The organism is Sphingobacterium kyonggiense (genome assembly GCF_039536825.1).
GTDB lineage: Bacteria > Bacteroidota > Bacteroidia > Sphingobacteriales > Sphingobacteriaceae > Sphingobacterium > Sphingobacterium kyonggiense.
Genome location: NZ_BAAAZI010000006.1, coordinates 1 through 115,343 on the forward strand (window position 1 = coordinate 1; position 115,343 = coordinate 115,343).

A 115,343-nucleotide genomic window follows, 5' to 3' on the forward strand; every position below is an offset into this window, starting at 1 on the left:
GGATAGTTCTGTTGTCCTCTCTCTTTTTTATCTTTTCTTCCAATAACATGTCAATTAGTAGTTGGTAGTTAGTATTTGGTAGTTAGACCCTTTATAGGGCGACAGTGCTAGATCAAGATATCCGATACTTAAAAGATATTCAGGTGCCTATATCGGCGGTGTCCACCTCTTCCCATTCCGAACAGAGAAGTTAAGCCCGCCAGAGCCGATGGTATTGCCGTAACAGGTGGGAGAGTAGGTCGGTGCCTAATTTTATACGGAGGCCCGTCATCGATGAGATGACGGGCCTTTCTGTTTTTGGGGTAATCCAGAACAAATGGCTTACTATCTGAATGGATTGAATGGTATTGTTCAGGCGGTCGATGCATGCAATGACCATACCGTCATCGGAGGAATTGTACCGGAACTGTATTGGTTATTGGTTACTTCCTATAGGATTCGGCGTGTTGTTATCCCGCCAATAGGTCTAACTACTCCATACTAATTACTATATACTGCCCGAAGGGCATCTAACAGCGTATCGGTCTCAAAACTGCATATGCAGTTTTGCCCCAATTATAACAATTCCATATCCTTTCTTATCAATATTATATTTCCAATTAGTTTTTTGTTAAATTCCCATCCTATTATTAATCTATTTTAACCTGAAAAACTGAAATGAAAAAGATTTTATTTTCAATTGTTGCCATTTGCACATTGAGTTTCGCGCAAGCACAACGTATTCCGTTGGCAGATTCGGCAATAAGCACCAAACATCAGATTCGTGCTAATGGCCAAAGTTTCTCTTATACGGCAAAAGCTGGAACCCAACCTGTATGGGATAATTCGGGTAAAGCAATTGCTACAGTACATTATACCTACTACACGCGGGATGATATTCAGGATCGCAGCAAACGACCTCTGGTGATTTCCTTTAATGGTGGACCAGGTTCTGGGTCCGTATGGATGCACTTGGCCTATACAGGCCCTAGATTGCTTAATATCGATGATGAAGGATATCCATTGCAGCCTTATGGTGTTAAAGAAAACCCATATACCATATTGGATGTGGCGGATATTGTATTCGTAGATCCTGTTAATACCGGTTATTCGCGTACTGGATGAGAAAGCTGATCGTTCTCAATTCTTTGGTGTCAATGCTGATATCCGTTATTTGGGTGAATGGTTAAATACTTTCGTAACTCGTAATAACAGATGGGCATCCCCGAAATATTTAATTGGTGAGAGTTATGGTACGACCCGTGTATCTGGATTAGCTTATGAATTGCAAAATTCACAATGGATGTATTTAAATGGCGTTATTTTGGTTTCACCGACGGAATTGGGTATTAAGAGAGATGGCGCACTAAGCAAAGCCTTACGTTGGCCGTATTATGCAGCAGCAGCTTGGTTTCATAAAAAACTTCCTGCAGACTTACAGAGCAAGGATTTAGAGCAAATGTTACCAGAGGTAGAGAACTTCACCATGAATGAGCTTCTACCAGCCATTGCGAAAGGATCTAGTATAGATCCAGCAAATAAAGCGGCTATCATTAAGAAAATGGCTCGCTATTCCGGATTATCGGAAACTGTTATTTCTCAAAATAACCTGGATATTTCGACCAGCTTATTCTGGAAAGAATTGCTTCGTGATCAAGGTATGACCATCGGTAGATTAGATTCACGCTATTTGGGTATTGATCTACGTGATGGTGGAGAACGCCCTGATTTTAATGCGGAACTAACTTCTTGGCTTCATTCTTTCACCCCTGCAATCAATTACTATTATGCCAATGAGCTGAAATACAAAAGTGATGTCAAGTACAATATGTTTGGAAATGTGCATCCTTGGGATAATAGCAACGACAATACAGGATATCAATTGAGACAAGCTATGGCAGCAAATCCATTCCTACATGTGATGGTGCAATCGGGTTATTACGATGGTGCTTGTGATTATTTCAATGCAAAATATAACATGTGGCAAATGGATCCATCGGGTAAGTTAGCTCCTAGAATGAGCTTTAAAGGATACCGTAGTGGGCACATGATGTACCTCCGTAAGGAAGATTTGATCAAAGCCAATGAGGATATCCGTCAATTCATAAAATTATCTACTCCTAAGCCAGATCAATCAGCTAAATATTAATTTTTTATCACATCATCGCATCTACTCATGAGGATAAGTTTAATCGTATTCGCATTATTTTTTATTTTACAACAAGGTCGGGGGCAAGGATTAGAGCTAGTCAATGATCCTAAAGGTGCCAAGTTATATTTGTCAGTAGCCAGAGCAAAAGCATCTGAGGCTTTTCGAACTAAGAGCCAACCTGCTTACCAAAGTTTAAATCAATTGCTTGATTTAGGTGATTGGGAATATGTGGAGAAACCTCTTGTTTCTAATAAAGACTTAAAACCTGTAGAAAGAGCCTTGTTAAGCGCTAAATTGCATTGGTTAAGAAATGACTTTCAAGCTGCTGAATCAGACCTTAAAAAGTTGTCTTCTCAAGATCAGACAGATTATCGAGTTCAACGTTCTTTTGCCCAATTAAAGATCGAAGCTTGGGAACTTGAAACTGCCGAGCAGATGGCTAAGCAATTATTAGCTAAAAAACCAAATGATGTAGAAACAGAATTGGTTCTTGGTCGAGCTTTAATGTTGCAAAAGAAATATAAGGAAACATTGGATCTTGCCCATGCGATGATTAAGCATAATCCTCAGGAAGCTGCTGGATATTTTTTAAAGGCAGATGTCAATTTTTGGAATCAAAACCCTAAGGAAGCTGAAGTTGCCCTTGTCGAAGGATTAAAATTAAATCCTTTAAATGCAGATGCCCGTTTCTATTATGGCTATGCTATTTGGCGTAGAATTGATGCTACGCAATTAAACGATATGGTTGCTCAATGGGAATTGGCTTTACTTATTAACCCTATGCATTTTCAATCGCATTGGCACTTAGGAAATGGCCATACTAACCTTACTTATGCGGACTATGTAGATGCTAAAGAGAAGGAAATTCGTAAAGAATTGGAAATTGCGGACTCCCTATTTACAGCCAATAACATTCAAGGTTCCTTTAAAGTAATTCAACAGGTTTCCAATAAATTCCCAAATTCGGTATTACCAGCTATGCATGAAGCTTCCTTGCTTTATGGAGATTTTGATGCACAGGATCGTAAATCAAGGTTAGATAAATCGGAAAAGTTATTTCTTGATATCTTGAAAAAGAAAAACCATTACGGCCCGGCGCATAATGGATTGGCAGCAGTCATTAAGTCAAAGCGTATTCCCTACCTGAAGACCTATTCTAAGATCATGCAGGAACTCCGTAATCCGAAGATCAGCAACATGGAGGATTTCTTGGAAATCTTTCCTGATGTGGCCTATTATCCAGGAAATGTCGCAAAAGGAATGGCATGGAATCAACTATACACTTCCACGGTTTATTTCCCCTTCTTAGTGAAACAACATCGATTATTTGTTATTCCGCCATTACATGTCGATTTAGCCTTGGCGATGAAATCTCCATATTTCCGATTTAACTCCACTTTTGATAATAGACAATGGATGGATATCCGAGGAGTAGGGTCTGGAGCAGCCGCGATTGAATATGTAGAAAGAGGAGCTTTTGAGGAACGAAATGTATTGCTCCATGAGTATGTGCATCTTTTCCATGGTCAAGTACTAACAGATGGACAGAACAGGAAGATCAAGGTCTTGTATTATAACGCCATGAAGAATGGGCTAACCTTAGATTATTATTCCCAAAACAATGAGTCGGAATACTTTGCCCAAACCTATCCAGCATACTTTGAGAAAGTAAAAGTCCATCCATTGGATTTTAAATCTATGAATACGCTATCTGATCTGAAAGGAAGAGACCCTGAGATGTATGCCTTTCTAGATGATTTGATTAGCAAAGAGAAGGCTTATTTGGCAGGGGATAAAAAAGCAATGGCTTCCAATTGGTCTCAGGTTTATCTGAATCTAGCGAATTATGCGGCAAGAAATGATTATCAAGAAGCATTTAGATTATTAGATACAGCTTTACAACACGATAAGAAATATTTACCTGCGATTTTAGCTTATGCTGATATATTGGCTGAGCAAAAACAATTTGATTTAGCTAAAACAAGAATTGAAGAAGCCAAGCAAATCAACGATAAGTATGCTCCCATCTATTTAAGCGAAGGAAAACTCATGAGCATTCAATTCCCTCAGAAAAGAAATGAATTAGCTCAACTTTACCAAAAGGCCTATGATTTGGAAACGGACTACATGGAGAAGGCCAGAGTTTCTAGTCTATTACGAAACTTTTTCTTCCAGGGAGGGCAACTCAAGGAGGCCTTAGCTGTTGCGGATGAATACGTGAAGAACGGCTCTGAAATCTCAACCTATTTAAGAGATCGAAAAGATGATGCTCGGTCATTTGCTGCTTGGCAAAGAGCCTTATTAGGTGATGAATCGCATATTAAGCAATTGGCCTATTTGGCAGGACAGAAACCACAAAACTACAGCATAAGAACCCAATATGTAGAAGTATTATTAGCCAATCAACAAACCGATGAAGCGATCAAGAACTTGAAAGAAGTCTATAGAACCTTACAAGCAACGCAAGTAGGACGTGCAGATTTCGAATTATTACTCTTTGCAGCTTACATTCAAAAGGAGGATAAAGCCAATATTCAAGAGTATCTAAATAAGTTGACTGGAACCCATGTAGATCCTATCCGCTTATCTCCATTGAATAATTTGCGCTTAGTTCGACTTTTATTACAGATTGGCGAGCAGCAAAAAGCCAAAGATCTATACAAAACCATTAAAAAGGAATCGGGATTGTTTTATCGCGCTTCTGATAGCTTAACCCAAGCCATGCTATTAAAGGTTAATGGAAAACAAGATGAAGGATTGAAAAGCCTAAAAGCAGCATTGGATATCTATCCTTACCAAATTGAAGCTTATCAAATCTATAATTCTTGGTTCAATAATCAACCAGCAAGCAAGAATAATAACAAGAAGATAAAAATTGATATCAATAATCCTCAAAAAATATAGCATCTTTACGAATTAAAATAACCGTATGAACATTTATGAACTTATATCCATATCCATCTACATGTTACTCATGGTGGGTATTGGGTTTTATTCTTGGAAGAAATCAACCAGTAATTCTGAAGAATTTTTAATTGGAGGCCGTAAGATGGGTGCTGCAGTAACAGCACTTTCAGCTGGTGCTGCCGACATGAGTGGATGGTTGCTTATGGGATTACCGGGTGCTATGTACCTTTCGGGGCTTTCTGCGGCATGGATAGCAATAGGCTTGACTATTGGGGCGTTTTTTAATTATGTGCTTGTAGCGCCGCGCTTAAGGGTGTATACAGAGGTGGCTAAAAATGCGATCACATTACCTGTATTCTTCGAGAATCGCTTTCAAGATAAAACCCAATTGTTGAAGCTTGTCTCTTCCATCTTAATTTTAGTATTCTTTACCTTATATACCTCAGCAGGTATGGTCTCAGGAGGTCGCTTATTTGAGTCTGCATTTGGAATGGATTATTATACCGGATTGTTTTCAACAGCCTTTGTTGTTGTATTATACACGTTCCTAGGAGGATTCCTAGCTGTCAGTTTAACCGACTTTGTTCAGGGTACTATCATGGTTTTAGCTTTGGTCATTCTTCCTATTGTTTTAATTAGTCAATTGGGTGGACTGGGGACTACCTTAGATATTATTGAACAAAAGGACAGTAAATTCCTCGATCTCTTTAAAGGAACGACAACCGTGTCCATTGTATCCCTATTAGCTTGGGGATTAGGCTATTTTGGTCAACCGCATATTCTGGTTCGCTTTATGGCTATCGATAGCGTAAAGGACGTTCCTAAGGCGAGAAATATCGGAATTAGCTGGATGATCTTTACAGTAGGGGGTGCGATGTTAGTAGGTCTATTCGGAATTGCATACTTGCAACAATTTGATCCTGCGACTATGAGTAAGTTTGACGGCTCTAAAGAGCATGCCGAAACCATCTTTATTCACTTATCTCGCGTATTGTTTCACCCCTTAATAGGTGGATTTCTTTTGTCTGCAATTTTAGCGGCAGTAATGAGTACCATATCTTCCCAATTGTTAGTGACTTCCAGTTCTATGACTGAGGATATCTATAAGACTTTCTTTAACAAACAAGCATCTGCAAAAAACATGTTATTGATGAGCCGTTTGTCGGTGTTGATCGTAGCCATTATTGCTATTCTATTATCCTTAAACCCTAAGGATAGTATTTTGAATCTAGTGGGGAATGCTTGGGCAGGCTTTGGTGCTGCCTTTGGACCAATTATCATCTTATCCTTATTGTGGAAAAGAACTACAGCAATAGGTGGCTTAATTGGTATGTTAGTGGGAGCTGCGACCGTATTGATTTGGGTGTATGTGCCGCATGATTACAAAGCGGTATACGAAATTATACCTGGATTTTTCTTAGGCTTCCTAACGATTGTCATCGTGTCGCTTATGACCAAACCAGTAAGTAAGGAAGTGATTGAAGAATTTGATCATGTAGAAAAAATATTGAAGAGTTAATTGATAACTCGCATATAATAAAAAGGTTGATTGTCGAACAATCAACCTTTTTGTTTTTTTCTCCACAGAGGAAATCATTGTAAACAAAAGAGCTGATCTACGGCATAGATCAGCTCCTTTTAATTAAACAATTATATTAATCTAAAACTGGGGTAACTTTATATCCTTGTTTCTTTAATAGTTTTATTAGGCCTTTTTCACCTACAAGATGCGCTGCACCTACTGCTACTAATAGAGGTTTCTCTTTTAACAAGGTCGGTAATTTTTCCATCCAGGCATTGTTTCTTTCTTTCAAAAGTTTGTCGTGACCTTCAGGAGAAAGGTAGTCCATCTCTTCCGATAACTTCTCGATATCTTTGATGTTTTCAGAGAAATATGCGGCAACCAGTTTCTTTGTAGCTGCTACTTGACTATCACTATCCTTTAAATAGTTATATAAATCTTCCGCATGGAATAGATTGTTTAATAAGTTTATTTGAAACTCTGGAGTTTCCAGTTCTGCGACAGGCTTGTCTTTTAATTCCGCGAGTTTCTTCAATTCCATTTCCATCATTTTGATGTTAGTAGGATCTGAACATGCAAAAGATTGCATGGTTAATAAAGAAAGAACCACTACAGGAGGTGCTTGATCAAAGATTTCTACTGGTAAACTCTTACTCTTCATAACACTATCAATCAGGGCTTTTTTCTTTGGATCGAAATCTTTAAAGAAATCAGGATCTGGTTTCATCAAATTTTGAATAGTGGCAAGATTATTTGGGTTCTCTAAATCTACCTCCAGTACTAGTCCTTCTACTTTTCCTGCGGCTACTTTGACTTTATCTTCCATTCTGAAATCTTCTCCACATGCCATGTGAAGTGTTCCAAATAAATAAGATTCTTTTTTCAACCCCTTACCTGAAATCTTCCATAACAAAGTATTGTCTTGGGCAAAAACCGTTACAGCTAAAAATAATGCAAATACGCTAATTAATGTTCTTTTCATGTTTTGAATGTTAGTTGTAAGTATTAGTATCTAATACCTTAATTGTGTTACAAAATATTAAAACTTTATTAAAAAAAAGACAGCCATTTCGATAAAGGAATGGCTGTCTATGCTTAATTTATATAAATTCTATAATGTAGAAAAGCTTATTTTACTTGGATGTGCTTGGTCAAAATAAATTCTATGGGTATTCTTTAAGTAATCTGAAGCTTTGGCTTTATAGATATCCATAAACTGATTAGGATTTCTATCGGCTAAAGGGAACCAAGTATGTTGCACCTGAACCATTATTTTATGGCCTTTCTTAAAGGTATGCGCTACATCTGGTAAAGTTACTTTAACCGGGGTAATAGCATTTGGTTTAAAAGGCTCCGGATTGCTAAAGCTATTTCTAAACTTACCACGTAAGATTTCACCACGAACCAACATCTGGTAACCCGGCATCACAATGTCCTTGTCAACAGGCGAGGTAGCAGAAGAACTATCCGGATAAACATCAATAACTTTAACAATAAAATCAGCATCTGTACCCGTCATAGCAATTGATAGATCGGCTACTATTGGCCCTGCCATGGTCAGGTCTTCATTCAGAACATCCGTTTCAAACACCGTCACATCTGGTCGGTTTGCCACAAAACGTTGATCAGCAATCATATATTCACGGGTTCTATTCGTAATAATTCCTTCTTGGAAAGGAACTGGTTTATTAGGGTCAGATGTATATTCTACAAATTTATTATCACCGCTAGACGCTGCTTTACTCAATTTTCCTCCCTCATTCAAATACAATTCTTGAGGCTTAGCGCTCTTTACAGGCCAAGAATCAAAGGCATGCCATTCATTTGATCCTGTAATGAATACATTGGCTTCAGCAGCTTTAAAATCACCTTCTCCTTTTAGGTAGTAATTGAAAAACGGTAACTCAAAGTTCTCTTGATAATACGTGCTAGTTTCCTGGCCGAAGCGAATATCACCAAAGGAATCTCCTTTGCCACGAACCCAACCACCATGAAACCAAGGTCCCATTACTAAAAAGGAATTATTCTTCTTATTACGCTGTTCGATTTGCTTGTAAGTCTCAAAGGCACCATAAGTATCCTCCGCATCATATAATCCACCTACGACCATAACAGCGGGTTTAACATCATTTAAATGATGTGTAATGGTTCTTGCTTGCCAAAAGGTGTCTAAGGTACTGTGCTTTGCTAGGTTGTCCCAAAACTTAACCGTATGGTCTAGGTAGTCTTTTTTAATGCCTGATAAGGTTGGGTTATCCAAGAAAAATTTGGACCAGTCTTTAGACTTCAGTTCAAAACCTTTAGGTCCGTGCTCATTGGTGATAGGCTTAGGTCTTGGCGCATCAAATGTATACATGAAACGGAAAGCATCCATTAAAAATAATGCACCACCATGGTGGAAATCATCCCCAATGAACCAATCGGTCACTGGTGCTTGTGGCGAAACAGCCTTTAAGGCAGGGTGGGAGCCAACCAAACTTACCGTAGAATAGAATCCCGGATAGGAGATTCCATAAATACCTACTTTCCCATTGTTATTGGATAAATTTTTAACCAACCAATCAATGGTATCATAGGTGTCGGTGCTCTCGTCAATTTGATGCTTATTTTCTTTTGTTCTGGTAGGTCTTATATCTTCAAATGTACCCTCGCTCATCCATTTCCCCCGAACGTCTTGATAAACGAAGATATAGCCAGCTTTCATTACCTCTGGATAACTGCCCAAACTACTCTTGTACTTGTCCTCTCCATAGGGAGCTACTGTATAAGGAGTTCGATTTAGTAAGATGGGATATTTTTTAGACTTATCCTTAGGGATGTAAATGGAAGTAAACAGCTTGACACCATCACGCATGGTGATTTGTTTTTCGATTTTGTCATAATGCTGTTTTACATAATCGGCATTTGGGGCTTGTGCCATGGCTTGAGTCCCGAATATGGCTATTAGGAACCAAACAATTAATAAATTTTTCATTTGTTTTAGGTGTTAATTTGACAAGCAAGTTAGAAAATTTTTAACTTTTTTGGCTACATTAGTCGTAAACATAATATTACAAACTATGGGTATTAAACAAGGATTTTTGGTTGAATTAGATCATGAAACCAATAACACAAGAAGAGTCTTGGAACGTGTGACTGATGAGCACTTAAATTATAAACCACATGAAAAAAGCATGACTTTAGGCAACCTATTGGGGCATGTTGTGGAATTGCATAATTGGGTAGCTGATGGATTACCACAAGACGAGTTTAACTTGGCAACCGATTATAAGCCTTTTAAACCGACTTCTGTTGCTGAGATTAAAGATGCATTGGAATCAGGATATACAAAAAACAAAGAGACGGTAGAGAATATGAGTGAAGAGGAATGGATGAAAACCTGGACATTAAAAGCTGGTGATCATGTGATTTCTCAGGTTCCTAAAATCGGTGCTTTCCGTTTTATCGTCTATAACCACTTAATTCATCACCGTGGACAATTGAACGTTTATTTACGTTTGTTAGATATCCCAGTTCCAGGAATCTATGGTCCTTCTGCTGATGAAAAAATGTAATATACTGTATTAACAGATTAATAAGAGCCAGATAATCTCCTTTCTGGCTCTTTTTAATTGGCTGATTATTAGATTTATATTTAAATTTTTAATTTTTTTTCATTTTTCATGTAATAAATGGCAATACTTGTCTGTCTTGTTATTAAATAAGCGATATAAACGATGAACCAAGAAACCTTTAAACATACGGTATTTGTCCTCAAGGATAAGCTTTACCGCTTTGCGAATAGGTTTTTAGAACATCAAGAGGATGTTTATGACTTGGTACAAGAAGTGATGATGAAGCTTTGGGAAAAACGGGAGGAATTGAGTAAGCTAGGTTCTGTTGAAGGGTATGCGATGAATATGGTCAGGAATATGGCCTATAATAAGATTGATCGTGCCGGAAGACAGGCAAAGTACTTACAAGAACTTCCACCAGATATTCAACCAGAACGGTATCCATCACTTACCCAAGAACTGATACTGAAATTTATTGACGCTCTTCCGGAAAAGCAACGATTGGTGATGTATCTAAGGGATATCGAGGAATATGAAATTGCTGATATCGCGAAATTAACAGCAATAGAAGAAAACGCGGTACGCGTCAATCTTTCTAGAGCAAGAACGGTAGTCCGGGAAAACTTAACTAAGGTTTTTGATTATGAGAAACGAAGAATTGGATCGCTTAAAGGCTAAATACTTAGCTGGGAATACCAGCCTAGAGGAAGAACGCCAGCTTAAAGAGTTGGAGGAGGATGCCTTTTTTGCTGCCTTAAAACAAGGTGATAAATCTTCTGAGCAAATGGATTGGGATTTTGATGCTTTCATGCAGGATGTCGACTCGAACGGATCAAATGAACAACAACCTAACAAGGTAAGACCATTGTTTAGAATGATCATCGGATTCTCAGCTTTAGCAGCTAGCTTACTACTAGCTTTCTTCTTAATCAGAAACAATAAAGTTGAAAATGCTACCGAATTGACTAATCATTTAGCACATCAGGAAGTGGAACCTTCGAAACCTAGGAATGAAGTAGAAACGATCCTTGATGTGCCAGCAAAAGACTTTGGTAAACAGGAAGTATTGGAAACAGAAGTAAAAACAAATCCTACGAAGCCACCTATGCATCTGGCGAGGGACACTAAGAGTACAGCACAAAACAAAGCTATTCAAGCAATAGAAGAGCTAGATAGTGAAAGTTTGTATGTAGAAGTGAATGGTGTCCGCATCTATGATGAAGAAAAGGCTTTAGAGGTAACAGAATCAGCCTTGCAATTGGCAACTGCCAACTTGAAAGCAGGGATGAAGAGTGTAGAAAAAATTAAGTATTTAAGTATTGAAATCTAAATTGATTATGAAAACGATCATGTTAATAATCAGCTTGTTCTTTGCCACTTTAGCACAAGCTCAAATATCCAAACTGGATAAAATCTTTGAACAATATAAAGAACATAAGGGTGTTACTTCCATTAAAATCGGAAAACCTATGTTCAAAATGTTGAACAAAATGAAACTTAGCGATACGGATGTCGATATGATTAAACCATTGCTTGGTAAAATCAATTCCATCAAAATGCTCGTGCTTGAAGGAGAAAATAAGGGGATTCAGACCGAAGTTTCTAATGCTATCAAAAACTTAAATTATGAAGAACTTATGGTTATTAATTCTGATGGCGATCAAATACGATTCTTAGCAGAGAATGTTGACGGAGATTTCTTTTCCAATCTATTGTTGAGCATCAACTCGGAAGAAGATACCATCTTCATGATCTTAGATGGTTCCATTAAATACGAAGATTTAAATGCATTAGTTAATAACGATAAAAAATAGCCATATGAACCGAATTATGAGATACCTAGTTGCAGCTTATTTGTTGCTTAGTTTACAGAGCTGCTTTGTTAAGAGCCGTCCCAATATGGCCTTTGTTGACCGATCACAACTTTCTAGAGAAGCAGAAGTTGTATCTATAAAAGTTCCAGGATTATTAATGAAAGCTTTCTTACGTGGGGAAATAAAAGAATTGAAGGAAGAAGATCCAATGTTGGCTCTAGCAGTAAAGAAGATCAAAGGAATTAAAATTATGGCCATTGAAGGTGGGGGAGATGGTCATCGCATCTACCAGGATTTCTCTAAATACCTCAACAAAAAAAAGTTTGAGGAAATGATGAGCATCTACAGTGATGGTGCAAAAATCAGTATCAATACCCTTATGAAAGGTGATCGTATCAAAAATGTTCTACTAGGTGTAGTAGACGATGAAGACCATGTCTTTATCGACATGAAGACCGATCTTGATCTTAATGAATTAAATCAGCTGGTCGAACATTACGAAAAAATACATCCCGATAAAAAGAAAACCTCTGAAGCATCGGTAGATTAAAAATATTTGTTTGTTGTTTAGTATAAAGGCTAATGGATTTATTCGTTAGCCTTTTGTTTTGGGAGACAACAGATGATAGACAACAGATTTGAGACAACAGATTTTAGACCTTGTAAGGGGGTGATTATTGGCGGTCGATGCATGCATCGACCGCTTAAAAAATCCCACTTTCTATCTCAAATCTCATATCTAACAGCGCAGCGGTCTATGCACTATTTTAAATCGGGCAGACATTCCGCTGCGCTCAGTGCTGCCCCTACGTATGGCGGCAATTAAAGTATAGTAACAAGTTGATTCGGTAGCACGTTAGGTAGGGGCGGTACTGAGTGAGTTTGACGGAAGGAGATTTATCTCCGACGAAAACGAACGGAATGTCCGCCCGTTAATCAAAAAGTTTAAGAGATTAATGAGGTAATGATTGGGATGAAGTGAGGTGTATGGCGGTCGAAGCATGCTTCGACCGCTTTTAAATGGCAAATCTATTATCCCGCCAAAAGGTCTAACTACTAAATACTCCCTACAAATACTGTATAAAAAGAGAGAGGCTAGATCATCGATCTAGCCTCTCTCTTTTTATACAAATTCTTTATTTAGCTAATTCTTCAGCCATTGCTTTTCCGATTTCAGCAGGAGATTCTACTACGCGGATACCACACTCACGCATGATAGCCATTTTAGCAGCAGCAGTATCATCAGCACCACCAACGATTGCTCCAGCGTGACCCATACGGCGTCCCGGAGGCGCAGTTTGTCCAGCGATGAAACCAACTACTGGTTTAGTACCATTTTCTTTAATCCAATGAGCAGCCTCAGCTTCCATGCCACCACCGATCTCACCAATCATGATGATACCTTTAGTTTCCGGATCGTTCATTAATAACTCAACAGCTTCTTTAGTCGTTGTACCAATGATAGGGTCACCACCAATACCGATAGCCGTTGTAATTCCTAAACCTGCTTTCACAGTTTGGTCAACTGCCTCATAAGTTAAAGTACCTGATTTAGATACAACACCAACACCACCTTTTTTGAAGATGAAGCCTGGCATGATACCAATCTTCGCTTCTTCAGCTGTGATGATACCAGGACAGTTTGGACCGATCAAACGAGATTTCTTATCACTCAAGTAAGATTTTACTTGAATCATATCTTTAGTAGGGATACCCTCAGTAATACACACGATCAAAGCGATTCCTGCTGCAGCAGCTTCCATAATTGCATCAGCAGCAAATGCTGGTGGAACAAAAATAATAGAAACATTAGCGCCAGTAGCATCTACGGCATCTTGAACAGTGTTGAATACCGGACGGTCTAAGTGGCTCTGTCCGCCTTTTCCTGGGGTTACACCACCTACTACGTTTGTGCCGTACTCAATCATTTGAGATGCATGATAAGTACCCTCGTTTCCGGTAAAACCTTGAACGATTACTTTGGAATCTTTATTTACTAATACACTCATTTTATCTTATTTTTTGCAACGCAAATCTACTATTTTGATATGACTTCTAAAAATCCCTAAGCTAGGTATTTTGTTATTTTTTGACAAAGCGTAGTTTATTGATCAAATCCCATAAAACAATCCCGATGGTAACCGATACATTAAAGGAATGTTTTGTGCCAAATTGAGGGATTTCTAAGGTCCCATCCGCATGTTGAATGACGTCTTCCTCTACACCATGAACCTCATTTCCAAACACCAAAGCGTACTTTTTGTCGGAAAGTGGCTCAAAGGTTTCCAAAGAAATGCTGTGATCTGTTTGTTCAATAGCATAAACCTGATAGCCTTCTGCCTTCAACTGGTTGATGGCATCCAAGGTGTCCTTATAATATTCCCAAGTAACAGATTCTGTCGCGCCTAATGCTGTCTTTTCAATTTCTCGATGTGGAGGCTGACCCGTAATCCCACAAAGTAGGATACGTTCTACCGCCAAAGCATCAGCTGTACGAAATGCAGATCCAACATTATGCATGCTGCGAACATTGTCCATCACGATAACAATAGGAGATTTTTCCTGAGACTTGAAGGTATTTACATCAACTCGGTTGAGCTGATCCATTGATAATTTGTGCATGTGCAAAGATAATCATTTCGAAAAATTAAAAATCATTTTGAATATTAGATTATGAATGTTATTTTTGCAGTCCGAATTTAAGTATAAAAGAATTATAATATTATATAGCTAAGAGAAATGGCAAATCATAAATCAGCGATTAAAAGAATTAGAGCAAACGCTGCGAAGCGTCTAAGAAACCGTTACCAAGCAAAAACTACTCGTAACGCAATCAAAAAATTACGTTTAACAACTTCAGCTGAAGAAGCTAAAGCTTTATTACCACGCGTAGTATCTATGCTTGATCGTTTAGCAAAGAAAAATGTTATTCACAAGAAAAAAGCTTCTAACAACAAATCTAAGTTAACTAAGTTCGTTAACAAGTTAGCGTAAGCTCAAGCTTTTTCCTAAAACATATTAGGGGTGCAAAACAGCATCCCTTTTCTTGTTTGTTCTCCGCCCAAGTTTCCTACTCCTACAGACTCACCCCCCTCTTGGGGTAATAGATAGGTTCTCCAAAACTTTCTTTACTTGTGAGAATAACCAAGCTTGCACCTTCTTTTTATTTCCGAACCTTTTCCGAAGTATTTCTGTCCCGTTTTCTGATAATTTCCTTCCGGTTTCCTTTGATACTCTAATGGAATTTCTTTGGATCTGATAGGGATCTTGTTCGGATCTCGTTCGGTCGGAACCGAACGAGATCCGAAGGAGTTCCGAACAAGTTCCGAAGGAGATCTGAATAAGTGTCGAATCAAACCCCTTTTTTATAGTATTTAGTATGGAGTAGTTAGTAGTTAGACCTATGTGGGAATGAAGATTTGTCACTTACAACTCAGAGCAAAGCGAAGAGTCTTTCTCCCTCAACAAATGGTCTCGTCATCCTCCATCGAAGATGAAGGAACTTCAAACTATGTGATTCAATTTTTTTAAGACAAAGGGCGACAGATAAAAGGCATCAGATATAAACCTCAAATCAATGCACCAGTAAATAGTGCCTAAATACAAAACGGACAGCATGAACTTGTTGTTCAAATGCTGTCCGTTTATAATAAATCATTTGGTATCAGATCTTTCTTTTGGTTGACGTATTTTCCTATTATGTCTAGGACGCCAGTATGGAAAGGATTCTGTTATTTTCTACTCAATAATTTGTCAATGGTAGATTTCAATTTGTTTTGATCTGTTTTGTACGGGCTAAGGTCATATAGTTCCACCTTACGGAAGTCGATTGGATGACTTTCACTTTGTAGATAAATGTAGCCCTCGGTTAAAGCTTTTCCATCAGTTTTCTGAGCCGGATCGAAATTACTTACATTGCCACCACCAATCTGAGGCTTGTTGTATTCTAATACGACTTGTCCATCGAGTATATGCTGAATGATCGAATCGCCAAGTACTAAAAATTCTGCTGTTACCCATTCGTCACCATGGTAGGTCTTCGATTTTGAGCTTAGGCAATGTGGCGTGAATAATTTGTCGTTGACTACTACATTTGTTCCGGGAGTACAAAGGTTGGAGTTCGTGCGTTCGTTCTTCCCATCGCCTCCTAAGAGCTGTCCTTCAATGGAAATTGGGAAGTCCTGGTCCTTTAGCATGGTCTTCGGATCTTGTCCATGCAACATGGCACCTGAATTTCGCCATGCCCATCCTTCACCACCTTTGCTTTGTTGATCCACAAAACGATATTCTACACGAAGCAAATAATAGCTGTATGGTTTTTTAAATGCCAAGTGGCCATACTGCTGATTGAAGTTATCATAGCCATCGTAGCGTACTTTCAGTAAACCATCTTCTACGCGAAAAGTATTGGCATAATTCTCACCGACTTCGTGCAATCGGATTTTAGGCGTCCAATCCTTTATATCCTTGCCATTGAATAATTGAATGGGCTTCGGTAACTTATCCGCTTTGGACAAGGACTGTGAACTGACAGAACAAGAGAACAGCGTTCCAATACTGAGCGCTGCAATTAGAGTTTTAAGTTTCATTGGGTTTAGGGTTTTATTATATTATAGTAATAAATTTCTGTTTTTCACATACTCACTTGGTCTTACTCCGATCACCTTATTAAAGGTATTGCTAAAGGTGGGCAGACTATTGTAACCGACCCTTAAAGCAACTTCATTGACCGAAAGCTTATCGTCCAATAACAATTTCAAGGAAGTCAACATCCGTAATATCGTGAAATATTGAATATACGACATATTTAATTGCTTTTGGAATAAACGAGCTAAAGTACGCTCAGAAATATCAAAATGTTCAGCTAAACTCTTGAAGCTAATGTTCTCCGCAATATTCTCTTCCAAGTAAGCGATGATTTGCATGAGTTTTTCATGCTTTGGATAGGGTAGGGCTAGTGGTAATTCTGTTTGGGATATTTCTGGAAGAATTAATTTGAAAGCCTTCGCAATAGAATATTTCGGTTCTTCTTCTGGAAAGATATTTCCGTTCCAACGATTGGTAAACATGATTAACTCAATCAATAGATCATTCACTGGATAGATATTCACCTTATCGAAGAAAACTGTGTCTGTATCAAACTTCGGGAAGTAAAGATTCCGCATGACCACTTCCGGATTACTCGGATGAATGCTATGTTTTACATTTGCTGGGATCCATATATAATGTCTTGCCGGCAAAAAGTAAGATTTTTCAGGTGTTTTTAAGAACACCACACCACCTTCGGTGTATAAAAATTGCCCTTTATTGTGGGAGTGTTCAACCACTTGACCCTCACCCATAACGGCGTGGTGACAATAGATACTGTTATCATAAGTATCTATTTCTGTCATATAATATCGATCAAGGTATTCCTTCTGCATCGAGTCTCTTCTAAAAATGAACGATAAATTTCCATTTTTTATTTGATAAAACCAAAATAACAGACATAAGCACTTGAGAATGATGATAGAAGTGATTAATATCATCTAATTATATACTGCTTCATTCGTATATTTATCAAAATTCAAGAAGGAATTGATTCATAAAATCACATGAAACAGAAATTCTTTTGGTTAAAGAGGGTTTTGCAAATGAACAGTCTTGTAAGTAACTGGTTACTTTTTATTTTTCGACAGAAAGTTACTGTCTAATTTTGATAATTATTAAATTAAAATAATGTTTAATATTGCCTCGCTCTTTTAAGAAAGAGGATAAAATAGGTTCTTATGATGGATAGAATACGTCTGGAAAGACTAAAAGAAAAAGTGACTACTGCAGAGGAAGCAGTTAAATTAATAGAAGATGGTATGGTCGTTGGTTCTAGTGGTTTCACCAAGGCCGGCGATAGTAAAGTAATTTTGCCAGCTCTGGCTGAACGAGCAAAAAAAGAACCTTTAAAGATTACTTTGATGACTGGTGCGTCCCTAGGTCATGGTACCGATGGTAAACTTGCTGAAGCAGGCGCCCTCAAGAAAAGAATGCCTTTTCAGGTAGACCCCGTTTTACGTAAGAAAATCAACTCCGGTGAAGTATTATTTATCGATCAACACTTAAGTGAGAGTGCAGAGCTATTGCATAATAAAAACCTTCCTGACGTCGATGTTGCTGTTATAGAAGTAGCTTTTATTGATCGCGATGGAAGTATCGTTCCGACTACCTCTGTTGGTAACTCCGTTACATTTGCTGCATTGGCTAAAAAGGTCATCTTAGAAATTAATACCTCTGTCCATGAGGATGTATATGGTATACATGATATTTACCAAGCAGAGAACTATCCGCATCGAAATGTAATACCTATTGTTGCGCCTTGGAATAAAATCGGTAGAAAGACAATTCCATTAGATCCGAATAAGGTGGCTGCCATTGTATTTACCAATGAGCATGACAGCCCAGCTGATATCGCACCTCCGGATGAAAAAACGACAAATATCGCACAACATATCCTACGCTTCTTTGAAGAAGAGGTAAGATTAGGTCATTTGACAGATCGGCTATTGCCTATTCAAGCAGGAATTGGTAAAGTTGCTAATGCGGTGTTGATGGGATTCAAACACAGTAATTTCTATGATTTAACCATGTTCTCCGAAGTATTGCAAGACTCCACATTCGATTTAATGGATGCTGGAATTTTATCTTTTGCTTCCGCTTCATCGGTTACAGTTTCCAAAGAATGTTACGATCGTGTATTCAATAACCTGCAACGCTATCGGGATAAATTTGTTCTTCGTCCTCAGAATATTTCAAACACCCCGGGCCTTATCCGTCGTTTAGGAATCATAGCAATCAATACTGCTATAGAGTTTGATATTTATGGCAATGTGAACTCTACCCATATTGGTGGAACAAAGATTATGAACGGTATTGGTGGTTCAGGAGATTTTGCGAGAAATGCTTACTTAAGTATTTTCGTGACGCAGGCCGCATCCAAAGAGAACAATATCTCACACATCTTGCCGATGGTGTCTCATACAGACCATACAGAGCACGATGTGGATATTTTGGTTACTGATATAGGTCTGGCAGATTTACGTGGTTTAGCGCCAAGAGAACGAGCGCAGAAGATTATTGACAATTGTGTTCATCCAGATTATAAAGAAGAATTGCAATCGTATTTTGATCGTGCTTGTGAACGTGGTGGTCATACGCCGCATTTATTGGAAGAAGCATTTAGCTGGCATATCCGTTTCAATGAAACAGGATCCATGAAAAAATAACATGTATATAAAGAATAAGAAAGCCCATATTATATGGGCTTTTTTATTTACTAGCTGTACAAAAAAAAGATTGCCAAAGTAAAAACTCTGGCAACCCATTTTTTGGAAAACGATAAACTTAGAGCTGAGCTCCTTTATCTCTCGTGTTCCTAATTAACCTATTATAGGCATTTCTTTATTATCTTTTTCCAGGTAAGTAGATTTGGAAACCAACACCTACACCTAAACCAGTTGCTTTATCTCCAGCATTGATATTAGCCTTAGAATAGTTATATCCTAAAGTTGCTTCCAAAGCTACAGTTTGCGTGATGAAGTGAGCATAACCTACGTTTGCACCTACGTTTAAGGAAACAGCATCACCGGCAGATGAACCACCAATACCGATATCTCCTTGTCCGAAGAAGCGTCCAGTAGCACTAGCGCCTCCAGGGAAATAATAACGAACGAATGGCGAAATACCATAACCCCACTCATTGTCCATATCTTTTACAGCTTTTAAGCCTAAGTTTGCTTGCGCACCAATGGCTAAACCATCAGATATAAAATATCCAGCTCTTGGCATTAATGAGATATTGAAAGTTTTACTCTCAAAAGCATAACCGATATTTCCAACCGATCCACCTACCATCCAATTACCAGCTTTGATTGGAGCCATGCCCACATCTGCTGAAGATTGTGGAACAGTGTTTACTTGTACTTGCGCAGTTGAATAAGTGACAGCACCTATTGCAATTCCTAATGTTAGTAGTAATTTTTTCATGGTCTTCTGTTTTTCTTATCTATAGAACAAGCCTTAGACCAAAATGTTTGAATTGGAGGTAGGAAAGCATGAAAAGAATAGGTTGTAGTTCTTTAACTACAACGCACGTCAATATTAGCCTTTACAAAAATAAATTGCCAGTTAGAGTATAAATGGTGATTGAAGATTTCTTTTGTTGATGTAAAATGAAAGAGCTTTCCAAGCCTCAAATGGACGGTCGGTAGATAACACATCAGCCCCACGGTCAATAAATTCAGCATATCGTTGGTAACCGGCTTTATCTGCAGACTTATCTAAGTTTCCAATAGTTCCTAAGATGGATTTGATGCCGTGCTGACGCAATAGACTGTACAATTCGGGTTGTGGTTCTCTCGTTCCAACAAAGGCAATTAGACGATTATCAGGAATCCCAAGGTCATTCAAACGGGTCAAGTCATCCTGGTTTTTAATCGTAGCTGAAATCATGATATCTGGTGCTAACCTGCTTACGGCAGCAGCTTGATTAGCGGTATACGTAATGATGATGGAATTGGCCTCTGCCTGTGCCTCACGTACAGCCTTAAGTACCAACTCATAGGGTACATCTCGCTTTACATCCAAAGTATAAATAACACGACCTTTTCCCCATTTCAAAACATCCAATAAGGTTGGAATACGGAAATCGGTTATTGTACTACCATTATCTTTCAAGTGTAGCTCTTGCAATTGTTCCCAGGTTTTATTGGCAAGTTTTCCTTTACCGGTAGTTGTACGATTTAAAGTCTCATCATGCATGAGCACCAACACAGAATCCTTCGTCATTGCAATATCCACTTCCATAATAGCTGGCATTTCCTTAGCTACTTCAACCATAGTCGCCAAACAATTCTCCGGATAACCTGGATGCGGTCCTCCACGATGCGCCGAAACCAAGGGAACTGAACCCTCTCCATAGGTCAGAAACTGATATAGCTCATCAACAGATTCAATTTTGAACTTAGGACTGATGGCTAATCCCTCTTCCGCAACCTCGGATGGTCCCCCTCGGAAACATGAAAATAATACAGTTGTTGCCAGGATAACGAGGGTATACCGTAATCCTGTTCTTAGCAAGGTAAAAGGCTTCATACTAAGTCTTGTTGTTTTACTAGTGCTACTAAATCTTCTAAACTGGTATTGATTTGATCGATAACAATATGGGCGCGGTCGTAATAGATAGCTCGTTCATTGAGCTTACTTTCGATGAAAGCTAAAAGTGCTTCACCCTGTAAGCCTTGAAGTGCCGGCCTTTTCTGTATATCGGAATTGCTTAATCTATTGAACAATGATTTTGGACTGTGCTTAAGGTATAGAACCGTACCATGGCTTAATAACCAATCCATATTGTCAAAATAACAAGGTGTACCGCCTCCGGTAGAAAGGATACCCACTCGATTTTCTTGCTCAAGGAGCATTTCTTTTTCCAATTCCCGAAATTTTGCTTCTCCGTGTAATTGAAAATACTCAGGAATACTCATGCCAATCTTGTTTACTAATTCATGATCTAAATCAATGAAAGGAACAGATAGTGCATTTGCCAATTTCTTTCCCCAAGTGGTTTTCCCACTCCCCATAAAGCCAATCAAGAATACCGGTTTCTCCATCTTATGGCGCCTTATCTAAATAGTTTTTGATTAACTCTTCTTTGCTTGGGAAATTAATAGAAGACCATTTCTTAATCACTGTGCCATTTAGCATCAGCATAACTCCCGGATTAGAACGAACCATACTCTTCAATGGTACAGCATCTACATAAAATGTCTCTAATACTAAATCCATCTGATCGTTTAAGTAATTAACCTCATCAGATGAGGATGCGGTTGCTAGGATAGCGCGGATATTATAATCTTCGGATAATTCCCGAATAGTATTATTGATTTTCTCCAATGCCTTAAGGTCAATTGGAGACATTTTAGAAACATTGGTACTCGTTACGATAAAGTTATAATATGGATTATTAATTACTTCTTCAGTTCGGTCTGTACCGTCCATATCAGAGATAATTAAATCAGGTATTTTAAGCTCAAATCCCTTCTTAACTAAGGTTGTTTTTGGTTCACCAATAATTTCCCAATCTTCATCTTCCCAAAGCTTCTGACTCATGTATTCTTTGTCAGTAACCTTTTTATTCTCATTGGTTTTCTTGTTTTTCATTTCGTAGATATGCTCATACACATCTGGTTCAGCTCCTTCAGGAACTTTCATTAATGAAGGGATATTATTTCCTTCCTTGTAGGGCAGGAAGTCCACAAAAGGCAAATAATATAAAGTGAAAATACCAATACCGAAAGACACAATAACGATTAATAAGGTTAAAAGATTAAGCGTAAATGGGCTTTTGATGATGGGTTTAATCTGCTTTCTAAAAATAAAAATGATAAGGATCAAGACGAGTAATACCAAATCCTTGATAAAGGATTCCCAAGGTGTTAAGGGGATAGCATCTCCGAAACAGCCACAGGATTTCACAGCACCAGATGCAGCGGAGTAAAAGGTAAGGAAGGTGAAAAATATGATGAGCAGCAAAAGTCCCCAAGCTACTTTTCTTCCAGCTAGCCCAATAAGTAATAAACCACCTAGGATGATCTCAATTGCACATAAAAAAATGGCAATCCAAGTGCTAAAGTCACTCAGGAAGCCCATGTGGAAGACATGGAAATATTCGTCGAGTTTATAGCCAAAACCCATTGGGTCATTCGCTTTTATCAGTCCGGAGAAAATAAACAATAGACCGACTAGAATTCTAGCGATCCACAATAGAATATTAGGTTTCGTAGGTTTTGCTGAAGAATTGCTTGCTGTAAACGTCATATTTATTAAGGGTTATTTTGCTAAGCCTAACTTGATTAAGGCAAAAACGGCATAGTTCAACATATCTTGATAATTCGCGGAAAGACCTTCAGAAACGATAGTTTGTCCATCATTATCTTCGATTTGCTTTACGCGTTGTAGTTTCATTAAGATTAGATCAGTTAAAGAAGATACACGCATATCTCGCCAAGCCTCTCCGTAATCGTGATTTTTGGCAAGCATAAGATCACGCGTCTCAGTAACCTTCTGATTATACTTTTGCTCGACCTCAGAAACCGGTAATTCCATCGGGTCAGCATCCGTTAATTCCAATTGCATCAAGGCAATCAAGCAATAATTTACAATACCAATGTACTCGTCAATTACGCCTTCACCAACTTTAGAAACTTTCTTTACCTCTAACGTGCGAATACGCTGTGCCTTGATAAAAATCTGATCTGTAATAGAGGCTGGACGCATTATTCGCCATGCCGTACCATAATCACTGGTCTTTTTTAAAAACAAATCTTGACAATGACCGATGACACGGTTGTATTCTGTAGTGGTATCCATAAAGTAAATTTGATTGATTGCTCAATTGACAAATATAGTCAGAATAAACATAAGAAATTAGTCACATTTGTGTACAATTTCCCATACTTTTCTTTCATTTTTGCTCTTTACAGTAACTTTGGCGAATGAAAATCTTGTATTTTCTACTGCATGATTTTTTAGTATTTGCCATGAATTATCGAATTTCACTTTTAGTAAGGTAATAATATGTGGATTAGAAACGGGAATTGCTAACTTTAAACTTGAGGGGATAGCCTAGGAAATATTAGTGTCATCTATTAATGACTTTTGACAAGGTTTCCTAATCTTAAAAGTACAAGACATAATAAGAAAACCAGCATTTGCACAATGGCTTCAACTGTCGGGAGACTACTATGAAAGTCTGTTAGACTACAGAATAAAACACGATGAAAATACAGAAACCGGAAATTAGAGAGGTAAATATCACCCGATATATTCAACCGTTTAGAGAGGGAGGATCACTTCCAGGCCTTGTGGATGCGGATGATGGCTTTAGCTATGTAATTAAATTCCGAGGAGCTGGTCAAGGAAAGAAGGCTTTGGTGGCCGAATTTATAGGAGGTGAGCTAGCACGCTTTCTCGGATTGCGAGTGCCAGAGATGGTGTATGCTTGCCTGGATGAAGGCTTTGGGAGAACCGAACCTGATGAGGAAATCCAAGACTTATTGAAATTCTCTGTTGGAAGAAATCTTGGTGTTAGCTTTCTCAATGGTGCCATTACCTTTGATGCCAATGCTGATCAAATAAGTGAAGAAGAAGCTTCAAAAATTGTATGGCTAGATGCCTTATTGATGAATGTGGACCGTACGGCTAAAAATACCAATATGCTGATCTGGCATAAGGAACTCTGGTTAATTGACCATGGTGCAGCCTTGTATTTTCACCACAGTTGGGATAATTGGGAAGAGCAAATAATGAAGCCCTTTGTACAGATTAAAGACCATGTCTTATTGAGCAAAGCAACGCAGATTGAACAAATTGATTCAACTTATAAAGCCTTATTCACTGCTGAAAACATAAAACCTATATTGGATGTGATTCCAGATGAATGGTTAATTGATGAGGTTCGTGAGCTGTCTGCTGAGGATGTTCGCAAGGTATATGTGGAGTTTTTAACCCAAAGAGCAGCAAATTCTGCTGTTTTTGTTAATCAAATTCAACATGTCCGCTAGTACCTTATATGAGTATGCGGTGGTCCGCCTAGTGCCACGTGTGGAGCGTGAAGAGTTTGTCAATATCGGCGTATTGTTATACTGTCGGAAACAGCGCTATGCTGAATTGTTATATTTTGTGGATGAGGAGCGATGTTGTCTTTTATCCAAAGAAATTGACTTTAGCCTTATTTATGCGCATTTGCAAAGTATGCATCACATTTGTAAGGGAAATAAGGAGGGGGGAGCCTTAGCTCAATTGGATCAGACGGAACGCTTTCGTTGGTTAACTGCAAAACGAAGTACCTTAATCCAATGTTCTGCTGTACACCCCGGATTATGTGTTGATGCCGAAGAAACGCATCGACAATTATTGGAAAAACTAGTGCTTTGATAAAAAGCCTCAAAATATCGTATTAAAAATATATGAAAGAATTTTACGAACATATCTTCGATAAGCAACAGGCTGTCCAGGATATGCCAAGTAATAAACGTATAGCCCAATGGGCGATCTCACTGTTGCACTTGCTGTTCCCAGAACGCAGTTCCAGTGATTTTAAAGAGGTTGCTGATGTTAAAGCGGCCTTTCAAGTAGCAGAGTCTGATTTGTATGAATTGCTGCTAAAAACTAAAGCTTGCTCTAGCTGTAATGTGAAAAAAGTATCGGAGGATTTCTTCTTACACTTGCCGCACATTTACGAAACTATGTTAACAGATGCGCAGTCCATTATGGAAGGAGATCCTGCAGCAAAGAGTTTAAACGAGGTTATCCGCACTTACCCCGGCTTCTTTGCTATTGCCATTTATCGCATGGCGCATGAACTGCATCAGCAGGGGATTCCTTTGATACCACGTATTCTTACGGAGCATGCGCATTCCAAAACAGGCATAGATATTCATCCAGCAGCAAGGATTGATGAATACCTGCATATTGACCATGGAACAGGTATTGTCATTGGCGAAACTTGTATCATCGGTAAGCATGTGAAGTTATATCAAGGTGTAACCTTAGGAGCATTAAGTGTAGAGAAGAATTTGGCGAATACACAACGTCATCCCATCATTGAAGATTATGTCATTATCTATGCAGGTGCGACCATTCTTGGTGGCGAAACGGTCGTAGGACATCATTCCATCATTGGAGGGAATGTATGGTTAACTACTTCCGTCGATCCTTATACTACTGTTTATCATCAACCCAATTCTAAATTTATAGAAACTAAACCCATCGTATAATGGCAGGAATAATAGATACAATTGGTAATACTCCTTTAGTGGAGATTACTCATTTTCACGATAATCCGAAGGTAAAGATCTTTGCCAAATTAGAAGGAAATAACCCTGGTGGCTCCGTCAAAGATAGAGCTGCATTAAATATGATCTCATCCGCATTGGAGCGTGGTGATATCCATAAGGACAGCAAATTAATAGAAGCGACTTCTGGTAATACAGGGATTGCATTAGCAATGATTGCTTCCATGTATGGACTAGAAATAGAATTGGTGATGCCATCTACTTCTACTCGTGAAAGAACATTGACAATGGAAGCATTTGGTGCCAAGGTTACCCTATTGGAGAACATGGAAGTATGTCGTGACTATGCTGAAGAAAAGGCAGCAAAAGGAGAGGCCTTTATCTTGAATCAATTTGCTAATCCCGACAATTATAAAGCACACATTAAAACAACCGGTCCAGAGATCTGGCGTGATACAAACCATCAAATCACGCACTTTGTAAGTGCTATGGGAACAACTGGTACTATTATGGGCTGTTCGATGTATTTGAAGGAACAGAATCCTGATATTCAGATTGTAGGATGCCAACCAACAGAAGAGTCCAGTATTCCAGGTATTCGACGTTGGCCGAAAGCATACTTACCTAAAATATTTGACCCTTCTAGAGTAGATAGAGTAATTGATGTATCCCAAGCAAACGCTACGGAGAAGACACGCGAATTAGCAAAGAAAGAAGGTGTATTTGCTGGAATGAGTTCTGGTGGAGCATTCCATGCAGCGGTGCAAGTGGCAAACGAAATAGAAGAAGGAACTATTGTGTTTATCGTATGTGACCGTGGAGATCGATATTTAAGTTCCGACCTGTTCGGATAAACTACCATTTAAAAAACAAACAAGGCGGTTAATTGAAAAATTAACCGCCTTGTTTGTTTATTCTAAGCAAGCATTACTTATTATCCCTTGTCCAGATTTCAAATATCGGCGCACCTTTGGAACTTAATCCACTATGTTCCCAAACGCTATTATTTACCTTTCCATCGAATTTTAGGGTAGCACCAACACGAGTATTATCTCGAGAGAAGAAGAGAATATTCTCGACATATTTCCCATCCTTAAAACTGTAAGTACCACCTCCTGAACCAAAGAATCTCTTTTCAGCAGGATTTATCGCTATCCATTGGAAATAGCCATCTACCAATAGCTTAATAGTCTTTCGGTCTCCCCGTGGGATTTGATTGATTTTTTCATCTTCCTTACGTCCGGTTATGCGCCATAAACCATCTAATTCTTGTTTAATCGCCGGAAGACGTTTAAAGGTTAAACCATCTGCAACAACTTGGTCTTTATCTACCTTGAAGGTCATAGTTTTGGTTGTTCCAATTTTGTCAGCCTGAGTGTCGTTATACTCGACCTTAATATTGATATTTTTACCATCGTAATTAAACGGGCCTCCACTAGTACCTAAATAGCTGTCCGGACCATATATCGTGTATGAACTGTAGCCATCTATCAATAACCAAAGGTAATTGGTGTTACCATCTTTAGCGAGATAGGCACCATTGATCGTGTTTTTTCCTTGACCAAATACAATAGCCGAAAGGAATAGGGCAAATAATATAAGCGAAAATCTTTTCATGTCTCTTTGATTTGATGTTCTTAAATATATTAATAACCAATAACTTGGGCAAACAGTTTTAGTGGTTTTGATGTATTGCTTTAGAAATCATGCGGAAAGTCATGTTGTTGTATTGTTTCAACAGCTATTTTTGCTTTCCAAGGGTAATAGGTACTTTTGCGCTTTACATTAATTGATATTACATTGATCACACAGCGGTTTCTCTTTACCATCACAACTATTTTAATTGCATTGCTTTCTTTGCAGTCAGCACATGCACAACAAGACACTTCTCGAAACATATCAGCAGATACCCTAACTAAAAAGTACCAGGAATCACCTTATAGCTACAGTCCTCCGAAGTTCTTGCGTGATACGTTAAAGGCAGAAATTAAACCTGTGAGAGAAAAGAAATTTTGGCGTGCTGGTACAGAATGGTTCTTGGCGCAAGCATTCCCTGCTAGTTTCAACCGGTTTATTACGCGTGACCCTTATTCCTACATCAGTTTTAAAAACTTCTTGGACCATCAACGTTTTAGTGCTTGGGATTGGGATGATAATCAATTTACGACCAATCAAATTGATCACCCATTCCATGGACAGATCTATTTCAATGCATTTCGTAGTAACGGTTATAATTTCTACCAATCCACTTTAGCGACTTTAGCAGGTAGCTATATTTGGGAGACTGCCGGTGAAACACAACATCCTTCCATCAATGATTTAGTTAATACCAGTTTTGGTGGTGTACTGCTCGGAGAAATGATGCACCGTGTATCTCGAAATATCCTGGCTCGAAGTAGGCATGGTCATAATCGAATTGGCAATGAAATAGTAGCTACGATGGTGAATCCTGTCAATGGATTAAACCGTTTGTTAGATGGTAAATGGGGGAAGAAAATTGATGATTATTACGAGGCTGACTCTTCCATCATTTCCGCAGAAGTAAATGCCGGTATTCGACGCTTTGATGCTAAGGATGGGGATTTCCTAAATAAAGGAAAGAATGCTTTCTATGGTCGCTTACGTTTTGTTTATAGCAATGGTGAGCATAACTACAAACGTCCATTTGATCAGTTCTCCGTGAACCTGGAGTTGGGGAATGGCGATAGTACATTTATCAATGCTGTCAATGTACATGCGCTCTTATACGGCGCTAAATTCTTTAAATCAAAACGTGGGGATCACTACGGAACTTTAAATGCCCACTATAACTTCTACAATAACGATGCGTTTTTCTATGGTGCGCAAAGTTTGAATTATACCTGGCTATCCGAGTTTAAGTATAAAAAAGGAAATAGGTTAAACTTAAGTGTAGGGGCAGGGGCTATTGTACTTGGAGCTGTACCTGATCCCTATCTTTTATATGGAGCCAGTAGAAACTACAATTATGGCTCAGGGGCATCCTATCGGTTTAAAGGCGAACTGATGTTGCTGAATCGTTTCCTATTGACTGCGGATTATAATGGTGCCATATTATATACCATTTCTGGAACCGACTCCTATTACGTGCTCCATGGGCTAGAGGTTCAAGGAAGCCTAAGATTGTATAAACGTTGGTCCATTAATTTAAGTTCAGGATACTTTAACTTACAAGGACATTTTAAAGCCAACCAATACCCTGATTTCAATCGTGAATATCCTTATGGTAGTTTGTCTATTGGCTACAATATTTTCTTTTAATTTTCCAAATGAAAAGATAGAGATTTGTATTTTAACGAAATTTTAACATCCTTTATTTTGTTTAGGAACAAATCTAAGTCGTATAACAGTTAAATTTTAACATTTTATTTATGTTAATTAACTTTTGTTTACAAAATCAAATGTTGGTTTCAAATAATTTTGTCTCATTAAATAATTCACAAGAATATGATTCAAAATTACAAAGTGCAGAGCCGTATGGCGGCATTAATTCTGCTCGGAAGCTTGTTATATGGGCAGGATTTCCATGCTCAACAAGACAGTGTAAAACTCCAAAGTTTACATGGTATTAATCTTTCAGTTATTACACCGAATGTAAATTACCTGTATGAAACTGGTATTGGAGACAAAAGTGTATTGGAATTCTCTGCTGGCGTTCAATACAATTTCATGTTTCGTATGCACGATGAAACCATTCTAGGAACTACCAAAGAATCGAGCACTAGTGAGAAGTCTAAAGAGTTCACCCATTCTTTCTCTCCTTACATCGGTCTTGGATATCGGTACTACTACGATCGAGATCGTAGAATTAGAAAGGGTTCAAACGTAAGCAACAATGCCGGAAATTATATTGGGTTTAGGACCTTAAACGGTATCGAAGGCTGGACAGAAAAAAATACCAAAATCAATGGTGTTTCCACATCCGAACAATACTTCTCCTCGACCTTCCAAACCAGGAATGCCATATTCTGGGGAATGCGCAGAAACCTTGGACACAACATCATGTACAACCTAGAACTAGGACCTGAAATAAGCTATTCCAAAGGAAAGAAAGTAAAAATACAGCCGTATTTGAATACTGGGTTTAGTATGATGTTTTAGAGAGAGATCGCTGTTGCCCTGCGGGCAGTATTAAGTAATTAGTATTTAGTATAAAGACCTATTGGCGGAGTAGACCTTTCAGAATTTACTGCTCAGAGCGATGTAATGTGCTCTTTCTAATTTCTTAAAATCTATTTTTTCACGCCAATAGGTCTAAATACTAACTACTATCGACTAAATACTAATATCATAAAAAAAGGTTGACAAAATTTTGTCAACCTTTTTTTATGATATTTTATAACTAATTCTAAATCGCTTATTTGCTATCTAGTTTCTCAAATTTATCGTAGTCGATCTTTTTAGATTTGATCTTAACGGTATTTTTCAATTGATCGAAAACTTTCAATGCTTTTACCTCTTCGAATAAGCGGTTAGCTTGCTCTCTGTCTGCTAATAATTGCATTGCGAATTGTTGCAATTGCTCATCAGTAGGTTCTTCATTGATGTTGTACATTTTGATTTGCGCATAGATACGTTCTTTTGCTAAATCAACAACTTCGTCGTATTTCACTTCTAAGTTGTTTGCTGTAACGATGCGGTTTTCAATGATTGTCCATTTCAAGTTGCTCAAGAAATCAGCGAAACCTTCTTCAATTTCTTCTGCTTTCAAGTTAGGGTTAGTTGCTTGTAACCATTTCTTAAGGAAAGCTTCAGGGAATTTAGCATCCACTTTTTCCATTCCGAAAGTGTACATATCGTTACGAAGACGTTGAGCAGCATTTTGCTTGAATAAGTTCTCTACTTCTTCTTTAACTTTCTCGTTGAATTGCTCTGCAGTAGTTACATCACCATCTGGGAACAATTTATCAAAGAACTCTTGGTTTAAGTCAGATTCCTCTAAACGGTTTACATTTTTAACGGTCAATTCGAAGTTTGTAACGTCTAGGTTTTCTGCTTCTTCTTCGTTAATACCTAAAATACGCGCAAGGTCAGCAACTTTGAATGCTTTCTTCACATCGATTTTAACGGTATCATCTTTCTTAAGACCTACTAAAGATTTTTTGATTTTTGCATCTTCAATGCTGTCTGTACGAACGGAAGTAGTTTTTTCAATACCATCTTCTTTATCTTGTTTCAATGTCGCGTATAAAACGTCACCTTCCTCAGAAACCTCTGGGTTAGTCATTTTACCGTAGCTACGACGTAAGTTCTTGATACGTTCTGTAAGGGTAGCTTCGTCAGCTTGGATATCGTACTCTGTGAATTCAGTTTCGCCAGTGAATGGAGTTTCGAATTCTGGAGCAATACCGATTTCGTAGTTGAAGTTAAAGGTATCTTTAAAATCCCAGTTGTATTTCTCATCAGTTTCGCCGTCAGCAGGAAGAGGTTGACCCAATACTTCTAACTTTTGCTCGCCGATGTATTCTGCGATTTTATCATTGATCAATTTGTTGATTTCATCAAACAAAATAGATTTACCATACATACGTCTGATGTGACCTGTAGGAACCATTCCTGGACGGAATCCTGGTAATTTAGCCTTCTTTGCTTGATCCTTGATTGCTTTATCAACTTGAGGGTTATAGTCCTCTGGAGTAATCTCTACCGAGATATTCGCGTTGATGTTATCAATGTTCTGGTGTGAAATATTCATACTCGTTATTTACCTTTTTGCAATTTAAAAAAAAATCCTCCCGATAATTAGTTTCGGGAGGACATCAAGTGCGGAAGAAGGGACTCGAACCCCCACGCCTCGCGGCGCCAGATCCTAAGTCTGGTGCGGCTACCAATTACGCCACTTCCGCAGTTAGGATTTTATTGAGCCACAAAGATAGAAACCTATCCTATATATGTCAAGACTTTTTTTGCCTTTTTTACTTTATCAGCCGTAAGTGCTTGTTTGTTAAGTCCCTAAATTTTAATCTGACCTATGGTCATCTCTTATTTATTTCCAGCCTGCCTCATCATCATTCACCCGGATACGCCTTTAAACGATATTTAGGTTGTTTTTCATCCAATTTCGGCAGATTCCCTGTTCTATAACCACCTTCCTCCAATCTGCTAAAAGTATCTATATACATATGTCTCTCTTTTGTGTCACTTTTCCTCCTCTTCTTCCTTTTTAATCCTCCTTTTTCCTTACGATTTCTGTAGTCTTTTATCTGATGTCTAATCGTCTCTTACAGAGGTTTTCTTTGGTACTTATTCGGATCTCCTTCGGAACTCCTTCGGATCTTGTTCGGATCTCGTTCGGTTAGAAGCGAACGAGATCCGAACAAGATCCCTATTAGATCCAAGGAAATTCCTTTGTAATCTCGAACCAAACCCTACGTATTCTTAAGCTTAAACATACCATAACATTAAGCCAATAGGAGAGAAGATGAATCCCGAATGCTAAAAGGTAAAATGCAAAAATAGATAAAGGCCATTTTAAGTCAAATGGAATGGAAAGTTTATGTGCTTGCAGAAAAAAAGTAAAAAATATTTTGTGATATGAAATATTCTACATTACTTTGAAACACAAAGTACTTTTATGAATCAGAAAGATTTACTTCAGGAAATAGGTCAAATACGCTCGATGATGGAGAAGTCCTCCAAGTTCATGTCCATTTCAGGCATGTCGGGAGTTGTCATAGGCTGTGTTGCTTTGGTTGGTGCCGCTGCTGCTTATTTTACGGTGTATGGTACAAAGAGCGATTTTGGATATAGAGATTTCTACGTATTGGATGAACAAGTCATCTGGAAACTTGTAGGGATTGCCTTATTGGTATTATTGGCGTCCATCATCCTTGGAATTAGTATGGCTAAGGCAAAGGCAAAGAAATCAGGACAATCCATTTGGAACCCGACCAGTAAAGCTCTATTAAAGGCTATGGCCGTTCCTTTGGTAACAGGGGGGCTATTTTCTCTTATTCTGATCAGTAAAGGTGTGTTTGGCTTAATCGCGTCTAGCTTATTGATCTTTTATGGGCTTTCGTTAGCCGCTGCCAGTACCTATACTTTTCGGGAAGTTCGGGTGCTAGGGATTTTGGAAATTGTCCTAGGCTTGTTAGCTTTGGCCTTCCCTGGATATGGCATCTGGTTCTGGTCCATAGGATTCGGTGTATTACACATACTTTACGGATTAATCGTGCATAAGAAATACGAAAAGTGAGTTTAGATTTATCATTATATGACAAGGTTTTAGAAAATAGAATTAGGCTTCAGATTATGAGTATTCTGATGGCTAATGATTCCTATGACTTTAATTCCTTAAAAGAATTGCTGGAAGTGACCGATGGAAATCTGGCTTCCAATTTGAAAAGTTTAGAAAAAGAAGAATATATCAATGTCACGAAATCTTTTGTTGACAGAAAACCGAATACACGCTATAGTAAAACAGAAAAGGGAGCTAAAGCATTTGAAAATCACTTAGCAGCTCTAGAAAATTTGATAAAACAACAGTACAAGTAATTTTTTTTATACCATTACTTTGAAATACAAAGTACTTTTTAAAACTAAAAAACTAAGAAATATGAGAGGACTTCGCTTAAAATTTATGTTATGGCTTTACGATCATTCTTCCCGCATCTATGCCAAAATATTTAAAGCTGGAAAAACACCTTGGGGGATAGCTAAGGAAGAATTTCTACAATATCCTAAGAATTCCTTAGGCTATAAATTAGGTGAATTTTATAGGGATAAGGGATTTGACGTTATGCCAACCTTGGAAAACCACGATGTCTTTCACATACTTACCGAGACGGATACCCAGATCAAGGATGAGATCGCTATGCAATACCTTTTATTTGGGAACTCCAAGCTAAGCCTTTACTTAATCGGCATGTTACTCGTAGGAACATTCATATTTCCAGAACATTTTCGCTATTACCGTTCTTCTTACCGAAAAGGGCAGGCGATGAAAAAGTTTCATCATCTAGAATTTAAGGAATACTTGCATATGAACGTGCAAGTTCTTCGACAATCATTTTATACAAAACATATTTACGCATATATCAAAAACTAAACGCATGGAAAATTTTAATCAACCCACAGAAGAAAGGTTTCCGAAGGAACCTTCATTCTTCGAAAAATTGAGTCAATCAGTAATCTTGAAAGTGATCTTCATATTTTTTCTGACGCTCGTTTTATTGATACCATTAGAGATGGTAAACGATCTCATTAGAGAGCGTAAGGACCGAGGATCGAGTGTTAGCCGGGAAATAGCGATGAAGTGGGGTACAGACCAAGTCATCCTAGGGCCTGTATTGGCTGTTCCATATGATGCTATTGAGGAAAAAATAGAATCATTGCCTGATGGAAAGTCCAAAACCATTCAGACGAAAGTCACACAATATGCTTTTTTGATGCCTAATGAGGTGAAGGTTGATGGCGATGTAAAACCCGAGGTCAAAAAGCGTGGGATCTATCAAGCCATATTGTACAGTACAAAGGTTGATTTAAAGGGTAATTTTTCAGGCTTTGATTTGGAGAAATTGCCTGTCGATCAAGCGGATTTGAGATGGAAAGAATCAAAATTGATTGTTGGGATTGAAGATTTCAAGGGTTTATCCAAAAACCCGGTTATTACTTGGGCAGGTAAGCCTTATGAGATGACAAAGAATAATCAGGAAGTTCGCTTATTCCGAGAGAATTTGACGGTTACAGTACCCTTGGAAGGACCAGAATCTGTGAAGCAGGCATTTTCCTTGCCATTGGAATTAAGAGGTTCCAAGTCCTTGAATTTTTTACCATTAGCCAAGCAAACACAAATCAAAGTAAAGGGTGATTGGTCAAATCCAAGCTTTAACGGTAATTTTTTACCTGAAAAAAGAGAAGTAGGTCAATCATTTGATGCGCTTTGGAATATTCCAGCATTTACCAGGAAAGTACCTCAACATTGGTCAGGATTCCCAAGTATAATTTTTAAATTCCAAGGATTGGAACTCAATTCAGAAGACCGAATGATGTCTAGTTCTGAAGAAACCTATATGCAATCTCAGGCAGCTGCAAACGCTGTGGCATCCGGTAGCAATGAAAATATAGAGACTTCAAATGATTTGGATCTCGTGCAGATTAACTTCCTGCCATCGGTGAACAATTATCAGAAGATCACAAGAGTGGCGAAGTATGGAATCCTGGTAGTAGGATTGACCTTTGTTTCTTTGATTTTTATGGAATTGATCAAAAAGCAAAAGGTACATGTTGTTCAATATGTGTTAATCGGATTTGGTATGGTGTTATTCTATGGATTATTATTGGCCATTTCTGAGCATTTGGGCTTTAATTGGGCATACCTGGTCTCTGCATTAGCGACGATGGCCTTAATATCAACGTACATTATGGGGATTACTAAAAACCGTAAATCAGCGATGTTGTTTGGGGTCATTCTTTCGATATTTTACCTGTTCATTTATGTGTTACTGCAATTACAAGATTACTCGTTAATCGTAGGTATGATTGGTCTGTTTGTCATCTTGGCTGTTCTTATGCGTTTGTCCACCAAGATCGAATGGAATTTAGCGGATAGAAAATGATCAAATTAGGAAAGATATCTTTAAGGATGTACCTCAGCAGCATTTGGCTGCTATGGCATAGTCATAAGCGCTATTAAGTACTGAAATCTGTGTTATATTTCGCTTTGCCTGCCAACTTTAGTAAATTGGTAGGCAAAATGAAATATACTATGCGGAAAATTACCTGGATTGGCGCATGCATATTAATCAGTAATATGACTATGGCACAACGAACAATAGATGTTAATGATAAACTGGAGCGTCCAAAGCTTGCAGTTAAAACAATGAAAAGCACCGGCTCCGAAGCTTTATCACCAAAGAAATTATGGGAATTGGGTAGAGTTGCTGCCGAAGGTATTTCAGCAGATGGGTCCCAATTGATTTATTCTGTTTCCAACTATCAGTTCGAGGAGAACAAATCCGAAAAGAACTTATTTGTTATTCCAACCAAAGGTGGCGAAGCCAAGCAGTTCACCAATGAGGCTGGAGGAGAATCTGTCATTCAGGTGGAGCCTAATGGCGATGTCCTGTATATGTTTAAAGGACAAATCTGGAGAAAGAACCTTCGCGGTGGAGATGCCGTGCAGTTAAGCCATGTGGAAGAGGGATTGGAAAATGTGAAATTATCGCCAGATGGTAAACATATCCTTTTCAGCAAATCCGTTTTATTAAAACCTTATCATTCTGTTGATAAATACAAAGATCTGCCAAAGTCGGATGTCTACATCTATGATAATTTAGATTACAGGCATTGGGATACCTGGATGGATGGACGTTTCAACCATCCATTTGTTGCGACTTATGATAACGGAAAATTGGGAGAAGCAAAAGACATCATGGAAGGTGAAGCATTTTATTCTCCGCAGATGCCTTTTGGCGGTGCAGAAGACTTTTCTTGGTCTCCTGATGGACAGTCGATCTATTACGTGAGTAAAAAGAAATTTGGGACGGAATATGCTGTTAGTACCAATGCCGATATCTATCGTTATGACTTGGCAAGTGGGAAGACATCCAATGTAACTGAGGGAATGCAGGGTTATGATACCAATCCGCAGTTTAATAAACTAGGGAATGTACTTTCTTGGCTGAGCATGAAGACTGATGGTTATGAAGCCGATAAGAATGATATCTATGTATTGGATTCTAAATCCAATATTAAATTAAATCTGACTGGGCATTGGGATGGTACCGTGAATTCATATACTTGGAGCAAGGATAATAAACGCATTTATTTTGTGGCGCCTGTTCAAGGTACGGTTCAGTTATTTGAAGTGATGGTGCCTGTGAACTTCCGAGTGAAGTCCTTGCCTCAGATCAACCAATTGACAGCAGGAGATTTTGATATCACAGGTATAGTTGGCGAAACGAAAGATGGTATAGTCGTAACTTCTACTCGCATGACTCGAGCTTCAGAGGTGTTTTTCTTTCCAATCAAAGGGAAGGAATTGAGTCAGATTACAAAAGTCAATGATGCAGCTTATAGCCAGATTGCCGATACCAAAGTAGAGAGCCGTGTCACGAAAGCTTCAGATGGAAGAGATTTGTTCTCTTGGGTTATCTATCCGCCAAATTTTGATCCGGCTAAGAAATACCCAACATTATTATTCTGTCAAGGAGGACCACAATCAGCAACGACACAATCCTATTCTTTCCGTTGGAACTTTCAGTTGATGGCATCGCAAGGCTATATTGTAATAGCTCCGAACCGCCGAGGAATGCCTGGCTGGGGTGTGGAATGGAATGAGGAAATCTCCAAAGATTGGGGAGGACAGGCCATCCGCGATTACTTGTCGGCTATTGATGATCTAGCTAAGGAATCTTATGTCGATAAGAGCCGTTTAGGCGCTGTAGGAGCGAGCTATGGTGGTTACTCGGTATTTCAGCTGGCTGGTGTACATGAAGGTCGTTTTAAGACCTTTATTTCGCACTGTGGATTATTCAATATGGAGTCTTGGTATGGTACAACAGAAGAGCTGTTCTTTGCAAATCATGACCTAGGAGGTCCTTATTGGGATGCTGCGAATAATAAAACTTATACCGAATATAACCCTATGCGTCATGTCGATAAATGGGATACACCAATCTTAATCATTCAAGGAGGCAAGGATTACCGTGTTCCAATCGGACAAGGCCAAGAAGCATTTCAAGCTGCACAACTGCGCGGTATTAAATCGCGCTTTATGTATTTACCAGACGAGAATCACTGGGTACTTTCTGGACAAAACGCCCAAGTATGGCAAAGAGAGTTCTTTGGCTGGTTGAAGGAAACGCTTGATTAGTATTTAGTAATTAGTATTTAGTATATAGACCTATAACGGCCAGTATTAGTGATAAAAAATAAAGATTTTAAGGGATGCTTGCATCCCTTTTTTCATTCTGAAATATTAGGATATCAAAAGTAGGTATATAATGGTGGTGATTTAGAACAGAAAGTGTAATCTTCTATTTATGTCTTTGTACTCAATTCCTTTTAATTTCTAAATAATGAATAAGTCCCTCAATTCACGAAGAATTGAGGGACTTATTATATAAGTTGTTTTCTATAAAAAAAGCATTGTTTTTAACCCTTAAAGGTCTAAATACTAACTACTAAATACTAACTACTTATTTCGTGTCTTTCTTTCCGAAAATAGAAATCTTCAAGTATTTACCTGGGTTTTTCTTCAGGTCGTTTACTAGTTCGTTTAGACTTTCTGAGGAGTTTGCCAAGTTGTTGTACAGTTTGTCGTCGTTTAGGAGTAAGCTTAAGGATCCTTCTCCGGTATTGATCTTATTGGTGATCGCGCGTACATCTAACATCGCTTGATTAGCATTGTCGATGGTTGCTTTGATTTCTGTTTTGGAGAGATCATCCGATAAGTTATCAAGATTAGCAAGAATGCTGTTGATTTTCTTGTCGTTTTGTTTGAAGTTATTGGTGATGGACTCTAAGTTCGCTAAGATGTTAGTTAGCTTAGCGCGTTCGCTACCCATTAAACCATCAACGTCATTGGTGATTTTCTCTAGGTTTTTCAAAGAGACAGAGATACTATGAACCGAACTTTTGAAGTCGCGTTGGAAATTCTCATCCAATACGGAGTTTACACCAGACAGTACAGAATCTAATTTTACTACTAGGTTTTCGATTTTCTTTTGTAGAGGTTCTACCTTTTCCATTAGGTTGGCTTGAACATCGGAAAGAAGCGGGTCACCATTTCTGGCCATTGTAGTGCTGTTTCCCAATTCGAAAACAATAGCTTTACTTCCCAATAAGTCGGCACTGACAATGCGTGCTACCGTATTGGAAGGAATCTCGATATCATCTTTAATTTTAAATTCTGTTTTAATCTTGCCATTGGGTTGCAGGGTAAGATTGGAAACACGACCGATTTGGAAACCATTTACCAATACGGGTTTGGATACGGCAAGCCCATCCACATTGTCGTATTCTGTATAAAAGACGTTTTCACTACTGAAAACGTTGTTACCTTTTAGAAAGCTGTAACCAATAAATAACAAGGCGATAGCAATACAGGTGAGCGCACCGACCTTAGTTTCATTAGAAATTTTCAAAATGATTCGATTTTAAGAGTATCTACTAATAATTATACAGCAAGTTAAGAAAAACTTTATTTTTCAACGGATTTTCTATAGTTATTTATTGCATTGAATAAATCTGTTACGATTGCTTCTTGACCAGCAGCGGAATTCATGTAACGTTCTTCCTCCGGATTGCTGATAAATCCGATTTCGGTAAGTACCGCTGGCATACCTGCTGTTGCCAGTACTCCTAGGGATTGTTCTTTCACTCCACGGTTCGTACGATTGGAGTTTGTGAATTGCATTTGCATATAGCTGGCGATTCGGATACTCTGCTCACGATAACGGCGTTTCATCAATGAAAAGACAATATAAGTTGATGGATCTTTAGGGTCAAATCCACCGTAGTTTTCTTTGTAGTTTTCCTCCAATAGGATGGATGCGTTTTCTCGAAGTGCCACATCTTGTTCACCGGTACGTCCAAAACCCAATACCAAAGTTTCTGTTCCGGCAGCAGAGGTGTTCAATACGCGTTGCGTAACATATTTTCCACGGCTGTTTTTCACTCTTCTAGAGGTTGTCCCTCCGGAGTTACAGTGAATGGAAATAAATAAATCAGCATTGTGTTGGTTGGCTACTTTAGGTCTTGCATAGACAGGTAAGAATACATCAGTAGAGCGCGTGTAGACTACTTTTATTCCTGGGAATTCTTTTTTGATTTTATTGCCAAGTTTCAAAGCGACCTGTAAAGCGATATCCTTTTCTTTGGAGACACGTCCTACAGCGCCAGAATCATGACCGCCATGACCGGCATCCAATACAATGGTACGAAGTTCTTTTTTTGGTTTTTCTTGATCGTTGTCTTGATCAATCGGTCTAAATGCTGCAAATACAATAACAATTAAACAAAGCGCCGTGCGCCCTAATATCCTCACTACGTCTGGATTCTTGTTTACTAGCCTCTTCAATTTTTATAATTATTTGTTTTTCAAGACTCAGGTTTATACTGTAAGCAGTGATCCGCTATTACATTCCTGAGCTGGTTTTATAACGTTTTACTGCATCAACAATGTTGCCAACAATTTCAGTTTGTCCTTTTTGAGACAACATATAGTTTTCTTCATCGGGATTGCTGATAAAACCAATCTCGGTTAAAGCAGCAGGCATACTAGCAAATGCCAGTACCGCTAAGGATAATTCCTGAACACCACGGTTCTCACGTCCTAAACGAACATATTCATCTTGAATGTATGATGCAAAACGAATACTCTTATCACGATAGGTTCTTTTTAAAAGGGAGAAGATGATATAAGTAGATGGATTGTTTGGATCAAATCCACCGTAGTTTTCCTTATAGTTTTCCTCCATTAAGATATCGGCATTCTCACGCATAGCAACGGTAGATTCTCCACGTTGGAGACGGTTGTAACCACATACGAAAGTTTCTGTTCCACTAACACTTGGTCTACGGATGGTACGGGTTGTATAACGGCCGTTCTTTCCTTTTACCCGTTGATCCGAGTCTGCGGAGTTACAGTGTATCGACAAGAATAAATCAGCATGGTTCCTATTGGCTATTTCTGAGCGTTCGCGAAAAGGAACATCAATATCCTTTTCCCGTGTCAAGATAGCTTTAACACCAGGTAATTCTTTTTCTATGGCTTCTTTGAGTTTAAGCGATACTTGCAAGGTAATATCTTTTTCAGCAGAAATTCTTCCCTCAGCACCAGGAAGGTTTCCTCCATGTCCTGGGTCAATAACGATTAACTTCATCGCTTTATTGCTGTTGCTTTCCTTAACTTGATCGGTGCTTAGGTTCTTTCCATTGATTTCTCCTACAAAAAGACCAATGGATAATACAGGTAGGGTGATGCCCAAAAATATAAGGGCTAATTTTGTTCTTCGATTAAGATTCATTTCCAACTTCTCCATTTTTATACTCAACAGTGTGTATTTCGTGTAAACTGTTAAATATGATTAACTTTATTAAAATCCTAATTGTTGTTATGGATTTTTGACTATTTTTGCCAACAAGAGTTTAAAATTAGCACAAAAATAACATTCATATTTCATTTTGAAGGCTTTAAGTTGTTTTTTCCTTACCCTATTGCTTTTTTTCGTCGGTTTGTCTTGTGTACAGGGCCAGGTGGAAAGGACTTCCAAAGAGCAATCTGTTACAAATGATACCACGAAGAATGCTCTTCAGGATACCAGTAAAAACAGCTTTAAGGAGGTTTCTGGACAAGATACAGTCCTTATGAAAGATGAAGGTGGACTGGAGACGGTGGTCACCATTACCGCCAATGATTCCTCTTGGAATCAAGTGAGTAAAAATATTCTACACTTGTTCAAAGGTGCTAAAGTAAAATATCAAGGCTTTGAACTTGCCGCTGATTACATTCGATTAGACCGAAATACCAATGTTTTATTTGCTTCAGGCGTTAAAGACCATAACGGGAAATATGTCGGTAGACCCGTGGTGATTATGCCTGGAGAAGCACCAATTGCGGTGGATTCCTTGTTGTATAACTATAAAACACAAGTACCAAAAACCTTTGGTGTCATGACCGAGGTAGATGGTGGTTATATTCAAGCAAGAGAAGTTCGTAAGAATATTTACGATGAAATGTCGCTGTACAAGGGTTTGTACAGTACCTGTAATTTGCCCTATCCACATACACACTTTGGTATACAAATCAGCAAAGGTGTAATTACGCAAAAGCAAATTATTGCTGGACCATCTTATTTGGTGGTTGAAAATATCCCGTTAAAATTTATTGCTATTCCTTTTGGATTCTTTCCAAAACAAGATAAAAAGAGTTCAGGATTTTTATTTCCATCATTTGGAGAAGATGCTGCCCGTGGTTTCGCGATGCGAGACTTAGGATGGTATTTGGCTTTCAATGATTATTGGGACTCAGAGATTCGTGGTAACTTATACTCTAAAGGAACTTGGGAAGCTAGCGTTCGTACGCAATATCTCGTGAACTATAAGTTCAGTGGTAACTTCAATTTGCGTTATGGTTCTTTCGTGGAAGGCGTAGAGGGTACCCCATCCTATGGACGTAGTAAGGATTTCAACTTTACGTGGAATCACACACAACGACAAGAGGCTAATCCTGGTACCTCATTCTCTGCTGCGGTAAACTTTGGTTCTAGATCTTATCTACAACGTTCTGCTGCAGGCGGTACTTATGACATGCAAGCTGCTACTAACAACCGTATGAACTCTTCCATTGCCTATGGTAAAGTATTTGCAGATGGTAAGATCAATTTCACTTCCAACTTACGCCATGAGCAAGACTTAGCTACTGGTCGTTTGTCATTGGATTTACCAACCATCAGTTTGAACGTATCAACCTTTAACCCTTTTGACTCGAAAGATCGTATCGGTGAGCAGAAGTGGTATCAACGAATTACGGTAGGTTATAGCATGCAGGCACAAAACCGGATTGTAACAATGGATAGCTTGTTGTTCCGTAAAGAGTCGCTAAAGGATTTTACCAACGGTATGCAACATAACATACCGGTGAGTTTAAGTTTAAATGCCTTCAAATATTTTCAGTTTAATACTTCAGTTAACTATACAGAACGTTGGTATTTGCAATCTGTTCGTAATAGATTGTCTAACCAGTTGAATGGTTATAAAATGGTACGCGATACGATTCAAGGATTTAAACGTGCTTATGATTATTCGGTTTCTTCAGGTCTTTCGACCAAGGTATATGGTATGTACCCTAAGATGGGTAAGATTGAAGGTATTCGACACGTTATTACGCCTTCGGTAAACGTGAATTATCGTCCAGATTTTGGGATAGAGCGTTATGGCTATTTCAAGAATTACATGGATACCACTGGGGTAACCAGAAGGTATTCTATTTTTGAAAATGGAATTTATGGTTCACCATCTGAGGGTAAATCCTTTGGTATTGGTTTCTCCATTGATAACAATATTGAAGCAAAAATTAGAGATGACAAGGATACTACAGGATCTGGATTTAAGAAGATTCCGATTATTCAAGGTCTGACCTTCTCTGGAAACTACAATATGGCAGCTGACTCCTTGAAGTTGTCGCAGATTAGTTTCTCAGGTCGTACATCACTTTTCAATCAAAAGGTTAACATCAATTTCAGTGGATCCTTTGATCCCTATTCCTACGATAAATATACCGGACAACGGATTGATCGTTTTGCTATAAAGGATGGTAATCTTGCTCGTTTAACGAATATGGGGCTTTCCTTTGACTATAGCTTCAATCCAAAGGCTAATGAAAGAAGGAGTGATAATATTGACTCTTTGCGTAATAGTATGCCTAATATGACGAAGGAACAGGCTGATGCATTGGCAAGAATTAGTACCGATCCGAATGCTTTTGTGGATTTCAATATTCCATGGAATCTGGCGGGGTCTTTCAGTATGAATTATGCCCGTGTCTTTGACAACCAAGTCAGAAGAATGGAAACCCGATTAACCAGTACGGTAAGTATACATGGTGACTTTAATGTTACTCCAAAATGGAAAGTGCAGTTTAGTTCGACCTATGATATTGTAAATAATGAGCCTACGGCAACCCAGATCAGTATATATCGCGATTTGCACTGTTGGGATATGTCCATAGGATGGGTTCCGATGGGACGATTTAAGAGTTACAACATCACCATTCGAGCTAAAGCATCCATACTACAAGATTTGAAGTTGACGAAACGACAGAGTCATTACGTCTATTAACCACGATAAATCCATCTACTATGAAAGCTGAGATTATTACCATTGGTGATGAAATCCTGCTAGGACAAGTAGTTGATACCAACTCCGCATGGTTGGGTCAGCAGTTATTTGACTTGCAGATCCATGTTCAGCAGATTACCTCGATTACAGATTCCGAAGAACATATTTTACAAGCTTTAACCGAAGCTAGTCAACGTGCCGATGTGATTATATGCACCGGAGGTCTTGGGCCTACTCGTGATGATGTGACCAAGGCAACTGCAGCCAAGTTCTTTCAGACCGAATTAGTGCATAATGAAGAAGTTTTAGAACATGTAAAGCAGATCTTTGCAAGGTTCAATAGAACCATGCCAGATATGAATTATGGTCAAGCTTCTATCTTAGCAAATGCGGAAGTGCTGTTCAACGATTGGGGGACAGCTCCTGGTATGTGGGTACAGCAAGGAGAACAAGTATTTATATTCTTGCCTGGGGTTCCATATGAGATGAAGAATCTGATGCAACATCGTGCAATTCCTAAGTTGAAAGCATTTCACAGTGCCGAAAAGCTCGTGCTAAGATATATTTTGACTGTTGGTATTGGCGAGTCGCATTTGGCAGAAAGCATTGCTGATATTGAAGATTCCTTTCCGAGTTCAGCGCATTTGGCGTACTTGCCAAAGATCGGGATGGTGCGATTGCGATTAACCCTTAACGGAAAGGATCTGAAAGAATTAAACAGAACTGCTGATGACCTACAGCAGCGATTAATAGATCGTATAGGTTCGGCTGTTATTGCGACAGAAGACTTGAGCTTTGAAGAAGTCATTGTGCGTGATTTTGTGAAACATAATTGTACTTTAGCTACTGCAGAGAGTTGTACGGGTGGAAATATTGCTAGACTGATTACGGAGGTTTCCGGAGCAAGTGAGATGTTTTTAGGTGCTATTGTATCCTATGCCAATGAAGTCAAAGTTTCCCAATTGGGCGTTTCTGAGGAAACTTTAAAGGAGCATGGAGCAGTAAGCGAAGAAACCGTCATTCAGATGGCTAAGGGAGCTCAGGAGCGATTGCATACCAGTTATGCTGTTGCTACGAGTGGTATTGCTGGTCCAGGAGGAGGCACGGCTGAGAAGCCAGTAGGAATGATTTGGGTAGCGGTAGCAGGCAAGAATTCCGTGCAAACGAAGCTGTTTCAATTCCATGGAGATCGATTAATCAATATTGAAAGAGCTACAAATCAGGCCTTATTGATGTTATGGAATTTATATCGCCAAGAGAACCAAGATTAACCGAATTATATTTTTCACAATAAAATAATTAAACTATTAAATTTTGTTTCCTTGTGATTCGAGTTTTAATAATTAACTTAGTGGTCTTACAATCCAAATAAAAAATAGATGGCTATATATGAACTTATCCTTCCCAAGATGGGAGAAAGCGTATCAGAAGCTACGTTGACCAAATGGGTTAAACAAATTGGAGATCAGATTGACGAAGATGATGCTGTTGCAGAAATTGCTACAGATAAGGTTGATTCTGAAGTTCCTTCGCCTGTTCGTGGTATATTAAAAGAAAGATTGTTTGACGAGAATCAGGTCATTCAAGTGGGTGAAGTAATTGCCTTGATCGAGATTGAAGGTGCGGATTCAAGTCCAGCCGCTAACCATACGACCGAAGTTTCAGAACCACAACCGATAGAAGAGGCTGAGCCAACTAATGAGGTTGAAGAGGTTATAGAAGAATCCTCAACAGAAGAACAGATCCCTGGTATTTCGCAGATTGCAGAACGTCCTATAGAAACAAATCATGAGCCGAGTGATATTCATTCAGGTATTCGTTTTTATTCACCACTCGTACGTAATATCGCACAAGAGGAAGGCATTTCTCAATCCGAGTTAGATGCAATTCCGGGTACTGGTGCCGAAGGTCGTGTAACCAAGCAAGACGTTTTGAATTATATTCAGAATCGTCAGGGTGGTTCGCCATCAACAGGACAAAATAAAGTTTCCACAACTACTCCTGCCACTACTTCTACAGATAACCAAGCAAAGACTGCAACAGCTCCAGTACAAGTAGTGAAAAGCTCAGGTTCTGATGAAATAATTGAAATGGATCGCATGCGTCGCTTAATTGCAGATCATATGGTTCATTCTGTTTCTACTTCTCCACATGTATTCTCTGTGGTCGAAGCCGATGTAACCAATTTGGTGAACTGGAGAAATAAAGTAAAAGATGCTTATAAGAAAGCTGAAGGTGAGAATATCACCTTTACGCCGCTTATCATAGAAGCCATTGCAAAGGCTATTAAAGACTTCCCAATGATCAATGTTTCGGTAGATGGATACAACATCATTAAAAAGAAAAACATCAACATTGGAATGGCTGCAGCACTTCCTAGTGGTAACCTTATTGTACCTGTGATTAAGAATGTGGATCAGTTAAGTCTAACTGGTATATCTCGTTCCGTAAATGATTTAGCAGTTCGTGCTCGTGGGAATAAATTAAAACCAGATGATACCCAAGGTGGTACTTTCACCTTTACGAATATTGGGGCATTTGGAAACATATTCGGTATGCCAATCATCAATCAGCCGCAGGCAGCTATTATGGCTGTAGGAACTATTAAAAAGAAACCTGCTGTATTGGAGACTGAATTTGGTGATGTGATTGCTGTAAGACACATGATGTATATCTCCATGTCTTATGACCACCGTGTAATTGATGGTGCTTTAGGTGGAAGTTTTATCCGTCGTGTAGCAGATTATTTAGAGAACTGGGATGTTGATCGGACCATCTAATTTAAAATAGAAAATATAAGGTAATCCAAATAAGAATGCCTAATCCCTAAAAAAAGCTGTATTGTTCTGATACAGCTTTTTTATGTTTTATCCTATTGTAAAGATAGATCTACTTGATGGATTAGTTTCTTTTGAATCATATATCGATAGCGCAAGAAGAGTAGGATAGAGGATGTTAATAATCCTAATGTTAATCCATACCATATTCCTTTTACGCCTATTTGTAATTCTATTCCCAGATAATAAGCAACCGGTAATCCAACTACCCAATAGGCAAAGAAGGTGATAAAGGTTGGAATATTCACATCGCCCATACCCCTTAAAACACCTAATCCTACGACTTGGGTTCCATCGAATAATTGGAACATACCTGCTATGATTAACAATGGGGCCGCCATTGCAATTACCGTTAAATCCTTTGAAATAATATATGGTAGGTATTGATTAAATACCGCAAATATCAAGGCACAGATCAACATAAAGACAATCACTAAATGATAGGAAACCGTAGCGAATTTCTGTAACCTGAAGTAATTTTTATTTCCAAAGCTATTACCGATTTTTATGGTCGCAGCAGAGGCTATTCCACTTGCCATCATATAGGTCATTGCGGCCAGTGTAATGGCCGTTTGGTGTGCTGCCTGTTCTGTAGCACCAATCTTACCAGCAATTAAAGCAGCGCCAGCAAAAGCACCAATTTCAAAGACGAATTGCATAGCTACTGGAGCTCCTATCTTCAATACCTGCTTAATTCGGCTGAAGTCAATGAATCGAATAGAGAAATGTTGGATATAGCGTTTGAAATTCTTAGACGATAAAACATACCAAGCCATAACGGCCATCATCAATATCCTGTCAATCAAGGTGGCAATACCCACTCCACGAACACCCATAGGTTCTATACCAAACATTCCTTTTACAAGGATTATCGCTAGAACGACATTCAATATATTACCCCAGATGGTGATATTCATGGCTTGTTTGGTAAAGCCTAACCCTTCAGCAAATTGCTTGAAGGTGTTGAATACCATTAAAGGAAGAATGGAAAGACTTAATATCAGTAGATAGGGTTTAGCTGTATTTACTACTTCAGGATCTTGATCAGCATGCTGCATGGCATACATGGATCCATAATAGACAGCAAGAAACAAGATAATGGCTGAAATAATATTTAACCAAAAGCTATTGGAAAGTAGTTTGGCACATTCTTGATAATTGGAACGGCCATTCTCTTGTGCAATTAGTGGCGTTAGTCCGAAGGCAATACCTAATCCGATAACCAACACCACCATAAAAACGGAATGGACTAAGGAAACAGCAGCTAAAGAAATAGTTCCTGCAAATTGCCCAACAATAATTGTATCGGCAGTTTGCACGAGTGTATGTCCCAATTGGGATATCACCACCGGGCCTGCGAGGGCCATGCTGCTGAGGTAATAAATCTTGTTGGATTTGTAGAAATTGAACATAAAAATCGACTTGAGCCGACAAATGTACAAAGTTTAAACTGCAATAAATGTCTGAATCAAGTTAACTTTTTGTGTATTTACACAGGCATTCTTGCTAATGGCGCAATGTCCTGACCAACAAAATCCTTGATTAAGAACTTTTGGTATCCGGCAATAGCGATCATGGCTGCATTATCTGTGCAGTATTCAAATTTAGGGATGTAAACATTCCATTTATAGCGTTTTCCCATCTCGATTAATGACTCTCTTAATCCAGAATTAGCAGAAACACCACCGGCTATGGCAATCTCTTTCACCCCGGTTTCCTTCGCTGCCTTCTTCAATTTATTGAGTAAAATCGAAACAATACGGCTTTGAACGGATGCACATAAATCATCAATACGCTCGGTAAGGAAATTAGGATTCTTTTTCAATTCAGCTTGAACCAAGTAAAGTATGGCCGTCTTAAGTCCCGAGAAGCTAAAGTTTAAGTCTGGAATTTGAGGTTCTGGAAGTTTAAAAGCATCAGGATTACCAAGGTTAGCGTGTTTGTCTACTAATGGACCTCCTGGATATGGGAGGTCTAATATTTTGGCGGTCTTATCAAATGCTTCACCTGCAGCATCATCTAAAGTTTCCCCCAATAATTCCATTTCAAAGTAATTTTTGACCAAAACTATTTGCGTATGGCCACCAGATACGGTTAGACACAAGAATGGGAATTGAGGTTTTGGATCTTCAATAAAATGCGCTAGGATATGCGCTTGCATGTGATTTACTTCAATCAATGGGATATCCAATGCCAATGCAAAGGACTTGGAGAAGGATGTGCCGACCAATAAAGAACCTAAAAGTCCAGGTCCCCGTGTAAAGGCTACTGCATCTATCTCATTTTTATGTATTTTTGCCTCAGCAATAGCTTGATCTACTGTGGGAATGATGTTTTGCTGATGGGCTCTAGAAGCTAACTCTGGAACCACCCCTCCGTATTTCGCATGAACTGCTTGTCCAGCAATAATATTTGCCTTAATTTCGCCATCTATACAGATAGAGGCCGAAGTTTCGTCACAAGATGATTCTATTCCAAGGATGATGGCCATGATGAAGGAAGTAATTTAAATAAAGTACAAAAGTATCAAAAAAATACTTAAAATAACGTCTATATGCCTGCTTAGCATTCTTGCTCTGCTGACAATCGCCGTATTCTCTCTTCAATTTCCTGCTGTACAAACATTGGTTTCTAAACGAGTAGCATCATACCTCTCCAAAGAATTAAATGCCAAGGTAGAGCTGGACCATATCTACCTCAAGCCTTTCTCTGAATTGACATTGACAGGTTTCAAATTATCTGATCAATCTGGTAAACCACTTATGCAAGCCAAGGAATTGCATGCTGACTTGAAACTCCGTAAAATCTTCCAAAATAAAATAACCATTGAAGAGCTTAGTTTGGAAGAAGGATATGCCGATTTACATTTCTATAAGGACAGTTCCAACTTTAAGTTCTTGGTGGATTACTTCAGCCCTAAGAAAACAGACGAAAAGAAAAAGAAGAAAGAAATGGAGTTGAAACTCCATAATGTAACCTTAATTAATAACCATTTTAAAGTTTATAATCACAATCAAAAATACCATCCTAAAGGTGTTGATTTTGGAGATTTAGACCTAACGAATATTTCAGGGAAATTTAAAAATATCCAACAGGATACTAGCAGTCTGCAGGCGGATATTGAGAAGTTTACTTTAAAGGATAAGTCGGGTTTTCACTTGAAGGAATTATCTGCTGAAGCTTTTGTTGGTGATAAGGCCATGGAATTTGACCGCTTAAAGATTATTACCAATAATTCCAAAATGGGGCGTTATCTTAAATTCTCTTATGATGACTTTGGAGACTTCTCGGATTTTATTGATAAAATTCAAATTGAAAGTACATTAGAGAATACCTTCGTTGACTCTAAGGACATTGAATTCTTTGCTCCGGAACTGAAATATGTCAAGTTCAAAGCGCAGGTCCTACAAGCAAAGGTAGATGGGACAGTAAGTAAATTGCGAGCTGCTACAGCTCACCTTAAAACAGGGAAGGAGACAGAGCTTGTAGGTGATTTCAGTATTACGGGATTGCCTGATATCAATAAAACAATCTTTGATTTTCAATTACAAAGTCTAAAAAGTTCTGCTCAAGATGTAGAAGTTTTGGTTCCTCAATTGGCAAATAAAGCAACTTTCAAACTTCCAGAGCAACTCCACAAATTTGGAAATATTGATTTTAAAGGTACTTTCCATGGTTTATACAATTTGTTCGATGTAAATGGTAATTTTACCACTGCCTTAGGTAACTTAAAATCGACTAGCAAGATCAACATTCAGAATGGTATTGCCTATGAAGGAAATGTAGCTTCTTCTGAATTCCAGCTTGGTAATCTTTTAAACAATAATACGCTTAAGAAAACAGGATTTAACTTTGAATTCAATGGTAAAGGTCTTGAATTAGATGAGTTGCAATTGGATGCTGCAGGTGATTTAAAACAACTTCAATTAGGCGATTATCAATATGACAGTGTATTTGTCAATGCCCAATTCAAAGATAAACTAGTGGAATTAATTGGTGATATCAAAGACAAGAATATCCGACTAGGTTATGAGTCTTCCATCAATTTCCGAGAGCCAGAAACTTTTTACGATGTCTATGCTGATATTGAGAAAATCAATTTCAAGAAGATGGGAATTGTCAAAAAGGATAGTATTCTCATCTACAATACCAGTATCCATACGCAGTTAAAAGGTAATAGTTTAAATGATCTTAATGGAGATTTATATAGTGATCAAATCTCCATGAGTAGCTCCAAAGGAGAGTTCAATATTAAGGATGTATATTTCTCCGCTCAAGGGAATGAGAAGGATAGGCAATTCAATTTGAAATCCAATGTAATGGATGGTGAAATGAAGGGGGTAATCGATCTGAATACTATTGTTCCTTATTTCAAAGCATTGGCTATGCGTTATGCCCCAGCCATTGGTTTACCCCTAGAACCGTACAATCCACAGATATTTGATCTAAAGGTGGATCTTAAATCTTTTGAACCTGTATCTGCATTCCTAGACCCTAATTTAACCTTAGAGGATGGAGCAAGCTTAGAAGCACATTTCTCTTCAGAAGATTATACGGCAAGTTTCAATGCCTTTAGCCCATTTGTTAAGTACAAAGGCTTTAATCTTGAAAATATTAAAATTCAAGAGAATGCAGATGAACATGCTTTTTCATTGAAACTGAATGCAGATAAACTTATCTTCAGTGATAGCCTATTCGTTGATAATATTGAAATAAAAAATATCTTATCGAATGACAGTTTGATCTTTTCTGTCAATGGTGCGCATGAGACCGATCCTAACTACATGCGTTTAAATGGAAATATTCACTTTGCGCATAACCTACCAGCCTACATTAAGTTCACCCAATCAAAGATTATCCTTAATCGGGAACCTTGGACCTTCAATACCGATGCTGAAATGCGGGTATCCAAAGGGAAGTTTTATCTGCAAAATCTTGTAGCCAGCCAAGAGAAACAAAGAGTGACTTTTAATGGCGTACTCTCCAATGAAGATGATAAATTGGATGTTGCATTTAATCACTTTAATCTTAAGTCCCTGGAAAGCATCTTAAGCCCAATGGGAATACAGTTGAGTGGTGAATTAAATGGAAATATAGAGTTACACTCCATTTTTAAGAAACCTTACTTGTCAGCCAATGTGAATACCACGCCTTTGGTATATAACCAGATTCCGATAGGTAATCTTAAATTATTAGCTGACTTTGTCCCAGAACAGAAGATTGCGAATATTGATTTGCAGTTATTGGATGAACTCCAAAGAGGTTTGGTACTGAAGGGAACCTATATGGTAGGAGAGGGTGAACAAGAACTGAACTTGAAGGGTAATTTGAATGAAACAGAGCTAATCTTATTGCAACCTTTTGTGCGTAATTTAGCATCTAATTTACAAGGTAGAATAAATGCTGAAATCAATATTGGCGGTACACTAAAGAATCCATCCTTTAATGGTTTGGCGAAAATACCTTCTGCATCATTTGTTGTCAATTACCTGAAGACAGCCTATGTATTCCAGAATCAAACGGCTATAGTTGATAATAACATTATCCGTATTCAGAATCTAAGTTTCAGTGATGCTCAAGGGCATCAAGCTACAGCTGCTGGAAATATTGATCTGAATAACCTAAGCAATCCTTCCATTGATGTGCAGGTTGCGGCAAATGATGTAATGATCCTAAATACCACTTACAAGGATAATAATATCTATTATGGTACAGCCTATGCGACAGGAACCTTTGCCTTCAAAGGACAAACCTCTGCAATTGATATCGATATTAAGGCACGTTCGGAAAAGAATACCAGCATCAGTATTCCTTTTAATACAGCAATGACCATTTCCGACAGTGATTTTATTTACTTTGTGAGTAAGGATTCCTCCGAGAATAAAGAGAATGCCAACCGTTATTTCTTAAAGGGAATGACCATGAATATGGACCTGGAATTAACCCCTGATGCAGAGGTCAATCTTCAAACCGATCTAGGGACTCTAAAAGGAAATGGTAATGGAGAGATCTCTTTGAAGATCTCCAGTTTGGGTGACTTTGAAATGTTTGGTGATTACGTGGTCAACTCTGGTAAATTCCATTTTACAGCACAGGATTTCATTAATAAATACTTTGACATCAAGCAAGGTGGTACCATCCGTTGGACGGGATCTCCTGAAGGAGCAAACATTAACATGGTTGCACTTTATCAGCAGCGAACAAGTATTGGAGATCTTTACAATGCAGCAGGTAGAGCAGGCCAAGATGAACGTGTATTAGCTCAGGCGGATATGATTATCAAAGGTACATTGAGTCAACCTGATGTTACTTTTGATCTAAACTTTCCACAGAACCCTTATGTGAAGGATGAATTACAAGCCTATTTATCCGATGCCAATAACGTCAATCAACAAGCATTAAGCTTGATTATCCGTCGTAGTTTCTCGGCAGGTTCTTCGAATAATGATGTCGGAAAAGAAGTGAATAATACCCTCTTATCTGCAGGTACAGAAATTGCCTTTAATCAGTTGAATAATATTTTAGCCCAATCCTTAAACATCAACTTTCTGGACTTCAATATCAAGTCGTTTAACGATGCCTCAGCATCATTCCGATTCTTTAATGATCGTCTTGTACTAACAGGAGGAATTGTTGACCGAAGAAATATCCAAACAACGGATTTAACTTTCTTCTCGAATCAGGTTGCTACCGATGCGGAATTAACCTACAAGGTGAGAAGGGACGGTAGCCTTGTTTTTAGAGCCTACAATAGACTAAATACTCGAAACATACTGTTCACCCCTACAGATGATTATATCAATGCTGTGGGCCTTGTTTACCGTCAGGAATTCAATACGCTTGGAGAGTTCTGGAGAAGAATGTGGACTTTCAAAACAAAGCGTGATACTGTTCAGCCCGTTAGTCTTCCCAAGCAAGACTCTGTAAAGAATGACCTTAACCCTTTTTAGGTAAAAAGGCAATCGCCAATTCTTTCCATTCCTCTTCTAGGCTTCCTTTAAATTCTGACTTTTTAGCCCGATTATACCAATACCGAGCGTTCCATAAATCGCCTTCAACTCGATGTAAATAAGCATGCACATGTGCCGATGATAAATCAGAAAGTTGATCGACCAAATCATGAGCCTTCTTCCAATCACCCTTAGCATCATACCAAAGGGATTGTAATTGAACGGACCATGTTGATTCTGGATGTTGCTCTTGCTGAATATGTGCTGTAAATTCTGTAAGTGTCATGCTCAAAAATACAGCAATAAAAATAGATTAACTGGTATGGATTATTAAAAAAGGCTGGATTGTGAATAATCCAGCCATGATCTCTTATTTGAATTTACTTGCTAATGCTGCAAGTTTACTTGCCATATCTGTTTCAGGCGCTTTGTTTTCTCGATGATCTCTTTTTTCAGATCGTTTTCTTGGACCCTTATCCTCTGTTTTCATGGTTAGGCCGATGCGGTTTCTACGTTCATCAATTTCCGTAACTTGAACCATCACCTGCTGTTGAACTTTTACCACCTCATGTGGGTCTGAAACATAATGATTTGCTAATTGACTTAAGTGCACCAATCCATCTTGATGAACACCAATGTCGACGAAAGCACCAAAATTAGTAATGTTCGTAACGATACCCGGTAATTTCATACCAACTTTTAGATCCGAAATACTATTCACGCCTTCTGTAAAGGAGAAGCTTTCAAATTTCTCTCGAGGATCTAATCCAGGTTTGGCTAATTCATTCAAAATATCATTTAATGTAGGTAGACCAACTTCTTCCGAAGTATATTTTTGAAGATTTACTTTCTTGCGTAAAGCATCATCTTTTATCAATTCAGGAATGGTGACATTCAAGTCTTTTGCCATTTGTTCAACCAAAGCATAGCGCTCAGGGTGTACAGCTGAAGCATCTAATGGATGCTCCCCATGACGAATACGTAAGAAACCTGCTGCTTGTTCAAATGCCTTGTCACCTAAGCGAGGTACCTTTTTCAATTCCCTACGTGACTTGAATGGTCCGTTTTCTTTGCGATAATTAACGATTTGTTGAGCTAGGGCAGGACCTAAACCCGATATATAAGCTAGAATCTGCTTAGATGCTGTATTTAATTCTACACCAACTGCATTCACACAAGAGATAACCGTGTCATCTAGGGCTGATTGCAATTTATTTTGATCAACATCGTGCTGATATTGTCCAACACCAATAGATTTAGGATCTATCTTCACCAATTCTGCCAATGGATCCATTAATCGACGGCCAATAGATACGGCACCACGTACGGTAACATCATAATCTGGAAACTCCTCACGAGCAGTTTCTGATGCAGAATAAATGGAAGCACCGCTCTCATTCACCATAACGACTGTCACATCTGCTAACTTTAATTTGCGAACAAAATCTTCAGTTTCTCGACCTGCAGTTCCATTCCCAATTGCGATTGCCTCAATATCGTACTTCGATACCAAGTGCTTCACTGTTTTCTCTGCTTCTGCTAAACCACCTGCTCCATTGTGTGGGAAGATGGCCGTATTCTCTAACAGATTACCCTGAGCATCTAAAACCACCGTTTTACAACCTGTTCTAAAGCCAGGGTCAATAGCTAATAATCTCTTTTGCCCAAGTGGTGCTGCCAATAATAATTGACGTACATTGTCAGCAAATACTTTGATCGCTTCCACATCGGCACGCTGACGTGTCAATACACGAACTTCAGTTTCCATGGAAGGTTTCAATAGGCGCTTGTAGCTGTCTTGAAGTGCTAACTCTACCTGATCTGATGAGTCATTTTTAGCTTTGATGAATTGTTTGGCAATCCCTGGCAATACCGCTGTTTCCTCTACATCAACATCTAAGTATAACAATTCCTCTTTCTCCCCACGACGCATAGCTAAAACACGGTGAGAAGGTGCATCTTTCAATGATTCAGACCACTCGAAATAATCCTTATATTTCAAAGCGGCCTCTTCTTTTCCAGGTACTACTCGAGAAACAAATTTCCCTTTTTCTAAGATGACCTTTCTGGTATGTGCTCTTACCTCGGCATCCTCAGCAATCTGCTCAGCAATAATATCACGAGCACCTGCTAATGCTTCTTCCAGATTGTTTACTCCCTTTTCTTCATCAATGTAATCGGCAGCGGCGATTTCAACATCAACTTTATCCTGGGCCAATAAAACATCCGCCAATGGCTGAAGGCCTTTCTCTCTAGCCATGGAAGCACGAGTACGGCGTTTTGGTTTGTAAGGAAGATAAATGTCCTCCAGTACAGCCATCGTCTCTGCAGTTTTCACTTGCTCTTCTAGGGCAGGAGTTAATTTACCCTGCTCCGTAATAGACTTTAATACCGCTTCTTTACGCTTATCCAATTCGCGTAATTGCTGTACACGATCTCGAATTGCCGCAATCTGGACCTCATCTAAACTGCCCGTCACTTCTTTCCTATAACGTGCAATAAAAGGAATGGTAGCTCCCTCATCCAATAAGGCTAAAGTGCTGTGCACTTGTTTTTCGCTGATAGCTAATTCCTGCGATACAATTAATTCGTGGGATGTAATCATACTCAATAGAAAAAATAAGCTGTTGACTATTCATCAACAGCTTAATAATATTTTTAAAAATTATTTATTAGGCGTTTTTAGTTCCATGATCTTCTTTCGAAGCATGTTCTTCTGTAGATTGTCCTTCAGTTGATGATGTAGTTTGGTCTGCATCATTGGTAACTTGTTCGTTATTATCAAAATGGTCTTTGTAACCATAGCTGTAATAATCTTCTTCCGTAGGTGTTCTATATGGCTGATGTTCGTAAGTACCAGAAGGTGCAGAAAACTGTGGAGTTTTCTTTTCTTTTACCTCAGCATTTTCATTCCCTTCCGACTCTTGTGCGTTATTTGCATAACTTTCTGTAGGGTTTACGGAAGTGGAATTATCGCTTTCCGGTTCTTTTTCTATATCCGCCTTCACATCATCAATCTCCTTCTCAAAATTATTTATCTGATCTGAAATTTCGCGTTTTATGCCTTCAGATGCATCTTTAAACTCACGAATCCCCTTGCCTAAACCTCTCGCTAACTCCGGTAATTTCTTCCCTCCAAATAGTAATAGTGCTACCAAGATAATAACAACCATCTCTTGAGTACCAATATTCAAAAACGCTAAATTCATCGCTTCTCTTCTTTTATTTAATATGCTAAGGTAAGCCTATTATTTTTTTTCAACAATAATTAACTGTAATTATTTCGTAACAAGGGGAGACCGCTTCGCTAATAGATGGGAGATATGAGACCGCTTCGCTGTTAGACGTTAAGTATCATTAGAAAGGAATCCATTTCCAACTCAGAGCGAAGCGAAGAATCTCTCTTCCCACCCAAAAGACCACGTCACGAAGCTAGCTGAGTGAACTTCAAACTATGCAGATCAGAAATAATTAACTTATTGAATATTGAATATTGGAAAATGGATAATGGATATTGGATAACGGTCGAAGCATGCTACGACCCTACTGTTATGGTGCTTAGGGATAATAAAATCACGATTGTTTGTAGGGGCGATGCATGCATCGCCCGCATATCTCAAATTCTTTTCCCCCTTTCTATCTCACATCTCATATCTAACAGCGCATCGGTCTACCCCTCAAATTCCACCTTAATTTCCACTTTCTTACCATCATTGCCGAGTTGCCAATCTGGTCCATTTTGGATAATCTGAATTGCTTTTTGGTTCAATTCTGGGTTGCTGCTATTCTTCACCTTAAAGTCAAATGGTCGACCAAAGGAGGAGATATCAAACACAAGTGTAACTGTACCTTTTCCAGCTAGAGATTGTGCTGTTTGGTCCTTTAAGTATTTCTTGTATGCTGTCCAGCCAGCAAGTGGTTCCGATTTAAATCGACTGCTTTTACCACCATAACCAACTACGGTCACTTCTTCAACCATGCTCATTTCTGGTTGTAGTTGTACAATTTTATTATTGCTGGCGATGATACGTTTCGTTTCATATCCTAGGGATAAAATCTCCAATTCTTGGTTTTTGGAAGATAAAGGCATGATGTATTGTCCGGATGAATCCGTAACTGTTACCTCATTAGTTTTGATATCTCTGACAGTGACATGCGCCAAAGGTCTTCCCGAGTTTTGATCTAATACGCGTCCAGTAGCTATTGTCTTTTTATCTTGAGCGGAGGATAGTGGTGCAGAGCCTACAATAACATTTCGCTTCCGATCAGTATTTCCACGAAGTACTATAGTCGATTCGTTCAACGCCATATTCTCCGAGTAATAATCCTGCATTTTGTTTTGAGCGATGTAGTTATTATCTGCTTTTTCTTCCTTGGTTCTTTTTGCTCCAAAGGAGTCCGCAGACACGTGGCTTCCCGAAGGTACAGAAGGTAATGTTAAGGTAGGCCGTTGAATTTCGACTACTGCCTCATCCGATGTTCGTTTGTTCTTGGCATTCGGGTTATGAAAAGCTATTCGCTGCTCCTCGATCGGCTCATCAATTATGCTGTCGATTGGAGCTACATTGACCGTAGTGTCAGCAGGAGATGCCATCTCGGTATGTGCAATACTATCTTCATACTTAAGCGTAGATTGCTCCCTATTCATGTACCAGATCATACCGATACCAAAGGCAAGTAATAAAGTAGCTGCAATGGATAACCAACGGTATTTATTGAAATTGATGACTTTCTGCGGATGCGTACGTTCGTATATAGCACTATCCAAATCTTTTTGATCCAGTTCAGAACCTAATTCCTTCTCTGCTTCCAATCCTAGGATTAAATCCATCAACAACTCATCTTGATGAGAGGCTTTTTCTATGGCATACATCTCCGAAGGACTTAATTCCCCGTTGACATATTTCCTTAAATAAGCGATATCAAAATGATTATTCATGATTGCTCCTTTCCATGCAGATTTTCAGATTTCGCTTTCCGTTCTGAATATAACTCTTTACATCGTTCAAACTAAAGCCTGTCAAATCTGCTACTTCCTTATAACATTTCTGTTCGATGAAGAATAGCTGAATACTCTGTCTTTGCTTTTCCATTAATCCGTCTAAACAACGTTCCATGCGACTCAATTGCTCCTCTTTCTCCGAATAGTTTTCCTCCTGATGCAGGTTTACTCCAAATTCCACAAAATCATCTGTAACAATTTCAACCTTACTTTTTGCAGAACGAAGGGCCATCAAGCAATGGTTCTTACCAACAACATATAACCACCTGGGAAAATCCTGTATCGTTTGTTTCTTGACTTTTTCAATGAGTTCTTCGAAGATGTGCATCACAGCGTCTTTGCTACGCTCAGGCTCCTTAAAGTACCTTAAACAAACATAATAGAGCATCTCGCTGTGCCGTTGAAAGAGATCACCCAAATGTATAAGATCACCAGTCTCCAAGTAGGCTTGGAGGAGTTCGTCGTCAGTATGATTGGTTTGCTTAGACAAATTGTAACGGCTTAATTATGGCTGAAAAATAATTTTTTTTTCTCGTTTATGGAAATTTCATTTTTAATGCATCCCTTGAGAAAATTTACACGCTATGAAAAGAATCATCTATTTATTCGCCGTCTTAATCCTTCTAGTAGGTGCAGACCAGGCAATTGCCGCAGAAATATCAGGATATGTAAGGGACAATGCTGATAAAAAAGCTTTAGCTGGAGTACAAGTTTTAGTGAAAAATAAAAATATGGCTACGACCACTGATAAGAACGGATTCTATAAAATTAATGCAGAATCTGGAGATCTATTGTTGTTTTCCTATATAGGATATAAAACTAAAGAGGTAAAAGTCCCAAAAAGCAATAGCTTGAATGTACTATTGGATCAAGGATTTGAAGTTTTAGAAGAAATAGTGGTCCAAAGTTACGGCAAAAACACGAGGGTGAAAGGACAAATTGTTGGTAGTGCCAATATGGGTGTTAGAATTTCAATGCCTAGAGCAATGGATTCGGAGACTTATCAGGACATCAAGGAGAATACTTTTTTATCTCCCTTGAAAGACCCGCTTTCTACCTTCGCAGTCGATGTAGATGCTGCCTCCTATAGCAATGTGCGTAGGATGATCAATGCCGGTCAATTACCTCCAAAGGATGCTGTACGTGTAGAGGAAATGATCAATTATTTCCAATACAACCTTAATCCACCTACTAATGGTGATCCTGTTAAGATTTATACCGAACTATCGGTTGCTCCTTGGAATCCAGAGCATAAATTAATGCGTATTGCATTGAAAGCTAAAAATATGCCTACAGAAAAATTACCAGCATCGAATTTTGTATTTCTGATCGATGTATCTGGTTCTATGTTTGGAGCCAACCGTCTTCCTTTGGTTAAATCTTCTTTGAAGTTATTAGTAGATCAATTAAGACCAGAAGATAAAGTGGCTATTGTGACTTATGCAGGTTCAGCTGGTTTAAAACTCAAAAGTACTTCAGGAAGTCAGAAGATGACTATAAAGCAAGCCATAGATGAGTTAGAGGCAGGTGGATCAACTGCTGGTGGTGCTGGTATCAAGCTGGCATACAATATTGCAAAAGAAAACTTCATAAAAGATGGTAATAACCGTATTGTCTTAGCCACAGATGGCGATTTTAATGTCGGAGCTTCATCTGATGAAGCGATGGAAGATCTGATAAGCAGAGAACGTCAAAGCGGTGTTAATTTAACTGTGCTTGGTTATGGTATGGGAAATTTGAAAGACAGCAAAATGGAGATACTTGCCAATAAAGGACACGGAAATTACGCCTATATCGATAACATTTCAGAAGCCCGTAAGGCTATGGTGACCGAATTTGGAGGAACTATGTTTACTGTTGCCAAAGATGTCAAAATTCAGGTTGAATTTAATCCTGCCTATGTGCAAGCCTATCGTTTAGTTGGCTATGAAAACCGTTTATTGGAAGCAGAGGATTTTAATAACGATACGAAATTAGGTGGTGATATGGGGGTAGGGCATACCGTGACTGCGCTGTATGAACTTATTCCTACTGGTATCATTTCACAAATCTTTGGAAAAGTTGATCCATTGAAATACCAAAAGGATAAGCAAGCGCCTGCTGGAGCTAGCAATGGTGAATTGGCAACAGTCAAATTCCGTTATAAAGAACCGACTAGCGATCGAAGTAAATTACAACAACAGGTAGTGTCAGATAAAGCTATAGCTATTGAAAATGCAAGTGAAGATTTTCGCTTTGCTACTGCAGTTGCCGAGTTTGGAATGCTTATCCGTAATTCGGACTTCAAACAAAAAGCAAACTTCCAAAGTTTAATTACTCGCGCAAAAGCAGCTAAAGGTAAAGATGACGAAGGTTATCGGGCAGAGTTTATCCGTATGGCCGAAAATAGTAAATCATTGTTCGATACCAATGGATTTAAAGAAAGCGAATAATAATGATGGAATAACTCATTCCCATTCATAAATAGGGTGCAAAGAAAAAGAGGAATATCAAATTCCTCTTTTTTTTATATTCTAATCAATTAAATCCTTATACAATTTCTAATTAAGCTTACTTATCGTGTTTTTGTTTTTCCTTCCACTGTTGCGCAAAGGATTTATTAGCAATTTTTGGTAATTCTCTTTTATCACCCCAAGCTTTTTTGAAGAAATTGCGCACAAAGAAGTTCTTTGTTTTTCCGCCGACGAAGTCTATTAATTTACGCTTTTGTATAGCCCAGGTAAACATCTTCCAGCCTTTTTTCTCCATCGAGGTAGCCATGCCTTCTTGCACGGAATCACGACGATTTAATAACAGCATTTTCTGAATATCAATTCCCACAGGACAAACTTCTGTACACTTCCCACATAAAGAAGATGCAAAGCTTAAGTGTTTGAATTCCTTCATGCCATTCAAGTGCGGAGAGATCAAGGAGCCTATTGGTCCTTGATAGGTGGTTTCATAGGTGTGTCCACCGATATTTTGATATATAGGGCAAACATTCAAACATGCTCCACAGCGAATACAATAAAGTCCTTGACGTTGTTCCTTTTGTTCCAAAACATTGGTGCGGCCATTATCCAGAAGGATCACATACATTTCTTCAGGCCCATCACGTTCCGTTCCTTTTTTCGGTCCGGATAATAAGGTGTTATACACCGTTAAGTTCTGCCCGGTACCATGTGAAGCCAATAATGGCCAGAACAAATCCAGGTCATTCATATTCGGGATAACCTTTTCAATTCCGACTACAGCAATATGTACCTTTGGAAAGGTAGTCGTTAATCGAGCATTACCTTCGTTTTCTGTAATCGCGATACTTCCTGTATCAGCAACCAGAAAATTAGCACCCGAAATACCGATATCAGCTGTGGTATATTTCTCCCTTAGAATCTCACGAGCCTTCATGGTCAATTCTTCTGCACTGGCCTCCAAAGGTGTGTCGAATTTCTCATGAAATAACTTGGCGATATCTTCCAGACTCAAGTGCATAGCCGGAGTCACAAAATGATAAGGCTTATGACCTAATAATTGGATAATAAATTCACCTAAATCACTCTCAATGGTTTCAATTCCTTTCTTTTCCAGGAAATGATTCAATTCAATTTCCTCTGTAGCCATGGATTTAGATTTTACGACCGACTGAGCACCATGATGCTCCATGATACGCCAAATCTCTTCTTGTGCCTCTTGAATATCATTTGCCCAAATAACCCGACCTCCATTAGCCGTAAAATTAGACTCAAAGTCCAATAGGTACTTATCCAAATTCTCCATCACCTTCCATTTAATCAAGTTTGCCTTGATCTTGGAATTCTCTAAATCAAAGAATTTACTTTTTCCCTTTTCAAAAGCAACATTATATTTATCAATACCTGTATTGATAATCTGACGATGACGAGTGTCAAAAGATTTTGTCTCGCTATCTTGTAGAAATTTGTCAGCTATTGTTTGTGCCATAGGGATGGAGTTGAATTCTTGCAAAAATAAAAGTTGGCCGGGATACAGCCAACTTTTAAATATAGTAATTTAATATAAATGTTAAACGCTTATCGTCAATTATTGTTTTGGTTCAATAACATTCAAGCTTAACTCATCCAATTGTTCTTTGGCGATTGTTGCAGGCGCATCAATCATCACATCACGTCCGGAATTGTTTTTAGGGAATGCGATAAAGTCACGAATAGTTTCTTGACCACCTAATATTGCTACTAAACGGTCTAGACCAAACGCTAATCCTCCGTGTGGTGGAGCACCGTATTGGAAAGCATTCATTAAGAAACCAAATTGATCTTGTGCTTGTTCTTCCGTAAAACCAAGGTGCTTAAACATCAAAGCTTGCATATCTTTATCGTGGATACGGATGGAACCACCACCGATCTCATTACCGTTCAATACCAAGTCATAAGCATTTGCACGAACCTTTCCAGGATCAGTGTCTAATAAAGGCATATCCTCTATTTTCGGAGAAGTGAATGGGTGGTGCATCGCATGATAACGGCCACTTTCTTCATCCCATTCCAATAATGGGAAATCAATAACCCAAAGAGGAGCAAATTCATTAGGCTTACGCAATCCTAATCGATTGCCCAATTCCATACGTAATGCACTTAGCTGTGCTCTTGTTTTGTTGGCTGGACCTGAAAGCACCAGGATTAAATCTCCAGCTTTCGCACCAGTAGCTTCTGCCCATTTTGCTAAATCTGCCTGATCGTAAAATTTATCGACTGAAGATTTATAGCTTCCATCAGCTTCACATTTGACATATACCATACCCGAAGCACCAACCTGAGGGCGTTTTACCCAATCCGTTAGTTCATCAATTTGCTTACGTGTATAAGACGCTGCCTCTGGTACCGCAATACCAACTACTAATTCCGCATTATTGAAAATGGCAAACTCCTTATGTTGAGCAACAGCATTCAATTCGCCGAACTTCATGCCGAAACGAATATCCGGTTTGTCATTACCATAAGTTCTCATCGCCTCATCAAAGGTCATTCTAGGGAATTGCTCAATTTCAATCCCATGAATGTTCTTTAATAGATGACGAGTCATACCTTCAAATACGTTTAAGATATCTTCTTGTTCTACGAAGGACATTTCACAGTCAATCTGCGTGAACTCAGGTTGTCTATCCGCACGTAAATCCTCATCACGGAAACACTTCACGATTTGGAAATATTTATCTAGGCCACCCACCATTAACAATTGCTTGAATGTTTGTGGAGATTGAGGAAGCGCATAGAATTGTCCTGGATTCATTCTTGATGGAACGATAAAGTCACGTGCCCCTTCTGGAGTAGACTTAATTAAATAGGGTGTTTCAACCTCACAAAAATCTAAACTCGAAAGGTAATTACGAACTTCTTGAGCCACCTTATGGCGGAATAATAAGGAATTCTTTACCGGATTACGGCGAATATCTAAATAACGATATTTCATACGGATATCTTCACCGCCATCAGTATCATCTTCAATGGTGAATGGAGGTAACTTGGATTCATTTAGAACTTCCAAATCACTCACTTTAATTTCTATTTCACCAGTAGGAATCTTATTGTTTTTGCTGGAACGCTCAATGACGGTTCCAGTTACTTTGATTACATACTCCCGGCCCAATTCTCTAGCCTTGCTGCGTAATGCCTCATCATCCTCACTGTTGAAAGTCAGCTGGGTAATGCCATAACGATCTCTAACATCGATAAAGGTCATCCCACCTAAATCACGAGATTTCTGCACCCATCCACTTAGGGTTACCTTTTTTCCGAGGTCTGTGATTCTCAATTCGCCACAAGTATGTGTTCTATGCATGATTATTTTTTAATTTTTTTGCGTTACAAAATTATCGGATTTATGTGAGATAGACAATAGAATAGCAGAATACAACCAAAATGAACAAAAATGACCGGAAATGATAGGGGTTAATAGATAATAGATAATAGATAACAGACAACAGAAATCAGATTGGAGGATATTCTTGATGGCGGGCGATGCATGCATCGATCCTACAAACAATCGTGAAAATATTGGCAATCTTACCACAACCGTAGGGCCGAAGCCTGCTTCGACCGTTCCCCCATTCTATCTCATATCTCACATCTAATAGCGTAGCGGTCTCACATCTACTTTTTCCTTTTTTTTCTGTTGTCTTTTGTCTGTGGTCTAACTATCTATTACAAGGGTTTTCTTCGATACTCTAACGGATCTCCTTCGGAACTTGTTCGGATCTCCTTCGGATCTCGTTCGGTTCCGACCGAACGAGATCCGAAGGAGATCCCTATCAGATCCTAGGAAATTCCCTAAGTGTAGCGAATCCATATACTGTCAATATCGAGTGAAATATAACCTTGTCTTAACTTCTTCCAGACCGAATAGCTTATCGTTTTTGACCTATCCTAATATCTACCAATTGGACAATCGTTTGAGAGCCTAAAGTTCATCTAGAAAAGAAATAGTTGAGAATAAATCTCCCACTTTGCCCCCTTTAAAGGCACAAGTGATATGACCTTGCTCCACTTCACCCCACAAGGGCAAAAAATTGGACTTGTAACAGCTGTTTGCTAGTGTTTTAGCTAGCCCAAAGAGCCAAATATAGGTCATTTGATACAAAATGTAATTTATTGTGTTTCAATATTATTGTCGCTTTTTGACCTGTTTAAGGCCTATTTTGTAGTAGATAGGCTATGTGGAAAACTTTTTTGTGGGGCATTGTGGGGGATTGTGGGAGAAAGTGTATACTTTTACATAATAATTACCGTAGAAGTATAGAAATGGAACCATTAATTGGCGAGTTTGAATGCAAGCTAGATAGCAAGGGGCGCATGGTCGTACCTGCTTCGCTCAAAAGGCAATTGCCTGATGTTGAGCGTCTAGGTCTTGTTGTGAACCGTGGTTTCGAAAAGAACTTGGTGATCTATACGCGGGAAGAGTGGAATAAGAAGATGGCTCAATTGTCGAGTTTGAATCAATATAATCCAAAGACGAGGAATTTCATCCGGATGTTTATGCGTGGTGCTACGGAATTGACTTTGGATGCTGCGGGAAGAGTTTTATTACCAAAATCGCTTTTGGAATATGCGAATATTCAAGGGGAGGTTTTCTTGCAGTGTCAAATGGATCAGATTGAGGTTTGGGCGAAAGAAGAATACGAAGCATTGATGGAAGCAGGATTTGATGAAGGTTTCTCAGAATTGGCACAAGAGGTAATGGGTAATTTTAATTTCGGGGGAATGCCAAATGAGTAATGAGATTGGATACCATGTTCCTGTCATGTTACGCGAGTGCATAGAAGCGCTAGCAATCAAACCAAACGGGGTTTATGTGGATGTGACTTTCGGTGGTGGAGGTCATTCCAAGGAGATCTTGAAACACTTAGGGCCAGATGGTCGATTATATGCATTCGATCAGGATCCGGATGCGGTTAAAAATGCCTTGGCAGATGATCGCTTTCGTTTGATTCATCAGAATTTTAAGTTCTTAAAAAATAATTTACGTCTAGAAGGGGTGAAGCAAGTGGATGGGATTTTGGCAGATCTGGGGGTCTCCTCGCATCAATTTGATGCTGCAGATCGCGGTTTTTCCATTCGTTTCGATGCCGATTTGGATATGCGCATGGATCAAATCTCGGATTTGGATGCGAAGAAAGTGTTGAACAGCTATCCAGAGGATGAGCTTCATCGAATCTTCGGCATGTATGGCGAAATTCAAAATGCTAAATCTTTGGCTAAGGCTATTGTTACAGCACGCTTGACCAAAGAAATTCAGACCGTTGCGGAATTGAAGCAGGTGATTCAGAAGCTGGTGCCAAAAGGAAAAGAGCATAAATACCATGCGCAAGTTTTTCAAGCTTTACGCATTGAAGTGAATAAAGAGTTGGAAGCCCTTCAAGAGTTTCTGTCGCAGACGGAACAAATACTAAAGCCAGAAGGAAGATTGGTCGTGATGTCTTATCATTCATTAGAAGATCGATTGGTGAAGAACTACATGGCCAAAGGGAAATTCAAAGGTGAGGTAGAGAAGGATTTCTTCGGTAATGAAATCAAACCATTTAAAGTAATCAGTCGTAAGGCGATAGTTGCCGATGCGGAAGAGGTTGCTCGAAACAATAGAGCCCGCAGTGCAAAATTGCGGATTGCAGAAAAGATTTAACGAGAGATTAGATGGCAAAAAGGAATACGATCAAGCAAAAGGAACTGAGCGAAGAAGTTCAGGAGGAGATGTCGGATGAGTTGGAAGAGAAAGTAGAAGAGACCGAGAATTTCCTCAAGACCTTTTTTTCCTCCCAAAAGCTATCTGCCTATCTAGTTACGAAGAACCTGCCATTTGTGGCTTTTCTTGCTTTGTTAGGTTTGGTTTATATCACCAATCGTCATTTGGCAGAGAACACGGTTCGCCGAATTGACAAATTGGGAAGAGAGGTGAAGGAATTGAGTTGGGATTATAAATCCTTGAATGCCGAGTTGATGAAATTAACAACGCAGACAGAGATTGCCAAACGGGCAGACACACTGGGATTAAAAGAGCGGACAGAGCCGCCAATTAAATTAGAAGTAATAAAACAAGAGCAAAAGTAATCACAATACCAAAAATGAATATTAGGAAAACCATATTACTGCGGGTGTACCTGGCGTTCGGGCTAATGGTCTTCGGGGCCTTATTGGTCTTTGGGAAGTTGTTGCATTTGCAATATGTAGATGGTGCAAGATGGCGTGAGGTTGCTGATAGTTTGACTATCCGCGAGCGTGTAGTGGAAGCGGCGCGTGGAAACATCTACTCCAATGATGGAAGTTTACTGGCTACCTCGGTACCAGAATATGATATTAGGTTTGATGCGATGGCCATTCCATCCGAGCATAATGATGTCTTCAATGCTCGGGTGGATTCTTTGGCCTCCAGCTTAGCGAAGTACTTTGGTGATCGTTCTGCTCGTCAATATCTGACGCAATTGAAGGAAGCAAGAGCTAAGAAGCATCGCTATGTCTTAATAAAACGTGCTGTTTCGCATCAGCAATTAAAGGACTTGAAGAAGTTTCCTTTATTCAAAAACTTTAAAGAAGATAAGCAACGCTTTTCTAGCAGCTTAATTGCTGTTCGCGAAAACAAACGTATTCTTCCTTTCACTAATCTAGCAGCACGTACTATTGGTTATAAAAATACCAAAGGAGATACTGTTCGAGTGGGATTGGAAGGTGCTTATGGCGATTATATCGAAGGAAAGAGTGGTGTACAGTTGATGCAACGTATTGCAGGTGGCGTTTGGATTCCGGTGAATCGTGAAATGGAAGTAGCGCCTACTGATGGGTCTGATATCATTGCGACTATCGATGTCAATATGCAAGATATGGCACAACGTGCCTTAGAAAAACAATTGCAAATTTCAGATGCGGATAATGGTTGCGTGGTATTGATGGAAGTAAAAACCGGAGAGATTCGTGCGATTGCCAATTTCACAAGAGATGGTGAAGGCGTTTACCGAGAGAAATTCAACTATGCAATTGCTCAAGGAGCTGACCCGGGATCAACTTTTAAGGTAGCCTCTTATTTGGTGGCTTTAGATGATAATAAAGTCAATCTAAATACAACAGTGGATGTTGGAAATGGTACCTATAAGGTTCCTTCCCACACCATTAAGGATTCTCACGCTCCTAAAAAATCAGTGATGACTGTCTTGGAAGCCTTTGAAGAATCATCGAACGTGGCCGTTGCAAAGCTGATCAACCAACATTATGGTAGCAGTCCAGAGAAGTTTACTGGGAAATTACAATCATGGGGTTTAAACCAACAATTAGGTTTACAGATTCCTGGAGAAGCACAGCCATGGGTGAAAATGCCGGATAGCCGTTCATGGAGTAAATTATCCTTGGTACAGATGGCTTATGGTTATGAGTTGAAATTAACACCATTGCAAACATTGACTTTGTTCAATGCGGTTGCTAACGATGGTAAAATGATAGCGCCATTATTTGTTAAAGAAATTCAGCATTTAGGGCAACCCATTAAAAAGTTTGAAGCTCGCGTAATTAACAAGCAGATTGCTTCTCCGGAAGCGATTAAATCCATGCAGACCATGATGGCGGGTGTGATGAACGAAGGGACAGGAAAACGATTAAAAAGCCCATTATACACTTCTGCTGGAAAGACTGGTACAGCACAGATGGCCGATGGTTCACGTGGTTATGGAGCTAGACGATATCAATCTTCTTTCGCAGGATATTTCCCAGCCGAGAATCCAAAATATTCCATGATTGTGGTTATTCGTAATCCGAGAAACGGTTATTATGGTGGTTCTGTTGCGGGACCTGTGTTCAGGGAGTTAGCAGACATGGTTTATGCGAATGACCTTTCGATGCACCATACGTTTGCTGAGCGTCAGGTGAATGTGGCAGGAGCGAAAGTTCCATATACTTTAAGAGGATCCAAAGAAGCAACAGCTAAGGTTTATGAGAAGTTAGGCTTCAAAACGGTGAATTGGGCTTCTTTAGTTAAATCGGAAAAAGATTCAGCAACACAGACAAATTTACCATTTGCAGTAGCGGAGGTTCGTGAGGGCTTGGTTCCAAATGTTAAGGGAATGGGTCTTGTGGATGCGATATATGCCATGGAAAATGCTGGTTTTAAAACCACCGTTCATGGAAAAGGAAAAGTTATCAATCAATCATTGGCAGCAGGGCAACGCTTGAAACCTGGTACCCGTGTATTAATAGAATTGAATTAAGATGTTATTAAAAGACTTGTTGCACGGCATACCGGTACAGGAGTACCAAGGCGAATTGGAAACGACGGTTTCCAGTCTGTGTCTTGACTCGCGCAAAGCAGAGGTGGGTTCCGCTTTTGTTGCTGTACGTGGGCATCAAACAGATGGTCACTTGTTTATTGCGAAGGCAATTTCACAAGGAGCAACAGTAGTGGTGGCGGAGGAGCTGCCACAAGAAATTCAAGCAGCGGTTACTTATGTTTTGGTTCCGGATTCAGCGTATGCCTTAGGGGTAATGGCTGGGAACTTCTACGGTAATCCATCTAAGAAATTGAAACTTGTGGGTGTTACAGGAACTAACGGAAAGACAACTGTAGCAACTTTGCTGTTCAATTTATTTGGAAAATTAGGATACCATGTGGGTTTACTTTCTACCGTTCAAAATCAGATCGGTGAACGTATCATACCTTCGACACATACTACACCTGACCCTATTTCTTTGAATGCTTTATTGAAAGAAATGTTGGAAGATGGTTGTGATTTTTGCTTCATGGAAGTGAGTTCGCATGCGGTGGTTCAACAACGTATTGCGGGACTTCGTTTTGCGGGTGGGATATTCACGAATATCACGCATGACCACTTAGACTTTCATGGAACTTTTGCCAATTACATTAAGGCAAAGAAAAAGTTCTTTGACGATTTAGATCGTTTTGCTTTTGCCTTGACTAATGTGGATGATAAAAATGGTCAGGTCATGCTACAAAATACATTTGCACACCGTAAAACCTATGGTTTACAGCAAATGGCTGATTTCAAAGCGAAGATTTTGGAGAGTCATTTTGATGGTATGCTCTTGCAGATCGATCAGCATGAGCTGTGGGTGAAATTGGTGGGTCACTTTAATGCCTACAATCTGTTGGCGGTATATGCTGCGGCAATCTTGTTGGAACAGGAAACCATGCACGTGTTAACAGCACTTTCTGAGATCACTGGAGCAGAAGGAAGATTTGAGACCATGAAGGCGAAAAATGGGGTGGTTGCAATTGTCGATTACGCACATACACCGGATGCGGTTGAAAATGTCCTGGAGACCATCAATGGATTGCGTCAAGAAGGACAACAAGTATTGACAGTGTTGGGTTGTGGTGGTGACCGCGATCGCACGAAACGTCCGGAAATGGCAGAGGTAGCTTGTCGCCTAAGCGATAAAGTGATCTTAACCTCAGATAACCCAAGGTCAGAAGAACCAGGCGATATTATTAAAGAGATGGAAGCTGGAGTTCCAGCTGAAAAGAAAAAGAATGTATTCTCCATTACTGATCGTAGAGAAGCTATCCGAGCAGCCTTTCACCTTGCGCAAGCTGGAGATGTGATTTTGGTGGCAGGAAAAGGGCACGAGAAGTACCAAGAGATAAAAGGAGTGAAGAACCACTTCGATGATAAAGAAGAATTAATAAAGATTTTTAACGAACATAACTAAACGGATGTTATACTATTTATTCACTTGGTTAAACGAGCATATCCACATTCCAGGGGCAGGATTGTTTCAATACATCTCTTTCCGTACGGCAATGGCGGTTATTGGTTCGTTAATTATCACCACTGTTTATGGTAGTCGTTTAATCCGTTTACTGCACCAAAAACAAGTAGGTGAAAGTATTCGTGACTTAGGGTTAGAAGGGGAGAAGAAAAAACAAGGTACTCCAACCATGGGAGGTTTGATTATTATCGCCGGTATTCTAATACCGACTTTGTTATTTGCTAAGCTGGATAACATCTATGTCATCATCATGATCATCACTACCATTTGGATGGGAGCTATTGGTTTCTTGGATGACTATATCAAAGTTTTTCGCAAGAACAAAGAAGGTTTAGCTGGTCGTTTCAAGGTGATTGGACAAGTAGGTTTAGGTGTCCTAATAGCGATTACGATGTATTTCCATCCGGATATCGTCGTTCGTCAACAAGTGACCAACCCTTCTTCATCAAGACCAGTAGAGGTAGTTATCAATCCATCCACCGGAGAGAAGATCTATGCGGAGAATGTGAAATCAACTAAGACAAACATTCCGCTTTATAAAAACAATGAATTCGATTACGCCAAGGTTTTGGATGTATTCGGTTTCAATAATGTTTGGGTCACTTTTGGATTGTTTTTGATCGTTGTGGTCTTAATTGTTACCGCAGTTTCCAATGGTGCTAACCTGACAGATGGTATAGATGGATTGGCTACGGGTACATCGGCAATTATCGGTATTACATTAGCGATTCTAGCCTATGTTTCGGGTAACATTATCTTTTCGGATTACTTGAATATCATGTATATCCCAAATTCCAGTGAGCTGGTAATTTTTGCGGGGGCCTTTGTTGGAGCATGTACTGGGTTTTTGTGGTACAATGCCTATCCGGCACAAGTGTTCATGGGTGATACAGGTAGTTTAACTATTGGAGGTATCATCGCTGCATTTGCCATTTTGATCCGTAAGGAATTATTGATTCCGGTATTGTGTGGGGTATTCTTGTTGGAGAACTTATCGGTGATCTTGCAAGTCTCCTATTTCAAGTACACGAAAAAGAAATTTGGAGAAGGTAGGCGTATCTTTTTGATGTCGCCATTGCATCACCACTACCAGAAGAAAGGTTACCATGAATCCAAAATCGTAACACGCTTTTTAATCGTATCGATTATTCTAGCCATCATTACGATTGTCACATTGAAAGTTAGATAACATGTCAAATATTGCAAATACATATTACCCACAATCAGGCCGCTTAGTTATTCTAGGTGCGGGAGAGAGTGGTGTGGGTGCCGCAATCTTAGGTAAGGATAAGGGCTTTGACGTGTTTGTTTCAGATATGGGAACCATAGCTGAAGGATATTTGAACAGCTTGCAAGCAGAAGGTATTGCCTTTGAATCGGGACAACATACGGAGGCTTTGATTCACAATGCTGATTTAATTGTTAAAAGTCCAGGTATACCTGAAAAGGCGGCATTGATTCAGCAATTGCGCGCGATGGGCAAACCGATTATCTCGGAAATTGAATTTGCAGCCCAGTTTACGGATGCAAAATTATTCTGCATAACAGGTTCCAACGGTAAGACAACGACTACCTTATTGACCTACCACCTTTTAAAGGATGCTGGATTAAACGTGGGCTTGGCTGGTAATATCGGGAATAGTTTTGCTTTACAGGTGGCGCGTGAGCAACACGATTGCTACGTTTTGGAAATTTCCAGTTTTATGCTGGATGATATGTATCATTTCCGCGCTGATGTAGCTGTATTATTAAACATTACCCCTGACCATTTGGACAGGTATGAATATAAGATGGAGAATTATGTGGCTTCCAAGTTCCGCATCGTGCAGAACCAAAGAGAGAGTGATTATTTCATCTATTGTCAGGATGATGCGGAGACCGTTGCGGCCTTAGAAAAGCATCCGACTGCGGCAATGCATTTGCCATTTACACAAGAAGGAACATTGGCACAAGGTGCTTATGTAGATAGCGACAAGAACTTAAACATCATAGTACCAAATAGAGAAGCTTTTATCATGAATATTGAAGAATTATCACTCCAGGGCAGACACAACGTGTATAACAACAGCGCAGCAGGTTTAGTAGCGAAGGTTCAGGAATTGCGCAATAAGGTTATGCAGGATAGCATGCGTTCATTCGAGAATGTGGCGCATAGACTGGAGCATGTAGCATGTATCGGCGGTGTAAATTATATCAACGATTCTAAAGCGACGAATGTGAATTCGGTTTGGTATGCCTTAGAAAGTTTCAGCACCGATATCGTCTTGATTATGGGTGGTGTAGACAAAGGCAATGACTACGAGATGTTGCGTGATTTAGTGAAATCAAAAGTTAAAGCCATCATCTGTATTGGTAAGGATACGAGTCGTATCCATGAGGCGTTTGAGGATGATACCGATGTTATTGTGAATTCTGCATCGATGGGTGATGCCGTTCAGATTGCATCGCATTTAGCGAAAAAGGGTGATACCGTTTTGTTGTCACCAGCATGCGCCAGCTTTGATTGGTTTAAGAATTACGAAGATCGCGGCGATCAATTCAAAGATGCCGTAATGCATTTATAAGAAATTAAATAAGGAGGAGCAGGACTATGGAATACATTTTTTCTAAACTAAAAGGCGATAAGTGGATATGGATCATTGTGATCTTGTTGTCCATTTGGTCTTTACTGGCTGTTTACAGCTCAGTAGGTACGCTAGCTTATAAAGAAGGCAAAGGAACAGAATTATACTTGTTTAAGCACTTCTTTATCGTAGCTGCTGGTTTAGGATTGATGTATTTGTCGCACAAATTGGATTACCGTTATTATGCAGGTATTTCCAAATTGCTCATGATCATCACGATCCCTTTATTGTTATACACGCTATTATTTGGTAGTAAAGTAAATGAGGCGAGTCGTTGGTTAACTATTCCGGTAATCAATCAGACTTTCCAGACATCAGATTTGGCAAAATTGGCTTTGATTACCTTTTTGGCTAGGATGTTATCGCGCAAGCAAGAAGAGATTAAGGATGTTAAGAAATCGTTTATTCCTATTATGGGAGCGGTATGTGCGGTTTTCGTGTTAATTGCTTTGGCGAATTTGTCGACTGCTTTGATGTTGTTTGGGGTTAGTGTATTGCTGTTGATGATTGGCCGTATTAGTTTTAAACAGATTGCGGTGGTTTGTGTTGGGGGAGCTGTTTTATTATTGCTGGTCATCTTTTTAGGACCACGTCGAGCAACGTATGTGAGTCGGGTTCAGGGCTTCTTCAATACGGAGGAAGTTCACGATGGGAAAACCAGTTTTCAAGATGATAAGAACTTCCAGGCTAACAATGCGAAGATTGCCATTGCTACTGGAGAGATGTTTGGAAAAGGCGTGGGTAACTCCGTTCAACGAAATGTATTACCACACCCGTATTCCGATTTCATTTTTGCAATTATCATTGAAGAATATGGAACAATAGGCGGGGCTATACTCTTGTTTTTATACATCGCGTTAATGTATCGATGTATACGGATTGTGACGATGAGTCCAAGAGCCTTTGGGGCCTTTTTGGCGGCTGGTTTAGGATTTAGTTTGACCATACAGGCGTTAGCCAATATGGCAGTAGCCGTGGGTTTGGGTCCTGTAACTGGGGTGCCATTGCCATTGGTAAGTATGGGAGGTACATCCATTCTCTTTACATCGGTAGCCTTGGGGATTATCTTGAGTGTAAGTAGAAATATTGAGGAATTAAAAAACCAAGAAGAATTGGAACCTGTGGTTCGCCCAGCGAAAAAAGTGGTGGTAGGTACGATTTAATAAAGTTTAAGATAACAGAAAAAAAATAAAAAAGAATTAACAAATGGCGCATAGAATAATCATAAGCGGAGGCGGAACTGGAGGACATATCTTCCCAGCAATTGCCATTGCTAATGCGCTAAAGAATATAGCTCCGGATACGGAGATCCTGTTTGTAGGGGCGAATGGCAAGATGGAGATGGAAAGGGTGCCTGCTGCAGGGTATGAGATTGTAGGGTTGGATATCGTAGGTATCAACCGTCAATCATTATTAAAAAATATTGGTCTTCCGTTCAAGATGTTGAAAAGCATGTGGAAGGCAAGAAAAGTTCTTAAAGAGTTTAAAGCAGAAGCTGCAATTGGAGTGGGAGGGTATGCATCAGGGCCATTGTTGATGATGGCTAATATGATGGGCTTACCAACTTTTATCCAAGAACAGAATTCCTTTGCTGGAGTAACCAACAAGAAATTGGGTGCAAAGGCAAAAAGAATATGTGTTGCCTATGAAGGGATGGATCGTTTTTTTCCGGCAGATCGTATTCTGTTAACGGGAAATCCGATTCGTAAATCTTCAGTAGCTATTGAAGGAAAGCGCGAAGAAGCTATCCATGCATTTGGTTTAGATGTAGCGAAACGCACGGTGTTAGTAACGGGAGGTAGTCTAGGCGCTTTAACCTTGAATGATTGTATTCAAGCTGGTATTCCAGATTTAGTAGCACAAGGTATTCAGGTTATTTGGCAATGTGGCAGTTACTATCACGAAAAGTTGCAAGCAGAAATTGGAGAACAACTTCCGGAGAGTATCAAGTTGATGCCGTTCTTGGAGCGTATGGATTATGCTTATGCAGCGGCTGATGTGATTGTTGCTCGTGCTGGTGCTGGTACCATTTCCGAATTATGTGTGATTGGGAAACCAGTAATATTGGTTCCTTCGCCAAATGTGTCGGATGATCACCAAACTAAAAATGCCTTGGCATTGGTGAAAAAGGATGCGGCAATTATGGTTAAGGACACAGAGGCTCGAGGAGCTTTGGTAAAAGAAATTATTGCCTTAATGCAAGACTCTGCGAAGCAGGCGCAATTAGGAGAAGAGATAAAGAAATTGGCTTTGCCAGATGCTGATGAAGTCATCGCCAATGAAGTTTTAGAATTAATTAAAAAATAGAAAATGAATATCGACAAAATAAAAAGAGTTTATCTATTGGGAATAGGTGGAATCGGCATGAGCGGATTGGCTCGTTATTTTCGTCGTTTAGGATGTGAAGTAGCGGGATATGACCGTACTTCCACCGAATTGACCAGAGCTTTAGAAGCAGAAGGGATGCCAGTAACTTACAGTGACGATATCGCGACAGTTCCCGCAAACTTTCAAGAGCCTAGTGAAGAGACTCTTTTGATTTTCACTCCGGCTATTCCTAAGGATTTGGCATTAAAAGCATTTTTTGTGAATCAAGGTCATGAGTTGTTTAAGCGTTCGCAAGTATTAGGTTTTATTTCCGCTAGCCGCTTTACCATTGCTGTTGCTGGAACACATGGTAAAACAACCACCTCGACCATGGTGGCACATATTTTAAAAGATTCAGGATACGATTGCTCGGCCTTCTTAGGAGGTATCAGCAGTAATTATCAAAATAACGTATTGTTCGGTGAGAACAATGTAGTTGTGGTGGAAGCTGATGAGTATGATCGTTCATTCTTGACCTTACATCCAAATATCGCTATTGTGACTTCAGCAGATGCAGATCACTTGGATATTTATGGAGATCCTGCGGAATTGGTGACCTCGTTCAAGTTGTTTTTGGATCGCGTTGTCGATGGCGGAGATAAGATTGTTAAGAAAGGTTTGCCATTCAGCGGCAACATCACTTATTCTCGTGAAGAGCAATGTGATGCTTATGCTGAGAACGTGCATGTAAGAGATGGTGAGTTCTATTTTGATTACCATTCTGCAGATTTAACCATTAAGGATATTCACTTGGGAATCCCAGGATTGCATAATGTGGAGAATGCGGTTGCTGCGATTACCGTTGCTAAGTTGTTAGAAATTGATGCAGATAAGATCGTTCAAGCCTTATCGAATTTCAAAGGCGTAAAACGTCGCTTTGAATTTTTGGTAAGAACGAAAGAACATGTTTACATCGATGATTATGCGCACCATCCTGAAGAATTGCGTGCATTCTTAACCTCGATGAAGAAGCTATATCCAAACAAAAAATTGACCGTTGTTTTTCAGCCACATTTATTTACTCGGACTCGGGATTTTATCGATGGCTTTGCGGAAGTATTGGGCTTGGCAGATGAGCTTTTATTGATGGAAATCTATCCGGCTAGGGAGCTTCCGATTGAAGGTGTTGATTCGAGTTGGTTATTGTCTAAGATTGAATTGGAGAATAAGCGATTGGTAAGTCCAGAAGAGGTATTGGAGATTGTAAAATCAGAGAGCCCGGAATTAGTTGTGACTGTTGGGGCTGGAGATATTGATAAGTTGGTTAAACCATTAAGTGATATTTTGAGAAATGATAAATAAGATCAGAAATATCAAATGGCGTCAGGTTGGTTACTTTTTCTTGAGTATAGCAGCCATCGTTGGTGTTGGGATGTTGATGAGCCTTGTGACCAAAAAGGATCAGGTTCAAGTATGCTCGGCGCTAAAGGTAATGGTTCAGGGAAAAGAAACTTTCATTGATCAAAAGGATATCACTGGAATGATTCAGGAGAAATTCGGTCGTGTAGTTGGCCGTACCTTAAATGAGGTTCCATTGCATAAAATTGAAACCGAGTTAAAGAAATCACCATATGTGTCCGAGGCTGATGTACATATTGATATGGACGGTGTGATGCAGGTGAAAGTACAGCAACGTGAAGTTGTTTTGCGTGTAATCAATCAAAATGGTCAGGAATATTATGTAGACTCCAAGAGTCAAAAGATTCCGGTGACTTTGAAATATGTGCCACATGTGATGGTAGCCAATGGATTTATCCGCGAGGGGTATAAAAAAGCTTTGGAGCCAGTACAAAGCAAGCAAGTAAAAGAGCTGGTACAGGTAGTGGAAGAAACGAAGTCGGATGAGTTATGGTCCAATCAGATTGTTCAATTATATGTGAACTCGGATTATGACATCGAAATTGTGCCTCGTGTAGGAGAGCAACAATTGATCATCGGTTCGGCTGATTCATTACAATACAAATTAGATCGCTTGGCCAAATTTTACACCCATATATTACCTAAGGTAGGTACAGATGCCTACTCGAAAGTGAATGTAAAATATGGTGGTCAAATTATCTGTGAACGCAAAGGAGAATGGTTCATCGATAGTTTACAAATGAAGATCAATAAAGGAATTTAAAAAAGGAAAAAGAGAATAATTTACAGCATCAAACACAGCATATGAAACCTAGAATTGTAGAAAATGAGAAAGAGAATCCAATCATCGTAGGATTGGATATCGGTACCACAAAGATTTGTGTTACGGTAGGTCGTCGAAGTGGTTCGAATAAGGTTGAGTTATTAGGCGTTGGGAAAGCCGAGTCTGCAGGGGTTAACCGTGGTGTAGTAGCGAACATCCAAAAAACGGTAACGAGCATTCGCGAGGCAGTTGCAGTAGCAGAAGGCCAATCAAACGTGGACATTAAAGTTGTCAACGTTGGTATTGCTGGGCAGCACATCAAAAGTATCCAACACCGAGGCATCCTTACAAAGAATGATGACGATGAAGTTGGACGCATCGATATTGAGCGTTTAATTTCTGACATGTACAAATTGGTCTTGAATCCAGGAGAGGAAATCGTTCATGTATTACCTCAGGAGTTCACGATTGATAATGAACCTGGTATTAAGGAGCCGATTGGAATGGCTGGAAGACGTGTAGAAGCGAACTTCCATATTATTTCTGGTCGAGTAACCGATATCAAGAACATTAAACGTTGTGTGGACAATTCAGACTTAGAGGTATCCGAATTGATCTTAGAACCCCTTGCATCATCAGAAGCTGTATTAGATGAAGAAGAGAAAACTGCAGGAGTAGTTTTGGTTGATATCGGTGGTGGTACGACTGACGTGGCTATTTTCCACGAAGGCATTATCCGCCATACTGCTGTAATTCCTTTGGGAGGAAATATTGTGACAGAGGATATCCGTCAAGGATGTTCGGTGTTACGTAATCAAGCGGAACAATTAAAAGTTCGTTACGGTTCTGCATTGGCAGATGAGAACAAGGATAATGAGGTGATCTGTGTACCTGGTATCCGTGGAAGAGAACCGAAAGAGATTTCTGTAAAGAATTTGGCCTATATCATTCAAGCGAGAATGGAGGAGATTATTGAGCACGTTTATTACGAGATCAAGTCTTCGGGTTATGAAGATAAGCTAATTGCAGGTATTGTGATCACCGGTGGTGGGGCACAGTTGAAGCACTTGGTACAATTAGTGGAATACATTACGGGCATCGACTGCCGTATTGGATATCCAAATGAGTATTTGGCAAAAACCGATATGTTGAACAAACAAGCATTTGATGAGTTGAAGAGCCCATTGTATGCAACAGGTATTGGATTATTGATCAAAGGTATCCAGTCTTTGGAAGAAGAAGAGAAACGCAACGAAGAAAGAACTACGAAAAAAGCGGGCGGAGTAAAAGAAACGACCAAAGAAGACGTTAAAGTAATAGCGGAAGGGCAGAATAGAAAAGAAGGTTGGTTAACGCGATTCTTAGGCGATTGGATTAAAGATGGAGCTGACATCGATGATGACACTTTCATTGGCAAGAAATAATTATCAACATAGCAGTGTTTTTTCCACATTTTAACAAATGTGGAAAACTCTTGTTAAGTATTTGGTAATATTACATTAGAATTGTTGAGTCAAGTTGCGATAACGTAATAGATTGATGAAGAATTAAATAGGATAAATTATATGTCGATACAATTTGAAATGTTAAAGGAGAATTCATCAATTATCAAGGTAATTGGTGTTGGTGGTGGCGGCGGGAATGCTGTTAACCACATGTACAAGCAAGGAATTAGTGGAGTAGACTTCATCGTATGTAATACGGATGCGCAGGCATTGGAGTTGAGCCCTATTCCAAATAAGGTACAGTTAGGAGCAAGTTTAACCGAGGGAATGGGTGCTGGTGCAGATCCTGACGTTGGTGAGAATTCAGCTATCGAGAGTATTGAGGACATCAAGCGTATGCTTGGTACCAATACGAAGATGTTGTTTATCACTGCGGGTATGGGTGGTGGTACAGGTACTGGAGCAAGTCCGGTATTAGCAAAAGCTGCGAAGGAGTTGGGTATTCTAACCGTTGCTATTGTAACTACCCCTTTTACATTTGAAGGTAAGCGTCGACGTATGCAAGCCGAGGATGGCTTGGAAGAGCTACGTAAATATGTAGACTCCTATTTAGTGATTTCGAACGATCGTCTACGTGAAATCTTCGGAAACTTAACGATGACTGCTGCATTTGCGAAAGCGGATGATATCTTAACTACAGCAGCGAAAGGTATTGCAGAGATCATTACCATTCCGGGATATGTAAACGTCGATTTCAAAGATGTGCGTACCGTGATGAACGATAGCGGTGTTGCTATCATGGGTAATGCTGTAGCCAAAGGAGAGCAACGCGCATTAGATGCTGTAACAGGCGCATTGGCATCTCCATTATTAAAAGATAATGAAATTGAAGGTGCTCGTTATATCTTATTGAACATCACTTCTGGTACTCGTGAGGTTACTATGGATGAGGTGGCAATCGTAACGGATTACATCCAAGAAAAAGCTGGTCTTTCAGCTGATTTAATTTGGGGTAACTGTATCGATGAGGATTACGATGAGGAACTTTCAGTAACGATTATAGCAACAGGTTTTCAGACTGCTGAAGAGCGTGTAAAAGAAAAGGAAAAGGAGAAAATCGCTATTCCCTTGACACCTGAAGTACAAACTTCTGCTTTCGTTAAACCTGTAGCAACCAATCAGTTTGTTGATCGTACGGCTAATGAGCCTTCGGCTTTTGTTAAGCCAAGTCAACCTGCTGAACCAACTAATAATCCACAAGGTCCACAAGCTGACCTATTTTCAAACAAAGTAGCTAGCTCTACACAAGCAAACGCAGTTGAAAATAAAGAGCCTAATTTGATTCGCCATACATTGGAATTAGATGATAATTCCGATATGGATGAGGTGGAAGAAGATCCAAATCCACATGGATTTGAATTGAAAACTTCAACATCCATGTTTGAATTCAAACTTCCAACAGTATTTGATTCTTACCAAGCAACGGAAGAGCCTCAAGCAGAAGAAGAGGAGTTTCAACCGAAAGCGGAAGTAGAATTAGAAGAAGCAAAGAAAGAAGAGACAAACTTCGAAGATCAATTAATGAAAACTAAGGAACGCATCCTTCGTTTGAAAGAATTGAGTATGAAATTGAAATCTTCAAATGGTCTACAAGAATTAGAGAATGAGCCAGCGTACAAGCGTAAGCAAAAAACCTTGGATGATGTTCCTCACTCTTCACAATCTCAAGTGAGCCGTTTCACTTTATCATTTGATGATGGTGAGACCGAGATTAGACCGAACAACTCGTTTTTACACGACAACGTAGATTAATCTTATCCTATTTAATAAAGAAAAGGGTGGCCTGTGAAGGACACCTTTTTTTTGTTTAAAGGTGTTTGCTTTTTTAATCGCTTGCGATCCAATTTGATATGACGCTAATAACACGGCCGATAAACAGATATTGTGTTTTATTGAATAGTATCAGGAAGAATTCTTGCTATGACTTATTCCTCAACTTGTTAAAAACTGAAATTTGTTTTGTTTATTGAAAAAAGGTGTTAATTTTAAGGGAGTTACTAAAAATTATCACAATTAAAACTAATAGTTATGGCAAGTAATGATAAGTTCAAAGAATTAAAGTCTTTAATAGACGGATTGGAAAATGATGCAGAGAAATTTTATTCCAAAGGGAATAGCGCTGCTGGGACACGTGTAAGGAAAGGGTTGCAAGATATCAAGAATATGGCGCAGTCATTGAGATTAGGTATACAGGAGTTGAAAAACAAGAAATAGCCTGTTACATAATCTTGTTACACATGAAGCCCACTATTGGGCTTTTTTTTTGTGCCATAATTAGCTTAAATTTATAGCATGAAGAACCTACAGAACCCGATTTGGCTTATGAGCTCAGCCTATGACCAGCTTAGTCAAGATCAACTTTTAGAAAGTGCATTAGCTGCAGGAGCCCAAGGTATTGATCTTTGTGTTTTCCGTAAAGATGGTACGCGTCAAGACCATACAGCTACTCATTTAGAATATGAGGATTTCGGTCCAGAACAAGCTAAACAAACAATCCAGAAATTTAATGATAAAGGCTTAAGACTTTCTCTTGGTGCCTTTGAAAATATGATTGGTGGTGAAGAGGCAGAACGCGTGAAAAATCAGAACCACCTGCTTAAATTAATTCGTATTGCCCATCTTTTAGGGGGTGATGAGAATGATGTCATGGTTGGGACTTTTGTTGGTTATAACCATGATTTGGGAAATCAGATTGATGGTTTCCAAAAGAATTTAGATGAATACAAAAGGGTATTTGAGCCCATTGTGAAATATGCGGAAGATCTTGGGGTGACTATTGTTTATGAGAACTGTCCAATGGAGGGCTGGAGGTCCTCTCGTTATACCAGTACTTACAATAACCTTCCGGGTGTATTGGCGGCAAGAAAGCTCATGTATGCCCTGATTCCAAGCAAGGCTCATGGTGAAATATACGACCCTTCGCATGATATTTGGCAAAATACAGATCCGGTAGATGTTATTGATCAGATGGATATAGATCGGTTAAAGCGTATTCATGTTAAGACCACTAGGATGAATGCAGATAAGGGTTCTATTGAATGGGGTGGGATGTATCCAATGCAGTATGTTGATCCAGCATTAGCGGCTAAAGCAGGTGTTAATATCCCACAACACGATTGGGATAGGCATCATTATACAGCGATGCTTCCAGGTTTTGGAGGAACAGATGATATGGATTGGAATTCATTCGTCGAGATACTTCACGATAGAGGCTTCTCCGGGCCGTTTGAGATCGAGAATGAGGCCAAGAACTCCAAGGATACTCATAACATGGCTGCGATTAACCAGGGGGCTAAAAATACCGTTAATTTCCTTGCGCCACTTTTATGGGAATTGGGAGATAAGGGTTATGTCTTTTCAGAACAGAAAAGTTTGAAAGATGTGGAAAGAACGGATATCCCAGTTCAGACTATTGATAAGCTGAAAAACTAACAAATAAAAGAAAAGGAATAACTAAATGTTATTCCTTTTCTGTATTCATTTTGAATAAGGAAATCAAATCGGGGATATTGGTAACACCCAATTTTTCAAATATCCTGCTTTTATAGGTGCTGACCGTAGATGAGCTTAAGTTCAACCTACTGGACACTTCGATGATTCCTAATCCTTCGATCAAATGCCTTGCAACATCCATCTCTCGATTGGAAAGTTTAAATAAAGGATTTAAGCTATCCACCTTTGATTTACTGGTTGTCAATTTCTGGACGTATAAATCCTTGATGGCATCAGACATGTATCTACCGCGTTCAAATATGCTGTTTATGGCATTGGTGAACTCAGTCATGCTTGTCGTTTTGTTGACATATCCAGCGGCGCCAGCTTCAATATAACGAAGGGCATACAAACTTTCATCATAAGAGGAGAAGACGAGTATTTTAAGGTCATCTTGGATGTCTAAGAGTTCTCTTATAACTTTAATGTTATTTCCGCCGGGCATATTGATATCTAGGAGCAATAGATCATACCTGTTTCTTTTCAATTCTTCGAAAACTTCATCATAGGTTTGAGCATGCGTAATTTCTACAGCCTTGATGGTTTCTTTAATGGCAGTAGAGACCCCAAGTCTGACAATGATATGATCGTCGGCTATTAAAATTTTTTTCATCGTATTTTTATCTCTAACCGGCATTTTTTTCTGCTTTTTGGCACGGTTTATTCACCAAAAGACAGGGTTTAAATATTCAATTTAGTAGCTAAATAATTTCTTCAAATATAAGGAAAATGTGACAATTCACTTCTCAATAAACATTTTTTTCAAAATGTAGGTTTCAGCCTACCCAATATAGCTAATTATTTTCGATAATATTTTAGTATATCAAGCTAAAGCGTTTTTTTTGTGGATTATTTATGTTATTTTTCAGTTACAATTAACATTTTTCACATTTTAAGACTATTAAATCAATGGGATTTTTAAAAGAATTTAAAGAATTTGCGATGCGAGGTAGCGTAATTGACCTTGCAGTCGGTGTAGTAATCGGTGGTGCATTTGGTAAGATTGTTACTTCTTTAGTAGACGATATTATCATGCCTCCGATTGGTTTTATTACAGGAGGAGTTGACTTCTCCAGCATGAAATATGTGATCAAGGCAGCGGACGAAGCTGCCGGCGTAGCAGAGGTTGCTATAACTTATGGTAACTTCATCAACGTATTGATCCAATTTATCATTATTGCATTCTGTATCTTTTTGGTGATCAAGGGTATTAATTCCCTGAAACGTGAGGAACCAGCAGAACCAGAAGCAGCTCCAGCGCCTACGAAAGAAGAGGCCTTACTTGCAGAAATCCGCGATATCTTAAAAAACAAATAAGTCATCCCACAAATTTAAAAAAGCAGGTTATGGCGGGGATTCCCAAAATAATTTGCTTTTTTTTATTTATTTGGTCTAAAGGTGTTGCGTAATTGTGAAATAAACTTTATTTTTGCATTCCTCTTTTGAGGGATAAATTGATTAAAAGTATAAAAACAAGCATAAAAGCGTCATGAAGAGAACATTTCAACCTTCGCAAAGAAAAAGAAGAAATAAACACGGATTCAGAGAGCGTATGAGCTCAGCTAATGGTAGAAGAGTATTAGCTTCTCGTAGAGCTAAAGGAAGAAAACGTCTAACAGTTTCTGACGAATACCGTCACAAAGGTTAATCGAAGAAATTGCCGGTGAGGGTGAGACCGTGCTAATTCAGCCGGCTGAACAGTCATCGCAATGAAACAATATACATTCACAAAAGAAGAACGATTATGTAGTAAGAGGTGGATAGACCATCTTTTCCATAATGGTTCTTCTTTTGTTGTGTATCCTTTCCGGGTAGTATTTGCCCAGTCTCCACAAGAATTGCCCTTCCCGGTACAGGTCATTCATTCTGTATCCAAGCGAAAATTTAAAAAGGCCGTTGATCGCAATCGTTATAAAAGACGCATGCGTGAAGTCTATCGTCTAGAAAAAGAAAGCTTATACGCACTTTTGACGGAACATTCCCTACATTTGTTTCTTGCTATTCAGTATATCAGCCAGGAGGATATTGCTTTTGCCGATATGCAGATGAAAATGCAGCAACTTATAGAAAAACTGAAGAATGAACTTGTTAAAACTAATCTGGGAAAAGGGGATTAAGCTTCCATTGAAGTGGCTTTTTCTAGTGGTTATTCGTTTTTACCAGTTATTTATTTCACCATTCTTGGGTGCTTCTTGCCGATATTCACCGACTTGTTCGCAATATGGAAAAGAGGCGATTTTAAAATATGGCCCATTTAAAGGGGGCTGGTTAACCATCAAACGGATTGCACGTTGTAATCCATGGGGTGGACATGGCCACGACCCTGTACCTTAGAACATGACAACACCTAGCTTTATCCTTTCCATAGAAACCGCAACACCGGTTTGTTCTGTATCCATTTCTAAAGATGGTGCTCCTTTCGTATGTATAGAAAGTCCTGAGCCCAACATGCACGCTAGCGGATTAACTGTTTTAATTCAAAAGGCCATTGAGCAAGCTGGGATTACATTTTCCGATTTATCAGCGGTGTCAGTTAGTATGGGGCCCGGGTCTTATACAGGCTTACGAATAGGCGTGTCAGCCGCAAAAGGATTATGTTACGCCTTGGATATCCCTTTGATTGGAATCAATAGCTTAGAAGCGATGACAGCGGGTTTTCAGGCAAAATCTACACTTGATACGAGCCTCGTTTTGTTGTGCCCAATGATCGATGCTCGAAGACAAGAGGTTTATACGGCTTTCTTTGATTTGGAGAAAAACCAACAAGAGAATACTCAGGCCCTTATTGTTGATGAGCAAAGTTTTGATTCCTATTTGGAAAAAAACTATGAAGTGTATCTTTTTGGTTCTGGAGCAGATAAGTTCGAGTTGCTATTCGAGGATAAACCAAATATCCATATTGTTCCAAAATTTGAAACATCTGCTATTTATCAAGATAAGCTTGCTTATGATAAGTTTCAAAAGCAAGAATTTGAAGATGTGGCCTACTTTGAGCCTTTCTATTTAAAGGATTTTGTGGCAACCAAATCGAAGAAGAATTTATTATCATAACCATCGCTTGCGTTTGAACCATAGGTAGATAATAACGGCCAATAATAGCATTCCGAACATCACCATGGGATACCCATAGTACCATTCTAATTCGGGCATGTTTTTGAAGTTCATGCCGTAAATTCCTACTATAAATGTCAGTGGCATAAAGAACACGGAGATTATGGTCAGCGTACGCATAATCTCATTGGTATGGTTTGATTCGATATTGAAATATATAGATAAGAGCTGAGCGGTGTTTTCCGATATATTGCGGTATAAGGTATTCGTCCGCGAATAAATATCCCGCAGATCCTGGGTATAGATATTTTGGTATTCAGGCATATGGAAGTAGTCCACAATGTCTTTATAAAGTGTTAGGATAATCCGGATTAAATCTACCTGTCTCTTCAAGTAGTAAACTTTCCGCATAAATGGTTTTCTTCGGTTGTGCAAGAAAACAATCTCCTCATAACTATCTAATTTTTCCGAAAGCTCATTCATAATGAGATCCTCAAAGGATTTGAGTGAGGATGAAACTAAAGTGTTGACTAAGCTTTTACTGGATTTTAGTTTCTTATTACCCTTATCTAACTCCATGAGGTTGTTTAAAAAGTCGATTTCATTACGGTGTACCGTAATAAGGAAATCCTGATCGTAGAATAGGGAGATGCGATTTGTAATGTCGGTCAGGGTATCAGAACTTTCTGGGAAATGGCTGGTTATGGTTCTTAGAATAAGGAAGTGGTAGCTCTCAAATTCTTCAATCTTTGGTAAATGACCAATTTCCAGGCAATCCTTAATTGAAGCATCATTGAGGTCGAACTTTTCTTTTAAATGTTTGAAATCCTCAATGGAAGGATTTGCAATGTCGTACCAGTCAAAGCCGTTTTCTTCCTTACTCAGTATTTGCCTAACCATATTTTCGAATTAATGATGGAAATTAGGGAGATTTCCTTAGAAATCAAAGTTCATAAAGACCAATATTCTGACTGATGGGAGTAGGGATTTGGAGAATTAATGGAATAGATGCATAATAAAAAAGGTGCTTTTCATTGAAAAGCACCTCTAATGATAAAATTTCCGTCTGTCTTATTTCTTTGCAGAAGCGTTTTTATCGCTATATTCTTTGTTTAGGGCATCGATTACCTGTTTGGTGATGTCCATGGATGGTTCAGCGTAAAGAACGGTTGGGTTAGTTTTAGAATAGGTTAAAACTAATTTGTATCCTTTTTCTTCGGAGTGTTTTTTCAAGTATTCCGTAACTGCTGAATATACTTTTGAGAATTCTGTTTGTTCTTCTTGAGCGATGTTAGCAGATGCATTTTGATCCATACGACCTAGGTCACCTTGAAGACGAACAAGACGCTCTTCAGTAGCTTGGCGTTCCGTAGCGCTCATGGTACCACCTTTTTGTTGGTATTCTGCTAATTCACGTTGGTAAGCTTGTCCTTTAGCTTGAAGGTCATTTTGTGCTTTTTTTACTTTTGCCTCTAGCTTTGTGCGGACATCTTTATAGTATTGGTATTTTTCAGAAAGAGAATCTGAATTTACATAAACGATTTTTTCTTCTTTAGCTACCTCTTGGGTACTTGTAGCAGGGGTGCTGCTTGCAGGCGTTTCCTTGCTCGCTTGCTGATTACATGAAACGATAGCCGCCGTAGCAACTACACCTAAAGTCAATTTTACTAATTTATTCATTCTTTTCTTGTATTTCGATTTTCTGAAGAACAAACCTAAGATAAAAAAATGAAAAATAAGTACATCTTGCTTTAAAAGGCAAAAAAAGCCACTTATTTGATGGTTTTTTTTCTATCCATTTCATGGTATTTTTAGGTTCTTAATGTTTGATTTATAAGGTTATTTTTCGTATTTTTGAAAGTTAATCAACAGTAAATTTTAATACATTTTCATGAGCGAAGAAAACAAAAAACCGTCAACGTATTCAGCGGACAATATTCAAGTTTTAGAAGGATTGGAAGCAGTACGTAAGCGTCCTTCCATGTATATTGGTGACACCGGTCCGAAAGGCTTACATCACCTGGTTTATGAAGTAGTCGATAACTCCATCGACGAAGCTGTTGCCGGTTATTGCGATGATATCGTTGTAACCATTCATAAGGACAACTCTGTTTCCGTAAAAGATAATGGACGTGGTATTCCAACAGGGATCAACAAAAAGGAGAATAAATCTGCCTTGGAGTTAGTAATGACTGTATTGCACGCTGGAGGTAAATTTGATAAGGATACTTATAAGGTTTCCGGAGGTTTACACGGTGTAGGGGTATCCTGTGTGAATGCTTTATCAACCCTTTTACGTGCAGAAGTGCACCGTGAGGGTAAGATCTTCTTGCAAGAATATATGCAAGGAAAACCCCAGTTTGAAGTTAAAGAAATTGGAACAAGTAATGATACGGGTACAATTGTAACTTTTCATCCAGATCCGGAGATTTTTACGACTACAATCGTTTATAACTATGACACCTTGGCTAACCGCCTGCGTGAGCTATCATTCTTAAATAAAGGTATCCGTCTAACGTTAATCGATGAGCGCGATATTCAAGATGATGGTAGTTTCCGTAGTGATATTTTCTTTTCAGAAGGTGGATTACAAGAATTCGTGAAATTTCTAGACGGTAACCGTACATCATTAATTCCTGATCCTATTTATGTAGAAGGAATTAAGCAGGGTATTCCGGTGGAATTAGCTTTACAATATAACGACACCTATTCGGAGAATGTTCACTCCTATGTGAACAACATCAATACTATTGAAGGTGGTTCGCATGTGGCTGGATTCCGTAGAGGATTGACCCGTACATTGAAGAAATATGCTGATGATTCAGGTTTGTTGAAAAATCAGAAGGTGGAGATTGTTGGTGATGACTTCCGTGAAGGATTAACTGCTGTTATTTCTGTAAAGGTTGCTGAGCCACAATTTGAAGGGCAGACCAAAACTAAATTGGGTAACTCCGAAGTAATGGGAGCTGTTGATGTGGCTGTAGGGGAGATTTTGAGTGCATATTTGGAGGAAAACCCACGCGAAGCAAAACTGATTGTACAGAAAGTAATTGTTGCTGCTCAAGCACGGGCTGCAGCTCGTAAAGCTCGTGAGTTGGTGCAACGTAAAACAGTTATGGGTGGATCTGGACTTCCAGGTAAACTTGCTGACTGTTCTGACAATGATCCAGCTAAATGTGAGATTTTCTTCGTCGAGGGAGATTCAGCGGGTGGTACTGCAAAACAAGGACGTGACCGTCGTACGCAAGCAATCATGCCGTTACGTGGTAAAATCTTGAACGTGGAGAAAGCTATGGAACATAAGATCTATGAGAACGAAGAGATCAAAAATATGTTTACAGCATTAGGCGTTAGTATTGGTACTGCAGAGGATTCTAAAGCATTAAATACAGACAAACTTCGTTATCATAAGATTATCATCATGACGGATGCCGATGTGGATGGATCCCACATTGCTACCTTACTATTGACGTTCTATTTCCGTTACATGAAGGAATTAGTAGAGCGCGGGTATGTGTACATTGCTACTCCTCCATTATATATGGTGAAAAAAGGTAAGGATTTTGAATATGCATGGACAGAGGATCAACGTTTAGCAGCCATTCAACGTCTTAAAGGGGCAGGAAAAGAGGATAGTGTACATGTTCAACGTTATAAAGGTCTTGGAGAGATGAACGCGGAGCAGCTATGGGAAACTACCATGGATCCTGAAAGACGTACTTTACGCCAAGTTACCATTGAGAATGCGGCAGAATGCGATCGTATTTTCTCTATGTTAATGGGTGATGAGGTAGCTCCTCGTCGTGAGTTTATTGAAAGAAATGCTCGTTATGCTAAAATTGATATTTAAGCTTAATCAGTGAAAATAAAGAACAAAGGATGATCAAATGGTCATCCTTTGTTGTTGATATATAGGTTATTATTCGTATTTTGAATTTCAAATAGGCTTATAATTATGAATGTTAATTTGTCTGAGCGAATAAGGATATGTAGCTATTTACTTGTTTCCTTCTTATTTCTTTTTAAAGTAAATGCCTATGGGCAACCGGTTCATTTTGATGAAAATTCTGACTTAGAGTCCCATCTCACTGTATCAAAGAATTCAGGGAAATTGATTTTCATTGATATGTATACAGATTGGTGTGGTCCCTGCAAGCGTATGGATGCTGAAGTGTTTTCTCAAGAGAAATTAGGAAAGAGGATGAATGCTGAATTTATCAATGTGAAGATTAATGCCGAGAAGGGAGCAGGAATTTCCATTGCAAAGAAATATTATGTAACTAGCTATCCCACTTATTTGTTTTTAGACCATGAAGGCACTTTAATCCATAAGGCTACCGGATTTATGGAGCAAGATAAGTTAGGCAAGCATCTCACAAGAGCACAAGAGAGTTTGACATCCAAGGATAACTTGAAAAATCTGACACAGAAATTTGAATCTAATAGAAAAAATTCAACCTTATTTTATCAATATCTTAAGAAAAGGACCCTATTGGGCTTAGATAATGCGGATTTGATGGATGAATACGTTTCTCTAATCGGAACTCAGGAAGCGGCAAAATTACCTAATCTTCAATTAATAGCGGATAATGCTTCATTTAATGCAAGAAGCCTAAAATTAGGTAAAGCATTGGATGTTTTGATTTCACATTCTTTTGCCTATGACTCCTTGGAAAAGAGTGAAGATTTAGAAACATACGTACAGATGGCCCAATTGAATTCCCTAAACCGAGCAATTGAGAATCGAGATGAAGCATTACTTGAAAAAGTTATTAGCTACAATAAATACCTTGATTTAACTGTTTTTGATGAGGAGCAAGATGATGCTATTCGATTAAGGTACTTTTATGCCACTAAGAACCCCGAACAGTATAAGAAAATTGCCAGAATCTTTTTAGAGGATAAATTACTTAAATTGAGTCAAGACTCCTTATTGAAGTTGGATGGTTTAATCTACGAATCTGTTAAAAAAAGAATGGAAGGTCGTTCGAAGGAACCTCTAAACCCTGAACAGAAAAAACATTTATTGACCTATAGACATACACAAACAATAGCAGTAAATCGAGGTATTCTGTCAGTTTGCCAACGCTGGATGGAACTAAACCCTAGATCCAACGAAATGTCCCAATTGATTAATTGGATGGAACATTCCATGAAACTAATGGAATTAGATCAAGATTACTATCATAATATTATTCCTAAGAGTCTTTCTCTACTGGCCAAAATTCAATATTTAAAAGGTGATAGACAGTTAGCAATTTTAACTAAGAAAAGAGCTATTGAAGCTTTAAAAGCCCGTGATTTTGAGGCTGATCAGGAGCTAATCCATGATTGGGAACAGGAATTATTAGCCATGTAATATCTTTTCTTGTATATTAATCTTATTTAGAGACAGTTGTTGTTAAATTTAAATTAACTTTTAAAACTTAAAGTGTATTTTTGATTAAATTAATTTCTAATTAATATACCATGCTTATTTTTGAAAAATCCAATTGGATGTTTTGAAAATTTATAAAGTATGGTCTATAAACTTGTGTTAATATGTTTTATGTTGCTAGTTATCAATATCAGCATTAATGCCCAAGAACAAGAGAAGGTAGAATCAGAAATACTAAATGAATTAGAGCTATCGGAGGCAAATGAAGATTTTGCAGAACGAATAGACGAATTAGCATCTTTAAAGGACAATCCATTAGATTTAAATCGAGTAAATGAGGAAGAACTAAGCCAATTGTTTTTTCTAGCTGCGGAACAGGTCATGGCTTTTTTTACTTATCGCCAAAAAGCAGGTCCATTTCTCGCTATCCATGAACTTCAATCTATACCTGGATTTGATCTCCATACCATAAATCTCATCTTACCGTATGTGAAAATTTCTTCAGCACAGGATGTGTCAAAGGATATCTGGGAATTAACGAAATCGAGAGGTAAGGGTTGGGTTATGGGAACCTATGGACGTGTCCTTGAAAATCAAGAAGGTTATATCCGTCAAGGAGATGCTCGCTTACGTTATTTAGGATCGGCTGATAAAACTGCCGTTCGATTCAGGTGGAATCAGAAAGACAAATTATTGCTCTCTTTAAACTTGGAAAAGGACGCGGGAGAGCCTTTTTCCATGGACTCTGGTAAACTAAGTTTTGATCATTATTCAGGATCAGTTTACTATCGTGATTTGCAGAGGGGGAAACACCTGGTTGTAGGTGATTATCATGTGCAATTGGGGCAAGGGTTGATGATATGGACAGGATCTCAATTTGCAAATCGGAATAGTCTTGCACCAGTTTTACAACAGCCAATAGGTATTAGGCCACATACAGGAATGATGGAGAGTAAGTACTTGCGAGGTGCAGCGGGTTCCTGGAAAATTGGTGCACTTACCTTAGTTTCTTTTCTTTCTTATTTGCGGCAAACCGGCAGAATTGAGGAAGCTGAAGATGGAAGTCAATTTATCCGAAGCATGCAAAGCAGTGGTTTACATCGAACAACTACAGAATTAAAAAATCGGGCTTCTTATGCTATTTCTCATGCCGGTTCAGCTATCATGTATAATCTTTCTGCCTTTAAGATCGGTGTGGGGTTATTACATATGGAGCTTGATAAGCCCTATTCCCCTCCGATTAGAAAATATAACCAAAATAGATTTCGAGGAAGACAGCTAAGCCAAGTACAGATGAATTACCAATACAACTGGAAAAACCTGTTGTTTTATGGTGAAACGGCACATAGTATAGGTTCTGGTTGGGCGAACTACCATGGCATGAGTGCTGCATTAGGACGAGCTTATTCCTTAAATCTAAGGTATAGAAACTATGGCGGGAACTATAAACAAACTTATGCACAGTCATTTCAAGCACATGGGACTTTGGGCAATGAAACAGGATTTTTTGGAAATTTTGGTTTTCATCCAAATAGAAAGATCAGTTGGGTAAGCAGTTTTGACTATGTGAAGTTCGGACAACCATTATATCGGGTTGATTTACCAAGTGCTGGATACCTCCTTCAATCCCAATTGATGTATTCTTGGTATAAGAGGGGACATGTTCGATTTCGATATCAATACAAATGGTATCAGCAGAATTTTTCTGCCTCTAATAAAAATCTCTCAGGTTTGGCAAATGCCTTAAGGCAGCAATTTAGAATTCAATTTCAATATCAATTAACGGAACGATTTGGTATTGCGAATCAATTGGAAGCGAAATTCCATGGGAAAGACGCAGAGAAGAATCAACAAGGGTTCTTGGCTTATCAGGATATCTCCTGGCGTGGTTTGAAGAATTCATGGCAAAGCAACTTTCGTATTTCCTGGTTTGATGTAAACGGTTATGATGCGCGCATTTTTACCTATGAGCGAGATCTACTTTATGCATTTTCTTTTCCCTCATATTATAGGCAAGGTTTTCGGACTTACCTAAATCAGAAATGGCGAATTAGCAAAAACCTAGATTGTTGGCTTCGTTATGCTTTAACCTGGTATCCAAAGGAAGAGTCAATTGGCTCAGGATTAGACAAGATTATTGGAAATAAAAAATCAGATATAAAATTTCAAATTCGTTATCAATGGAAATAAGAGAAGATGGACAATCCGTACTAAAAATGCGGATTTTTATCGTGTTATTGATTAATCTCATAGCAGGAATTATAGTCGGTAGCTTTGTTCAATGGAACATTTCACTGCAATTTGTTTTATTAGGTCTAGTAGGGATATTAATAGTTCTGGCAGGAATTAGAAATAGAGGTAGTGGTCTGTTTTTAAGGGGTAAAATCTTAATAATAATTCTATTTATTTCTTCCATGCTCGTCATGAGTTTGCAGATGCCCAAGCAGCATGAATTAGAAATCAAAGATGGAAATTTTGTTGCGGAGGTGATTTCTATTCCTATGCATACGAAGAAACAAATACGCTGTTTAATGCAAGTAAAAAGCGCATCAGATGGTAAAATTGAGCATGATATTAATTTAAGGGTACTTGGCGTCTTTTGGAAAGATAGTGCTGAAAATCTAGACTTACATATCAGTGATAAGGTACAGGTCACTGGTAAATTGAAAGCCATGCCTCCAGCTTATAACCCTCACCAATTTGATTACAGCAAATATATGAGAAATAAGGCCGTCTATTACTCCTTGGAAGGTCAGGTTTCGAAAATGAACTTATATGCCAATGGTAGTGTTTGGAATTTTCTCCGAATAACCAAGGGATGGCAGCAGCAATTCGTCCATAAATTTAGCAATTACATCAAAGACAAAAATGCCTTAAATATGGCATCCGCTATTGTGCTTGGTTATCGAACGAACTTTCCAAGTGAGCTAACCAAGATATTTAGTGGGACAGGAACAATTCATGTTTTAAGTATTTCAGGAATGCATATTGGTGTGGTTTTCGGATTCCTGATGTTTTGTTTAGGATTTATGCACCGTTTGCCAAAGGGGCATGTTATGCAGTTAATCGTGATACTTTTATTGGTTTGGATTTATTCGAGTATTGCTGGATTTGCCGCACCTGTATTACGAGCAGCCATTATGATTACACTGATTTCATTTGGAAGATTACAAAACAAGTTTATCTTTTCCACGAATATTCTTGCAGCAACAGCTTTTTTTATCTTGCTCTTTGATCCTCATATGCTGTTCGATATTGGGTTTCAACTCTCCTTCACTGCCGTATTAGGTATTACACTATTTTATCCTTTATTATCAGAATGGCTACCAAAAACAAATTCCTTTTTCATGCCTGTGCAGAAAGCCATATTGGTGTGTATATCTGCTCAGATTTTGACGACACCTCTTACCTTATATTATTTCCATCAGTTTCCGGTTTATTTTCTAATTGCCAATCTCTTTATCGCTATCCCATCAACATTGCTAGTTTGGGCAGGTGGAGTTTTGATGATTAGTCCCATTGAGGATGTAAATAATGGGTTGGGTGTATTTATGGAATATACGTTGAAATATAGTGTCGCGGTTCTTTCTTGGATTGAAACTTGGCCATTTGCAATTATAAAAAACACCTTTATGAACCTTGTGCTAGTGGCAGGTTCTTATCTTACCTTACTTCTCATTCTTTCCGCTGCATATCATCGAATGAAAAGCTATATCATCATCGGTTTAATAGGCTTACTATTCATTATTGTTTATGCCTTGTTTCAACGGGTTCATGATATGCGATATATCGGATTACACATTTATAATGTGCAAAAAAATATCGCTTTTAGCTATATACAAAAAGGTGAGATACTGGTATTTGCAGATAAAGATTCTCTTGATGATAAAAGTTTACAGTATTCCATTTCAGGTGACCTAGACCATTATGCTGATAAAGCCAACCAGCGGTTTGTATCCTTAAAAGATATTCAACATTCCCCTATTTATATTGGAATAGATCCAAAGGTTCAAGTTCAGGTAGGCGAGGTAGAATCTCATGGTTTTCAAATTCCTTGAAAAGTTCTGATACTCCGCGAGAATGGAGAATTTAATGAACATGCGCAAGTTGAACTGGTTATTTTAGATGGTTCAAATTCTTGGGAATATATAGCTAATTGTAGCAGACGGCTGGATTCTCTGAATCAACCCTACTATATAATGAAGGATAATTTTGCGTATGTTTGGGAGAGAAAAATTCATGGAGAAAACAAGTTTAGCCATATTAAAACAATATTGGGGATACGATAGATTTCGACCTCTACAGGAAGAGATTATCCATGAGATTTTATTGGGTAAAGATACCTTGGGTTTGATGCCTACAGGAGGAGGTAAGTCCCTTTGCTTTCAGGTTCCCAGCATGCAAATGGAGGGCGTCTGCATTGTTATTTCACCCTTGATTGCTTTGATGAAGGATCAAGTGGAGAATCTTCGTAAAAGAGGCATTCAGGCGGTCGCTATTTATTCAGGGATGACTTATCGGGAAATCGATATTACCTTGGATAATTGTATTTTCGGTAATATAAAGTTTCTGTATTTATCTCCGGAGAGGTTGTATTCTGAATTGGTGCAAGAGCGGATACGGCATATGAAGGTTAACCTATTTGCTATTGATGAAGCGCATTGTATTTCACAATGGGGTTATGATTTCAGACCACCATACTTAGAACTAACAAAATTAAGAGAACTACAACCAAAAGTTCCTTTCTTGGCATTGACAGCTACTGCTACACCACGAGTCGTTCAGGATATTCAGGAGAAATTAGGTTTTAGTGAACAAAATGTGTTTTCTAAAAGTTTTCGTAGGGAGAATTTGGCCTATATGGTCTTTGAAGAGGAAAACAAGATGAACCGTATGCTACGAGTTATTAAAAAAATGGGTGGCACCGGAATCATTTATGTCCGTAATAGGAAGGAAACACAAGAGGTTGCTCGTTATTTGTTGAATCATGGCGTACCTGCAGATTTCTACCACGCTGGTTTAAATATGCAGGAGCGGATGAAAAAGCAGGATGCTTGGACGCATAACAAAACTCGAGTGATTGTTGCTACGAATGCTTTTGGAATGGGGATTGATAAACCTGATGTTCGATTTGTTATTCATTTGGATATTCCTGATTCCCTGGAAGCTTATTACCAAGAAGCAGGTCGTGCAGGACGAGATGAGAAGAAAGCATTTCCGGTTTTGTTATATGACCAATCGGATAGAGAAAGACTTTGGGAGAATTTGGAAAATGATTTCCCTGGAATACCTTTTATTCAACAGGTTTATCATCATGTCTGCAATTATTATCAGATAGCTTATGGAGCAGGGAAGGATCAGGTCTTTGATTTTGATTTAGTGGATTTTTGCAAACGTTATAAACTGGAGGTGTTAAAAACTATCAGTGCCCTTAAGTTTTTAGAGAAGGATAAATGGTTAACAGTGAGCGAAGCAGCATATATTCCTTCTCGTTTTAAGTTTGAGGTCGACTATCAAGAACTTTACAAGTTTCAGGTGCAGAGTGCTCTTTTTGATCCTTTAATTAAAGCAATTCAACGTTCCTATGGAGGTACATTTGATTTTTTTGTTCCTTTAAATGAATTTGAATTAGCCAAGAAGATTGGTAAATCATATGAGGATATTGGTAAAATGCTGAAGCTAATGCAGCAACAAGAAATTGCCACTTATATTCCAAAAACTGATTCTGCACAATTGCAGTTCTTACAAGCTCGTGTCGATTATAAGAACCTATATATTGACAGTCAATTTATAGCTTCTAGACGTGCATTCCGTGAAGAACAATTAAAAGCCATTTATCAATACTTAGATGAGAAAGTATGTAGGAGCATTTCCTTACAGCGATATTTTGGAGAACAAGAAGTAGAACCCTGTGGTCAATGCGATCTTTGTGTAACAGCAGCCTACAAGGGTGATGTATCTGCAAAGGTTGAAAAGGAAATACAGCAAATACTCATTGCTCAACCATTAGACATTCATGAGCTCATGGACCGTTTAACCATAGGAAAGGAAGAGATCCGAATTAAAACCCTTCGTAACTTAATGGATAATGGACAAATTCGATTAGAAAATGGTATCTATTCATGGATTGTTTTTTAAATAAATAGGTCCAAGCTGTTAATTGCTCTAAATAACACTGTATTTCCCCTAAAATCAGTTAGTTGTTGCGGAAAAGTTCCATTGATTACTTTTTGTTTTGTCAAAAAAAGTGATAACTTTAATATCAACCAAATAAACTTTCTATGGAACAATTTATTATCTATTTGCCTGCAGCACTCGCTGTTTTAGGCTTGCTCTTCATGCTTGTAAAAGCACAATGGGTAAATAAACAAGATGCTGGTGATAACCACATGCAGACGATTTCCAAGAGTATTAAAGAAGGTGCTATGGCCTTCTTAAAGGCGGAATATCGGATTTTGTTCATCTTTGTTATTATTGCCTCAATTGCCTTATTCTTTGTATCAACTATTGTAGAAACGACGCATTGGATTATTGTGGTTGCTTTTATCTGTGGGGCATTCTTCTCAGCACTAGCTGGAAATATCGGAATGCGCATTGCGACCAGTGCCAACGTTCGTACTACCCAAGCGGCAAGAACGAGTTTACCACATGCATTAAAGGTTTCCTTTTCAGGTGGTACAGTAATGGGCCTTGGAGTAGCAGGACTTGCAGTATTAGGATTGAGTATTTTCTTTTTATTGTTCCTCAAAATGTTTGTTACCGAGGGAGGTAACTTCACCCATGAAATGACCGTTGTCTTAGAAGCATTGGCTGGTTTTTCTTTAGGGGCTGAATCTATTGCTTTATTTGCTCGTGTGGGAGGTGGTATTTATACCAAGGCTGCTGACGTTGGAGCAGATTTAGTAGGTAAAGTAGAGGCTGGTATCCCTGAGGATGACCCTCGTAATCCAGCTACTATTGCCGATAATGTGGGTGACAATGTGGGAGATGTGGCTGGTATGGGAGCTGACCTTTTTGGATCTTATGTAGCGACTGTTCTAGCTTCTATGGTGCTGGGAAATTATATCATCAAGGAAATGGCCGAATCTACCGGTACAGTTTATACTGATGCTTTCAATGGGATGGGACCAATTCTATTACCTATTGTGATTGCCGGTGTAGGTATTTTAGCTTCGATATTAGGAACTTTTTTAGTGAAGGTGACGAGTAATGATGCCAAGGAGGCACAGGTGCAGAAAGCCCTTAATATGGGGAACTGGACTTCCATTCTCTTGACGGTTATTTCCTGTTATTTCTTAATTCAATATATGCTACCGGAAGTTATTCATATGAAGTTTTTCGGAGAAGGCTATAAGGAAATACCGAGAATGAATATCTTTTATTCCACTATAGTGGGATTGGCCGTAGGTGGATTAATTTCTGCTTTCACGGAATTTTATACCGGTTTAGGGAAGAAGCCGGTTTTAAATATTGTACAGAATTCATCAACAGGTGCAGCAACTAATATTATTGCAGGTTTAGCTACTGGGATGAAATCTACGGCTTCTTCGGTATTGTTATTTGCCTTAGCTATTTGGGGTTCTTATACTTTGGCAGGGTTTTATGGAGTAGCAATTGCAGCTTCAGCTATGATGGCAACTACTGCTATGCAATTAGCCATTGATGCCTTTGGACCAATTGCAGATAATGCAGGTGGTATTGCGGAAATGAGTGAATTGCCGAAGGAAGTTCGTCAGCGTACGGATGTTTTGGATTCTGTAGGGAATACTACTGCGGCTGTAGGAAAGGGGTTTGCTATTGCTTCAGCAGCATTGACCGCACTAGCTTTATTTGCAGCCTATGTAACCTTTACAGGTATTGATGGTATTAATATTTTCAAAGCAGATGTATTGGCAGCTTTATTTATTGGTGGTATGATACCTGTGGTATTTTCTGCTTTAGCTATGCAATCTGTTGGAAAGGCTGCAATGGATATGGTGAATGAGGTGAGAAGACAGTTCCGCGAAATTCCTGGAATTTTGGAAGGAACTGGTAAGCCAGAATATGGAAAATGTGTGGATATCTCAACCAAGGCTGCATTACGTGAAATGATGTTGCCAGGAGCGATTACGATTATTACACCTATTATTGTTGGTTTTGTTATGGGGCCAGAAGCATTAGGAGCCTACATGGCAGGTGTTGCGGTATCAGGTGTACTGTGGGCGATCTTCCAGAATAATGCTGGTGGAGCTTGGGATAATGCTAAAAAATCCTTCGAAGCAGGGGTTATGATCAATGGTGAAATGACTTTCAAAGGTTCAGAAGCACATAAGGCTGCTGTTACTGGCGATACTGTAGGAGATCCTTTTAAAGATACCTCAGGTCCATCCATGAATATCCTTATCAAGTTAACTTGTTTGGTAGGTTTGGTTATTGCACCAATTTTAGGTGGCCATGGTTTAACAACAACTGCTAAAAAAGAGAAAGAAGTAAAAACCGAAAAAGTGGTTATGCTGAATAAGGATCAGAAATAATAAGGGTCCAATCAATAAAAAAAACACCGCCTCGAATTATTCGATACGGTGTTTTTTTTATTCATTCAAATTAAGGAATTCAAAATATAAAGGACCCTTATTCTAGTTATTCCTTAATCTTCACTTCTAAGTTTTCAGACCTGGCATTTACAGCAGGATCGTACATGCAATCGATAGTTGTTATTCCCGAGTTGAAAGTACCCACATTGTTTGCTTTGATCTCATAGCTGAAGGTATGTTTTCCCTTGGCCAGGTAATCGAAGAAATAATTGGTGGAGGCATCTTTCAGCGTGAAGTAATAACCTCTCCGCCACTGATATCCCGAAGCCTGATATACCGGCTCTACTCCGGACGGTCTACTGTCCTTCAGGTGAACATAGTTCAGGTTCTTATCTGCAATGACAGTTATTTCAACTTTAATTTTATCGCCTAATCGAACCTCTTTTGCCTCTTCCCACTTTCCGTTCCTTTCGATCAGGTATTTCTTGCTGACCGCAAGTTCATTTGTCGTTTGTTTAACATCTGCTGCAGGTACGAAGTATTGGTGATAGACTCCGCCATAAACCGTGCGGTCATTATTATTGGTCACAGCGATGTTTTTATTGGTGTTCAAATCTTCTTTGCCCCATTCTTTGCTCACCTGACCCAGTACTACTTCATCCAATTTCACATCCTGTTGATCGACTTTCAAACTGATGTTGTTCACAAGGACAAAGTCAGCCGGATTGTTGGCCAGAAGTAGGGCATAGATGGCATCTACGGTCATCCAGGTACTGTACCAATGGTTGGCATTTTTCTTATAGTATAGATACTGCGTGATTCCCATCAGCTTGCTCGGGTCATTCAGCTTGTAGGCCTCTACCATATAGGACTGAAGACTGATATTGTTATATTTATTGTCATTACTGCGCCAGTAGATCCCCTTGTCCTCATCCGTGATCATTTCCTGCTGGAGCCTATTGCGGATCTCGGTGGCCTCTTTTCCCGTTCCGTACAACAGGTTTACCACCCTGGCTTTTGCGGCATCTCCTGCGCTTCCCGAAGCGGATAGGAGCGGGGTGTTCAGTAACCTTGGCTTAAGCTTGTTTAGGTTGTCCTTAGGGATTGTTCTATAGGCCGTCCAATAGTGACGGGCATGTAGGTAGTTCAAGGCCATGGCAGCTCCGGACTTCGGATTGAATACCGCCGTGTCCTTATCCAGGTAATCCATGAGGTTTTGGCTTTTTTGCATCAAACTTGGCTCAATCAACGATTTATCCAATTGTAATACTTTGCCGAACACTTCCAGGATACGGATGGACATATAGGTATCCGCACGTCCTCCCTTGAACCAAGAGAAGCCACCGCTGGAAAGCTGATTGTCCATGATTTTTTTCTCTATCTCCTGAAGCTCACTTGAAATATCGGATTGGAACAGTTTTGCCAATTGTTTCAATTTCTCCTGATCATTTTCAATCTGTCTGATCCATGGCATCTCTTCCAATTTGATGTCCTTCAGGGCAGCATTGGACTCCAGGTTGCCCTTCATTTCCTTGCTGTCGATGGACTTGAAGTAATTGGATATAGCGGGATAGTGTTTTTCCATGTACTGCAGTACCTTCAGTCCGAACCACTTGCTGGCCGATTGTTCGGTACATTCGTAAGGATAGTTTTTCAGGTAGTCCAGAGCGGAAATGATTTCCAGGATCGGATTGCTCTGTACCTGTACCTTGGCCAGAACATTGTCCTTGCCTCCGATCTTGATCTGATAGGTCTTTTCCTGTTTGGCCTTCAACAGTATCTTCTCCGTATCGGTAATCAGGATCTTATCGGACAATATTGGTAGCTCCACGATTTCCCCATCGGAATGTGTGTCCGTGGCTGCAATGACCTTGACCTGTACGGAATGGATATCTGCTGGTATTCGTAGTTTCCAGCTGACAGTACCGTTGTTCTGCGGGTCTACCTGGAACGGAACGGTCAATCCGTCTTCCATAAACCTGTTACTGATATTGTTATTGGTTTCCGGATCGATAAGCTCGATGCGGGCATTCCCTTTCTGGATTTCCTTACTTAGGTTCTGGACCTGCGCTTTGATCAGGATTTCATCCCCTTCCCTGAAATATCGTGGGAGGTTTGGACGCACCATTAGCTGTTTCTGTGTCTGGCTATAGAACGTCGCTGAACCGGCATTCAATTCCTTATCATGTGCAAACAGAAGTAGTTTCCATTTTGTGAGTGCTTCAGGGCTATCAAATTCAAAACGCACCGTTCCTTGCTCATCACTGTAAAGTTTAGGGAAAAAGAAAGCTGTTTCCTGAAGATTCTTACGTGCTTGGACTTGATTAAGTTGATCCTCTGCTTTTTTGTAATCTTTTGTTAAGACAATGACCACCCCATTTGCTCCCCTGCTACCGTAAATAGCTGTAGCATCATCGCCTTTTAATACTTTAAATTCCGCAATATTATCTTTGTTCAAACTATTAAACTGTGCGGCACTGATTACCTCGCCATCCATAACATAAAGCGGTGTTTGAGCGTCTCCTGCTGCATCCGCATTTCCTCTAATAGCAACACCTGGAACTGCACCGGCAAGTGCTTGTTTAGCTGATCCTGTAACTACTATCTCATTTAACTCTGAACTCCTCGACATACTGTCAAAAACGGCCGGCTCTGGAAATCGAATCAATTGACTCCATAAACCATAATTAAAAACTACAGGCAATTCGTTGTCTAAATAATGAAAAGCATCCATACTTTGGAATATATCTCGAGGATAGCTTTCCTCATGAAATCTATTATACCAATTGTAGAAATTCGGCGAACCATAATACGGATACCGTAAAGCAAAGGAATAAGGAAATGCATTTGAACTAAAATCATCTAACGCACTATCATACATCGTAGCCAGAACCTCTGTTTGCATTTTCTTGTCCTTTTGGCTTATGCTAAAGGACCAAGTTTCCTTTTCTCCGGGACTTATTTTATCTCGGAAACTATGTGTTTTAATGCTTAGAGATTTGTCATTTCTATTGATTGGAATATAAATATTCAAGCTCTCAAATTTATTATTTACCAAAAAGACGGCCACATAGCTAAGGTTGTTGTTTACCTCGTCTTTTGCTAGGGTAAAACTGTAGTTTATTGACCCATTTTTCCAAGATAATACCTCTGGGTCCAATTTTTTGCCATTTTTGATTTTATATAGGTATAATTTTTTGGCTTCTGGTTCATCCGTTTGAAAGTTGATTTTAACCAAGTCTCCCGCGGAATAACTGTTACTATCTAAACTGGAAACTAGAAATTCAGACTTATTCGTTTTTTTGGTTACAGGGTCATATAAATTCACAAAACTAGTACCCACAATTGTATCATTTTCAAAGACTGAATAGGCTTTTACCTCATATCGTCCCATGGTAAATAAGCTAGAATCTATTTTCACCAAATTGGTATCGCGAGTGTCGAAATTATAGGAAGCAATTAAAGTCTTCTGCACTTCATTCTTAAAACTGAAATCCGGATCTATATTCTTTGGAAAGTATTTTTTGTATTCCTCTTTGCTTAGAATATGCTTGGTAATGTCACTATAAATATTCTTTTCATTTGCAGGAATAACGACATTTGGTTCGCCATATTTATAAATTTCAACCTTTCCAGAAAATTTTAAAGGTTGGTTATTCTGATTGGTGGTATTGACCCACAATTTTGACCAGCGTGATGCTTCTTGTCTATTGTCAGCTTCTACCTGAATTCGCCAAGGTTTATTACTGAACTGATAAAATCCCATTGCAGTCTGCAATTCCCCTGTTTGGTTAACCACGTCGGCAGTGAATCTAAAGAATGCATTCTCCATCCCCTTATAGGTACTATCCATTAAAGGAATTTTGAACTCAAAATTTCCTTTTTGGTCAGTGGATATTGTATCTGTTGAAATGTTCCTATTTCGGCTATATCGAGAACCAATACCAGAAACTTCAACTTTTATCCGTACCTCAGCATCAATCAAAGGTGCGCCAGAAAGCATTTCAGCTTTTCCTTTAAATATGGCAGTATCTTTCCTGGTATATGTTTCCTTGTTTACCTCTAATTGAACCTTGAAAGTCGGACGCTTATATTCCTCCACCCTGAAATATTTGTTTCCAATTTGTTGATTTTTATAGTATACTTCCATGGAGAAGTTACCGGCCAAGGTATTGCTTGGGAGATTAAAACTACTGTCTGCTGAGCCGTAAGCATTGCTTTTTAGGAATACCGAGTCTATCTTTCTACGGTTGGCATCAAATAAGCGGATTTCAATTTTTTGATCCGCTAAGACTTTTCCTTTTTGGTAATGGTCATTAAAAACCACAGATTTAAAATATAGCTTTTGACCTGGACGATAGATGGCACGGTCCGTCAATAAAAGTGCCTGAATATCTCCTTCTTCGTTTTCTTCGTCATCCGAAGGAACCTCATGAGGAAAATGAGAAATCTCTGCTAATTCAATAAGCTGATCTTCGCCTGGTATAGCGAGATAATAATCCTGAAGATCATACATTTCCTTTTTATCGATGGACTTAAAAGTGAATTGACCCTTTGCATCAGTCTTTAAAGTCTGTATTAATTTGGCTTTAGTGGAATCTGGGAAGTCGTATAAATTCAGTTTTTTATTAGAAAAAGGCTCTCCGGTAACTCGATTAATCAAAATACCAGAATACAAATCATAATCATCTTGTTCATCCGTTAAAGAGGCTTGAAAAAATTGATCACTAATATATATTTGGCTGCTTGAAACATCTTGGTATAATCCATCATCCTTAAAATCCTTGTTATTGGATACTATAATAGTATATTGGCCGTATGCTAATGGATTTAATTTATAGATGCTTATTTGCGATTCGTAGCTATTGAAATCTGTTAATTTAATAGCTTCTTCATATACCAAAGGTGCCTGAATAGATGTTATTTTGCTAATGCTATCGTATTTTATGCTGTAGAATTTTGGGTTCTTAGCCTTAAGGGTGCTATTATATACGCGGATATACAGTGAGTCTAAATTTTTGCCATTAACCTTAATAGGTACATATTGATTTGCTGGTGCGAATTTATTATGGCTTATGCCAACATCAACTTTCTTAATTTCCTTGTAAAGACTATTGACATTTGGCAACCAAGGTGAATTCGGATAATCGGATTTTGCTTGATTTAATAGTTTTATTGCTTCTTCATATTGTTGATTCCCAAATTTTCTTTGAGCTAATAAGTAAAGGAGATAGGCATTAAAATTACTCTTTTGACTATTGATGATTTTTGAAACTTCATCGTTAAAAATTAAATTATTGGAATAGCTAATGTCTAGTGTAATAAAACGAAGGTTTGCTTGTGCATCAGCATAATCGTTTCTTTTATTTAATGCACTGAGATGCTTAATTAACTCATCGATCTTCTTCTTATTTTCCTTTTTTTCGCGCATTAAAAAGGCCAAATAATCTTTCGTGACAAAGTGATATAAAGTAGGGCTTAAGCTAATGTTTTTCTGATCATTTAGCATGGCAGACCATAATCCTATTTTTGATTTTTCTAACTCTTCACGGTCTTGAATGGATAGGCTATAAATGGAATCGATTATCCGCTTCTTTTTATCTTCATCTGCCTGAAGGAAGATGTTGTCTGATTTGGAAAGATATCGGAAATTATTGGAAAGGAGGTAAGAGGCAAAGAAGTTCTGTAATACAGCTTTTCTGAGACCTTTGGATGCGGCAATGTTTGATTTGAAATGCTTTTCTTGGTTCTCGAAAACTTGATCATCAGCCACATTATTTCCCTTTGCTAAGCTTTCTGCCAAAAAAGCTTTGACCCAAGTGCCTTCATCATTATTACGCATAGCCATTACCTTAATATCAGCTAGGATGGGAAGGGTCTGATCATAGTTCTTAATACCAATAAGACGGTTTACCTCTTTCCATTTATCCTCCAGGCTAGTCTGTGCAAGGGAATAGAATGGAACCATACAGGTAACTACAAATACAATAGAGATCCAAAGGGCTTTTTTCATAATCAGTCTGGCTTTTTGCTAATAATGTCCAATTATTTTTATCAACGGATGCAAGATAATTATGTTTTCCATAACTCGAATGAAAAAATAAATAATTGGAGAGTGCTAAGTATTGGTAATCAATGTTGTTGCTACAGTTTGCATAATGAATTTACTCATTAATTTTTACTTCTAAGTTTTCTGATTTGGCATTTACCGTTGGATCGTACATGCAATCGATGGTTGTTATTCCCGAGTTGAAAGTACCCACATTGTTTGCTTTGATCTCATAGCTGAAGGTATGTTTTCCCTTGGCCAGGTAATCGAAGAAATAATTGGTGGAGGCATCTTTCAGCGTGAAGTAATAACCTCTCCGCCACTGATATCCCGAAGCCTGATATACCGGCTCTACTCCGGACGGTCTACTGTCCTTCAGGTGAACATAGTTCAGGTTCTTATCTGCAATGACAGTTATTTCAACTTTAATTTTATCGCCTAATCGAACCTCTTTTGCCTCTTCCCACTTTCCATTCCTTTCGATCAGGTATTTCTTGCTGACCGCAAGTTCATTTGTCGTCTGTTTAACATCCGCTGCAGGTACGAAGTATTGGTGATAGACTCCGCCATAAACCGTGCGGTCATTATTATTGGTCACAGCGATGTTTTTATTGGCGTTCAAATCTTCTTTGCCCCATTCTTTGCTCACCTGACCCAGTACTACTTCATCCAATTTCACATCCTGTTGATCGACTTTCAAACTGATGTTGTTCACAAGGACAAAGTCAGCCGGATTGTTTGCCAAAAGTAATGCATAGATGGCATCCACGGTCATCCAGGTACTGTACCAATGATTAGCATTTTTCTTGTAGTACAGGTACTGCGTGATTCCCATCAGCTTGCTCGGGTCATTCAGCTTGTAGGCTTCTACCATATAGGACTGAAGACTGACATTGTTATATTTATTGTCATTACTGCGCCAGTAGATCCCCTTGTCCTCATCCGTGATCATTTCCTGCTGAAGCCTATTGCGGATCTCGGTGGCCTCTTTTCCCGTTCCGTACAACAGGTTTACCACCCAGGCTTTTGCGGCATCTCCTGCGCTTCCCGAAGCGGATAGGAGCGGGGTGTTCAGTAACCTTGGTTTAAGCTTGTTTAGGTTGTCCTTAGGGATTGTTCTATAGGCCGTCCAATAGTGACGGGCATGAAGGTAGTTCAAGGCCATGGCAGCTCCGGACTTTGGATTGAATACTATCGTGTCCTTATCCAGGAAATCCATAAGGTTTTGGCTTTTTTGCATCAAACTTGGCTCAATCAACGATTTATCCAATTGTAATACTTTGCCGAACACTTCCAGGATACGGATGGACATATAGGTATCCGCACGTCCTCCCTTGAACCAAGAGAAGCCACCGCTGGAAAGCTGATTGTCCATGATTTTTTTCTCTATCTCCTGAAGCTCACTTGAAATATCGGATTGGAACAGTTTTGCCAATTGTTTCAATTTCTCCTGATCATTTTCAATCTGTCTGATCCATGGCATCTCTTCCAATTTGATGTCCTTCAGGGCAGCATTGGACTCCAGGTTGCCCTTCATTTTCTTGCTGTCGATGGACTTGAAGTAATTGGATATAGCGGGATAGTGTTTTTCCATGTACTGAAGAACCTTCAGCCCGAACCACTTGCTGGCCGATTGTTCGGTACATTCGTAAGGATAGTTTTTCAGATAGTCCAGTGCGGAAATGATTTCCAGGATCGGATTGCTCTGTACCTGTACCTTGGCCAGAACATTGTCCTTGCCTCCGATCTTGATCTGATAGGTCTTTTCCTGTTTGGCCTTCAACAGGAGCTTCTCCGTATCGGTAATAAGAACTTTATCGGACAATATTGGTAGCTCCACGATTTCCCCATCGGAATGTGTGTCCGTGGCTGCAATGACCTTCACCTGTACGGAATGGATATCTGCTGGTATTCGTAGTTTCCAACTGACAGTGCCGTTGTTTTGCGGGTCTACCTGGAACGGAACGGTCAGTCCGCCTTCCATAAACCTATTGCTGATATTGTTATTGGTTTCCGGATCGATAAGCTCGATACGGGCATTCCCCTTCTGGATTTCCTTACTTAGGTTCTGGACCTGCGCTTTGATCAGGATTTCATCCCCTTCCCTGAAATATCGAGGGAGGTTCGGACGCACCATTAGCTGTTTCTGTGTCTGGCTATAGAAGGTCGCTGAACCGGCATTCAAATCCTTATCATGTGCAAATAGAAGTAGTTTCCATTTCGTGAGTGCTTCAGGGCTATCAAATTCAAAACGTACCGTTCCTTGCTCATCACTGTAAAGTTTAGGGAAAAAGAAGGCAGTTTCCTGAAGGTTTTTACGCGCTTGGACTTTCTCTAGCTCTTGCAACGTTTTTTTGTATGCAAGACTTTCTTCCAAATTAGGACCTTCAGAATTAATATTTCTTTCGTTTCCAAGTCCAGATGAAGCGGAGCTATGATAGGCAACAGACTCAAATTCATAGACTAATCTATTTGTATGATAATCTAAAGGATTCCAAAGGGAGTAGTTAATAACACTTGGTAGATTACTAGTTAAATAGGAAATCTTTGCCAACTCTTTATAATTAATTGAAGAGTAGCTCTTTGGTAAATATTCATATAAGTCATCATAAGTCAAATTTCGACTATTATAAAAGTCAATTTCCGAATAAAAAGAACTTGGAAAACCATGTGATTTAAACATATCCAAAGAAGCATCGTACATAGTTGCTAAAATTTCAGCTTGTACTGTTTTCTTGTCTTTTTTGATACCAAAGCTCCATTTTTCCAATTTACCGGGAGTTATCTTATCTCGAAATGTCTGGACCTGGATTTGCAAATCTTTTTTTGGAACAATTATTTTTATCCTGACGGTAGTATTTTGAATTTTATTATTCACAATTAAGACAGCATTAAAATTAATAGTGCTAATCCTTTCATGGACAGGAATATTAAAAGTATATTTTATCTCTCCATTATTCCATTCAAGCACTTCTGGTAAATAATTGATGTTATCTTTCTTCTTGTAAAGAATTAGAGTTTTGGCATTGGGTTCATCTGAAAAGAATTGTAAAGTGACTTGATCACCTGGAGAATAAGTTGCCTTGTCTAATTTTGAAATTAGAAATACCTTGTCCGTTGTTTTATTGGTAACAGGATCGAATACTTCTATATTTTTTCTTTCTAAAATGGAGTCTTTTCCAATATATGAAGTAGCCACAATTTGATATATTCCCCTTGGATAAAGGTTTGAATCAATATTTATAACACTAGATTCGTTACTATCGAATGAGTAAGACTTAATTAAAGTTTTAGGTTTCCAGTTTTTTTCTAATAAAAAGAGTTCTGCCAATTCCGGGAAAAACTTTTTATACTCCTCCTTTTGGAGAATATGTTTCCTGATTGGGCTATATAGGTTTTCCATTCCTTTGGGAAGGAGGACTGGTGATTCATTTATTTTATAAATATCAATTTTCCCTTTCAGCCCTAAAGGAATATTGTTATGATTTGTAGTATTGAGGATTACTTTAGTCCACCCAAATTCTTGTTGATATGTTTCTGACTTAATTTCAATTCTCCAAGGTATCTTATGGAATTTATAAGTTCCTTTCGAAAATTGCATTTCCCCAGATTGGTTGATTACTTCTACATTATAAGTTATTTCAGCTTTCTCTATTTTTCCGAAAATTGAATCTGTCAAATGAACCTTGAATTTGAAGTTCCCATCTTTATCGGTGTAAAGTGTGTCTTTTTTTAGAATGTTATTTGAAGACACGATATTATCCCAACTGCCTAAAATAACCTTCACATGTACTTTTGACTCTTTTAATGGGACACCCGAAAAGCTTCTAGCATTTCCTTCAAATATGGCAGTGTCTCCTGAGTGTAGCGTCTGTTTAATTGGGGTAAATTTCACTTGGAATGTGGGACGTTTATACTCTTCAATTTGAAAATAGTAATGCCCCAATTCTCTTCCTTTTGATTTAACTTCCAAAAAGTAGTGTCCTGGTAAACAATTTGCTGGTATTAAAAAGCTACTATCAACCGAACCATATTCATTCGTTTTTAGATTTTGCTTATTTAATGTTCTCCAACCGGCATTAGAAAATCTTACTTGTACATCAAGATTTGGAACTACTTCTCCTTGATTTAATAGTTTGTTATATACGATAGCTTTAAAAAATACACGCTGTCCTGGCTTATAAATGATTCGATCAGTTAATAATAAGGCTTTATTAAAATAACCATTGTTTGAATATCCTCGAAAATTATTAGTGAATTTGATAAAAAAATCAGTTTTAATAAATTGACCTTCTGAAGGATTATATAGATAGAAATTTTCGGCGTCCTGATTACTAAAATATTCTATACCTGAATAAAAGAAAATACCCTCTTTATCTGTTTTGAGTTTTTCTACAAATTCAAATTCACCTAGCAAGTTTAACTTATATAATATTAAGGGTGAATTCGCATATGGTTTCCCTGTCTTTATATTTAAAGCAATCCCAGATGGAGGTGTCAAATGACTATTCCAAGAAGGAGTATTTTTTTGTAGGTATAGATCTGTCGTGATAAAGTCTAATGATTTGACTTCATTTAATAATCCATCGTCCTTAAACTGGCGATTATTTGAAATCAAGAGCGTATAACTGCCGTAGTCCAGAGGATTTATTTTATAAATTGTAGTTTGTTCATTAGGATTATTAAATTCTTTTGTACCTAAATGTTCTTCATAAACTAATTTGGCCTTTATAGAAGCAATATTCGATGAGTCATTATACTGAATATGTGGTTGGTTAGGCTTGGTTAGGGTTGGACTCGTATTATAAACTTTTATAAATATGGAGTCTATATTTCTTCCCCTAATCATTAATGGACTGTATTGTTGGCTTGGAATATTTTGATCTAAAGTAACATCTAAAACTACCGCTTGAATTTCTTTTTTTAACTGAATGGCATTTTCAATCCAAGGAGAATTTGGGTAATTTTGTTCTGCTTCATTTACCAGAGATAATGCTTTACTAAATTGAAAATTATTCACCTTACTTCTGGCGATTTCCCATAATATATAAGCATTATAATCACTTTTCTGTGAATCCACAATTTGTTTAAGATCTTCTAAATCATAGCTATTTTTATTTATCGATTTTTGTAGGAAAAGAAAATTAGCTTGCGCATTTGCTAATCCCAAGCTTTTATTCAAGGAGTCTAAATTTCTGGTTAACTCTTCCAGTTTTACGCTGTTTTCCTTTTTGTAATAACTTAAAAATTGGAAATAATTTAAGGCTATATGATGGTAGAGTGTAGGGCTTAACTCCAAATTCTCTAAATCTGTAAATAAATAGTTCCAACTTTCAATTGGTTCTTTTGCTAAAATTTCCTTCATTTTCAATGAAGACTGAAATAAAGAATCGACAAAGAATTCAATTCCGTTGTTTATAGGTTTGTGCGCGATTTCTTTACGGCTGATTATAAATTTCGCATAAAAATTCAATAGCACAGCTTTTTTAAGGCCAGAAGTACTTTCAATTTGTTTTTCAAAATGTTCACTCCTTGCTGCAGTAGGATTTATTACATTTTTATTGGCTCCAATAATTAGATTTTCAGCTAATATAGCACGAACCCAACTGCTATTATCTTTCCTGATATTAGCGATAGATTTTATCTCTTTAATTAATGGAACTGCCTGATCAAAATTCTGAATAGAAATTAAATAATCTACTTCTTTCCACTTTTCCGCTAAAGATTTAGAATTGTTGACTTGTCCTATTGAAACCAAAGGAAAAACTAATAAAAGGAAGTAATATAAAAATTTCATAGTTAATATTAAGGTTAAGCAAATTATGTTGCTTAGCTTAATGATAAATTATGCTTCCTTTTTCCATAAAATAATGGAAAATAAGATTGGATCAATTTTAGGAGTTTATATCAATGAGTCTACTGTTTGAAGGAATAATGAAATGCCTGGATTCCTATTCCCTTGATTCCATACCAATGACAAAGTAGTCCTTTGCGGTAAATGACTTAAATCCAGAAAATCAACATGGGTATGGTATCCTTTCTTTAAGGAAGAAGGTACAATTGCTACCCCTAAACCTTGGCTTACCAGATTAAAAATACTTAAGGCATTCACTGTTTTCAAGGTGACATGGGGCTCAAAGCCATGATCCTGAAAAATACTCATGACCAAATCATAATAGGAACTGCTATAAGCCTTGGAAAATAAAATAAAAGACTCTTCCCGATAGTTTTGGAGGTTTACTTTTTTAACCTTTTTGTTTTTCTCATTTTTAGGTACTACCAAAGAGAAATGATCCGTCATGACCGGAATAGATTGAAGAGGGCTTTGCGCATTATCAATCCGAACAAACCCAAAGTCCAATTGATTCTTTAACAGCAGATCCAATTGCACCTCATTAGATAGCTCGCTAAGTGTAATATCAATCAGCGGTTGCTCCTTTTTGAGGTTGACCAATAACTGTGGAAAGATAGTCTGAACTGCTGAACCAATAAAACCCAGTTTAAGGGAAGTTAACTTACCATCCTTTATCTTTTCTACCTGCTCTTTGATCCTATTCATTTGAGTGAACAATAAATCAACTTCCTTCTTTAGGTAATGACCAGCTTCTGTCAGTTCCACATTTCGCTTATCACGGATAAATAGCGCTGTCTGGTAATAATCTTCCAGTTGCTTAATTTGTCTTGATAAGCCAGGCTGTGCAATAAATAGTTTCTCTGCGGCTTTGCGAAAATGCAATTCTTCAGCAACAGTTTTGAAATAATGCAGATGTCTGAGTTCTATTTGATAATTCATAGTTATCAATCCTTGTGAAAAATGGTATTACTAATTATCAAATATAGGGGCTAAATTTGATAGATAAGGTTGAATATTATGGAAAATTTTAAATACGGTGAAGATTTTTTAAGCAGTTCCCTAGCCATAGGCATTGCTAAAGGTGAAATTAAAGGCTATCTGAGCGAAGAGAGTCAAGCTAAGGTAAATCAGAGTGCACAATATGTACAAGATATTGTAGATGCAGGAAAAGTGGTTTATGGTATTAATACGGGCTTCGGTCCATTGTGTACCACCTTGATTGGGGCACAAGATACGCGTAGACTTCAAGAAAATATATTAAAAAGCCATGCCGTAGGTATGGGTGAAGCAATCGATAAGGAATTAAGTAAGCTGATGCTTATCTTGAAAGTACATGCTTTAGCAAAAGGATTCTCAGGTGTACAGATGAGTACCATAGAGCGCATTATTTGGCATATCCAAGAAGATGTTATACCTGTAGTACCTAAGCAAGGCTCTGTTGGAGCTTCTGGTGATTTAGCACCATTGTCGCATTTGTTTTTACCGCTTATCGGTCATGGTAAGATTTGGAAAGACGGAAAACAGGTCGATACTGCGGAAGTTTTAACTGCCTACAACATGGAACCCATTGCTTTGGGTGCTAAGGAAGGATTAGCTTTAATCAATGGTACACAATTCATGGCTGCACATGGTGTAAAAGCTGTCGTAGAAATGAATCGATTAATGAATAATGCCGATTTAATTGCTACCCTAATGATCGAGGGATTAAATGGTTCGATCAAACCATTCTTTACAGAATTACACCAACTAAGACCATATAAAGGAAATAGCTTTGTCGCTTCAACTGTTTTTAACCTGTTGAAAGGTTCGGCTATTTTAGAATCGCATAAAAACTGCTCCCGTGTCCAAGATCCTTATTCTTTGCGTTGTATTCCTCAAGTTCATGGGGCATCCCGTAATGCCTGGTTACACTTTAAGGATATCATCGAAACTGAAATCAACTCCGTAACGGATAATCCTATTATCATTAATAATGAATTAACTATCTCGGGAGGTTCTTTCCATGGTCAACCAATTGCATTACCATTGGATTATGCAACATTGGCGGTGTCCGAATTGGGTAATATATCCGACCGTCGTGTGTATTTATCCTTAGAAGGTGAAACCAATGGTGTTCCTAAGTTGTTGATGAAAAGTACCGGATTAAACTCTGGATTTATGATTCTTCAATACAGTACGGCAGCAATAGCATCTGAAAATAAAGGTTTATGTTTCCCAGCTTCGGCAGACAGCATTCCGACATCATTAGGTCAAGAAGACCATGTCAGTATGGGTTCAATATCCGGTAGAAAATTATTGCAGGTCTTAGATAATGTCGATAAAATCTTAAGTATAGAATTGTTATGTGCGGCACAAGCTAAGGATTATCATGCGCCATTAAAATCTACCCCAATTGTAGAAGCTTTGCATGCACATATCCGTCAAGTTATTCCACATATTGAAGAAGATCAACCTATGCAGGATATTTTAGATCAGGCGTTGGCTTTGGTAAAATCAGGTGAACTGATTGAGCTGGCGAAGAAAATCTCCAAAGAGCAAGAAGTTGCTTATTTTGGGGAAGGGACAGATTATTTTGAAAACTATTAATTATGGATCAAAGAAAGAAGTTAATAGGGCCTTTTAAGCAATTGCTTAGCCTAGCCAATCTTCCAATAAAAGGAGCATTGAAAGATGTCGATATGGAGGTTTTGGAACATGCTGGATTGCTGTTAGAAGGTGGTAAGATAAAAGCAGTTGGCTCTTTTGAGGAATTGAAGGCTGCTAATACACAGGGTACTGAAATCATCGAATTAACGGATGATTACGTGGTTTTACCTGGATATATTGACTGTCATACGCATATTGCTTTTGGAGGAAACCGGGCAAATGATTTTGCTATGCGAAATGCCGGAAGTTCTTATCTGGAAATTGCTGAAGCGGGTGGTGGAATTTGGAGTACGGTAAAACATACTAGAGCATTATCAGAAGAAGAATTAGCCGATCTTACTAGTAAAAGAGCTGATATGCTTTTAAAGCAAGGTATCACAACGGTGGAAGTGAAAAGTGGCTATGGATTAAATGTTGAAGAAGAATTAAAGACGCTTCGTGCTGTAAAAAAAGCAAACCAACACAGTGCAGCAGATTTGATAAGTACTTGTTTGGCAGCGCACATGTGTCCTAAGGACTTTGAAGGAACTCCGGAAGAATATTTGGCAGGAATTGTGGATCAATTGTTCCCAATTTTAAAAGAAGAATCTTTAACCACACGCATTGATGCTTTTGTGGAGCGTAGTGCCTTTTCAGCAGAACAAACAAAACCCTATTTTGAAAAGGCTAAGGATTTAGGATTTGACATCACCATACATGCTGATCAGTTCAGTACCTCAGGTTCAGCATTAGCGGTAGAATTAGCTGCGGTATCTGCTGATCATTTAGAAGCATCTGGAGACCCTGAGGTATTAGCTCTTGCTCAATCAGACGTCGTTGCAGTTGCTCTGCCAGCAGCATCATTGGGTATTGGATGTGCTTTTACTCCTGCTAGAAAGCTACTCGATGCAGGTGCTAGCTTAGCCATTGCTACAGACTGGAATCCTGGATCTGCACCAATGGGTAAATTAATCGAAAGCGCAAGTATTCTAGCGACGATGGAAAAATTAAGTAATGCAGAGGTGCTGTCTGCCATTACCTACCGTGCAGCAAAGGCCTTAAACCTACCAGATCGCGGTCGCCTAGTTGAAGGTCTCCTAGCGGATTTTGTAATTTATAAAACAGATAATTATCAAAACATTACCTATCTCCAGGGTGCTCTACAACCAGCACAGGTTTGGAAGTCCGGAAAGAAAGTGGTTGATAA

Annotated in this window: 87 protein-coding genes, 1 tRNA gene and 1 rRNA gene (1 of these 89 running past the window's edge); 57 read left to right on the plus strand and 32 right to left on the minus strand. The window is 38.7% G+C overall.

Features of this window, described 5'->3' with window-relative positions:
* Positions 1 to 139: 139 nt before the first annotated feature.
* The 6 genes from rrf to putP all read left to right on the plus strand — a co-directional run bounded on the left by rrf (position 140) and on the right by putP (position 6,557).
* Positions 140 to 251 (plus strand): 5S ribosomal RNA (gene rrf, locus ABD676_RS04890).
* Between the two features lie 65 nt (positions 252 to 316).
* Positions 317 to 484, plus strand: a complete 168-nt coding sequence (locus tag ABD676_RS04895) for a hypothetical protein (RefSeq protein ID WP_344673474.1) — start codon at positions 317 to 319, stop codon at positions 482 to 484.
* Positions 485 to 657: 173 nt separating this feature from the next.
* On the plus strand, positions 658 to 1,104 hold the full coding sequence (locus ABD676_RS04900) for a S10 family serine carboxypeptidase-like protein (RefSeq protein ID WP_344673475.1): 447 nt from the start codon (positions 658 to 660) through the stop codon (positions 1,102 to 1,104).
* Between the two features lie 49 nt (positions 1,105 to 1,153).
* Positions 1,154 to 2,128 carry a S10 family peptidase gene (locus tag ABD676_RS04905; RefSeq protein WP_344673476.1) on the plus strand — a complete coding sequence of 325 codons (975 nt, stop codon included), beginning with the start codon at positions 1,154 to 1,156 and terminating at the stop codon, positions 2,126 to 2,128.
* A gap of 27 nt (positions 2,129 to 2,155) precedes the next feature.
* A complete protein-coding gene (locus ABD676_RS04910) occupies positions 2,156 to 5,035 on the plus strand; it encodes a tetratricopeptide repeat protein (protein WP_344673477.1) in 2,880 nt (959 codons plus the stop codon).
* A 25-nt stretch (positions 5,036 to 5,060) separates the two neighbouring features.
* A complete protein-coding gene (gene putP / locus ABD676_RS04915; protein ID WP_344673478.1) occupies positions 5,061 to 6,557 on the plus strand; it encodes a sodium/proline symporter PutP in 1,497 nt (498 codons plus the stop codon).
* Positions 6,558 to 6,693: 136 nt separating this feature from the next.
* On the opposite strand, the gene ABD676_RS04920 is transcribed toward putP, so the two are convergent.
* Together ABD676_RS04920 and ABD676_RS04925 are read right to left on the minus strand one after the other, a co-directional pair.
* Entirely contained in the window at positions 6,694 to 7,542 is an 849-nt protein-coding gene (locus ABD676_RS04920; protein WP_344673479.1) for a TraB/GumN family protein, read from the minus strand.
* 129 nt (positions 7,543 to 7,671) lie between these two features.
* Positions 7,672 to 9,534 carry a CocE/NonD family hydrolase gene (locus ABD676_RS04925; protein WP_344673480.1) on the minus strand — a complete coding sequence of 621 codons (1,863 nt, stop codon included), beginning with the start codon at positions 9,532 to 9,534 and terminating at the stop codon, positions 7,672 to 7,674.
* 85 nt (positions 9,535 to 9,619) lie between these two features.
* Between ABD676_RS04925 and ABD676_RS04930 the strand changes: the two genes are divergently transcribed.
* The 5 genes from ABD676_RS04930 to ABD676_RS04950 all read left to right on the plus strand — a co-directional run bounded on the left by ABD676_RS04930 (position 9,620) and on the right by ABD676_RS04950 (position 12,478).
* On the plus strand, positions 9,620 to 10,114 hold the full coding sequence (locus ABD676_RS04930; RefSeq protein ID WP_344673481.1) for a DinB family protein: 495 nt from the start codon (positions 9,620 to 9,622) through the stop codon (positions 10,112 to 10,114).
* Positions 10,115 to 10,276: 162 nt separating this feature from the next.
* Positions 10,277 to 10,792: an RNA polymerase sigma factor gene (locus ABD676_RS04935; protein ID WP_344673482.1), complete on the plus strand. Its 516-nt coding sequence runs from the start codon at positions 10,277 to 10,279 to the stop codon at positions 10,790 to 10,792.
* The gene (locus ABD676_RS04940) at positions 10,758 to 11,444 is read left to right on the plus strand and encodes a hypothetical protein (protein WP_344673483.1); all 687 of its coding nucleotides are present in this window, start codon (positions 10,758 to 10,760) and stop codon (positions 11,442 to 11,444) included. Before ABD676_RS04935 ends, ABD676_RS04940 begins: the two co-directional genes overlap by 35 nt.
* A gap of 7 nt (positions 11,445 to 11,451) precedes the next feature.
* On the plus strand, positions 11,452 to 11,928 hold the full coding sequence (locus tag ABD676_RS04945; protein WP_344673484.1) for a DUF4252 domain-containing protein: 477 nt from the start codon (positions 11,452 to 11,454) through the stop codon (positions 11,926 to 11,928).
* 16 nt (positions 11,929 to 11,944) lie between these two features.
* Positions 11,945 to 12,478 carry a DUF4252 domain-containing protein gene (locus ABD676_RS04950; protein ID WP_344673485.1) on the plus strand — a complete coding sequence of 178 codons (534 nt, stop codon included), beginning with the start codon at positions 11,945 to 11,947 and terminating at the stop codon, positions 12,476 to 12,478.
* Between the two features lie 586 nt (positions 12,479 to 13,064).
* Here the strand turns inward: ABD676_RS04950 and sucD are convergent.
* A complete protein-coding gene (gene sucD, locus ABD676_RS04955; protein WP_344673486.1) occupies positions 13,065 to 13,937 on the minus strand; it encodes a succinate--CoA ligase subunit alpha in 873 nt (290 codons plus the stop codon).
* A gap of 73 nt (positions 13,938 to 14,010) precedes the next feature.
* Positions 14,011 to 14,550 carry an RNA methyltransferase gene (locus ABD676_RS04960; protein WP_344673487.1) on the minus strand — a complete coding sequence of 180 codons (540 nt, stop codon included), beginning with the start codon at positions 14,548 to 14,550 and terminating at the stop codon, positions 14,011 to 14,013.
* A 117-nt stretch (positions 14,551 to 14,667) separates the two neighbouring features.
* Between ABD676_RS04960 and rpsT the strand changes: the two genes are divergently transcribed.
* Positions 14,668 to 14,922, plus strand: a complete 255-nt coding sequence (gene rpsT, locus ABD676_RS04965) for a 30S ribosomal protein S20 (RefSeq protein ID WP_344673488.1) — start codon at positions 14,668 to 14,670, stop codon at positions 14,920 to 14,922.
* A 737-nt stretch (positions 14,923 to 15,659) separates the two neighbouring features.
* On the opposite strand, the gene ABD676_RS04970 is transcribed toward rpsT, so the two are convergent.
* Positions 15,660 to 16,517, minus strand: coding sequence for a 3-keto-disaccharide hydrolase (locus tag ABD676_RS04970; RefSeq protein ID WP_344673489.1), 858 nt, complete (start codon positions 16,515 to 16,517; stop codon positions 15,660 to 15,662).
* Between the two features lie 21 nt (positions 16,518 to 16,538).
* Positions 16,539 to 17,321, minus strand: coding sequence for an AraC family transcriptional regulator (locus ABD676_RS04975; RefSeq protein WP_344673490.1), 783 nt, complete (start codon positions 17,319 to 17,321; stop codon positions 16,539 to 16,541).
* 375 nt (positions 17,322 to 17,696) lie between these two features.
* Between ABD676_RS04975 and scpC the strand changes: the two genes are divergently transcribed.
* The gene (gene scpC / locus ABD676_RS04980) at positions 17,697 to 19,184 is read left to right on the plus strand and encodes a succinyl-CoA:acetate CoA-transferase ScpC (RefSeq protein ID WP_344673491.1); all 1,488 of its coding nucleotides are present in this window, start codon (positions 17,697 to 17,699) and stop codon (positions 19,182 to 19,184) included.
* 178 nt (positions 19,185 to 19,362) lie between these two features.
* Here scpC and ABD676_RS04985 read toward each other — a convergent pair whose 3' ends face one another.
* From ABD676_RS04985 to ABD676_RS05005, 5 genes are all read right to left on the minus strand, one after another.
* Positions 19,363 to 19,944, minus strand: a complete 582-nt coding sequence (locus tag ABD676_RS04985; protein ID WP_344673492.1) for a hypothetical protein — start codon at positions 19,942 to 19,944, stop codon at positions 19,363 to 19,365.
* A 141-nt stretch (positions 19,945 to 20,085) separates the two neighbouring features.
* A complete protein-coding gene (locus tag ABD676_RS04990) occupies positions 20,086 to 21,051 on the minus strand; it encodes a glycerophosphodiester phosphodiesterase family protein (RefSeq protein ID WP_344673493.1) in 966 nt (321 codons plus the stop codon).
* Positions 21,048 to 21,566, minus strand: coding sequence for a shikimate kinase (locus tag ABD676_RS04995; protein WP_344673494.1), 519 nt, complete (start codon positions 21,564 to 21,566; stop codon positions 21,048 to 21,050). The genes ABD676_RS04990 and ABD676_RS04995 overlap by 4 nt, the downstream gene beginning before the upstream one ends.
* A 1-nt stretch (position 21,567) precedes the next feature.
* On the minus strand, positions 21,568 to 22,773 hold the full coding sequence (locus tag ABD676_RS05000; RefSeq protein ID WP_344673495.1) for a BT_3928 family protein: 1,206 nt from the start codon (positions 22,771 to 22,773) through the stop codon (positions 21,568 to 21,570).
* A gap of 12 nt (positions 22,774 to 22,785) precedes the next feature.
* Positions 22,786 to 23,325, minus strand: coding sequence for a DUF1599 domain-containing protein (locus ABD676_RS05005; RefSeq protein ID WP_344673496.1), 540 nt, complete (start codon positions 23,323 to 23,325; stop codon positions 22,786 to 22,788).
* Positions 23,326 to 23,732: 407 nt separating this feature from the next.
* On the opposite strand from ABD676_RS05005, the gene ABD676_RS05010 reads away from it, so the two are divergent.
* Genes ABD676_RS05010 through cysM form a run of 4 tightly spaced genes read left to right on the plus strand, consistent with a single transcriptional unit; the run spans position 23,733 to position 26,605 of the window.
* Positions 23,733 to 24,518, plus strand: coding sequence for a HipA family kinase (locus tag ABD676_RS05010; RefSeq protein ID WP_344673497.1), 786 nt, complete (start codon positions 23,733 to 23,735; stop codon positions 24,516 to 24,518).
* On the plus strand, positions 24,508 to 24,891 hold the full coding sequence (locus tag ABD676_RS05015) for a DUF3037 domain-containing protein (RefSeq protein ID WP_344673498.1): 384 nt from the start codon (positions 24,508 to 24,510) through the stop codon (positions 24,889 to 24,891). Before ABD676_RS05010 ends, ABD676_RS05015 begins: the two co-directional genes overlap by 11 nt.
* A 32-nt stretch (positions 24,892 to 24,923) precedes the next feature.
* Positions 24,924 to 25,733 (plus strand): serine O-acetyltransferase, encoded by an 810-nt coding sequence (locus tag ABD676_RS05020; RefSeq protein ID WP_344673499.1) that lies wholly within the window; start codon positions 24,924 to 24,926, stop codon positions 25,731 to 25,733.
* Positions 25,733 to 26,605: a cysteine synthase CysM gene (gene cysM / locus ABD676_RS05025; protein WP_344673500.1), complete on the plus strand. Its 873-nt coding sequence runs from the start codon at positions 25,733 to 25,735 to the stop codon at positions 26,603 to 26,605. The genes ABD676_RS05020 and cysM overlap by 1 nt, the downstream gene beginning before the upstream one ends.
* Before the next feature lie 73 nt (positions 26,606 to 26,678).
* Here the strand turns inward: cysM and ABD676_RS05030 are convergent, their stop codons facing one another.
* A complete protein-coding gene (locus ABD676_RS05030) occupies positions 26,679 to 27,368 on the minus strand; it encodes a hypothetical protein (RefSeq protein WP_344673501.1) in 690 nt (229 codons plus the stop codon).
* Between the two features lie 156 nt (positions 27,369 to 27,524).
* Here ABD676_RS05030 and ABD676_RS05035 point away from each other — a divergent pair, with 156 nt between their 5' ends.
* A complete protein-coding gene (locus tag ABD676_RS05035) occupies positions 27,525 to 29,030 on the plus strand; it encodes a DUF3943 domain-containing protein (RefSeq protein ID WP_344673502.1) in 1,506 nt (501 codons plus the stop codon).
* A gap of 186 nt (positions 29,031 to 29,216) precedes the next feature.
* Positions 29,217 to 29,870: a hypothetical protein gene (locus ABD676_RS05040; protein ID WP_344673503.1), complete on the plus strand. Its 654-nt coding sequence runs from the start codon at positions 29,217 to 29,219 to the stop codon at positions 29,868 to 29,870.
* 256 nt (positions 29,871 to 30,126) lie between these two features.
* Here the strand turns inward: ABD676_RS05040 and ABD676_RS05045 are convergent, their stop codons facing one another.
* Both ABD676_RS05045 and ABD676_RS05050 read right to left on the minus strand, forming a co-directional pair.
* Positions 30,127 to 31,464, minus strand: a complete 1,338-nt coding sequence (locus ABD676_RS05045) for a trigger factor (RefSeq protein WP_344673504.1) — start codon at positions 31,462 to 31,464, stop codon at positions 30,127 to 30,129.
* Between the two features lie 69 nt (positions 31,465 to 31,533).
* Positions 31,534 to 31,615 (minus strand) — tRNA-Leu (locus ABD676_RS05050).
* Positions 31,616 to 32,343: 728 nt separating this feature from the next.
* Here ABD676_RS05050 and ABD676_RS05055 point away from each other — a divergent pair.
* The 5 genes from ABD676_RS05055 (at position 32,344) to ABD676_RS05075 (ending at position 37,584) form a co-directional block, all read left to right on the plus strand.
* The gene (locus ABD676_RS05055; RefSeq protein ID WP_344673505.1) at positions 32,344 to 32,964 is read left to right on the plus strand and encodes a hypothetical protein; all 621 of its coding nucleotides are present in this window, start codon (positions 32,344 to 32,346) and stop codon (positions 32,962 to 32,964) included.
* The gene (locus ABD676_RS05060; RefSeq protein WP_344673506.1) at positions 32,961 to 33,263 is read left to right on the plus strand and encodes a winged helix-turn-helix domain-containing protein; all 303 of its coding nucleotides are present in this window, start codon (positions 32,961 to 32,963) and stop codon (positions 33,261 to 33,263) included. Before ABD676_RS05055 ends, ABD676_RS05060 begins: the two co-directional genes overlap by 4 nt.
* 61 nt (positions 33,264 to 33,324) lie before the next feature.
* A complete protein-coding gene (locus tag ABD676_RS05065; protein ID WP_344673507.1) occupies positions 33,325 to 33,816 on the plus strand; it encodes a Coq4 family protein in 492 nt (163 codons plus the stop codon).
* Positions 33,817 to 33,820: 4 nt separating this feature from the next.
* Positions 33,821 to 35,326 carry a cell envelope integrity protein CreD gene (gene creD / locus ABD676_RS05070; RefSeq protein ID WP_344673508.1) on the plus strand — a complete coding sequence of 502 codons (1,506 nt, stop codon included), beginning with the start codon at positions 33,821 to 33,823 and terminating at the stop codon, positions 35,324 to 35,326.
* Between the two features lie 200 nt (positions 35,327 to 35,526).
* Positions 35,527 to 37,584, plus strand: a complete 2,058-nt coding sequence (locus ABD676_RS05075) for a S9 family peptidase (protein ID WP_344673509.1) — start codon at positions 35,527 to 35,529, stop codon at positions 37,582 to 37,584.
* A 325-nt stretch (positions 37,585 to 37,909) separates the two neighbouring features.
* On the opposite strand, the gene ABD676_RS05080 is transcribed toward ABD676_RS05075, so the two are convergent.
* The 3 genes from ABD676_RS05080 to ABD676_RS05090 are packed head-to-tail and all read right to left on the minus strand — an operon-like array spanning position 37,910 to position 40,756.
* Complete coding sequence (locus ABD676_RS05080) at positions 37,910 to 38,857, minus strand: MlaD family protein (protein ID WP_344673510.1); 948 nt, start codon at positions 38,855 to 38,857, stop codon at positions 37,910 to 37,912.
* Positions 38,858 to 38,913: 56 nt separating this feature from the next.
* Complete coding sequence (locus ABD676_RS05085; protein ID WP_344673511.1) at positions 38,914 to 39,792, minus strand: N-acetylmuramoyl-L-alanine amidase family protein; 879 nt, start codon at positions 39,790 to 39,792, stop codon at positions 38,914 to 38,916.
* Positions 39,793 to 39,850: 58 nt separating this feature from the next.
* Entirely contained in the window at positions 39,851 to 40,756 is a 906-nt protein-coding gene (locus tag ABD676_RS05090) for an N-acetylmuramoyl-L-alanine amidase family protein (RefSeq protein ID WP_344673512.1), read from the minus strand.
* Between the two features lie 214 nt (positions 40,757 to 40,970).
* Between ABD676_RS05090 and ABD676_RS05095 the strand changes: the two genes are divergently transcribed.
* From ABD676_RS05095 to ABD676_RS05105, 3 genes are all read left to right on the plus strand, one after another.
* The gene (locus ABD676_RS05095; RefSeq protein ID WP_344673513.1) at positions 40,971 to 43,553 is read left to right on the plus strand and encodes a putative LPS assembly protein LptD; all 2,583 of its coding nucleotides are present in this window, start codon (positions 40,971 to 40,973) and stop codon (positions 43,551 to 43,553) included.
* A gap of 20 nt (positions 43,554 to 43,573) precedes the next feature.
* The gene (locus ABD676_RS05100) at positions 43,574 to 44,824 is read left to right on the plus strand and encodes a competence/damage-inducible protein A (RefSeq protein ID WP_344673514.1); all 1,251 of its coding nucleotides are present in this window, start codon (positions 43,574 to 43,576) and stop codon (positions 44,822 to 44,824) included.
* 108 nt (positions 44,825 to 44,932) lie between these two features.
* On the plus strand, positions 44,933 to 46,333 hold the full coding sequence (locus ABD676_RS05105) for a dihydrolipoamide acetyltransferase family protein (RefSeq protein WP_344673515.1): 1,401 nt from the start codon (positions 44,933 to 44,935) through the stop codon (positions 46,331 to 46,333).
* Between the two features lie 92 nt (positions 46,334 to 46,425).
* On the opposite strand, the gene ABD676_RS05110 is transcribed toward ABD676_RS05105, so the two are convergent.
* On the minus strand, positions 46,426 to 47,802 hold the full coding sequence (locus ABD676_RS05110) for an MATE family efflux transporter (RefSeq protein WP_344673516.1): 1,377 nt from the start codon (positions 47,800 to 47,802) through the stop codon (positions 46,426 to 46,428).
* Between the two features lie 77 nt (positions 47,803 to 47,879).
* Complete coding sequence (tsaD, locus tag ABD676_RS05115) at positions 47,880 to 48,881, minus strand: tRNA (adenosine(37)-N6)-threonylcarbamoyltransferase complex transferase subunit TsaD (RefSeq protein ID WP_344673517.1); 1,002 nt, start codon at positions 48,879 to 48,881, stop codon at positions 47,880 to 47,882.
* A 94-nt stretch (positions 48,882 to 48,975) separates the two neighbouring features.
* Between tsaD and ABD676_RS05120 the strand changes: the two genes are divergently transcribed.
* A complete protein-coding gene (locus ABD676_RS05120) occupies positions 48,976 to 53,340 on the plus strand; it encodes a translocation/assembly module TamB domain-containing protein (RefSeq protein ID WP_486387593.1) in 4,365 nt (1,454 codons plus the stop codon).
* Here the strand turns inward: ABD676_RS05120 and ABD676_RS05125 are convergent.
* The 5 genes from ABD676_RS05125 to ABD676_RS05145 all read right to left on the minus strand — a co-directional run bounded on the left by ABD676_RS05125 (position 53,327) and on the right by ABD676_RS05145 (position 58,832).
* A complete protein-coding gene (locus tag ABD676_RS05125) occupies positions 53,327 to 53,626 on the minus strand; it encodes a hypothetical protein (RefSeq protein WP_344673519.1) in 300 nt (99 codons plus the stop codon). The two genes, ABD676_RS05120 and ABD676_RS05125, sit on opposite strands and share 14 nt — an antisense overlap.
* A gap of 84 nt (positions 53,627 to 53,710) precedes the next feature.
* The gene (locus ABD676_RS05130) at positions 53,711 to 55,945 is read right to left on the minus strand and encodes a Tex family protein (RefSeq protein ID WP_344673520.1); all 2,235 of its coding nucleotides are present in this window, start codon (positions 55,943 to 55,945) and stop codon (positions 53,711 to 53,713) included.
* A 67-nt stretch (positions 55,946 to 56,012) separates the two neighbouring features.
* Positions 56,013 to 56,549, minus strand: a complete 537-nt coding sequence (locus ABD676_RS05135) for a Sec-independent protein translocase subunit TatA/TatB (RefSeq protein WP_344673521.1) — start codon at positions 56,547 to 56,549, stop codon at positions 56,013 to 56,015.
* Between the two features lie 461 nt (positions 56,550 to 57,010).
* Positions 57,011 to 58,279, minus strand: coding sequence for a carboxypeptidase-like regulatory domain-containing protein (locus tag ABD676_RS05140; RefSeq protein ID WP_344673522.1), 1,269 nt, complete (start codon positions 58,277 to 58,279; stop codon positions 57,011 to 57,013).
* On the minus strand, positions 58,272 to 58,832 hold the full coding sequence (locus ABD676_RS05145; RefSeq protein WP_344673523.1) for an RNA polymerase sigma factor: 561 nt from the start codon (positions 58,830 to 58,832) through the stop codon (positions 58,272 to 58,274). The genes ABD676_RS05140 and ABD676_RS05145 overlap by 8 nt, the downstream gene beginning before the upstream one ends.
* 94 nt (positions 58,833 to 58,926) lie before the next feature.
* Here ABD676_RS05145 and ABD676_RS05150 point away from each other — a divergent pair, with 94 nt between their 5' ends.
* Positions 58,927 to 60,774 (plus strand): vWA domain-containing protein, encoded by a 1,848-nt coding sequence (locus ABD676_RS05150; protein ID WP_344673524.1) that lies wholly within the window; start codon positions 58,927 to 58,929, stop codon positions 60,772 to 60,774.
* Between the two features lie 118 nt (positions 60,775 to 60,892).
* On the opposite strand, the gene ABD676_RS05155 is transcribed toward ABD676_RS05150, so the two are convergent.
* Both ABD676_RS05155 and aspS read right to left on the minus strand, forming a co-directional pair.
* Positions 60,893 to 62,281, minus strand: coding sequence for a LutB/LldF family L-lactate oxidation iron-sulfur protein (locus ABD676_RS05155; RefSeq protein ID WP_344673525.1), 1,389 nt, complete (start codon positions 62,279 to 62,281; stop codon positions 60,893 to 60,895).
* Between the two features lie 99 nt (positions 62,282 to 62,380).
* On the minus strand, positions 62,381 to 64,135 hold the full coding sequence (gene aspS, locus ABD676_RS05160) for an aspartate--tRNA ligase (protein ID WP_344673526.1): 1,755 nt from the start codon (positions 64,133 to 64,135) through the stop codon (positions 62,381 to 62,383).
* Between the two features lie 959 nt (positions 64,136 to 65,094).
* Between aspS and mraZ the strand changes: the two genes are divergently transcribed.
* The 15 genes from mraZ (at position 65,095) to ABD676_RS05235 (ending at position 82,607) form a co-directional block, all read left to right on the plus strand.
* Positions 65,095 to 65,568, plus strand: a complete 474-nt coding sequence (gene mraZ, locus ABD676_RS05165) for a division/cell wall cluster transcriptional repressor MraZ (RefSeq protein ID WP_344673527.1) — start codon at positions 65,095 to 65,097, stop codon at positions 65,566 to 65,568.
* Positions 65,561 to 66,472: a 16S rRNA (cytosine(1402)-N(4))-methyltransferase RsmH gene (gene rsmH / locus ABD676_RS05170; RefSeq protein ID WP_344673528.1), complete on the plus strand. Its 912-nt coding sequence runs from the start codon at positions 65,561 to 65,563 to the stop codon at positions 66,470 to 66,472. The genes mraZ and rsmH overlap by 8 nt, the downstream gene beginning before the upstream one ends.
* An 11-nt stretch (positions 66,473 to 66,483) precedes the next feature.
* Positions 66,484 to 66,897: an FtsL-like putative cell division protein gene (locus ABD676_RS05175; protein WP_344673529.1), complete on the plus strand. Its 414-nt coding sequence runs from the start codon at positions 66,484 to 66,486 to the stop codon at positions 66,895 to 66,897.
* A gap of 14 nt (positions 66,898 to 66,911) precedes the next feature.
* Entirely contained in the window at positions 66,912 to 69,038 is a 2,127-nt protein-coding gene (locus ABD676_RS05180) for a penicillin-binding protein (RefSeq protein WP_344673530.1), read from the plus strand.
* Between the two features lies 1 nt (position 69,039).
* Positions 69,040 to 70,497: a UDP-N-acetylmuramoyl-L-alanyl-D-glutamate--2,6-diaminopimelate ligase gene (locus ABD676_RS05185; protein ID WP_344673531.1), complete on the plus strand. Its 1,458-nt coding sequence runs from the start codon at positions 69,040 to 69,042 to the stop codon at positions 70,495 to 70,497.
* Positions 70,498 to 70,501: 4 nt separating this feature from the next.
* Positions 70,502 to 71,746 (plus strand): phospho-N-acetylmuramoyl-pentapeptide-transferase, encoded by a 1,245-nt coding sequence (gene mraY / locus ABD676_RS05190; RefSeq protein ID WP_344673532.1) that lies wholly within the window; start codon positions 70,502 to 70,504, stop codon positions 71,744 to 71,746.
* Position 71,747: 1 nt separating this feature from the next.
* Positions 71,748 to 73,121, plus strand: coding sequence for a UDP-N-acetylmuramoyl-L-alanine--D-glutamate ligase (murD, locus tag ABD676_RS05195; protein ID WP_344673533.1), 1,374 nt, complete (start codon positions 71,748 to 71,750; stop codon positions 73,119 to 73,121).
* A 26-nt stretch (positions 73,122 to 73,147) separates the two neighbouring features.
* Positions 73,148 to 74,344 carry an FtsW/RodA/SpoVE family cell cycle protein gene (locus ABD676_RS05200; protein ID WP_344673534.1) on the plus strand — a complete coding sequence of 399 codons (1,197 nt, stop codon included), beginning with the start codon at positions 73,148 to 73,150 and terminating at the stop codon, positions 74,342 to 74,344.
* Positions 74,345 to 74,387: 43 nt separating this feature from the next.
* The gene (gene murG, locus ABD676_RS05205; protein WP_344673535.1) at positions 74,388 to 75,488 is read left to right on the plus strand and encodes an undecaprenyldiphospho-muramoylpentapeptide beta-N-acetylglucosaminyltransferase; all 1,101 of its coding nucleotides are present in this window, start codon (positions 74,388 to 74,390) and stop codon (positions 75,486 to 75,488) included.
* A 3-nt stretch (positions 75,489 to 75,491) separates the two neighbouring features.
* A complete protein-coding gene (murC, locus tag ABD676_RS05210; protein ID WP_344673536.1) occupies positions 75,492 to 76,850 on the plus strand; it encodes a UDP-N-acetylmuramate--L-alanine ligase in 1,359 nt (452 codons plus the stop codon).
* Positions 76,840 to 77,670: a cell division protein FtsQ/DivIB gene (locus ABD676_RS05215; RefSeq protein ID WP_344673537.1), complete on the plus strand. Its 831-nt coding sequence runs from the start codon at positions 76,840 to 76,842 to the stop codon at positions 77,668 to 77,670. The genes murC and ABD676_RS05215 overlap by 11 nt, the downstream gene beginning before the upstream one ends.
* Before the next feature lie 41 nt (positions 77,671 to 77,711).
* Positions 77,712 to 79,094, plus strand: coding sequence for a cell division protein FtsA (ftsA, locus tag ABD676_RS05220; RefSeq protein WP_344673538.1), 1,383 nt, complete (start codon positions 77,712 to 77,714; stop codon positions 79,092 to 79,094).
* A 141-nt stretch (positions 79,095 to 79,235) separates the two neighbouring features.
* The gene (gene ftsZ / locus ABD676_RS05225) at positions 79,236 to 80,927 is read left to right on the plus strand and encodes a cell division protein FtsZ (RefSeq protein ID WP_344673539.1); all 1,692 of its coding nucleotides are present in this window, start codon (positions 79,236 to 79,238) and stop codon (positions 80,925 to 80,927) included.
* Between the two features lie 276 nt (positions 80,928 to 81,203).
* Positions 81,204 to 81,389: a histone H1 gene (locus ABD676_RS05230; RefSeq protein ID WP_344673540.1), complete on the plus strand. Its 186-nt coding sequence runs from the start codon at positions 81,204 to 81,206 to the stop codon at positions 81,387 to 81,389.
* Between the two features lie 78 nt (positions 81,390 to 81,467).
* On the plus strand, positions 81,468 to 82,607 hold the full coding sequence (locus ABD676_RS05235; protein WP_344673541.1) for a sugar phosphate isomerase/epimerase family protein: 1,140 nt from the start codon (positions 81,468 to 81,470) through the stop codon (positions 82,605 to 82,607).
* A gap of 28 nt (positions 82,608 to 82,635) precedes the next feature.
* On the opposite strand, the gene ABD676_RS05240 is transcribed toward ABD676_RS05235, so the two are convergent.
* Entirely contained in the window at positions 82,636 to 83,280 is a 645-nt protein-coding gene (locus ABD676_RS05240) for a response regulator transcription factor (protein ID WP_344673542.1), read from the minus strand.
* Between the two features lie 296 nt (positions 83,281 to 83,576).
* On the opposite strand from ABD676_RS05240, the gene mscL reads away from it, so the two are divergent.
* The 5 genes from mscL (at position 83,577) to tsaB (ending at position 85,718) form a co-directional block, all read left to right on the plus strand.
* A complete protein-coding gene (mscL, locus tag ABD676_RS05245) occupies positions 83,577 to 83,984 on the plus strand; it encodes a large-conductance mechanosensitive channel protein MscL (RefSeq protein ID WP_344673543.1) in 408 nt (135 codons plus the stop codon).
* Positions 83,985 to 84,156: 172 nt separating this feature from the next.
* Positions 84,157 to 84,315, plus strand: coding sequence for a 50S ribosomal protein L34 (gene rpmH / locus ABD676_RS05250; protein WP_075991291.1), 159 nt, complete (start codon positions 84,157 to 84,159; stop codon positions 84,313 to 84,315).
* A 61-nt stretch (positions 84,316 to 84,376) separates the two neighbouring features.
* Positions 84,377 to 84,784 (plus strand): ribonuclease P protein component, encoded by a 408-nt coding sequence (locus ABD676_RS05255; protein ID WP_344673544.1) that lies wholly within the window; start codon positions 84,377 to 84,379, stop codon positions 84,782 to 84,784.
* Entirely contained in the window at positions 84,747 to 85,001 is a 255-nt protein-coding gene (gene yidD / locus ABD676_RS05260; protein ID WP_344673545.1) for a membrane protein insertion efficiency factor YidD, read from the plus strand. Before ABD676_RS05255 ends, yidD begins: the two co-directional genes overlap by 38 nt.
* A gap of 3 nt (positions 85,002 to 85,004) precedes the next feature.
* Positions 85,005 to 85,718, plus strand: a complete 714-nt coding sequence (gene tsaB, locus ABD676_RS05265; protein WP_344673546.1) for a tRNA (adenosine(37)-N6)-threonylcarbamoyltransferase complex dimerization subunit type 1 TsaB — start codon at positions 85,005 to 85,007, stop codon at positions 85,716 to 85,718.
* Here tsaB and ABD676_RS05270 read toward each other — a convergent pair.
* Positions 85,713 to 86,618 carry a magnesium transporter CorA family protein gene (locus tag ABD676_RS05270; RefSeq protein ID WP_344673547.1) on the minus strand — a complete coding sequence of 302 codons (906 nt, stop codon included), beginning with the start codon at positions 86,616 to 86,618 and terminating at the stop codon, positions 85,713 to 85,715. The genes tsaB and ABD676_RS05270 overlap by 6 nt on opposite strands.
* Before the next feature lie 171 nt (positions 86,619 to 86,789).
* Entirely contained in the window at positions 86,790 to 87,398 is a 609-nt protein-coding gene (locus ABD676_RS05275) for an OmpH/Skp family outer membrane protein (RefSeq protein ID WP_344673548.1), read from the minus strand.
* 211 nt (positions 87,399 to 87,609) lie between these two features.
* On the opposite strand from ABD676_RS05275, the gene gyrB reads away from it, so the two are divergent.
* The 6 genes from gyrB to ABD676_RS05305 all read left to right on the plus strand — a co-directional run bounded on the left by gyrB (position 87,610) and on the right by ABD676_RS05305 (position 99,608).
* Positions 87,610 to 89,568 carry a DNA topoisomerase (ATP-hydrolyzing) subunit B gene (gene gyrB, locus ABD676_RS05280; protein WP_344673549.1) on the plus strand — a complete coding sequence of 653 codons (1,959 nt, stop codon included), beginning with the start codon at positions 87,610 to 87,612 and terminating at the stop codon, positions 89,566 to 89,568.
* Between the two features lie 105 nt (positions 89,569 to 89,673).
* A complete protein-coding gene (locus ABD676_RS05285) occupies positions 89,674 to 91,077 on the plus strand; it encodes a thioredoxin domain-containing protein (RefSeq protein ID WP_344673550.1) in 1,404 nt (467 codons plus the stop codon).
* A 189-nt stretch (positions 91,078 to 91,266) separates the two neighbouring features.
* Positions 91,267 to 93,285, plus strand: coding sequence for a ComEA family DNA-binding protein (locus ABD676_RS05290; RefSeq protein WP_344673551.1), 2,019 nt, complete (start codon positions 91,267 to 91,269; stop codon positions 93,283 to 93,285).
* Positions 93,276 to 95,153: a ComEC/Rec2 family competence protein gene (locus tag ABD676_RS05295; RefSeq protein WP_344673552.1), complete on the plus strand. Its 1,878-nt coding sequence runs from the start codon at positions 93,276 to 93,278 to the stop codon at positions 95,151 to 95,153. The genes ABD676_RS05290 and ABD676_RS05295 overlap by 10 nt, the downstream gene beginning before the upstream one ends.
* A 181-nt stretch (positions 95,154 to 95,334) precedes the next feature.
* The gene (locus ABD676_RS05300; RefSeq protein ID WP_344673553.1) at positions 95,335 to 97,233 is read left to right on the plus strand and encodes a RecQ family ATP-dependent DNA helicase; all 1,899 of its coding nucleotides are present in this window, start codon (positions 95,335 to 95,337) and stop codon (positions 97,231 to 97,233) included.
* A gap of 143 nt (positions 97,234 to 97,376) precedes the next feature.
* A complete protein-coding gene (locus tag ABD676_RS05305) occupies positions 97,377 to 99,608 on the plus strand; it encodes a sodium-translocating pyrophosphatase (RefSeq protein WP_344673554.1) in 2,232 nt (743 codons plus the stop codon).
* Between the two features lie 106 nt (positions 99,609 to 99,714).
* Here the strand turns inward: ABD676_RS05305 and ABD676_RS05310 are convergent, their stop codons facing one another.
* The 3 genes from ABD676_RS05310 to ABD676_RS05320 form a co-directional block, all read right to left on the minus strand.
* Positions 99,715 to 105,621, minus strand: a complete 5,907-nt coding sequence (locus ABD676_RS05310; RefSeq protein WP_344673555.1) for an alpha-2-macroglobulin family protein — start codon at positions 105,619 to 105,621, stop codon at positions 99,715 to 99,717.
* A 151-nt stretch (positions 105,622 to 105,772) separates the two neighbouring features.
* Positions 105,773 to 111,454, minus strand: coding sequence for an alpha-2-macroglobulin family protein (locus ABD676_RS05315; RefSeq protein WP_344673556.1), 5,682 nt, complete (start codon positions 111,452 to 111,454; stop codon positions 105,773 to 105,775).
* Between the two features lie 105 nt (positions 111,455 to 111,559).
* Positions 111,560 to 112,450, minus strand: a complete 891-nt coding sequence (locus ABD676_RS05320) for a LysR family transcriptional regulator (protein WP_344673557.1) — start codon at positions 112,448 to 112,450, stop codon at positions 111,560 to 111,562.
* 78 nt (positions 112,451 to 112,528) lie between these two features.
* On the opposite strand from ABD676_RS05320, the gene hutH reads away from it, so the two are divergent.
* Together hutH and hutI are read left to right on the plus strand one after the other, a co-directional pair.
* Complete coding sequence (gene hutH, locus ABD676_RS05325) at positions 112,529 to 114,097, plus strand: histidine ammonia-lyase (RefSeq protein WP_344673558.1); 1,569 nt, start codon at positions 112,529 to 112,531, stop codon at positions 114,095 to 114,097.
* 2 nt (positions 114,098 to 114,099) lie between these two features.
* Positions 114,100 to 115,343, plus strand: the 5' portion of a protein-coding gene (gene hutI, locus ABD676_RS05330) for an imidazolonepropionase (RefSeq protein WP_344673559.1). Its footprint extends 13 nt past the window's final position; only the first 1,244 of its 1,257 coding nucleotides appear in the window; its start codon is at positions 114,100 to 114,102; its stop codon lies off the right edge, out of view.

Coding starts and splice junctions, on each gene's coding strand:
- ABD676_RS04895 (WP_344673474.1), top strand. CDS start 317: ATGGCTTACTATCTGAATGGATTGAATGGTATTGTTCAGGCGGTCGAT.
- ABD676_RS04900 (WP_344673475.1), top strand. CDS start 658: ATGAAAAAGATTTTATTTTCAATTGTTGCCATTTGCACATTGAGTTTC.
- ABD676_RS04910 (WP_344673477.1), top strand. CDS start 2,156: ATGAGGATAAGTTTAATCGTATTCGCATTATTTTTTATTTTACAACAA.
- putP (WP_344673478.1), top strand. CDS start 5,061: ATGAACATTTATGAACTTATATCCATATCCATCTACATGTTACTCATG.
- ABD676_RS04920 (WP_344673479.1), bottom strand. CDS start 7,542: ATGAAAAGAACATTAATTAGCGTATTTGCATTATTTTTAGCTGTAACG.
- ABD676_RS04925 (WP_344673480.1), bottom strand. CDS start 9,534: ATGAAAAATTTATTAATTGTTTGGTTCCTAATAGCCATATTCGGGACT.
- ABD676_RS04930 (WP_344673481.1), top strand. CDS start 9,620: ATGGGTATTAAACAAGGATTTTTGGTTGAATTAGATCATGAAACCAAT.
- ABD676_RS04935 (WP_344673482.1), top strand. CDS start 10,277: ATGAACCAAGAAACCTTTAAACATACGGTATTTGTCCTCAAGGATAAG.
- ABD676_RS04940 (WP_344673483.1), top strand. CDS start 10,758: ATGAGAAACGAAGAATTGGATCGCTTAAAGGCTAAATACTTAGCTGGG.
- ABD676_RS04945 (WP_344673484.1), top strand. CDS start 11,452: ATGAAAACGATCATGTTAATAATCAGCTTGTTCTTTGCCACTTTAGCA.
- ABD676_RS04950 (WP_344673485.1), top strand. CDS start 11,945: ATGAGATACCTAGTTGCAGCTTATTTGTTGCTTAGTTTACAGAGCTGC.
- sucD (WP_344673486.1), bottom strand. CDS start 13,937: ATGAGTGTATTAGTAAATAAAGATTCCAAAGTAATCGTTCAAGGTTTT.
- ABD676_RS04960 (WP_344673487.1), bottom strand. CDS start 14,550: ATGCACAAATTATCAATGGATCAGCTCAACCGAGTTGATGTAAATACC.
- rpsT (WP_344673488.1), top strand. CDS start 14,668: ATGGCAAATCATAAATCAGCGATTAAAAGAATTAGAGCAAACGCTGCG.
- ABD676_RS04970 (WP_344673489.1), bottom strand. CDS start 16,517: ATGAAACTTAAAACTCTAATTGCAGCGCTCAGTATTGGAACGCTGTTC.
- ABD676_RS04975 (WP_344673490.1), bottom strand. CDS start 17,321: ATGACAGAAATAGATACTTATGATAACAGTATCTATTGTCACCACGCC.
- scpC (WP_344673491.1), top strand. CDS start 17,697: ATGATGGATAGAATACGTCTGGAAAGACTAAAAGAAAAAGTGACTACT.
- ABD676_RS04985 (WP_344673492.1), bottom strand. CDS start 19,944: ATGAAAAAATTACTACTAACATTAGGAATTGCAATAGGTGCTGTCACT.
- ABD676_RS04990 (WP_344673493.1), bottom strand. CDS start 21,051: ATGAAGCCTTTTACCTTGCTAAGAACAGGATTACGGTATACCCTCGTT.
- ABD676_RS04995 (WP_344673494.1), bottom strand. CDS start 21,566: ATGGAGAAACCGGTATTCTTGATTGGCTTTATGGGGAGTGGGAAAACC.
- ABD676_RS05000 (WP_344673495.1), bottom strand. CDS start 22,773: ATGACGTTTACAGCAAGCAATTCTTCAGCAAAACCTACGAAACCTAAT.
- ABD676_RS05005 (WP_344673496.1), bottom strand. CDS start 23,325: ATGGATACCACTACAGAATACAACCGTGTCATCGGTCATTGTCAAGAT.
- ABD676_RS05010 (WP_344673497.1), top strand. CDS start 23,733: ATGAAAATACAGAAACCGGAAATTAGAGAGGTAAATATCACCCGATAT.
- ABD676_RS05015 (WP_344673498.1), top strand. CDS start 24,508: ATGTCCGCTAGTACCTTATATGAGTATGCGGTGGTCCGCCTAGTGCCA.
- ABD676_RS05020 (WP_344673499.1), top strand. CDS start 24,924: ATGAAAGAATTTTACGAACATATCTTCGATAAGCAACAGGCTGTCCAG.
- cysM (WP_344673500.1), top strand. CDS start 25,733: ATGGCAGGAATAATAGATACAATTGGTAATACTCCTTTAGTGGAGATT.
- ABD676_RS05030 (WP_344673501.1), bottom strand. CDS start 27,368: ATGAAAAGATTTTCGCTTATATTATTTGCCCTATTCCTTTCGGCTATT.
- ABD676_RS05040 (WP_344673503.1), top strand. CDS start 29,217: ATGATTCAAAATTACAAAGTGCAGAGCCGTATGGCGGCATTAATTCTG.
- ABD676_RS05045 (WP_344673504.1), bottom strand. CDS start 31,464: ATGAATATTTCACACCAGAACATTGATAACATCAACGCGAATATCTCG.
- ABD676_RS05055 (WP_344673505.1), top strand. CDS start 32,344: ATGAATCAGAAAGATTTACTTCAGGAAATAGGTCAAATACGCTCGATG.
- ABD676_RS05065 (WP_344673507.1), top strand. CDS start 33,325: ATGAGAGGACTTCGCTTAAAATTTATGTTATGGCTTTACGATCATTCT.
- creD (WP_344673508.1), top strand. CDS start 33,821: ATGGAAAATTTTAATCAACCCACAGAAGAAAGGTTTCCGAAGGAACCT.
- ABD676_RS05075 (WP_344673509.1), top strand. CDS start 35,527: ATGGCACAACGAACAATAGATGTTAATGATAAACTGGAGCGTCCAAAG.
- ABD676_RS05090 (WP_344673512.1), bottom strand. CDS start 40,756: ATGGAGAAGTTGGAAATGAATCTTAATCGAAGAACAAAATTAGCCCTT.
- ABD676_RS05100 (WP_344673514.1), top strand. CDS start 43,574: ATGAAAGCTGAGATTATTACCATTGGTGATGAAATCCTGCTAGGACAA.
- ABD676_RS05105 (WP_344673515.1), top strand. CDS start 44,933: ATGGCTATATATGAACTTATCCTTCCCAAGATGGGAGAAAGCGTATCA.
- ABD676_RS05110 (WP_344673516.1), bottom strand. CDS start 47,802: ATGTTCAATTTCTACAAATCCAACAAGATTTATTACCTCAGCAGCATG.
- tsaD (WP_344673517.1), bottom strand. CDS start 48,881: ATGGCCATCATCCTTGGAATAGAATCATCTTGTGACGAAACTTCGGCC.
- ABD676_RS05125 (WP_344673519.1), bottom strand. CDS start 53,626: ATGACACTTACAGAATTTACAGCACATATTCAGCAAGAGCAACATCCA.
- ABD676_RS05130 (WP_344673520.1), bottom strand. CDS start 55,945: ATGATTACATCCCACGAATTAATTGTATCGCAGGAATTAGCTATCAGC.
- ABD676_RS05135 (WP_344673521.1), bottom strand. CDS start 56,549: ATGAATTTAGCGTTTTTGAATATTGGTACTCAAGAGATGGTTGTTATT.
- ABD676_RS05140 (WP_344673522.1), bottom strand. CDS start 58,279: ATGAATAATCATTTTGATATCGCTTATTTAAGGAAATATGTCAACGGG.
- ABD676_RS05150 (WP_344673524.1), top strand. CDS start 58,927: ATGAAAAGAATCATCTATTTATTCGCCGTCTTAATCCTTCTAGTAGGT.
- ABD676_RS05155 (WP_344673525.1), bottom strand. CDS start 62,281: ATGGCACAAACAATAGCTGACAAATTTCTACAAGATAGCGAGACAAAA.
- aspS (WP_344673526.1), bottom strand. CDS start 64,135: ATGCATAGAACACATACTTGTGGCGAATTGAGAATCACAGACCTCGGA.
- mraZ (WP_344673527.1), top strand. CDS start 65,095: ATGGAACCATTAATTGGCGAGTTTGAATGCAAGCTAGATAGCAAGGGG.
- rsmH (WP_344673528.1), top strand. CDS start 65,561: ATGAGTAATGAGATTGGATACCATGTTCCTGTCATGTTACGCGAGTGC.
- ABD676_RS05175 (WP_344673529.1), top strand. CDS start 66,484: ATGGCAAAAAGGAATACGATCAAGCAAAAGGAACTGAGCGAAGAAGTT.
- ABD676_RS05180 (WP_344673530.1), top strand. CDS start 66,912: ATGAATATTAGGAAAACCATATTACTGCGGGTGTACCTGGCGTTCGGG.
- ABD676_RS05185 (WP_344673531.1), top strand. CDS start 69,040: ATGTTATTAAAAGACTTGTTGCACGGCATACCGGTACAGGAGTACCAA.
- mraY (WP_344673532.1), top strand. CDS start 70,502: ATGTTATACTATTTATTCACTTGGTTAAACGAGCATATCCACATTCCA.
- murD (WP_344673533.1), top strand. CDS start 71,748: ATGTCAAATATTGCAAATACATATTACCCACAATCAGGCCGCTTAGTT.
- ABD676_RS05200 (WP_344673534.1), top strand. CDS start 73,148: ATGGAATACATTTTTTCTAAACTAAAAGGCGATAAGTGGATATGGATC.
- murG (WP_344673535.1), top strand. CDS start 74,388: ATGGCGCATAGAATAATCATAAGCGGAGGCGGAACTGGAGGACATATC.
- murC (WP_344673536.1), top strand. CDS start 75,492: ATGAATATCGACAAAATAAAAAGAGTTTATCTATTGGGAATAGGTGGA.
- ABD676_RS05215 (WP_344673537.1), top strand. CDS start 76,840: ATGATAAATAAGATCAGAAATATCAAATGGCGTCAGGTTGGTTACTTT.
- ftsA (WP_344673538.1), top strand. CDS start 77,712: ATGAAACCTAGAATTGTAGAAAATGAGAAAGAGAATCCAATCATCGTA.
- ftsZ (WP_344673539.1), top strand. CDS start 79,236: ATGTCGATACAATTTGAAATGTTAAAGGAGAATTCATCAATTATCAAG.
- ABD676_RS05230 (WP_344673540.1), top strand. CDS start 81,204: ATGGCAAGTAATGATAAGTTCAAAGAATTAAAGTCTTTAATAGACGGA.
- ABD676_RS05235 (WP_344673541.1), top strand. CDS start 81,468: ATGAAGAACCTACAGAACCCGATTTGGCTTATGAGCTCAGCCTATGAC.
- ABD676_RS05240 (WP_344673542.1), bottom strand. CDS start 83,280: ATGAAAAAAATTTTAATAGCCGACGATCATATCATTGTCAGACTTGGG.
- mscL (WP_344673543.1), top strand. CDS start 83,577: ATGGGATTTTTAAAAGAATTTAAAGAATTTGCGATGCGAGGTAGCGTA.
- rpmH (WP_075991291.1), top strand. CDS start 84,157: ATGAAGAGAACATTTCAACCTTCGCAAAGAAAAAGAAGAAATAAACAC.
- ABD676_RS05255 (WP_344673544.1), top strand. CDS start 84,377: ATGAAACAATATACATTCACAAAAGAAGAACGATTATGTAGTAAGAGG.
- yidD (WP_344673545.1), top strand. CDS start 84,747: ATGAACTTGTTAAAACTAATCTGGGAAAAGGGGATTAAGCTTCCATTG.
- tsaB (WP_344673546.1), top strand. CDS start 85,005: ATGACAACACCTAGCTTTATCCTTTCCATAGAAACCGCAACACCGGTT.
- ABD676_RS05270 (WP_344673547.1), bottom strand. CDS start 86,618: ATGGTTAGGCAAATACTGAGTAAGGAAGAAAACGGCTTTGACTGGTAC.
- ABD676_RS05275 (WP_344673548.1), bottom strand. CDS start 87,398: ATGAATAAATTAGTAAAATTGACTTTAGGTGTAGTTGCTACGGCGGCT.
- gyrB (WP_344673549.1), top strand. CDS start 87,610: ATGAGCGAAGAAAACAAAAAACCGTCAACGTATTCAGCGGACAATATT.
- ABD676_RS05285 (WP_344673550.1), top strand. CDS start 89,674: ATGAATGTTAATTTGTCTGAGCGAATAAGGATATGTAGCTATTTACTT.
- ABD676_RS05290 (WP_344673551.1), top strand. CDS start 91,267: ATGTTGCTAGTTATCAATATCAGCATTAATGCCCAAGAACAAGAGAAG.
- ABD676_RS05295 (WP_344673552.1), top strand. CDS start 93,276: ATGGAAATAAGAGAAGATGGACAATCCGTACTAAAAATGCGGATTTTT.
- ABD676_RS05300 (WP_344673553.1), top strand. CDS start 95,335: ATGGAGAAAACAAGTTTAGCCATATTAAAACAATATTGGGGATACGAT.
- ABD676_RS05305 (WP_344673554.1), top strand. CDS start 97,377: ATGGAACAATTTATTATCTATTTGCCTGCAGCACTCGCTGTTTTAGGC.
- ABD676_RS05310 (WP_344673555.1), bottom strand. CDS start 105,621: ATGAAAAAAGCCCTTTGGATCTCTATTGTATTTGTAGTTACCTGTATG.
- ABD676_RS05315 (WP_344673556.1), bottom strand. CDS start 111,454: ATGAAATTTTTATATTACTTCCTTTTATTAGTTTTTCCTTTGGTTTCA.
- ABD676_RS05320 (WP_344673557.1), bottom strand. CDS start 112,450: ATGAATTATCAAATAGAACTCAGACATCTGCATTATTTCAAAACTGTT.
- hutH (WP_344673558.1), top strand. CDS start 112,529: ATGGAAAATTTTAAATACGGTGAAGATTTTTTAAGCAGTTCCCTAGCC.